The following is a 115343-nucleotide window of genomic DNA, read 5'->3' as shown; positions in this document are numbered from 1 at the left end:
TTATTATATTCTTTCTTATCATTATTTCCTCCAACGCAATTTTCAGCGCCACTTTAACGCTTAAAAACGGGAAAGTTCTCCAAGGAAAAGTGGTAAACCAAACGCGTACCGACGTGCAGATGGAGGTCGGGGGTAAAGTTCTCACCATTCCTAAAACGGAAATACAAGAGCTTCGTCTAAAAGACGAACCAAAGCAAGAACCCAAAAAGGTAGAAACGCCGAAAACCATAGAGCAGGCACAGGTAAAAGAAGAGCCCATTCAACCTGGAAAACAGAGATGGTGGCAAAAGCCTCGCTGGAATTATCCGTTAAGCTCCGCAGTACTTCCAGGATGGGGTTTATGGAAAGCGGATAAGAAATGGCAAGGAGTAGTTACATTTGCAGCAGTACTCGGTCTTGCCTATTATAGCACGAAAACAAATAGCGAGTTTCATTCCGCCAAAGCCGCCTATCAAAACAAAGTATATGAATATTTAGTCATTTCGCAAAATGATTCAAGCTTAAATCAACCTTCCGCAACGTTGGTCCGAGTTTTAGTTGGCTCGGCGTATTCAGGCGGAGCATTTAATCACTATCGAGATGCGAGCACGCATTCCAACGATGCCCTTATTGCATTCGGGGTCGCTTACGGATTGCAGATTCTGTATTCGTATTATTTAGGCGTTCAAAAGGAAAAGCTATTGGCTGGAGATCCGAACCCGGAAGGAATTCGCTTCAGTGTCAGCCCGACGTATCGTCCTTTCGCGTTAGGCGGAAATACATTGGGCTGGAATTCAGAACTGGCTTATGCGTGGAAATTCTAAATCGAAGATCAGAATTTTTACTGAAATAATTTTTCCTAAATTAAAAAGCATAGATCCGCTTAAATCACATTCTTTTCGAATTCACTTTCGAATTGATCCTGCCGTTTCTTAGAGAAGACTTCGGAAAATTATCTCGAAGCTTTTCTATCTCGCCGACTCTCTACACTCGGTTTTCCAAAGCATAATCCCCGATTGATCGGAAGTTTTTGCCGATCGACATTCTTCGAAAGAATTATAAGTTCCTAATGTTACGTACTCTCGAGAAGAATAAAGCCATAAAATCCAAAGAGTGGAAATTAAATAAAAAATCCTCATAAATAAAACCTTCTTTCGGATAGGGTCTGTAAAACGTACGAGTGCCCCAGCGATCGATTTTATAAAAAATCAGCATCCATTAATAGTTCGAAATATTTACCGTTTCAGGGATATCTCGTTTAGCGTAATTAGATTATTAAAATGATTTGCGCTTTTCGATTAATTTTTATCGATCATGATCTCCAAACGATCGACCATGTTTTCCGATTAAATAACTCTCATTTAGCCGCGAGTCAAAAAGGAAGCATTTTTTAGAAATTATAGATTCATAATTTTTATAATGCAATTAAAAAATAAAATCCGCTTGAGGAATAAAGTCCCGTAAATGAAAAACATATTCTAATTTACGAAAAATTTTATAGCAACCCGCATTCATTCTAAAATTTGCATTCGTCTTATTTAATATTCGTCCGGAAAAATATCATTCAACTCTCAATCTTTATTTTTACATTTTCGATACGAGGAATTTTTACACATTCTATCATCACCCAAGGGATAACAAGATCGAATACTCCGTTTGCAATCCAATTAAATTTCGTATGACGGAGTTCCAACCCGAGCGTCCGTAGAAAATTGGAACATATTTCGGATTCTAATTTTTGCTCGAGACTTTGGATCTACCTAGTTTATTACGTCGAATCACTTTATATGACGGCAGCCGATCTTTTACAAAGCGTCACTCCGATAACCTATGAAAGGGGTTCCTATATTTTCCGAGAAGGGGACTTTCCGGACGGAAACATGTATTTTCTTTTTCAGGGTCAATTGAGAGTTTCAAAACGTCGCGAACAAGATCAGGAGAGACCCATTAAGGATCTTTCTCCCGGTGAATTCTTCGGCGAAATCTCCCTGATCTCCGGGAAACGAAGAACTATGTCGGTCCGAGTGATTTCGCCGACTGCCAAAGTCGGAATCTTGAATAAGTCCGTCTTCAGTAAGCTGGAACAAACCAGTCCCCAGTTTCTCCTTTTGCTACTCAAGAATACGATTGAAAAATTAAACCGAGCCGAAGCAAAACTTGAATCGCTTTACTCCGAGATACACCGGAAAAATGAAGAAGAACCTACCGAGAAAACGGCCTCACCGACTCCTGAACTTCCTAAGGAAGAAACTCAATCCGAACTTTCCGAGAAAGAGAAAAAGGCAATTCCCAATATAAACCCCGCTGCCAATGCGATCAACATGAAACCCGAAAAGGAAACCGTCGCATGAGCATAAACGTATTAGAATTTATTAATAATATTTCCGTTAAAACTTATATAGCCGGAGAAAGCGTATTCGAAGAGAAGGATACGTCCACTGGGATGATGTATTTTCTACTTCACGGAGAAGTAGAAATCCTGAAGACGTACGACGGAGAAGTAAGGGTAATTCGCAAGCTTAGTTCCGGTTCCTTCTTCGGAGAAATGGCTTTGATAAGCAAGATTCCGAGAGCCGCCGGTGCAAGAGTCGCTTCGGATAAAGCGAAGATCGGAAGTCTAGATCAGGATATGTTTCATAAAATCGGACAGACAAATCCTAAATTTTTTTCAATCTTGCTAAGCACTATGATTGAAAGATTGGTTTCCGTCGAGGAAGAGATTGGTAAATTAAGTTCTCTTTCTTCGATTAACCTGGAAGAAATAAAACCGAGAGCGGACGTTTGATCCCTCTCGGGGACGAATTTCTAAGCACTTTTTTTGCCCGAAGCTGACGCGAGAGCTTTTGATACCGCTTTCCGCTTTAAGTGGATTTCCAGTAGATAACTAAATAAAAAGCATCTAGACACTCCATGCCATCGCGATAAATTTCCGAGTCTTGTCCAATCGTTTCCATCAGGTCGAAAATTGATTCGATTCCAACCCGATCCGGAGTCATAGCGTTTTCGTTGATAGAGAAGCATAAACGAGCCAGGATTCAACTTATCACCTTTTTCCAAACCGGTCCCATAAATCGTAAGTAGTTCGTTTAAGCAACGTGCGAGCGCTCGCTCTCCCTGCCACCTTTTCCGAAAACGATCGTATAGTTCTTCCGAAATAAGAAGAGTGCAGTTTGGGAGCTCCCCGCGAGAAGACTTTGCCCGAAGCGAAACGACTTTCGAAATCGCTTTTTTGTTTCCGACGATTAATTTCAATTTCATAATCATATACATGGATCGGAATTCTTTCGCCGATCGCATTTTTCATCTTATTGGCGCTGGCTTTTTCGAAAAACGGGGCAGAATTTAAACAAATTCAAAACCTTTTTTATTTTTCATAGATACCGTTAAATCTAATGTAAGTAAAGAATCCGGAGGAAGTAGGATGGCAGAGGAAAAAAAACTGGAATTCGCGACTGTAGGAGGAGGTTGCTTCTGGTGTGTGGAAGCAGTATTTCAACTAGTGGATGGAGTGGAATCGATCGTTTCCGGTTATGCGGGAGGTTCGGATCCCTCGCCAAATTACAAGTCCGTATGCTCCGGGCTTACTGGACACGCGGAAGTAATTCGTATCGGTTTCGATCCGACAAAAATTTCGTTTTCCGATATACTAAACGTTTTTTGGGAAGCCCATGATCCGACTACGAGAAACCGCCAAGGAAATGACGAAGGTACTCAATATAGAAGCATCATTCTCTTTGAAACTCCGGAGCAGAAAAAAATCGCCGAAGAATCGAGAGAAAAGGCTCAGTCGACTTTCGAAGTTCCGATAGTTACCGAAATCGTAGCAATGGAAAAGTTTTTTCCCGCAGAAAACTACCATCAAAACTATTTTCGCACGAATTCCGATCAACCTTACTGTCATTACGTAATTCGGCCAAAAATTGAAAAATTTCTAAAGAAGAAAAAGTAAGCCGGAGAAAAAAGTATCTGTTAAACGAAATGATAAATGAATGTTTATACGAATTCGTTGGACGGACTTATAGGTAAGCGAACAAAGAAAGTCGTTCCCTCCGAAGAGGATTCGAAGCGAATTGAGCCGTCATGATTCTCGATAATACGCCGAACGATATCCAATCCTAAACCGGACCCTTCACCCTGAGATTTCGTAGTAAAGAAAGGTTCAAAAATGCGATCCGCGATAGAATCCGCAATCCCGGGACCTGTATCGGAAATTCTTACTTCAGCTTCGTAGTCGCCAATCCTATGAATTTCAAGTTTTAAAACGCCTTTAAAGTTCATAGCCTGAGCCGCGTTATAAATTAAATTTGTCCAAACATGAAGTAGATCATCCGGATAAGCTTGGATAGGCGGGATACCACTATAATCTTTTTTGATTTCGACGCCTGTCTTAAGTTGGTTGTGATAAATCGTTAAAACCGTATCCAAACTCTCGTAAAGATGCACTGCCGTCTTAATTCCTCCCGATCGGAAATGCGAAAAATTTTTAAGCGCATATACGATCTTTGAGGTTCGATCGACCGACATTTCGATTAAGCGACAACTTCTAGCGGCTTGAATTTCGTCCAACGCGTACATCAACAATTCCCTGGAATGTTTTCCGGTAAACAAACGAGGAAAATCCGATAGCGCGTTTTCTAACCCGGCTTCCACCAATTCTTCGGCGAGAGACCTAGCTCCTTCTATCCCTAATTCCTTTAAATTGCTTTCTAAAACCTTCGTTCTTTCGCGAGCTTCCTTCGGAGATAATAATTCCTGATTATAATGACCTTTACGGAGAAGAGAATATAAATCATCTCTAGCCTTTTCCTGTAAGCCTTGCAAAATCACAAATGCTTCTTCCATACGCTGCATCGATCGAGAAAAGTGGCTTCTGATCGTTTCGTTAGAAGCGCTGATCACGCCGATCGGATTATTAATTTCATGCGCAATCCCGGCAACCAATTGGCCTAAGGCGGCCATTTTTTCGGATAAGACCAACTGATTTTGCGTTCTTTTTAAATTTTGCAGCGTTACTTCTAGTTCTCTTTTCTGCTCTTCTATGAGCTGATTTTGTTCCGAAATCTCTCGGTTTAAAACTCTAAGGTCTTCCGCTTCCTTCCTTTCCGACGTATCCTGAACGACGTTGATCATGCTTTGCTCTCCGTCAATGATCACTAATCTCGTTGAGAATACGGAATGTATGATTCGCCCGTCCTTAGCTCGAAACAACGTCTCCGCATTTAAAAGAATTCCATCCCTTTTTATCGTTTCCGCAAACCCGATCCTATCGTCAGGATTAACCCAGAGTCGAATATCGAAGGCCGTTTTTCCCAGCACTTCCTCTCTAGTAAAACCGAACAGACGAGTAAATCCTTCGTTAATGTCGAAATATCTCCCGTCGGCAAATCGAGAAATCGAAATTGCATACGGGCTTAATTGAAATATTTTCGCAAAAAGTTCCTGGCTCGTCCTTAACTTTTCTTGGGAAAGGTATTTCTCCGTAATGTCCTGCCCAGTACCGAAACCGACAATCGAATCCCTAAATTTTCCCCTTACCTGAATGAACCTTCGGCTACCGTCAAAGCGAATAGCTTGATAAACGAAATCAACGGAGAACGTCGGATCGTTCTTATTAGCTAAACTTTCCTTCAAGATGTCGCGTAGCTTATTATGGTCTTCTTCGGCGACGTGCGATTCCAAAAACGAATCGAAAGCTAACGTCTTCGCCTCGTTAGCGTCTTCCTTTCCAAGAAGAATTAAATACTCTTTAGTCAAAGTTAACTCTAACGTTTCGGTATTAAACGTCCAGCCGCCGACTTTAGCATAAAGCTGAACTTCCGACAGTTCCTCTCTCATCTTACGGAATCCGATAAGGGCAAATCGCATAAGCACGGCCACCATGAAAAAACCGATCGATACTCCGAGAAGTATCGCTGTATCGGAAGTAGCTCGAAAGACCGGATGTATGATATTGTATTGACCCAGATAGATGCTCAATGAGCCCGCTACAATAGACAATACCGTATATGTCATTGCGGCAATATTCCCAAGAACTAAAGCCGAGAAGACGATCAAGACCATGCAAAAAGAAAACGCTATCGATTGAACTCCACCTTCTCGAAGTATTATGAAAAACAAAAGTAACCAATGAAGACCGACCAAAAAATGGGCCGCCGCCTTTAGTTTTCCTTTTTTTGCCAAAATATGGCTTACCAAGACTGCCAAGGGAATTAAATATACGGAAAGATAGGTGGGCTTCGGTCTTTCGGATAATAAAGGATGAAAAATCCGAAAGACAACCATTACGCCCAAGCATACATACATTAAACCGTATAGAAGCCTAACGGATGACTCTTTCTGAGCGTCGGAAAAAACCGGTGGTCTTAAAAATTCAAGTATTCTTCGTTTCATAATCAAAACGGGTTATTGGGCATTCTATATACCCGCCGCATAAGGAGAAAGAAAAGCTTGATTTAGCGAAATAAAAAATTTTCTTCCCGTAATAGAATTTCTTCGATAGTTTTTATTACTTAATGGAAATTGATAAGGATAATCGTTACCTAAGCACCATTGAACGGTCAAAAAATCTTGAAATTTCCGTAGTAACGCCAAAGATAACTTCAGTAATTGAAGATGAGCCTATTCAAAACGATATTTCCTTCCCCCTTTCGAATTCACCGCTTATTAGAAATGTTAAGCGTAGTTACGTTCCTGTTTTTTGGAGCCGCTTCAATCTGGAAATTCTCTTCCTCGTCAATCGGAGAATTCCTAGAATCGTCTATTCAAACTTCGATTTTCTTTCTATTACTCCTTCTCTCATCCTACCTAACGGCGGATTTCATTTCAGGGTTTGTGCATTTTTTAGGAGACAGTTTCGGAAACGAACGAACCCCCTATATCGGACAGGCTTTCATTTTTCCGTTTCGGGATCACCATGTGGACCCAAAAGGAATTACTCGACATGATTTCGTCGAAACTAACGGAAATAACTGTCTAGTATCGCTCCCGATATTATTATACGACTATTATCTTCCTATGGATTTTGTGGGAGTTCCATGGGGACGTTTTTTCTGGCTCTTCGTTTTAATTGGAATTTTTTTCACGAATCAAATCCATAAATGGGCCCACCTGGATGAGCCGGGGCCGTTGATTTCCTACTTTCAAAGAAAAGGATGGATTCTTTCACCGGAACATCATCGTATACATCACGCTCTTCCGTACGATACGTATTTTTGCATTACTACCGGTTGGTGGAATCCCCTTCTCCATAAAATCGGATTCTATCGTAACGTAAAAAAATCGTTAGAATATTTGTTCTTAAAGCCGAAAGAATAAAGATCTTTGCCCGGGATAAATATTATAATTTTATAAAATTTTTCGCGATTATACAATTGACAGTCATATGAATCCTTCGCGGATCGTATGCTTTTTAAGCATGCAACTATATTTTAAAGTTCAATTCAGTTGGAGGTCCTACAGAAGAATTAAGGAAAATCGCTTGCAAAAGTCATTAAAATTTGCGATAGGGCAACTTCGCGAATCCACCGACCGGCCCCCGCCCAAGAAAGGGTGGGGTTCTAAATCACAAAATGTTCCCCTAACATCGTTTGGAACGGTCGGCCTGAGTAGAAGGATCGAATTCAAAAATTACGGAGATTCGAAATTATCGATTTTTCCTTGATTCTCTTCCCGGAAAAAAGAGTATCGATGGGTATGATTCGTAACGCACTCGTAAGCATCGTCTTCCTCTCGCTATTTGCGTCCTGTTCGGCAAATATCGCATTAAATGGGGAAATTTCTCATCCAAAAACCCCAGATAATTGGAATCTTTCAATCGAGCACTTTCCGCCGACAGCAGGAACGGCGCTTAAAAAATTCCCGGTCATTATTTGCCATGGCTTCATCGCAAATCGGAAGTATTTTAAGATTAACGAAAAATCCTCCTTAGTGGCAAGTCTGCAAAAGGAAGGTTATGACGTATGGTTGCTTGATTTACGAGGAAGACAAGATGCAGGATCTCCATCCCTATTCTTTGGGGAAAAAACGTTCGACTATTCGATCGACGATTATATCAAACAGGACGTTGATGCTGCGATTAGACATGTACTCGGTGCGACGGGTAAGGAAAAAATCAATTGGATCGGGCATAGTATGGGCGGTATGTTATTATACGCTCGCTTGGGCAGTTTGGGAGAAAACAGGGTCGCTAATCTAGTTACTATCGGTTCGCCCATAATCATGGATCCGCCTTCTAGAGCTTTGCAGCTATGGACCGATTTTACTTGGGGACTTTATCTATGGCCGGTGGTTCCGACGGAAACTTGGTCCGGAATTCGCGGGGGAACAGGCATCCCATTTTTACCCAAAAAGAATTTTGAAGAACTCTTCTGGCATGCGGATAATATAGATCCGAAGATTGTAAAAGGAGTAATGACGACGGCGATCGCTTCTGTCACCAAAAGAGAAGCGCGACAAATGGAAAAAGTCATAGAAACGGGTTCCTTTCGAGCCGAGGACGGAAAGCAAAATTACGCGGACGGCATTCCCAATATCAAAATTCCGACACTGATCATAGGTGGACGACGAGATAAACTAGGGTTTACATACTCTTTGCGCTACGTTTATGATAATATCGGCACGACAGATAAAACGCTATTCATCGCCTCCAAAGGCAAAGGCCATTCGGACGATTACGGGCATACGGATTTATTGATCGGCAAAAAAGCCGACGAAGAAGTGTTCCCTGTCCTATTGCGCTGGCTGAATAAAAGAAACTAAATCGGAATATATTATGAAAATAAAAAATATCTTTATCTCCATTCTACCTTTGGTCCTGTTCGGACTTCTCGTTTCGTGCACTCGATACGTTCGAATTACCGAAGAAAAATTCACGAGGCAGACGGCTAACATTGCTCCGAATGTCTATCTTACGACATTTTCACAAGTCGATTCCGAATATCCGCCTATCTTAATTTTAGATCCGATTTTAGTGAACAAGAAAGCGCTGTATATCGGAGATTATTCCGGGCTCATCGGAGTCTTAAATGGAAACGGCTTCTCGGTTTGGCTTTTACATTTCGACACGTACGCCGGAATCGATTTGAAAGAAATCGGAGAGAAAACTCTTCCTCAAGCTATATCACAAATTCAGAAAGTTACAAATCGAAAAGATTACATTCTGGGTGGAGTTTCTCTCGGCGGTCAAACGATCCTGCATTATCTTCACGGAAAAAAAGATCTCGATATCTATAAAAGCTTCTTTCTAGGAACCGGAATGGATTACAAATTCAATGACAGCTTCCTGGAGGATATGAAAAAGGAAAAACGATTCGGAACGGATTTGACGGATTCCTGCAAAAATAAGGACTCCTTCTGTTCTAGATTCATTTCATACGATGAAGACGACCCATCGACTCTTTTCATGTATGGAAATCTTTGGAATCACCTTCCTCCGTTAGAGGAAAATCCTAAGAACTGGTCGGAATTTGAATCGTTAGATTTTCCGACACTTTTTGTCGCAGGAAAGATCGATAGCGTCTCGCCCGCGGAGTCCATTCACCCGGTCTATCGGAGAAAAAAAGGATTCAGTCAGTTTTTCGAAATCGGTAGGGATAATCGCGGAAGTATCGATTACGATCATTTATCCCTATTTGCGCATGAGGATGCGCCCTCGGAAATATACCAACGGATTGCGGATTGGCTAAAGAAAAAGAAAGGAGAATGAAATCGGTTTAATTGCTACTTCTTCAATGCGGTCTCTCTTTGGCCGCATTGATTTCGAATTCTAGGCCACTTCGACCGAGATATACCGAGTTTTCCGTTCGAATAATCCCCCTCAGCAATCGTACGTTGAATCACATTAATTCGCTCGTCCGTTGGAGGATGAGAACTTAAAAAATCCGGAATATTTATCGTATTCTCTTCCTTTTCTTTCTTTGCAAGCGTAACTTTGAGTCTTTCGAACCAATGCTGCAATCCTTCCGCGGTAATATTCGATCTCTTAAGATTTTCGAGAGCTTCTCGATCCGCCTCCATCTCGAATTCTCGGGAAAATTTTTGACTGAATAAGGCCGCACTCGTTAGTTCATAGAACGTATCCATATTTTCGATGAACTCGACACCTTCGAAACCGGATCCGATCGTCAACGATAAAAATAAAAAATTACCCAGATAACGAATTTCATTTCTTGTCCCATGTCGTCTACGCACATGAGCCATTTCGTGAGCAATCACGCCCGCTAATTCCTCAGGGCTTTCCATCGTGGAAAGTAAAGCCGTAAAAATAATAATATTTCCGCCGGGCAGTGCAAACGCATTAGCGATATTGTCCTGAACGACGACAATATCATAGGTAAAAGGATCCGTCGGATCCTTTAATCTTTTTCCGATACTATCGACTACACGATTTATCTCCGGAGCGGAACAAACGTACAAAAATTCCCGAATTTTAGGCGATAACAAAGCCGATCGCGTCTTATCGTAACTCAACGGAACAAAATGATACAAGTAGGAAAGAGCTGAATTGTATCCGAATATAACGATAAAAGCTAAAATCGCAAGCACTCCGATTTTCTGCCATATCCCCGCACTCATCCATATTCCGGAAATAGCGCCGACCTTGCCTTGTTTGACAATCGCAATCAAGTTAGCGTAAGTATTTTCGGAATAAAAAACGATAATCACCGTAGAATTAGAAGAAGATAAATTTCCTATTTCTAATCTATATTCCGAAGAGAATTTTTCGACGCTGAGTATGTCTCGGATGGAAAATACGTATTCTTTCTGGTCGGCTGCAAAGCAAAGGCCATCCTTTTCAACTTTGAGAATTCCTTTTTCAGGAAGCGGCGTTTTTCCGTCGTAATATAGATCTTGCATCACCGATTCAATTCCTTACGTCGGCCTTAAATTTAGCGGACTAACATCTCTTATTATCCTAGAAAACCGGAAATAGAATCGGCCATACTAGCGATGCTTTCCATTCCGTCGGCAACGGGAGAGGCTCCCGAATCAAATTCAGGGCGAATAGCGCTTAAATCAGGTTCCACTTCCAATGAAATCGCTTCCATATAAAGCTTTATCCAGATTACAGATACCCAAGGAAAAGCTATTCCTAACGTTACGATTATTAGAAAATAGGATAGAATGATATAGATTAATATATCTTCTCCTTTCAGATTCGAGTCTACCTTAATGCCGTTAAATGTCGTATGATTCCAGTAATAATTCTGTACATTGGCCTTCAGCCAAGAATAATATAAACCAAAAGTAGGCAGGAACAGCAGAATTCCTTTAAAATAAATCCAAAATAATTCTGAACCTTTACCGTTAAACTTAAATCCGGCGCTTCCATAATATGAATTATCCGTATAAAAGGCCCGCAGTCTAATTAAAAACCAAGGAATATAAAACCCGAAACTTAATACGGAAAAAATCACGCCCGGAACGAATATCTTAACTAACTCGATCGGATGGCCGGAAAAATGGAATCGTATATTATTATAGGAGGTTCTACTTAAAAAGAATCGAAAGCTCCCGACTATCACGAACGGCAGAAGAATCAAAATCACTAAATAAATCGGTATGATAGAAAAGACAAATGCCCATTCGGCCGGAATAAAAAGCCCGAGTATCGTCTTCCAAGCGTAATAGACGACCGCCGCTATCGCAAATAATAATGCGGCTTTTAAGAACCCGATAAATTTCTCCTTACCTGTCGCATGAAAATCAAACCGTTGATCCATAAAAACGAGATGTCGGTTCAGGTATTTTCTAGCGCGAACCGTTGCCCAAAAATAATAAATACCTAATGTTGCAATCGTTGCGAGTGCGTTGAAAAGATAAATACCGAGAAGATCTCCTCCTTTACCGTCAAATTTGAGTTGAGTATTTCTTTCATTTTCCAATCGATCCCTCCTATCGTTTCCAACCTAATTTTTCCAAAACCGCCTTAATATCCTCCCAGACGTCTCGTTTTAAAGGACTATTTTCTCCGCCGTTTCTGATTACATAACTGGGGTGATACGTTGGCATCACAGGTATCCCATGAAAATCTCCCCATTTCCCTCTGAGTTTAGTAATTCCCTCTTGAGTTCTAAGAATGAATCGAGTGGAAGGATTTCCTAACGTAATGATTACTTTAGGCTGGATTATCATAATCTGCCGCAACAAGTATGGCGAACAAGCGATCGTTTCTTCTTCGTCCGGGGGGCGATCCTTTTCAAACCGTAAATCAACAGTGGGACGGCATTTGGTGATGTTGGCTATAAAAACGCTTTCTCTCGGAACCCCTATCCCTTTTTCGATGATTCTAGTTAATAGTTCTCCGGCCTTGCCCACAAATGGGCGGCCGGTCAAATCCTCCTGCTTACCCGGGCCTTCTCCGATAAACATGATTTCCGCTGCGGGGTTCCCTTCCCCGAATACGGTTTGGGTTCGAGTGCTATGCAATTTGCATTTCGTACATCTAGAAACTTCTTCGGCGATCAATTTAAGTTGTTCGGCTTTCTCTACTGTATTCATCGGACACTTAATCGATACGGAGTTCCCGTTATCCCGCAACTACTTTCTGAAAAAGAAGTTGGCGGAAAATAAACGTGCGCTCTATCATTGAAGTTATGCACGGCCATCATCAGCACGAAAACCACGAACATGATCATCACGATGGACATATCGGGCATTCTCATGGAGTCGTGCCGGACGGTTCCAAAGCTTTTTTTTACGCTTTCATCTTAAACTTCGGCTTTGCGATCATCGAATTAGTCGGAGGTTATGCGTCGAACAGCTTAGCGATTCTGTCCGACGCTTTGCATGACTTAGGAGACAGCGGTTTTTTGGCGCTAGCCTGGATCTTTCAAAAAATTGCGGCAAGGCCGAGAACTCAAACATTTACGTTCGGATATAAGCGGTTAGGTCTCTCTGCGGCCCTGGTAAACTCGATCGTGCTCTTAGGCGGATCCATCGCAATCTTAGCGTTCGCATTTTCCAGACTGCAAAATCCTACCAATCCTAACGGTTGGGGAATGCTAGGTCTGTCCTTCTTAGGAATCGCCGTTAATGGAGCCGCATTGCTGAAGATGAAAACAGTAGACGGAATAAACAGCAAGACGGTCGTCCTACATTTGCTCGAGGACGTTTTAGGCTGGATCGCCGTCTTGATAGGAAGCATTACACTTTTATTATTTGGATGGAGCTGGGTCGATCCTCTCCTATCTATCTTAATTTCGTTGTGGGTGGGAGTACAATCCTTCCGTAATTTAAGAAAGATTTTACTTTTGCATCTCCAGTCGACACCGGACGGCATCGATACTAAGGAACTAGAAAAACGTATTCTGAGTTTGAAAGGCGTTGAATCCGTTCATGATCTGCATCTTTGGTCTATGGACGGCGATTATCACGTGTTAACGCTGCACGTGGGAGTTACCGGGACCTCCATTTCGCACGCCCAAAAGCTGAAGGAGAAAATTCGAAAGATTACGAAAGAATTTCGAATTCCGCATGCAACCGTCGAAGTCGAGCCGGTTGGAACCGATTGTCCCTACGAAGAATGTTAATGCCGAAACGGGAATTTCCGAATCCCTTTTAATAAACGGACATAAGTTATAACTCATAAAGACCCCGATAACTCCAAATAAACCTTCCCACACTTCTTGACAGGCAGCCGGATCCCGAGATTTTGGTCTGGTATGAACCAAAAGACTGCAAAGCTCATCAAAAAATACGCCGAAGCCAAGGGTATTAACGAGAAGCAAATTAAACGCGAGTGGTTGGTATTAAACCAGCAACAGAAAGACGCAAAACGTCAGGAAATTCTAAAGGAATTGGTGAAATAAAGGAAAACTCTCTGTCCTTCCTTTTTTTCTCATCGACCTTCGGAGCTCCGAACTAATCGGGAATTTTCCATTTGTTCTTTCGCTCAAGACTCCTTCCTTATATAGCTTCGTAGGCCAAATTGATGGAAGAAATTGAATTAACTAAAGAATTTCGCTTTGATGCGGCACATTTTCTGCCGAACGTCCCGCAAGGTCATAAGTGTAGGAGAATGCACGGCCATAGCTTCCGCTTTAAACTGCATTTGAAAGGAACCATCGACCCTGTTACCGGATGGTTAATGGATTTCGCTGATATTAGCAAGTTTGTGAAACCTCTGTTGGACAATTATTTAGACCACTATTTATTGAATGAAATAGAAGGCTTACAAAATCCTACTAGCGAAAATATCTGCGTTTGGCTTTGGGATAAATTAAGGCCTCAGCTACCGTTACTGCGTAAAATTACCCTCCATGAAACGTGTACAAGCGCGTGCATCTATGAAGGACCAAGACAATTGTCGCCTAAATAAGGAATGGCCGGTAAAAAAGAATCAAACACCGTTCGGAGAAATTTTTCCTCCGAAAAGCCCAAAGCCGTCGTGCTGTTTTCAGGAGGATTAGATTCTACCACTTGCCTTTATCAAGCAATTGAAGATGGCTACGCGCCGATTGCCCTTTCTTTTGATTACGATCAACGCCATAAAGTGGAACTGAAATCCGCTAAAAAAATCGCGAATCGATTGGGAATCCCCCATTTAATCCAAAAGCTTCAACCGAAGTTTTTTTTAGGTTCATCTCTCACCGAAAAGAAAATAAAAGTCCCGAAGAATTCCTTGGGAAAATCGGGAATTCCAAATACGTATGTACCCGGTCGGAATATTCTTTTTTTATCCTTTGGAGTTTCCCTAGCGGAAGGAACTCATGCAGACCGACTTTACATCGGCGTCAACGCTCTCGACTATTCCGGCTATCCGGATTGTCGTCCCGAATTCTTAAAGGCCTATTCCGAAGCGATTCGGATCGGCACAAAGGCAGGTTCTGAAGGACATCCGCTGGAAATCTCCGCTCCCCTTCAATACTTGGGAAAAAAAGAAATCGTACTGTTGGGAGCCAAGCTAGGAGTTCCTTTTTCAATGACTCATTCTTGTTACGACCCTATCGACGGAAAGCCTTGCGGAAAGTGCGACTCCTGCTTGCTTCGAAAAAAGGGTTTTCAGGAAGCAGGCATCCCGGAAAAGTGAACGAACAGATTTTCCGGGCCCCGGTCTTTTTCTAATTTCCTGCCGGCAGCCCTACCCAAGGAAGCTAATATGGAACAATTCGTAGGCTACCTGACGATTTTCCTCCTCGCAGTGTTCGTAGGATTCGAAGTCATCACCCGTATTCCTCCCCTTTTGCACACTCCCTTAATGTCCGGTTCCAACGCGATTTCGGGAATCACGATTATTGGAGCGATTTTAACTCTTCACTCCGTTAATAGTCCTTTGGTTAAGATTCTCGGGTTTATTGCCATCGTCGGAGCTACCATCAACGTAGTCGGCGGTTTCGTCGTAACTCACCGAATGCTCGGAATGTTCAAGAAAAAGGACTAAGATTTAAAAAATGGAAAAATCGTTTATCAATCTTCTATACTTAATCTCAAGTATCCTATTTATTATCGGGTTGAAATATTTATCTCACCCGAAAACCGCCGTTCGCGGTAACTTTATCGGCGCAATCGGTATGTTCCTCGCGGTTGTCGGCGTATTTATCGAGTACGGAAAGATCGGACAGGAAGATATCATTTGGATCGCCTCCAGTATTCTTGTTGGAACCGTTATCGGGACCTATATCGCTCTTAAAGTAGAAATGACCGGAATGCCTCAACTCGTTGCATTACTGAACGGCTTCGGCGGTTTAGCTTCCTTCCTGGTCGGCGGAAATTCTCTCATGGAAATATTAGAGACCGGTAAAAACGTCGAGCTACTCGCAAATTACCAGTTCACTATTTCAACCGCTGCGACCGGAATCATCGGTGCGGTAACTTTCACCGGAAGCGTGGTCGCATTCGGGAAACTGCAAGGTTTAGTTTCCGAAAAATCGGTTCGGTATTTAGGCGATCAAATCGTAAAAATACTCTTCTTCGCAGGATCTTTGTATCTCGGTTACTTGAACGTTACCCAACCAAGAGCGATCGAATGGTATTGGTATGTGGTAATTGTAGGCTCCGTTCTTGGAGTGCTATTGGTAATGCCGATCGGCGGCGCCGATATGCCGGTCGTAATCGCATTACTTAATTCTTATTCGGGAATCGCGGCTTCCGCAACCGGATTCGTGTTGGGAAATAACGTATTGATTATCGCAGGATCTTTAGTTGGAGCCTCCGGAGTAATTCTGACTCAGATTATGTGTAAAGCGATGAACCGATCGCTTCCAAACGTTCTCTTCGGCGGGTTAGGCGGGGCAGTCACGACTACCGATACCGGCGATATCTATGCCGGAAAAACTAAAAGTACTTCCGCCGAAGAAGTCGCTATGCTTTTGGATATGGCACAGCGCGTTGTTATCGTTCCAGGCTACGGAATGGCAGTCGCACAAGCTCAGCATGCCGTTCGTGACCTTTACAATCAGCTTACGGACCGCGGAATCGAAGTTGAATTTGCAATCCATCCTGTTGCAGGAAGGATGCCTGGCCACATGAACGTCTTATTAGCCGAAGCGGATATTCCTTACGATAAGATGAAGGAGATGGACGAGATCAACCCGACCTTTGATACGGTCGATGTAGTGATTATCAACGGCGCCAACGACGTAGTAAATCCTTTGGCCAAAACCGATCCGAATTCTCCGATTGCGGGAATGCCGATTTTGGATGTTGAGAAGGCTAAAACGATTATCGTAATTAAACGTTCTTTAAGCCCCGGTTTTGCAGGCGTTCCAAACCCTTTGTTTATCAAAGAGAATTGCCTCATGTATTTCCAAGACGGCAAAAAAGCCACTCAGGAAATCGTAACGGCTCTTAAAGATACCTGATAATCCGATAGCAAGTTTTGTTCTTAGTTAAAATGGGAGGAGAAATCCTCCCATTTTTGTTTTAAGCTGAAATCGGGGTAAGCCGCAAAAAGGAAACTCAAGAAGATTTGTCGGGAAAGTTCTCTTGATCAATTCAAGGATACTTTTAAAAATTAATTCGAATCGATTTCCCAAAAAAGAAAGGAAGAAGGTCCAGTATGAAAAAGGAATACAAGGATTACAGCCACGAAGTACAACCTCATAAATCCAAATTGATTCGAATACTGTTAATCATACTTGGAACGGTATGTGTTGCATTAGGAATTACGGGCGTATTCGTGCCGGGACTTCCGACTACACCTTTTCTTCTAGCCGCAGCCGCTTGCTATGCGAAGGCTTCCGAAAGATTTTACAATTGGTTAATGAATAATAGATATTTCGGATCATTCATTAGAGATTGGAGAATTCATAAGGCGATTCCTTTACGGGCCAAAATAATAGCGGTTTCAACTATTATCCTGACTATGGGACTTAGCGCGATATTTCTTCCTGTACTCGCTGTTCGAATCGGAATGGCTGTGATCGGGTTGCTTGTTATCGCGTATCTCTTACGATTCCCAACAAAGAAAAAAGAAACGCTAAATTAATAAGGAGACCGGGAAGGTAACATATGATAAATTTTCGGATCATTATCCCGTAGCAATTCCGCAATATCCAACGCCTCTTGGATTTTCACTTTTTTGTCCGGTTCTTCCTGGACCCAAGAGGCGACAAACGTTTCAAGTCTCCGATAGTCTCTAATGAAAACAAGTGAGCGCAAATAATTCACTTTGTCTTCTTCGCTTAAAATTTTCGTTCCAAGAATCGTCGAATAAACGTTAGCGGAAGCCCGAAAATTATCCGTGTGAAAGTAGGCGTGAGCAAGAAATCGTTTTTCATTAAACGGTAACTCCGGGAATTGATTGTATAACTTAATCGCTTTACGGAAATTCTTATCGAGGTCCATAGTTAGCCTGGCGTAAATATAAGCGAATTCTTTCGTGAGAAAGCCTTCTTTTGCGAATTCTTTGCATAAAGTCAAAGCGTTCGCTTTATTCCCGAGCAGAAAATCGGATTTAAGTAAAATGAGTTTCGCATTTCGAAAATTCGGTTTCAATTCGACCGCCTTTTCCGATTCGGATTTTGCGCGAAGATATTGGCCCGTTTCAAAATATGCCATAGCCATATTCAATCGGTAGAAAGGATTGTAATTCGCTAACTCGACCGCTTTTTGAAAATATTGAACGGACGATTCCCATTTATTCCGACGTACAAAAATCATACCGAGCAGATAGTAAGACGGATCATGGCTCGGATTTATCTCAACCGCCTTTAATAGGGATTTCTTAGATTGAGGATAGCGACCAATCGCATATAAATATGCTCCATTTAAATAGTAATACTCCAAGCAATCTGGATCTAATTTCTTAATTCTTTCGATATTCGCCTGCGAACGAACTAAATTATTACTCCGAAGTAAATTGATAGTCTCCGTGTTAAGAGCAAGTATTTGATATTTACGCCGGGAGATTTCGGATTGGTCGGTAGGTGGCGGAGGAGGGGGTAATTCTCCTTCGGGAGAAGCAGGAATTACCGACGGAGGTTCTTCTCCGGTTACCTCCGCTTGAAGCGTAACTAATCCAAAAACGACTACGAGCAGAACCGTCTTCCCGAAAGAGAGAGGCATTCTTATTTTACACCTACCCTTTTATAGGTTTCCGTATTATTCTTTTCCGGATTGAAGAGTTCCATTTCGACGTCGCTGACCTTCGAAATTACGTAGCGAATTTCAAAACCTAAATCTAAGAATCGAAACGCTAACTCGGGGGCTTTAGATTTAGTTCCCGCTTCATGCAGCACATATTCGATATGAAATTCTTTTCCTTTTTCGGCTCCCTGCAATTCAGGATCTCCATAGAGTGCCAATCCGTTTCGCAAAATCGTAAGCTTCGCTCCAGGAGTGGTGACCGGGAATTTGCAGCTCCCTTCCGGCGTACAAGTCTTCGTATTTTCCCAAATTCCTAAAATTTGTTCGGGGAGCGCCTTATGACAATTCCACAAAATCGGAAGCGCCATAAGCAGGAGGATAAATTTTTTCATCGGGCCCAAGCTACTTGTACCGAATCCCTTGTCCAGGGAATTTCATCGTAACGACGACCGTCAGACCAGCAGTTCGCGAGTCAATCGAAATCCCGAATAGAAGACCGGAAATAAGTAACCTGCCGTGCGGAGGAAATGATCTTTCTGAACCGGCGGGAACTTATCCCGTAGAATTGAGATTTGGTTTTTTAAATTTGCTGAAAGTACTCGTCGATTTTCAAAACTTCGAACGTTCTCATCAGATCCGGGTGTATCTCTTGGATTTGGATCTCAATCCCGTCGGATTGGGCGTTTTTACAGAACCAAACTAGCGAACTAATCGAAATAGAATTCATCACGGGAATTTTTCCCAAATTTAACACGATCCGTTTTGGTTTTTTCGCTATCGCATCCATTAGCTGGTTTCGGAAGGCATAATAATCGTTAAAGAGAGCTGTTAGCTCCGGCTTGATCTCGATAACCTCGGAATTGTCGCCCATCTTTCATTATTTTCCTTTTTTTGCCATTTTTCCGCCGAAAATTTCCGCCAGATACTTTTTTTATCTTTTGGAAATTCCGAATTCAACCGAAATTTTAGTTGGGAAAGTACTATGTTTGAAAAAACACATTTCATGAAAACCCAGGACCTATTGGAAAGAGGGATGAACGCCGCCACCTTGAAGCGTAAAGTCATCTCTGATAATATTGCTAATGCGGATGTTCCGCATTTCAAGAGAAGCGAGGTGCTTTTCGAATCTATGATTAAGCGGGCGCTTGAATCGGAGAAAATCGAAGCTTCCAAGGCGATTCCTACGCGAATCGAAGACGAGCGGCATATTTCTTTTTTTACTCCGTTGGATTACCGCCAAGTACAGCCAAAGTCGAATATAGACTATCTAACAACGATGAGAGCTGACGGAAACAACGTCGATCCCGAAAAGGAAGTCGTCGACGCTTCCAATTCACAAATGCAATATATGCTGATGGCAGATCGCCTCAATGCAAACTACCGCGACTTAAAGAATGTCATGAGGCTTGCTTAATTCCCGTAGATGGGACATAGCTGAACAATAGGGAAAGGAAAATGGGACTGTTTACTTCGATTAACATTTCGGCGACCGGCCTTTCAGCCCAAAGATTACGCATGGACGTAATCGGAAACAATATCGCTAATGCCACTACGACTCGTAATACCAACGGCGATGGTCCGTTTCGAAGAGATAGAGTCATACTAACTCCGGTAAACTTACGGACCCGTTGGAAAAGTCCTGTCTATCCTTTCGGAATCGCTCCGGGAGAAGGGAAAGGAGTGAAAGTAATGAAAATCGAAAAGGACATGTCTCCTTTACGATTGGTTTATGACCCAACTCACCCGGATTCAATACAGATCGGTCCTAAAAAAGGATATGTAGAAATGCCGAACGTTAATATAGTAACGGAAATGACTGATATGATCTCGGCATCCCGGTCTTATGAAGCGAACGTTCAAATGATCACCGGCTCTAAAGCAATGTTTAATAAAGCTCTGGAAATCGGAAGGGCATAAAAGACCCGTGAAAGGAGAAAACCGTGCAAGTAGATTTTAATTCCAAGCTTTGGTACACGTACAATTCGGGTTATTCCGAATCTCGCTTTCCGCTTTCTCCAAAGGGAGATAAAGTCAACGTTAAAGCAGAAGACGAACGACATTATAAAGACGTTAAAGAATCGGTTTCTCCCGATTACGTAGCTGAAAGTTTTTCCGAAGCGATGAGAAATGCATTTAAGTCGGTTAACGATCTTCAAGTCGAAGCTGACGAACTTACCCAAAAGATGGTCTACGATCCAAACAGCGTAGACGCTCACGAAGTCATGATAGCATCCGAAAAAGCGAGAGTCTCCCTGACCTTTACTAAAACATTAGCCGACGGTGTAGTTCGAGCCTACCGAGATCTCACCTCGATGAGATAATTTTTTTCTTATATTCTCCGCTGGGAAGAAAATGATCGGGGCTATACCCACCCTTCCTGGGTGGGGGATGGCGGCGGTTTCACAGAGGAAATTTCTTAACACAAAGGGCGCGCATTGTCAAGAGCAATTGCAAAAAACAAATGTAGGAACTCCTACATTGAAATCCGTTCAAAAACGGCTTGCAAAGAACAAGAATCACTGATATTCGCGGAGCAAGCGGCCACGCGAGGTGCCGCCGATCCGGCCCCCGCCCAAAAAGGGCGGGGCTAAATTCCCGATCAAGGCTTGATCATTTTAATCAACTTCAAATCGGCTTTGTTAAAGACGGTGATCTGCGTCGCCCCGGCGCCTTCTTCCTTACCGGTTACATAAATTTTGTCACCGAAAAAAGTAACATTCGAATTCGGACTAATCTCTTCTTCGCTTCCAGCCAGTTTCTTTAGAGATTTATCGAATCGGGCCAAGAAATACTTTCCGTTTCGCTCTTCAAACGCGTATACTTCCTCGCCTTTCAGAATCATCGGCGAGCGCCAGAAAACCGAATCTTTAGACCAAATCGCCGGCTTAAGCGTATCTTGGTCGATAAGAATTAGCTTATGCTCCGCTGAGTGGTCCGACTCATACCCGACAACGAGCGCCTTCCCGTCAACAACTTCAAAAGTTCTGCCGCATATCTTATTGAATTCTCCCTTGGAAATCTCATCGTCGTTTGCCGGGTCCAAAACGTGCAGTTCATTACTGTAATGTCCATCAGAAAGATATTTAAGAGTTTTTAAGAATAGAATCTTGCCGCCGACGACATTCTTATCAAATTCTTCTTTTTTCTTTTGCTCTTCTTTGACAGTCTCTAATTCCTTCTTAGTGTCCTTCAGTTCTTTTTGAAGTTCTTCTTTACTCTTTTTCTCGTCCGGCTTTGCTTCGTCTTTTTTTGAATCGTTGGAAGCGACAGAAGAATCCTTTTTAGAATCGGATTTAGCCGAATCGCTGGAAGAGGATTTTGAATCCGATTTTCGCGTTTCTTCTTTTTTCGCGATTTCCTTTTCTTTCTCCTTTAACTGTTGTTCTTCCTTTTTGGCCTGCTGTTGTTGCTGCTGAACCTGCTTTTTTTCTTCCTGTTTCTGAACGATCTGCTTTTTATTCTTAACCGGATCCTTATTTAATTCTTGAAGTTCTTTCTCGACTTTTCTTTCTTTTTCGGCCGCTTGCTGCTGCTGCTTTTTATTCTCGTCTTTCTTTTCTTCTAACTTTCTTTTTTCTTCTTCGATCTTATTACGTTGAAGGTCGTCCATTTTCTTCTTGTCATCTTGCCCTTCCTTCTTCTTATTCAGATCCTTGTTTACTTCGGTTTCAAGTTCGTCCGTATGAACGTCTTTACCGTCTTCGGAAAGAATATTGCCGACTATCGGAATGACAATCTGAGTTTTATCCGGCCATTCACTATATCGTCTCGCGATACCTATTTTATCAGGAGTTAAATTCTTAACTACTTCCTCTCCATATTTACGTTTAACGTATGGAGTGCCTTTTCTGTGAATCGCATTGTAATAAAGAATATAAGTCGCAAGCGTTTCGGAGTTCTGCTCGGAATAACCGAAGTTCGCCTTAACGTAGCCCGTTAAAATTCGTTGAATGGAATTAATATGACCGAATTCGGTTTCCTTCCCGAGACTGATAATATCCGCGCCGAACTTTTTATCTTCGGGAAGAATGCGTATAGCACTCACCCCTTCTTCGCTGGCCTTGTTTGTCGCATCCTTCTTAAGCGATTCGGCAAGCGCTGCACCCATTTTAGCATTACTGCCTTTGGTATCCTCGTCAGCCTTAGCGGCCGAACGGTTTATGAAATTTACCCGTCCGGAAGAGCGGACCTCGGTTTCCCCTAATCGGGGACCGGACTGTGCATGAAGGGAAGTCGCAAAACTTCCGAGAACGATCGCGAGGACGGTCAGTCGAATCCGTGACATGATAGGAACTCCTTAGAACTGCAAATCTGCGGCTACGCATAAACTGCGTGAGGGCTATCCTACGACGCTTCGGATCGCCCTGCCAAGGATTTTTCCCGAATGCCGACTCACTTAATAGGAAGAAAGTTGCCCCTTCACGACCGAATTTTACCCTAGTCTCATGCGCGAATTTCGACGGAGAATTTATAATTTCTGTGCAGGTCCGGCCATGCTTCCCACTTCGGTAATGGAAAAAGCAGCCGGAGAGTTTTTGAATTTCAAGAATTCCGGAATGTCCATTATGGAGGTCAGCCATAGGGGAAAGCTATTCGATCAAGTATTGGACGAAGCGTTAGCTCTCCTACGCGAATTATTGTCCGTCCCCGACGAATTTGAAATCGCCTTCTTTTCCGGCGGAGCGACCCTTCATTTTTCGGCAATTCCTTTGAATCTATTGAAGGATGGAGAAAGCGCCGACTATTCCATCACCGGAATTTTTGCAAAAAAGGCGATGGAAGAAGCTCTGCGATTCAATCCCGTCAAAAAAATTTATGACGGTGATTCTCACCACTATACCGAAATTCCGGACCTAACTGATGAGAACGTAAGTAAGGAAGCCGCATACTTTTATATCACTTCCAATAATACTTTATTTGGCTCCCGTTATCCGACCATCCCCATGATCGCGAAGGCGCCCCTAGTCGCGGACATGACTTCCGAAATACTATCAAGAAAAATTGATATTCGAAAATTCGGCGTTATCTTTGCAGGCGCCCAGAAAAATATCGGTCCCGCAGGTTTAAGCGTGGTGATCATTCGAAAAGACTTAATCGGTCGGTCCAAAAGGACGATTCCGGTATTAATGGATTACGGCTTGACGGTAAAGAATAAGTCCATGTACAACACACCGCCGACGTATTCCATTTATATGGCCAAGCTGGTTTTCGAATGGTTGAAAGAGAAAGGAGGCTTGGAAGTCGTCGAAAAGGAAAACGAAGACAAAGCAAAACTCTTGTACGACTATCTGGATTCGACATCCTTATATTCCGTGCCGGTTAAAAAACCGTATCGATCTACGATGAATGTGGTATTCACCTTAAAAGATAAATCGTTAGAACCGAAATTTATAGAACAGGCCGACGATCGCGGATTACATGGGTTAGAAGGGCATCGCCTGGTAGGCGGAATGCGAGCTTCCATATACAATTCTATGCCTAAAGAAGGAATCCTGGCTTTGATCGAATTCATGAAAGAGTTCGAAGCTAACGCATAAGCCCATCATGTCAGTAAAGAAAGCGATTCGAGGAATCTTAGTTTCGGGAATATTATTACTGGCTTCGAATGTTCCGGATTCAGCGCCCCTTTATTTTCGGACTTCCACTCGGGCCGCATCTTGTTTTTCTCCGGGAGGCCCAACCAAGGAAATAAAAAATTTTTATACATCCAAACTCCCACCCGAAGAAAAGGCCATTTGGATCGAGCGCCTTTCTTCGCAGGAAGCGAAATCTCTTTGGCAAAGTCTGGATTGCGTTTATCAACTCAGGTTATCGAAGGAAGAGAAATCTCAGCTTTTAGAGGATCATCTGCGACACCAAGAAGCACGAGAACTTCTATTTTCTTACTATGAAAATCATCTTCTCTCCGAGGAAAGAACGCTTCGATTTTCCGCATTCGAAGAAAAATCGGTAAAGAATTTTCTTTCTGCGAAAAAGGAATTATTGAGCCGATTGTATGAAGCCGAAAAGGCCTCCCTTTCCGAAAAACCTCTTCCGGTTGAGACTTTCTCGAATTTATATTTGGCCTTACTTCTCCAACATTGGGAGTTCTTCCAGACAGCACCCGAATTTCTCAAGGAAGGTCTAAACGAGTGAAATCAGAAAATCGGACTTTATTCGGAATTTGCTTGAACCCTTAAAATCCCACAGTACGTTTACGTTAGGACATGAAAAAAATAGGCATTGCCTCCGATCACGGAGGTTTCGAGCTAAAAGAATACCTAAGACACGAATTAGGAAATTCTATAGAAATAATAGATTATGGAACTAACGACGAATCTTCCGTAGATTATCCGATCGTTATCGGTGAGGCTTGCAAAAAAGTCCTCTCTGGAGAAGTCGACGGCTTAATCGCCCTGTGCGGAACAGGTATCGGAGCCTCGATCGCTGCAAACAGATTTAAAGGAATTCGCGCCGCCCTTTGTCACGACGAATTTACAGCGGAAATGTCCCGCCGTCATAATAATGCAAATGTTTTGGTGCTTGGGGGCCGAGTTCTTGGGAAAGAATTAGCGATCCGAATCTGCCAAAAATGGCTCTCGACTACTTTTGAAGCCGGTCGTCACGAAAGACGCGTCGGTCAACTCGACTCGATTAGCTAGACATTTCTTCCGGAAGAGAGAGAGCCTGGATGCGAAAGATAACTGGATCATATAGTAAAATCTCTCTCTTAACGCTTTTATTTCTTATCGGATTTACTGTTCTTCAATCCGAGACCAATTCCTTTTCTTTAAGCTCTTTTACTTTGAGAGACTTGAGATTGCAAAAGTCGGAAAGCGGTAATAATTTTATAGAACTTTCTCCCAGAGACCGTAAACAAGGCGGTGAATTATTTTTTGATTTTGAGGAAGATGAGGCCTCTAATCTACAGGATAAAACCGGTGGATACCGAGTTCTTTCTTCATCCTATCTGGTTGATTCTGCGCAAGCTCATACCGGCAAACGTTCGGCACGTTTTGCGGGTAAAAGATCCGGAATAAAAATCTCCGGCAGAACGAAAGGAATCCTAACAAGCCCTGATCTCAAGGAAGAATATTATATTTCGTTGTTCCTGCTTCCGGGAACTTTGGATAAGGAAGCGGTTTTACTAAATAGGGGTCTATACACGCGAGGAAAAAAATTCGGCTGGGATCTGAAAATTAAGGATGAAATTCCTATTTTAGAACTTTCAAATTTTTTTCAAAAAGAAGATAAATCTTTTACTTCATTGAAGATCGTTGGTCGGCAAAGAATTTCCAGATCGAAGTGGAATCACCTTGTGATTCATTTTAAACCCGTTCAACGAGAAGTTATCTTTTATATCAATGGAAAAGAAACCGAACGAATGGGAGTTCCGCTCAAAGAATCCGTGACACGAATCGGGTTTCATCCGGAAGATACAACCCCGTTTGTTATCGGGGAAAATTTTTACGGTTGGTTGGACGATTTTCTCGTCGCGAAAGGGGCTCCGGATTTGGACGCTCTCTCTACGCCGTATGAAGGACAGACGTATGACAGTTCGGCCTTTACAGCCGAAACAAAATTCGGAACCGCAATATCTCCTATATACAAAACCCGTTACACGAATTCGACTCCCGAAACGCTAATCCTGAAAGCGAAAGTTCCTAAATCGTCTATTCTCGAATTATATTTTCGATCTTCTCCCCAATCCTTCGCGAGATCCGCCGAATCTCCTTCTTGGAAAGCGATCGATTTGCGTAAATTAGAAGAATATAAAGAAGATGATCTATCTAGAGAAGGCACGGAGGAAGAAGCTATTCCTCCCAGATTCGTTACCTATAGAATTCCTTTGGACAAAATCTGGAACGGAAAAGCCCCTTCCTTTAAATATTATCAGGCCAAGGCTAAATTTAAGGCGGATGCTGCCGGTAAAATAAGTCCGGAACTTGAAGGGATAACCTTCACTTATAAAGAAACATTGCCGCCGGTCAAACCAATGGGTTTAAAAGTCGCTTACTTCGACGATGATTATCCTGAAGCTGGCGGACCGAGAATCTGTTTGAGTTGGATTCCAAATCCCGAACGCGAAGTTCGCGGAAAGTCGGGCGGTTACGTTATTCATTACGGAGTCGGGCCGAATCGAATGGTCGGAATTATAAAAGGAACGCATAAAGATTTGGCTCAAGGGAAGATACCGGTGCTTTCTATCAAGGATCGCGAAAAACGACCTATGAGCGAATACTTGGACCCGATTGCTGGCGACGACTCATCGTGCCCCAAACGGACGGAAAACGGGAGTCAAAGACTTTGTCAATGTATAGACAACCGTCTTATCAGTCTTAATGCCGAGTCTCCCGAAGAAATCCAAGAGGAAACGAAGCAAACCCAAAAGTCTAAAAAGAAGAAGACTTCGCGTGATCCTTACGATAAGAAATTACTCTTTTTGCAAAAAGGGTTAACCTTTTATTTTAAAGTAGGCGCTTATAATTCCTTCTATGATCCCATCACGGGATACGATCAGGTAAGTCCGTTAAGCGACGCCGTCGAGGTCTATTTCCTGAGCGAGTAAGACTTTTATTAGATTCTGCTTTCTATACTTAGGATCGTTAGCTAACACTCCATTCAAATCTAACAGGGAAGCTACGGCGATATCGGTCCAATTCTTCCAATCCAGTTCTTTAGAAATAGATAATTTTAAAGCGAGCGAAATTTCTTCCTTTCTCAGAGGCAAAAGATCCGCAAAGAAGCTTTTAGATTGAGTCCAAAGTATTTCTTTCTTAACAGAATCCGATTCTCCTGCAAGAATTTCATCTAGAGCGGAGAGCGACAAATAGAATATTACGTTTTTCTTTGTAAGGGCTTCCAACGCGCCGCGGATCACTTTTTTAGAACTTTCAGAACCGAGAATAAGTTCATGAAAGGAATCGTGGCTAAGTAATAGTTTCAACTGATAGTTCCAGGATAGACGTTAGAAAGCTCTTTCAGCGCTTCCAATCTTTGGTAGGAATCCGAGCTGAATATTTCGTTACGAAAACAAGTTCTGAGCAGTTCGGAGGCGGACATGTCCCGCTTATCCGCTTCTTGCTTTAAAAGCTCGAACTCCTCATCTGTTAGGAGCATCTGAAATCTGCGTTCAATACGGGCCATTTACTCCTCTTCTTTCAATTCCTTTTCGTTTTTCAAGTAGGTTCCATAATAAATTTGCGAATCTTTTAGTTGTCCTAAGCTTTCGTAGATCGCTCCTATATTATAATTGGCCTGATTCAATCGAAAATCATATTTAAATGATTTCCTAAAAATTTGGATCGCCCGATCTTCCCTACCTGCATACCATTCGCTGAGCGCCCATAAGAAAAACCATTTGCCTAGATCGGGATCTCTCGGGGCAATTTTAGACAGGTGTCCTAAAGCCTCCTCAAAAATGGCAGCCGATCTCAAGTAATTATCTCTGATTTTCTTGATTTTTTCCATTCTTGAAAAAACATCTTCGTCGTGTTTGGGAAGTTCAAGATCGGATCTCCAAAATAAAGCCCTCGCTAGATACAATCTATACATCAGTTCCGCAGGATTCTTTCGAACGTATTCCTCCAGAAACGGCAAGCTTTGCGCTTCTTGGCCGTTCTGTTGTAGATTTAAAATTTTCTGCTTCGCAGCTTTATTCCATTCTCTTCGATTCTCTTCCTGGGCCGTCAAAAAGGAATACGTGAAAAGAAATAGTACGCTTATAATGAAGAACTTTCCGATCGAAAGATTCATTTGCGATTGCACCTTAAATGTAAGTATAAAGATTTTTACCGTTCTCCGGGTACGGCAAGTGAATGATTTCGAAAGGCTGATCGACCTTTTGTAGAATATCCTGCAGATCGTTATTCATGTTTTCTCTGGATAAAACGAATATCTCGCTCGCAGAAATTCCGAATGCATAGTCCTCCGCTCCTAACATAGGCTGGACCTCCTCGAGAATTCTCCTTCTCCAATCCTCGGTTACATCGTAATCTTGTTCGCCCTTTAATCGTATTTTAAATAAATTGCAACGACTTCTTTCACCGTGAGTTGCCCACCGTAAGAGTAAAAACTGAATTTGGACAAGATCCCGTTTGTCCTGTATAGCGTGCGACGCTTGTTCGATTTCAAGTTGAAGAAATGCATCCTCGACCGGATCTATGGATTTTTCCACAGAATCTCGAATTTGCTCGGTGAGATCCGCATTCGGTGGATCGGGGAACAATAAAAAGAACCTGAAATCCAAGCCGGATCTAAACAAGGGAAAGGAAATAATCCGAATTACGCCGTCTAAGTCCGCCGGATCAAATTTTTTAATGAAAAAATGATCGTTTCGTCTCTCTTCCGTTACATCGATAATGGATACTTCGTTGGTTTCCTGACCCAAAAATTGATCTCCATAAAGAAAGATCATATTTTGGCGAGTATACGGGTGCATTCCATACGTAACTGCCGGCTGATATGCTCCTCTCCTGCGATCATAAAAATGAATGCTAAACGACTTCACATGCAAAGATGAAAAAATCGTAAGATAGTACTTTAAAAGAGAAGACACGGAAGTATCCAAACCTTGATGAATCTCATCTAATACTTCAAGTATCTTGCGCTTTTCTCGAATAGGCTGTTGGTCCAGCCAAGTGCGGAATCGATCCGATAACGGCATTTCCTCGTTAGGATCGGTTTTACGGATTCCCCACCAAGCTCTTGCCCACAAGAAAAATCTAGATTTGTGCTGGGGAGCAATGCCTCTTGCAGCTTTTAGACCGACTTCCGCCAAACCGGTTACGCGCAAGGCCTTGGCTAAAAGACCCGTGTCTTTAGGCTTCTCTTCGATATCTACAGGCGCCGGAACTCCGGTCGATCTGACTTTATCGACCAATTTAGCTAGCTCGTCCGTAAAGATAGAATCGCGTTTTCTTTGAATCGATTCCGACAAATTCAAATCGGGCTCCGCAATCGTAACTGCGTCTCGAATCCCAACCGAGGAGCGCTCGTTTGTCGCAGAAACCGGTTTCGGATCCCGTAAAAACTTCGGAGTAAGAAAAGAATCTTCGGGAAGATCAAAGGGTAAAACATAGAAAGTTCCGCCGACGAGCGGTTTCGTTTCAAAAACGGGAGCGGCGGCTTGATTCGGCTCCGAAAGCTTTTTGGCCGCCTCGATTTTCTTCAAAGTTTCATCCTTGATTCTTTCGGCAAGGAGTTGGGTAAGCTGGGAAACATCGGCTCGTTTATGGGAGGATTTTATCGATCGTTTTCGTACGAATAAAATGGAAATATCCAGAAGAAATAATAACCCGAAGAAAAGCGGAAATAAAATAATAAATTCGGAATGTACTGCGGGAATAAGAAGAAAAAATCCTTGAATAAATCCCGATTTATCCTCGGGAAAATGAGCGTAGTAGGCTCTATATTCCCTATCTCCGATATCGATTGATTTATAATCGGAACCCTCTTCCTTTAAAGAATATAGAAGATCTTCGACAATTCTCCTTGGATCGGTTTTTTCGTTTTCGAAGACCCAATCCCGAAACGAACCTACTTTCAACTCGGGAACGAAATATTCTTTCTTACCGTCGAAATCGAAAAAAAACTTTTCTTTGTCTAATAAAGCCAATACTGCAATTTGTTTTTCGTATAAAGGAACAAAGAAAACAGGTTCGTTCCCCAACGGAAGCAACCGACTCGTATTTCCTTCCCAAGCTTGAACGAGTAATTGTTTTGAAATCTTCGAATCGAATTCCGGTGAAGAAACTGTCTTATCCGAAGCATCCCAAATAGCAAAACTTCTTACGGGAACGGGCGCACTTTTCGTATCGAGCAAACTGGGATCGGTAGAGCGAATTTGTTTTTCTAAATTAATTATGTTTTTATTAAAGAACGAAAATGCGGTTTCTAGCTTCGAGCGGTAAAATACACCGTCCGGAAAATAAGGTTCAAGCCAAAGTATCAAAAAAGAAAATAAAAATGCAAAGACAAGAAGGAAGCGTAATTTAGTTCCGATCATCGATTTCCATCCCGAACTTTAGAGAATAAGCCTAATAATTCCAACTTCAATTTCAACCAATCTTCCCGCTCGACGAATCTAGCTTCTGTCCTAATCGAATAGAATAAACTACTCGCTAATAAACCGCCGAACAAGACCAAAAAGGAAACGCCCAAAGCTGCCATCATCAATAACAATTCTCTAACTTGAGAATTTCTCGGAAAGCTGAGAAATAATTCCGTCGGTCCATCCACAATTTTTTCCCAAGTAGGCCGGTGGAAGAATTTCCTTTCTTTCGATGATTCGGATAATAGGGAGTACATTTCTAATCCGCCCTTTTTGGAATCGGATATGAATTTCGAACTCGGCCCGGTCGTCGGAAGCAACGGTGTATCCGGAGTTAAATTCGTCTCCAATACTTCCACCTCCTGACCTTTCCTTTGAAATACTATATATAAAAACCCTTGGTACGCTTCTCGCGGAAGATACGACTTGCGAATTCCAGCGGATGCAGCAATCACTCGATCGGCATCTTCTTTCGAAATTTGAAAGTAAAGCTTCCCTTCGGAATTTCTGTATAGTAGATCTCTCTGAGAATCTTCGGCCCAGTGTCCTGGTTCAATTTCCAATCCCCCTAAACGAAGATCGGGTTGAAATACTAGTTTCTCGGAATCGGAAGAATAAATGAGTCTATACGAACTTTCGTAGATTCTAACAAAGGTAAAATCTCCGGAAGAAAGCAGATCTTTTCCGAGTACTTTTGCCTGGCTTTCCAAGTTCGGATCATGGTATTTTCTGATTATATATTCGATTCTAAGACCCAAATCGTAATAAGTTTCGCCTTTGCGCGTTATTAGTTCTTTCGCAAATTTTCCTTTGCGAAAATGGGAAGATGGACTCAAGATCTGCACTGGAGCAAAGAAAACCGACTCTCTCCATGCCGACGGGAAAAAAGGGATGGAAAGAAGCAACGGGCATAGGAGGATCAGGGAAAGAATTCGGATCCGCCGACTACGAGAACGTGGGTTCACTTTTCTAGTATCGGCTGATTTACCCTTTCCAATCAGTCTAAATGTTAAGGATCTCCGCCTACCGAGCGGGTAAAAATAAGATGATTTTTTATGTATTTATTGATGGAATCGGCTTTGGCGAAAATGATCCTGAAAAAAACCCGTTTGCTCGATTCTCTACTGGAATATTTCTGCCGCTAGCCGGAAAGGAAATCCCTAAAGATTCTCCACCTCGTCTACACGACCTCGTTTATATTAAGACCGATGCGAGCATGGGTATCAAGGGATTACCCCAGAGCGCCACCGGTCAAACGTCTCTCTGGACGGGAATCAACGCATGTCAGGTTCTAAATCGACATATGAGCGGGTTTCCGACATTTACCTTAAAACGAATTATCGCAAAATATTCCATTGTTCGAGTATTGGAAGAACGAGGCTTTAAAGCCGATTTACTAAATTGTTATACGCCGGGTTTTTCGGATCACGTGAAAAAAAATCCGAGACAAGTCTCTGCATCCACATTGATTCAAATGGCCGGGAATAAGCCGCTGAAAGGAATGGAGGATCTTAGGGCCGGGAAAGGTCTTTATATGGATATTAGCAGGGAGTTCCTGCGAAAGTTCGGTCGAGATTATATCGAAAAGGGCGACCCTGTTTTGGAAAAGCAAGACCCTTACGAAACCGGGAAAGCGATTGTTCCGGCAGTAAAGGATTACACGCTTTGTATATACGAATATTTTTTGACCGATAAGGTTGGACATAAAATGAATTGGAGCGGGGCGGATCGTTGTATTGAAGATCTGGAAGGATTTTTACTCGGTGTAATCGAAGCAATGAACCCGGATGAAGATCAGCTAATCGTCACTTCGGATCACGGAAACTTAGAAGATTTAACCGTCGACGTGCATACCACAAACCTAGTTCCGACGATTCTTTTCGGTAAATATACCGAAAGAATGAAAGATAAGATTGAATCCCTGAAAGACATTCCTCATGCGATTTATGATTGCTTAGGATTCAAAATACAAATGTCGGAAGAAGAATTCATCCAAACTGCAAGTTAAATGCGAATCTAGTATTTCCAGTCGTCCGCGTCCGACGAACTATCTTTGGACGGTTTTGCTTTCGCCTTATCTCCGTCTTGATAATTCAGATTGTCTTCGATCTGATCCAACGATTCTTTTTTCCAAGCGGCAGCTTTACGACCAAGGGCGTTATCGTGGTTTCTATCGTTAGCTTCCTGGAAGGAAGATGCGGCCTTTTCGTAATTTCCACTTCTAAAATAAATGGTCCCTTTGCGAAAAAGAGCCGCTTGATCCATAGCGGAATCGGCATTTTCTAAAATCTTATTTAAATACTGTAGGGCCGAATCCGGTTTCCCGATCGAATCGTAGCTTTCTGCGATGAAATACCATGCTTGTTCTCTGGCTCTTTCGCTTACGCCGAGATCCAGCGCTTTCTTAAAGGACTCGATAGCCCCGTAATATTGCTTTCTAAAATATAACTGTCTGCCTTTCTCCAGAAGCCCAGAGCGAAATTCCGAATCCACCGAAATTTTATCTCGATCAAAATAGGCGTCCGCTTGCACGTAATCCTCGTACACGTCGTACGCGGACCAATCTTTACCCATTTTTCGTAATGATTTTCCCCATCGAACTCTCGCCTTTACGTTTTCAGGATCCTCTTGTAATGCCAAGACGTAGTTCTTTCGCGATTGGTCGTAATTCCCCTTCTTCATATAATAGTCTGCAATAGCCGACAATGCGTTTGAGCGAAGTTTATTATCATTCGAGGTTCTAAGTACCTCTTCCAAATGTCCTTTACCCTCTTCGTCTCGATTAAGCATTAACAGCAAATTACCCAGACCGTATGCGACCTTGGCGCGTTCTTCCCGAGAAAGTCCGTCCTTTTGATTCAATTCTCGGTAAATACCGAGAGCGAGCATCTTATCGTTACTCTTTTCAAGAGCCTTTCCAAGATCGTATTTGATCCGAAACGCAAGTTGTGGGGCAACTTCCTTAGCGGATAATTCCGAAAATATGTCCAAAGCTTTTTCGGCAGATTTGGGATTGGAATGCTTTAGGAATTCCTCTCCTTCTCGAATTTTTTCAAGGACTCCCCGATTGTTTCCCTCGTTATCCTGAATAACGGCGGTATAAATTCCGGTTAAAACACCTGCACAAATAAATAAAAAACCAGTTACTAGTATAATGGAACGGTTCAATGCCTTCCTCCGCTAATCTTAGCCAGACAATGTTTTGTCCAAAATTCGGTTCGATCCGGATTATATGATTTTACTTCTTTTTGCACGAAGTATCTTAGCGCTTTTCTATAATCCCCGTTTCGATAATAAGAAAGCCCCGTAAAGAATTTCGCCTTTCCTCTTACGTCTTGATTATCGGTTTGTTCAAACGGGGCGAGCTGGCGAATCGCCTCCGAATAGTCGTTTTTCCAATACGTAGATTTTAGAATTTTATTTAATTCTTCATCCGAAGCAACGATCTTATTTTCATCTTTCGAGATTGTGGGTTGGTTTTCTTTCGGAGATTCGTCCTGCACGGTATTCGAGTTAGCAGAACCCTCGATTGCAACGTAAGACTGATCTTGTGAAAGAGTAAAATCTTCCTTGTCGCCGCGCCTAACCGTAACTCCGAAGTAAATCGTACTCTTAGACGGCTTCATTCTAACCATCACATTCGTTTCAGGATGGTTCACCTCGCCTAACTTGCGAATATTGCCGCCTAAAAAGGTGGCAACTCCTCCGGAAAGCGGCTTAGTCCCTTGGTAAATGGAGTAAACGGTATTCTCGTCAGGATTTTCAGGAGCCTTCCAATCCAGACGAATTCCCACATCCACCGGCGTGGAGTTCAGGTCCTTTACGTGCATTTCCTCAAAGGAATATTCAGATTTGGTAATATTATCTTCGTTGGGCTGTTTTCGCTTATCTTGATCATAAACGTAAAATTGTCGGATGAAAGATTGATTTTGGATTAAAGGTATGACTTCCTTCAATCCTTGTTTAACGGTTACGCCGTAATAAATCGTCTGAGACTTGTTTAAGTCCTGATCCAGAAACGAGTTTTCGGGATGAGAAACTTCCGCAAGCTTTTCAGCCTTACGCATCAGGCTCAAACTGGAAAGCGGCTCCGCCGATCTATAGATGGAATAAATCGTTTCTCCCGCGACACCCAACCTATAGGGTTCCCAAGAAACACGAAGATACTTTCCTTCTCTTTTGACTGCGATGTCGGTCACTCTCGCATCATCGGAGAGTACCTTCTTTTTTTCATCTTCAGGATTGGAATTGGAAGTCGGCGGACTGGAAGATTGCTCGATGACTATCGGGATAGTAGTGAAATTTCGATTCGGTACTAGTTTTAAATCCTTCTTTCGAACATGGTGGGAAAGAACCACGGCGTAGTAGTACGTTCCAGGTCGAAGATTATAATCATATATTTGATTTACCCCGTTGGCAATCCCGCTCGGGAATTTTCCTAACGAGTCCGAGATATAGCATTTTTCCGGAGTATCGATGACACTTGGATTCCTTGCGATGATAATTTCTCCTGTTTCCCGAGGCGGTTCCCAAGTAATTCTAACGGACTTTCCATCCTTAAGGACTTCCACGTTAATCGATCCGGCCACCCCGAATAGCTCCGTATCGGCGCGTAACAGTTCCTGCTGTTGAGCGTCCGCTAGACCAGCAACCGCGAGCAGACAAAGAAAAAATAGAATCCGTACACGGGTCTTCATTTGGGAATAGGGTTCCGTATATACATATCGGAACTAAGAAACCGTTTTTTTACTTCGGTTTTTCATAGAATAGGAGGAAAATAAAAATAAAGGGATGTCTTTCGATTGTAAAGGGTATTTCCGTAAAAAAGGAACCGTTCCGCGATTCCGATTGACGGTAGCTCTCGATAATCAGACATAATACCGAATTTTAGAAACGATGAGCGACCTAGAATATTACTACGATTTAGATTATCAGAATTTCCTTCTTTCGAGCAAACGTAGGGACGTAACCCCGCCGGAAGTGGTTTTTAAGCATTTTCCGTTGAAAGACGTTATGAATTTGGTGGATTTCGGTATGGGGTTAGGTTTCTGGACCGAATACCTATTAAAAATGATCCACAAAGAAGGATGGATTTGGGGAGCAGAATGTAATCAGGACCTCTTAGATGAAGTTCTTCATTGGAAAAATCGTGAAGAAATCAATCGTCTTACTCCGTTTTATATGGAAAAAGCGGATCGTCCGCTTCTTCCGGAATGGATTCCCGTCCCGGAAGTAGTCTTTGCTTCCCTAGTTCTATCGACGTTCCCGGATCCAGGACAGGCTATGGACGGACTTATTCGATCGATGAGGAAAGGTGGAAAACTTATCGTTCTGGATTGGGTTAAAAATGAATTCGCGATCGGCCCGAAGATCAACGACAAGATTTCTTTGGATAAAATGAAATTTCTTGCCGAGCAGTATAAACTGGACGTGATAAAAAGCGTCCGAATCAGCGAGAACGTTTACGGGTTAGAAATACAGGCAGGATCCGATTTCGAGTACGGTTACTACGACTTGAAAGAGGAAGAAATGTATTCGGAAGAATTGATCCGATCCTAGAAAAAGAAAAATTAACCTACGGCCGCCAAAATTCGACCGGACACCTTTCCTTCCTTATCTGTGGTCGGTAAATATTCGCCGATCTCAACGGTTAGAAACTGTCCGGGACTTAAAGCCGGAAGGTCCTTAGACGGTAAAGTTACTTTCAAATAATTATCCGTAACAGCAACTCCGTCTTTTTCTAGAATCGCTTCTCTATGCCGACCCAATTGCGAAACCGCATAGGAAGAATGCAAATCTTGAGAAAGCGACATGAGTGAATGGACTCTTTCCTTCTTTCCTTCTTTGGTTACCGTTTCCGGATATTCTTCTGCGGTAGTATTTCGGCGGACGGAGAAAGGAAACGCGTGAATCTTAGCAAATTCCAAATCCTTAAGAACGTTCATCGAATCAAGAAAATCGGATTCCGTCTCGCCGGGAAATCCTACTATTACGTCGGTCCCCAAAAAAAGGTCGGGTATTTTAGATTTAACTAATTCGATTCGTTTCCGAAAGGTTTCAGGAGTGTAGCTCCGTCTCATTTTTTTCAGAATTTGTTTGCTTCCACTTTGTAAAGGAACGTGCAAAAAAGGACAAAATCTCGGATGACTTAACAATTCCGCTAACTCGATTCCGACATCCGGCGGCTCGATGGAAGATAAGCGAAGACGCGAATATTCCAATTTATTTAAAATCGATTCCAGTAGCTTCGGAAATGCCTTCCTTCCGTCCTGGTTCCTATACCACCCCAAATTAACTCCGGTAAGCATTATCTCGCCAACGCCGCTATCTTGCAAAAAAGAAACCTGATCAAGGATGTCTTTCCATTCACGACTGACGCCCTTTCCTCGCGCTTGGGGAATCTTACAATAAGAACAAGTCCTATCACACCCGTCCTGGATTTTTAAATAGGCCCTAGTATGGCCGTTCGGCAAAACGTCGGAATACGAAAATCGATCCGTTTGAACCGATTGGTTAGAAATAGTAGCTCCTTCTCTTTCCAATATCATTAAAGGAAGACGGGATTTATCCTCGTTGCCGACGACACCTGCAATCCCAGGAATAGCTTCGATCGATTGACGATCCGTTTGCGCATAGCAACCGGTGACCCAAACTTGGGCTCCGGGATATCGCTTTACTGCGTTTCGAATAATGTTTCGGTTCCTGGAATCCGCCTTGTTCGTGACGGTGCATGTATTTACTACTACCACGTCCGGAATTTCATCTTCGACGGCGGTTCTATACCCGTGACGACTTAAAGAGGAGAAGATGCCGTCCGATTCAAAAAAATTAAGTCTGCATCCTAACGTGTGAAAAAGGACTTTCTTTTCAGCCTTGTGAGAGGGCATTAATTCTCGCCTCGATTCTTTGTAGATTTCCCCGAAACTTTTCATCTTCCGGTTTTATCTTTAATGCCGCTTCGATTTGTTCTTTTGCACTCTTCAGTTGATCTAATGCTTTCTTCAAATTCCCGCGCTTTGCTTCCTGATTTCCGCCTTTTTCATACACCAAGGCTAGATTATTCAAGACATTAGGATTATTCGGAACAAGAGATTGCGCCCACTTCAAGCTGACCTCGGCCTTTTCCGCGCTTCCCAAATAATAGTAAACTTGAGCCTCTAAAACTAGAGGGTGGTAATCGTTCGGATCTTCCGATTTTAATTTTTCGATTACGTGCAAAGCTTCGCGAGCTTTTCCATTGTACAAAAGTGCAGTCGCAAAAAGTAATCTAACTTCCCGATTCTTAGGGTAGATCTCGTAAGATCTGGAGATAATTTCCAAAGCGTCATCGTTTCGACCGACTTGAAGAAGGTACCGAGCAAAATCGGCGCTGACCGCAGGGTCACCCGGTTTCAATTTTAACGCTTCGGACCAATGAGTTCCTGCGGATTTCATCCTGCCCGCTTTATAGTGGCAGAATGCGGCCAAATAATGCGTCTCGTAACTACGCTTTCCTTGCTCGTGCAGCGCTTTAATAATTTCGAGCGCCTTTTCCGAGTTTCCGCTTTGGAATTCGGCTAATGCTTTCGAATAATCCGCTTGTTCCTGCCCGAATATATCCCCGGCGAATACGATCGGCAGCATTGCCAATAAAAGGATGGTAATATTTTTTTTCGCAGCCATCTCTATCTCTCTTTCCAGCTCAATACGGAGAATCTCCTTAAGTGGGAACTCCCATGGACTTTGCATTCAGACAGTCTATCAGGGAATGAAAGGGTTCCACCGGGTCGATGAAGACAATAATGCTCGGATATCTCGTAGAGAGAAAATGTTCGATCTTTTCTTCGGAAATGATCGAAATTTCCCCCACTTCTAAAACCGGCAATCCGTCCGGATTCCGATAAACTTCATATTCCTCGTTATCGAGAAAGTCCGTAAGAAGTATATATCCGGATCCGTAATAGACCCCACCCTGAAAGTAGTATTTGTAAAGGACGCGTACCTCGGGAAGAAATAAATCTGGCTGAAAAACGCAGAGAGAAATTTTTTCAATTCCCGCGACAGTCCGTATCTTTCTAAGATGAAACCAAACTTTTCGAACGAGCAAGTAAGACAGTACGAAGATGACTGGGATCAGGTACGGCATAGGTTTCCCTCTGTCCTTATAGTCCTTTTCCCCGTCGGGAGCGGTTGCCCAAAGGGCAACCGTCAATTCACTCTCTAAACGAGAGCTGGTTCTTCCGATCTTTCGGGGTTATTAGGGGAATTATCCCCGCCCGAGCCTTGGTCCGCCGGTTTATAGTCGATCCAAGGTTCTTCGACAAAGTCCAACTTTCCTTCTTTGAACGAAACAGTGATCTTAGTAGGTTCTTTATATGAACCTTTGAGAGTTTGGACGGCCATATAATCCTCCAAATCTCGTTGGAACACTCTCCGCAATGGACGGGCTCCGAATTTTTCATCGTATCCGATATCCATAAAGTGGTCTTTCGCCTCTTGAGTAAGCTCGATTTTGATTTTCTTATCCAAGAGACGTTTGTTCGTATCTCCGGCCATGATATCCATGATCTTCATGAGATCCTCCTTCTTAAGAGGACGGAAATAAACGACTTCGTCTACCCGGTTCAGGAACTCGGGGTTAAAGTGCTTCTTAAGCTGTTCCCTAGCTTGATCGGATTTATATTTATCCTCTTCGCCGGAACGATCTTCAAACCCAAGACGAACGCTACTTGAAATTTCCTTAGCCCCGATATTCGAGGTCATGATGATAATCGTATCTCGGAAATTCACTTTGCGACCCTTGGTATCCGTTAAGTTTCCTTCCTCCATTACTTGAAGAAGAATATTAAAGATATCATGATGAGCTTTTTCTATCTCATCCAAAAGAATAATCGAATACGGTTTTTTACGTACGAATTCGGTCAACTGGCCCCCGTCATCGTAACCTACGTAACCTGGAGGAGCTCCGATCAAACGGCTGACCGCATGCGGTTCCATATACTCGGACATATCCACCCGAAGCATAGCGTCCTGATCTCCGAACAAAAAGTCCGCCAGAGCTTTTGCCAACTCGGTTTTTCCCACACCCGTCGGGCCTAGGAAAATGAAAGATCCGGTCGGTCGGCGCTCGGCTTTAAATCCCGTACGGGCTCTCCTGACGGCTTTTGCTATTTTTTCAATCGCATCGTCTTGGCCGACCACGCGAAGTTTCAGTTCGTCTTCCAGCCGCAGTAATCTTTCGGATTCGCTTTCTTCCATTCTTTGGAGAGGAATACCGGTCCACTGCGAAACTACGGAGAGAATATCATCTTCGTCGATGGAGACTGCAAAGTCGTCCATCTTCTCTTGCCATGCCCGGATTTTCTCTTCCAATAATTGTTTTTTGCGATTTACTTCATCGCGAACGCCGGCTGCTTTCTCGTATTCTTGGGCACGAACCAAATCTTCCTTCTTTTGAGAAAGAGATTTGATTTCTTCTTCCAAGTCTTTGATTGCTTGCGGTCTTGCGCAGTTCGCTAAGCGAGCTTTTGCACCGGCTTCATCGATGATATCGATCGCTTTATCAGGAAGATATCTGTCATTGATATACCGATGAGAAAGTTTAACGGATTGCTCTAATGCGCGATCCGAATATCTGACTTTATGGTGAGCTTCGTATGCTTTCTTCAATCCTGTCAGGATTAAAATGGCATCATCGACCGAAGGTTCGGCGACTTTTACCACTTGAAAGCGTCTTTCCAAAGCGGAGTCTCGCTCGATGTATTTTCTATATTCGGTACTTGTCGTGGCACCGATGCATTGCAATTCACCCCGAGCCAACGCCGGTTTCAGAATGTTCGCAGCATCAACCGCACCTTCAGCGGCTCCGGCGCCGATCAAAGTATGCAACTCATCGATAAAGATAATGATATTATTAGAGGAAGAGATCTCTTTCATGATCTTTTTCAATCTCTCTTCGAATTCACCACGATACTTGGTCCCTGCGATTAGACTAGCGAGATCCAACGAAAGAACTCTCTTATCGAAGAGTAGATCAGGAACGTTCTTCTCCACGATAGCAAGCGCTAGGCCCTCTACGATAGCGGTTTTTCCGACTCCGGATTCTCCCACTAATACCGGGTTGTTTTTAGTTTTCCTAGAGAGAATTTGAATCACTCGTTGAATTTCGTTTGCACGACCAACGACAGGATCCAATTTTTTATCCCTAGCGAGTTGCGTTAGGTCTCTTGCGAACTCATCCAGAATCGGAGTTTTGGTTTTTTCCGCCCGAGGCGTACCCGGTTGAGCGGAAGGTTGACTGGAGACGCCTACCGTACTCGTAGGAGGAGCTCCTAGTAATCGTAGAATTTCTCCCTTGATTACGTTATAGTTAACGCTGAAGGAATATAAAGCCCCGCCGGCAATATTATTATTATCACGCAACAAAGCTAAAAGAATATGCTCGGTCCCGACATAGTTATGTTTCAGACGTTTCGCTTCTTCTTTAGAAAGCTCTATGATTTTTTGGTATCGATCTTGACCTTGCGCCATATCCATGAGCAGAGTCGCAGAACTTTCTCGCGTGCGCCTCTCCACTTCCTTACGGAGCTCGTTCAGATTGATATTCAGGTTGTTTAGGATTTTGATCGCAACCGAATCCTCTTCCTTAAGCAATCCTAATAGAATATGCTCGGGGCCGATAAATTCGCTGCCGAGACGTTTAGCCTCGTCTTGAGCGATCTCGTTTATTACTCGTTTGGCTCTTTTTGTAAATTCTAACATAATTGCGGCCTTCCCCAGGGATTCTATAAATTAGACTGGTTTCGCATCAAATTTCCTACGGGAGTCTTTTTCCCTATAAGAAACATATCGGATTGGTCGTTTAAAAAGGATTACGGGGCAACGAAGCTTTTCCTGCTTCTTTTCCTAATATTACTAGTAAGGCTAAATATGAAACTAAATTGAAAAAGGAATTTTTTCGTTTCAACCCGAAATTTTTCCGGAAAATGATCAATCTATCCTGTAGGTCTTCCCGATAAAACCCCCAATCCGTCGGTAATCGGAAACCCTCCAATGCTCCCGTTTGCGTAAACAAATCGGGCAAGGCGATGGAAAGTTTGTCCCCCTCTCCGGCATTTGTGGGGCAAGAAGTTAGAAATCCTATTCCATCCTTATAGTCGAACCGTTCCGAATCCCAAAATGCTTTTAAAAAAGGCGAGTCGAGAACCGATGCTAGATCGTAAAGAGAATCGGTTACGTATTCCCAGCGAAGGTGATCCTCGTCTCCCATGAGTAAAGTCCCGCCATTCCAGGAAATTCTCACACATTTTGTATTGTCAGACCTATTTTTTACGGCCTGTGTTTCAGAAAAAAAATCGAGATTCGCTGGGTTTTGAATATTTTGGGAAGAAAACCATTCCTTTAAAAATACGACAGGGAGAATTTTAGATCGAAAGGGGTATATGGACCGCTTTGGATTTCTCGCAACACGAAACCGATAAGAAAACGGAAGAGAATAAGCGTCTATTTTTTTCATCTTCTCCGGAAAAGGGGAAGCATTGAATTGAAACCACTCTTCGCGTAGCGGGAATCCTACCGGAGGTTCCCAGTCGGACGCGCTTTGGCGAGGAATGAAAGTCGAATATTCGTCACCAATAACGGAAATGCAATTCGAGCAACCGATTCTACCGCGATCTTTCCAATCCGAATAGGATATACCGCAATAGATACAATCTTTCATAAAACGCCGTTTTAGACCGTCTGAGGAATATGAGCCGGGTGCAGCTTTCCTTGATAAATTTGATTTCGTTTATGCGCGAGTGCCGCGAGTTCCATATCGTGCGTGACTAAAATCAATCCGAATCTTAAATCCTTCTGTAGTTCCTGAATCAGACCCATTAAATTTCGTGAGTTTTCCCTATCTAGATTTCCGGTAGGTTCGTCCGCTAGAATCAATCTTTTTCCCGCAACGAGAGCCCTTGCAACCCCTACACGAGCGCTTTCTCCGCCGGAAAGTTGGGAAGGAAAACTCTCATATCTTTCTTTCAATCCGACCTTATCTAACATTGCCATAGCATCTTCCTGCGCCTTAGTCGGGGATACTCCGCGAATTAACAGAGGAATCGCAACGTTTTCCAACGCGGAAAAATCGGGCAAAAGAAGATGATGCTGAAAAATAAACGCGATCTTCTCCGCTCGAAACGCTTCCTTCCCTTTTTCATCCAGGTTACCGAGAGAAGTTCCGCAAACCTCGACTTCGCCGGAATCGAATCCATCCATTGCTCCGAGAATATTCAGTAAAGTCGATTTACCGATTCCTGACTTCCCTTCGATGGAAAAAATCTGACCTTCTTCCACATCCATGTCCAGCCGATCCAAAATGGTGAATTCCTTTTCCAACACATGGTATGTTTTGACTAGATTTCTGATTTTAATAAGACTCAAGTTAGTCGTTCCTTATCGTGTCCACTGGATTCAAACTAGCGGCCCACCGAGCCGGGAAGTATCCTGCAATTCCGGATAAAATCGTAGCGGCAGTCGTAACCATAAAAATGAAAGCAATGTCGATATCGACTGGTATTTTGTCGAAATAATAGATTCGTTTCGGCACTAACTCCACGGGACTCCACTCGGCTCCGAATAAAACCGATATATCGGGCCCTAGCATATTCATGATTTCCTCGATTCCATTAATAATGTTTTCCAAAGAATTTGCCAGAAAGATACCGGTTACTCCGCCGATCAAGGATGCCAAAATACCGACCAGCATTGCGTTCAAGGTAAAAATCAATAGTATATCCGAAGAAGGCAGTCCTAACGCCTTTAAAACGCCTATTGATTTTCGTTTAGCACGGACTAAGGAATAGACGGACGCGACCATTCCCAACGCCGCAAGGATGATAAATAAGAAAACGATAATCGAGATAATCGTTTTTTCCAATTTGAGAGCGGCAAGAAAGTTCTCCTGCTCCTCCGCGATTGTCCTTACCGATAATGACGAGGAAACCTCCACTTCTCTTTCAAAGTCAGGTTCCGAAAACAAGCGTAAAAGCTTACGCTTGCAATAACTTAAGTCGTCGAGCGACTTTACTTTTAACGTTATTTGGTTAACCGAATTGCGTAATTTAAAAAACTTTTGGGCGATCGGCAGCGCCATATAGACATATCGGGAATCGAATTGATAATTACCTGTTTTAAAAAAACCTGAAACGCGAAAGTTTTCGACGCTGACTTCCACGCCTTTCCCCAGAGAAAACCTGCCTCCGGGGACTGCGAGAGTCAGTTGTCTTCCTAAGGAAAAATTGTACAGGCCTTCCATTTCCTTTCCGATGACGATGTAATTTTCCTTATTCATTTGAGCCAATTCATCCCGATTGTAATGAACCACTCTCGGAAAATTAGGTAGTCTGGTCAAAAGCAGGTCGTCAACGTTCGATACCGGAACCGCTCGGATAATGACCGGATAAAAAGTGTTATAGTTCTGAATCAATCCGTGACTTTGAATTCCACCTTCTACGGAAACGATTCTTTGTTTCAATTCGGGAGTCTTTTCTATCCAGGAAATAATTTTTTCGTAGTCGGTAATTTCACCCGCTCCGGAATTACTCTCGATCGTAATGTGCGACCCGCCTTGCCATAAAGATTCTTTTACTTGTCTCTGGAATCCGTTGAAGATGGAAAGAACGACTATTAAAAGTGAAACCCCCACTGCCATTACCACGAAAGAAACTCTGGATTTTAAGGACAATAAACCGGCGGCACGAGAACCTCGAATGTATCGAGAAGTAAGTAAAAGGACCAGTGGAGTTCGAGAAAAGAGGAAGTTCATGATTAAAGCAGGCAAAATTCCCTATAATGGCGAAATTGCTTAGTTTGACAATTCTACGATTCCGAAGCAGGATGTCAAAATAAAGTCGACTCCGTCTTGGTAATCGGAGACAGTTCGATTTCATTCGAAAGATATATGGCCTCCAACCAAGTTTACTCCTTCTTTTTTCAATCTCGGGATACTTCATCTTCTTTGTACGTATTATTCGGCGGTATTGTCGACCCAGTAAGCAGCCATATCGATCGACTTGACGTAGTGGCTGTCGGAAACAGCGAACTGATTAATGTTCCACTTTCGGGAGCAACTTTCAAAGATATTTCTAATATCTGTCAAAAGATAAAATACGAAGGAAAACAACTTAAAAATCTAACGAATAAGCTCGGTGAACTCTTTCAATCTTCCGGTAGATCGGACGATTTTATGGAGCAATTACTCCATTATATGAACAAAAGGGAAGATGAGAAAATCAGATACCTGATTAATCAGGTCGCGAATCAGGCAATCGGTAATTCAAAACCCGATATTACTCTTTGGTATTCACTCATCGACCGGGACAAAATCGACGATACAAGTATGAATCGTCAGTCTATGGAGAATTTAGATTCGACTGATGAGGAGGGACCTCCTTCTTTAGACGAATCTACCGCACCGGGACCGGGTACTGTGGTTGCAACCGGAATCGACGCGTCCATTCCGCAGAATGCAACAAGGATTCAGTTCAAATTCATTCTTTCTCCTGTTTCCGGAATTCCGGTAAATCAATTAAAACCGGGAGATCAAATTATAGTTCAATTAAACCCGGGTGACCCGACTACTTTAGGCGTAATCGATACCATGAAATTAAAAATGGAAGACGGATCGATTCGCCCTGTGCCGGCCACGATCGTTGCGACTGAAAATAAGGGAACCGAAAGCGAAACCGTAATCAGAATCGGAGTCGATGTTTTCGGGAAAATTTACGAAGAAGAAAATAGTATAAAAGTAAGACCGTACACAGGCGAAAAGGCGCCGGCAAAAAAAGGCGCCGCTTCTCACGATACTTCTTCCAGCATCGAAGCCGGAGAATCAAGTCTACTATTAACGGTGCTAATCGCTTTAGGCGTTGTCGGAATCGGAATGGTTGCCGTTTTTGTATTTTTATTCTGAGCTACCTTTTTAAAAAAGAATAATCTGATGAAAAAATTTTCCCGTCTCCATCTTGCCTATATAATTCCCTTCATCCTGCTATTTGTCTGCCTTTTTCAGCTTTTCCTACAACCGACATTTCTTGATGCGAACGATACGACGACGATGGAAGCTATGTTAGACGGGACAGGTAGAGAACCAATGTCAGGTTTCTATTTTCAAGGCGGCGCAATTTCCCAAATGCTTTTAACTCAAAAGATTTTGGCGGAATTAGGTGATAGCGGAATTCCGACCGATTCTCAACCTGAAGATACGATAGATAGAATGGGAAGGATCTTATTAGGTCAAAGGATTCAGATCTTCTTTTATTGTTTTTTAGGATTGTTATCCATTTCCTCGTTCGTTTCCCTTCGATACAAAACCTTTTTCTATACGTTCATGAATCGAATACTATATGTGTTCGGCATTATTTATGCGTTTTCAATTCTGCCGACATTGATCGGAGCAGCGGTAAGAACTGCGGGAACGAATTTTTGGGGCGTCCCGGCTATTCTATTAACGCTAGGATGGATCGTATTCCTGATCTATATGACTCTGACGGTAGACCAAGTATTCTCGAATGCCGAGGCCGACCGTTTTTCTTCTCTAAGAAATTTGAAAGAAGACGAGGCCGAGTTCCGAACCGGCAGTAAAGCGGAAAGCGAAACATTCGTAAATTCGATCCTTCATTTTTTAGGAATTATCGTTTTGGGAACAATTGTAGGAAATCTTGTTTATATTCCTCTGTTCCTTTTACAACGAAACTATGCGAGTCAATTCGGAGTCCTTCTCCTAATCGCGCTTTTGGTACTTTCAGGATTTTATATCCGAAATTACCTCCGGCTCGGTAAGAGCGGGGATTTGGGTAAATTTCAAAACCTCGCCATCGGAATTAGTTATCTGCAACTACGTTTTGTGCGTAATATTCTCTTCGGAACTTTCGGTCTTATTTTAGTCGTGCTCTTTATCGTGTTTATCTTTTCGCTTTTGATTATGAATATCGGAATTTTAGAAAATTTGTTTCCAGCCATCGATGGCGGACAAAATCTCTAATGTATACCTCCCGAAAAAGTATACAGTAAAAAGATGAAACGAACATAAAACGAGAAATGTCTTTTTGTTCAAACCTTTACGAAACGAAAAATAAATTCCGAAATGAGTGATGATCAGACTGATCAGCAGAGCTTCGCTTCCGCGATGCGTAATTGTCAGATAAAAACTTAGGTAGACTGTCAGGATAAAGAAAGACCAACCTGCTATTTTCTCCCAGTGGAAAGATTGTCTAAGCATTTCAGAATTTCCGAATTAATTAAGCGAAATGCAGACGATACGATTTAACCGCAGGATGCGCCTTTAGAATCGACTTCACAGATCTTTTTCCCTTGAGGAGAATAGAGGGACCGGGAAAGAAAATTTCCATCATTATCGAAAACTTCCACAGCTTCTTTCGTTCGATTCGGAAAGTAATAGAACCAAGTTCTAACTTTTTTTCCTTTCGCATAATAACCGGAATATTCCAGTTCTCCGTCTTTAAAAAACTTCTGCCAAAGCTCGGATTTTTGGCCTTCTTTATAAAATCCCTGCAGTTCCAAAGTGCCATCCGAGTAATATCTAAGATACGGACCGTCCTCGTTTCCTTCTTCTCCCAACCATATAGAATCGGAACGACGGGGAAGAGTTCCGAATTTCTGTTTTACGTAAATCTTACCGTCGGGAAAATACCAGACCCAATCCCCGACTTTCGCCCCGTGTACATACCGCCCTTCCGAAGCAGTTCGGTCCTCCGATCTTGCGTAAGTTCTGCAAAAACCGTGAAACTGCTTAGCTTCGTCGATCGAACAATCGGAATATAATTTTCCATTTTCATAATATAATCTTTGCCGAGTCGGCTCATCCAGATAATAGACGTTTCGAGCCTTATCATATTTTGCCCCGATAGGAATTCCTTCCGGCCGAGTAGATTCGCTGCAGGAAACCGTAATGAGGATTAGGATTGCTATCGAGTAGATGCGATTCATTCAGTCGATTGTGAATTTTTTTGTAACAAGAATCTCTTCGTCTTCGTCTTTCACTTCGACTTCATAGGAACCTTCGTCGTCGAAGAAAGAATCGTCGTAATAGGTTTGGAATTTCTCGATTCTTTTCTTGAATTCCTTTTCCTGAACGCTTATCTCGGCGCGGTTGTCATCCAATTTGTAAATCGTTAGCTTTACTTTCTTCGGGGAAAACCATCCTCCGCGTTTATAATAGATAAAGAAATCTTGTCCGTGGGCAAAATGGTATTCCTTCTCGGAACTCCTTCCGGCAACCTTGTCCGGAGTCATTTTATCGACATCCATATAGATCTCGTGCTTTGCGGGCCAAAGCCACCAAACCAGAAGAACGACAAAGACGATCCCTAAAATCCGAAGCCATTTTTTATTCCCGTTTGATTCCAAAGACGGGGCCTGCGTGTATTCGTCGATCCTCATACCGTTGTTTATCCTGAAGCGGGTGTCCTTTTTGGGCAATTGTTTTTCCCGTCTATCTCCCTGGTCCGATTCAGGGACGGGATCGGTTTTCTCGTTTAATTCTCCCGAATCCCGATGCTCTTGGTCAGGAGCGGCTCGTTTGATCGGAGCAGTTTCTCCGCCTAAAGTTTTTCTAACTGCGTCTCCTGCCGCTTTTCGCAATAGATCTTTCTTCGAATCGGACTTTTTAGCCAAGAGCATATACCTCGTCCGTAAATCGGACATATTCTTTTGCGGCCTTATTTTTAGATTGATACTCGTAAAGTGTCCGATTTAGAAGATGCGCTTCTTCTACAGCAACGGACGGTGGAATCTTTGCTTCGAATAAACGAAGATGTTCTTCGATCATCGGAACTACAGTCTGAGACATCGTAGTTCTAGACTGGTACAGAGTTAAAAGAGCGCCCAAAATTTGGAGAGAAGGATTGTATCTTTTTACCGTTGCGGATTTGGCTTCGAGAATCGCTTCGATTCCATCCAACGAAAATTTCGATACTTGGAGCGGGACGATTAATCCGGTTGCGGCAACAAATGCGTTCATCGTGATTAATGATAAACTAGGAGGGCAATCGATGACTACGCGATCGAAATCGTTTCGAGCCGTTTCCAATCCTTCTTTTAAAGCAAAGAATCCGTCGAGCTTACCGGCAAGTAAAACGTCTACTTGCGACAATTTTGCCGACGCAGATAAAAGACTGAGTCCAGGAATCCGAGTGGGCAGATATAATTCCTTTACTGGAGCAGAATCGCTGAAGATCAAGAATGCGTCCTTGCCCGATTCCGGTTGAACTTCCGGAAAAACGGAGGTCGCATTGTTTTGAGCGTCTAAGTCCAACAGTAGGACTTTTTCACCTTTTAAAGCGAGGCCGGCGGCCAGATGGACTGCCGTAGTGGTTTTACCGACGCCGCCTTTTTGGTTAGCTATACAAAGGACCTGCTTCACTTAAAAAATCCGTTGCCTGCTCGCATCCTATTCACAGAATAACTCCATACGCCCTCAATAGACTCGGGACAAGGAAAAAACCCGGACAAGCTGAGTGCGGTGAAAAAAAGGAGAACCTACGTGCAATACGAAGTAGTGATCGGTCTAGAAGTCCACGCACAACTCAATACGGAATCCAAAGTTTTCTCCACTAGCCCTACAAAATTCGGTGCCCCACCTAATTCGCAAGTCTCGGCCGTTTGCCTCGGTTTACCGGGATCGCTTCCCGTGCTAAACGAAGAAGCTTTAAATAAAGCGATCATGGCCGGCTTAGCCTTCGGTTCGGACATTACTCTCCATACTAAATTTGATCGAAAGAATTATTTTTATCCGGATTTGCCGAAAGGATACCAAATATCTCAATTTGACCGGCCCATTTGTCAAGGCGGGGGAGTTTCCTTTACTGTCAAAGGCGAAGAAAAACCTAAATATATTCATCTCACTCGAATCCATATAGAAGAAGACGCGGGGAAACTGATTCATTCTGCAGATCAAAATGTTCATCAATCTTACGTCGATTTGAACCGCGCCGGAACGCCTTTGATAGAAATAGTTTCCGAGCCGGAGCTCCGTTCTTCGGATGAAGCATATTATTACCTTCTTTCTCTTAAATCCATTCTTAGATATATTCGAGTTTCGGACTGTAATATGGAAGAAGGGTCCCTCCGGTGTGACGCTAACGTCTCTGTTCGCCCGATAGGTTCGGATAAATTCGGAACGCGGGTGGAAATCAAGAATCTAAACTCGTTTAAAGCAGTCAAGGCGGCGATCGACTATGAAGTCGAATGGCAGACCGAAATGCTCTCCCAGGGAAAAACATTTCAACAACAAACCAAACTTTGGGATTCTGCGGCCAATGTCACCGTTACGATGAGAACGAAAGAAATGAGCCACGATTATAGATACTTTCCCGATCCCGATCTTCCTTCCGTAATACTGACCAAGGAAACCGTGGAAAATATCCGCAAGACATTACCTGAATTGCCGGACGCAAGAAGAAGTCGATTTATCGAAAAGCTCGGACTCCCTAAATATGACGCCGAAGTGCTTACCGCGGAAAGAGAAATCGCGGATTATTATGAAGAAGCTTTGCAAGTTTCCGGCGATCCAAAGCGCACCTCTAATTGGGTAAAAGACGAAGTTCTTGGAATCGTGAATAAGGAAAGCATTACAATTTCCGAATTTAACGTCGGACCGAAGCGGATCGGGCAATTGGTTAAATTAATCGCTGACGGTAAGATTTCCGGGAAAATCGGAAAAACAGTCTTTGAGGAAATGCTTTCGAGCGAGAAGGATCCGGAAATAATCGTCACCGAAAAGAATCTTATCGTAGTACGCGACGATAAGGAGATAGAGAAAATCGTGGACGAAGCGATTGCCGCTAATGAGGATGCAGTGCAGAAATATAAATCCGGCAAGGATAGAGCTCTAGGAGCGATCGTTGGTTATATAATGAAAGTTTCCAAAGGGAAAGCGGATCCGAATCTAGTGAATCAAATGCTTTTAGAAAAGTTAGGGCCGCTTCCTCCCAAAGGCTGAATATTAAGATTCGTTTAATCGTGGAGAAGATTTAAAACCGCCTCGCGGATCTCTTCGGTCTTATAAGGTTTGGCTACAAATTTATCAATCCCGAGAGCAAGACATTTTTCCCGCTCACCACTAACGGTTCCCGCGGACACCGCAATCAAAGGTATTCTAGAACGATCAGGGCTTTCGCTTTCCCAAGTTCGAATTCGAGTCGCCAATTCAAATCCATCCATCACAGGCATTTGAATATCTAAAAGAATCAAATCGATTCTTTCTTTAAAAAAGAAATCGAGCGCTATTTTCCCGTTCTCTGCCGAAATCACTTCGGCTCCTAGTTTCCGCAAATTACGCTCCAAGACTAGGCGATTTACCTCGTTATCTTCTACGATCAGTATCCGCGAATTTTTCCTTAATACCAACTGATCTTTCTTATCGGGAATAGCTTTGCGTTCAGAAAGAAAACCCAATACGACGTTTTCTTTCTTTAAAAGAAATGCACGTATTTCCGATGGAACGACCGGTTTCACTAAATATCCGGCTATTTCTAAATCCCTTCTTGCTTCTCCGATCAAACCCAGCTCGGAAGAAAATGTAAGTAAATACACGGGTAAATGGGAATATTCGGATCGATTACGGATATCTTTAGCGAGGCTAATTCCTTTTAAGAACGGAAGATGGTTTTCCAATATGATCAAGTCGACAGGAACGCTCGTTGTTCTCAAAAAATCGAAGAAGTCGGATTCGCTGGTCATTATAAATGCTTCCGCCCCGTTGAGTTTGAATAACTCCCCCAGAATTTCCAAAGACTCTAAATCCTCTCCAAAAATAAGAATTCGCGTTCCTGAAGAGGCTTTGAGGGAATCACTTTCATCTTTTCCTACCGCTCTCACGGGAATACGGAGTTGAAAAGAGCTTCCTTTTCCCTCCTTACTCTCGACGTGAATTTCTCCCTCCAAAAGTAAAGCTAGACTTTTACATATGCTCAACCCTAAACCCGTTCCTCCGTATTTGCGAGAGGTCGAGCCGTCGGCTTGCGTAAAGCTCTCGAAAATTTTATCCAATTTTTCCGGTGAAATTCCGATTCCGGAATCGGACACCGTTAATTTCAAGATAGAAGAGTCATCCGGAGAAAGCTCCATCTCTAAGCAGACTTCAATCTTTCCGCTATGAGTAAACTTGGCCGCGTTCGAGAGTAGATTGATTAAGATTTGTCTCAATTTGACCGGATCGCTTTCGACTCGCGAGGGCATATTTTTTTCGGAGTAGATTAATTTAACTTTTTTTTCGGTTAACTTATCCGCAAATATTCTTAATGAAGGACCGAACAATTCTCCGGGAGAAAATTCGGAATGGTCAACGGACAATTTTCCGGACTCGATTTTAGAAAAATCCAATATGTCGTTCAAAACGTCCAAAAGAGAATTGGCGGAATAACGCAACGTTTCCAAATAGTGTCGATTCACTCCGCTCGGATCATTCGAGAGTAGCAAGTCGGTCAGACCGAGAATTCCATTCATCGGAGTCCTGATTTCATGACTCATATTCGCCAAGAAATCACTTTTAGCTCTTAAGGCAGATTCCGCAGCTTCCTTGGCGCTTTCTAATTCCTTTCTAGCGATTACTTTATCAGTAACATCCTGCAACGATCCGTTTAGACCGATAACCTCACTTTGTTCCGAATCCCAAATCGGAGACCCGACGCCTCGAACCCACTTAACCGTTCCGGAAGAAGTTTTTATCTGCAATTCCAAATCGAAGCTTTTACCTTCCCTAATTTCTTCGAAAGCGGAAATTATCCTAGTCCTATCTTCTTTTACGTAAAGATCGATGACTTGGATTAAATTAGGATCCGTGTCTTTATCAATTTCTAATATAATATATATTTCTTTCGTCCAGGATCTTTTCTGAGTTTTGAAGTTGTAATTCCAACCTCCGATTTTTCCGAGACTTTGCGTTCTCGCTAAAAATAATTCGCTTTTTCTGAGTTCTTCTTCCGCTTCTTTTTGTTCGGTTATATTTCTGATCATAAAGATCGCCGTTTCCGAATCGTAAGGAAATATTCTAGCCTCGAAGAACTTCTGGCCTTCCGGAAAACCGAGAGAATATTTTAGGGATTCGCCCGAACCGAAAGTCAAAACCCGATCGAGTTTTAGATTAATATTTTGCGCCAATTCACGAGGAAGAAGTTCCGACATTTTTTTACCAAGAAATTCATTCGGCGGTACGTAAAGGTCCTCCTTTTTAGGGGCATGATAACTTATGATTCTGGATTCTTTATCCATAATGAAAAATAAATCCGGAAGCGCGTTGACTAACTTTTGGCTCCGTTCCTCGCTTCTTTTAAGCGCCTGTTCCGTTTCCCGTCTCCTTTCTTCATTACGGATCGCTTCAATGATATGAGCGATGGTTTTTAGAAGCGGCTGAAGATCTTCACAGAGTCTTTCATCATAGCCGCTTTTACGATTAGCGATTACGAGAACGCCGATCATTCTACCTTTAATCTCGAATGGAACTCCTAAGAAAGTTCGTAATTTCGGATGTCCCTCGGGGACGGCTTCCGCTTTCTTCGAGTCGTTAATGATAATCGGATTTTGAGAAAGAGCGACCGAACCGAATATGCTGTTTAACTTTCTAAATTCCAGTCCTTTACCCGAATTCGCCTTAACGAATTTTTGTATCTCTTCTTCCGAGGAAATTTGGGCAATTGCTCTCGTTTTAATATATGAAGATCCTTCCGAATCCAAAATCACTTCAGCAATAAAACCGTATTCACTTTTCGTGATATCCAAAATCGCGTGAAGCAGCTTCGAGAAAGTCGAATCTGAGTCGAATTCTAAAATATATTCGGATAACGACCGGGCTATTATTTCACCTAAACGTTTTTGAAAAAGGAGCTGTTCTTCCTGTTTCTTTTGATCGCTGACATCTCGAGCGATTCCCGTAAACCCGATTAATTCGCCGTTAGACTCCCGCATGGGAGTAACGATGAGACGAACGGCAAGACGGGATCCATCTTTGCGAACGTAAATCCAATCCTTCGCCTCGAAATTTCCATTTCGAGCGTCATCTACTAAGATTTCAAAACCGGAAAGTTTCCGATTATATTTTTTATCTAGTTCTCGACCCCTTTCTTCCACTTCCTCTTCATCGTGAAAAACTTCAGTGGTTAGCTTCCCGACGACTTCGTCGGCGGAATAACCAAGCATCAGCTCGGAGCCAGGGTTAAAGGAAAGAATTACGCCGTTTAGATCCGTTGAAATCACAGACACCTGGGTAGCGGCTATTAATACGCGCTGACTTATGTCTGAGATGTCGCTCGAAGCGGAAGAGAAGGGAATGTCCATACTGCCATCTGATCGGAAAAACAAAGCTGTTAGGAAAATTCCTTCGGTCCGATGATTCGAACTTAGCCGTGAACTCCGAACCGGCTAAATATAAAGACGGGTTAAAAGGATGAAACCGATTTTTATTTTATCAACGATTTTGATCGCCGATAGCGAGTTTTGACAATCTTTCTCAACATTCTCGCAGGAGAATTGCTGAAATTTTGACTATTTTTCAACCGGCACCGACCAGTAATAATGCAGATATTCTTCGCTTAAACGAAATCCGAAACTTTCATATAATTTTCTGGCCGCCCTATTATCCGGCGAGGTTTCCAAACTCATTCCTTTTCCACCCAATTTACGGATCGTAGCAGCAGCCTCTTCCAGGAGTTTTTTTGCGATTCCATTTCTTCGAACGGATTCGCGTACGTATAAATCGTTTAGAATAAAATCTTTCTTCATTAATAACGAAGAAAAAGTCGGATAAATCTGAGCAAACCCTTTTAGTTCGTTAGAATCTTCCGCAACGAGCAATATGGAATCTTTATGCAAAAGGCGATCCTCCAAAAATCGTTTCGTATTCGTAGAATCGGATTTCAATCCGTAGAATGACCGATATAATTCGAATAATTCCGTAAGTTCTTCCAAGTCGGAGCGACTTGCCGTGCGAAGAGTAATTTCTATTTTGGACATTGACACCTTTATTATATTTTTATTTTAAATAAATAATTACTATAGAAACAAAGAATAATGCCTTCATCCTTATAGAGAAACTATCCATCGTTTCTCTGCGCGGGAAAGATTCCGAAGAACGTATCGAGGCGATCCGACAAAAACAACGAAGATTCGCATTTTATTTGAATGAAGCCGGAACGGCAACGCTTTATCCGGCGATTTCGGAAGAATCTTGCATTCTTAAACTTGCTCCCGGCTGTGAAGCGTTGTCCTGACCTTATACAGGACAGAAAAACGATTTCAATGATAGAATGATTCTCCGAGCATCTGTCACCGAAAGTTCTCGTAATTAATTGAGAGAGGCATGATAGCGGGCGCCTCTATACAAAAACATCGGTTTTCTGGCCGTAAGACGAACGGAAAAGCCAAGAAAAGAAGAGGACAAAACAAGGAAGAAAAGCGAAAAATTCTCTTCAATTTGGTATGATTTTACGGAAAAGCCTTTTTTCAAAAAAGTTGAAGATTTAAAATCGAATAGCTTTTGCAATAGAATGAAAGGTCGGAATTCACTCCGCTTGACGAATCCCGGTCCAAATTTCTATTATGTCCCTTGGAATGGAAGATTTCGCCCACCTTCATCTTCACACTACTTACTCCATGCTCGACGGCGCAATCCGCATCAAGGAATTGATGAAGCATGTTAAAGAGCTAGGCATGAGTTCCGTAGCAATGACTGATCATGGAAACATGTTCGGAGCGATTGAGTTTTATAACGAGGCAGTCAAAAACGGCGTAAAACCCATCATAGGTTGCGAATTCTACGTTTCTCCGAATCGAAAAGCCGAAGTGGAGGAGATGAGAATTGCCGATGGAAATGCATATCATTTAATACTTCTTGCTAAGGACGAAATAGGTTATAAAAATCTAATAAAGTTAGCTAGTAAATCTTATACGGAAGGTTTTTATAAAAAGGCCCGTATCGATTACGATCTTTTGGATAAATATAGCGAGGGATTAGTGTGTCTTACTGCCTGCTTGGCAGGCGAAGTAAACCGTAAGATACTGGAAGGCAAAATTCCCGAGTCTTTTCAGCTTGCAGGCAAGCTGAACGAAATTTTCCGAAAAGAGGATTTTTACTTAGAAATTCAAAATCATGGAATTCCGGAACAGGAGGTTGCGGCAAAAGGCGTCTATGACTTCTCGCAAAGAACCGGTATTAAGCTGGTTGTTACCAACGATTCCCACTTCCTTCGCAAAGACGATAAGGAAGCGCAGGATATTCTTTTAAGAATCGGAATGCGCAAAACAATAGAAGACGAAATGGAATTCGGTTTTAACCAGCACTTCTACGTAAAAAGCCCCGCGGAGATGAAACTTCTCTTCCCGGAACTCCCGCAAGCATACTATTCCACACTTGAAATAAGAGATAAGATAAATCTTCAATTAAAGTTCGGGAACTATCTTCTTCCTGAATTTTCCGTTCCCGACGGTTACGACGAATACGGCTTTATGGAAAAGCTTGTTTGGGACGGGATTCGTCATAGATATTCGACCATTACTCCGGAAATTAAAGAAAGAACCGAATTCGAACTTGGAACGATTAAGAATATGCGCTTTGCCGGATACTTTTTGATCGTTCAAGATTATATCAATTACGCAAAGAAGAGCGGAATTCCGGTAGGTCCCGGACGCGGATCCGCTGCAGGTTCCATCGTCGCTTATGCGCTAGGAATTACGAATGTGGAACCTCTTCGCTTTAATCTTCTTTTCGAGCGTTTTCTCAACCCTGATCGAAAGGATATGCCCGATATCGATACCGATTTCTGTGTCGAAAGGCGAGAAGAAGTAATCAATTATATCCGGCATAAATACGGAGAAGATCGAGTAGGCCAGATTATTACTTTCGGGTCTCTAGCGGCTAAGGCGGCCTTGAAAGATGTGGGTCGAGTCATGAATCTACCCTACGACGAAGCGAATAAGCTCACTAGCTATTGCCCGAATAAGCCTGGAATCACCTTGGATGAGGCGATTGAAATTTCTTCGGATCTAAAACAAGCCAGTGAAAAAGACGAGCTTCACAAAAAGATCTTCTCGATTGCCAAACGGCTAGAGGGAAACTATAGGCAACCGGGACGTCACGCTGCGGGTGTGGTCATTTCTCCATATCCGTTAGACGAAGTGGTCCCGCTCTCTACGGTCGCGGAGAAAGAACGTCCTGGAGTTCGCTCCATAGTTACCCAATACGAAAAGAATAATTTAGAAGCCGTAGGCCTTATCAAGATGGATATCCTCGGCCTCAAAAACCTCACAACCTTAAGCTATGCGGTTAAGCTGGTAAGAGAAAGAAGGGGCGTAGAGCTAGATTTAGATAAAATTCCATTAGATGATTCTAATACATACGCTCTTCTTCGCAAAGCCAATACGTTAGGAATATTCCAATTAGAATCCAGTGGAATCACCGATTTGGTCGCAAGAAGCCAAGTTTCCAGTTTCGAGGAAATCGTAGCTCTTATCGCATTATATCGTCCGGGGCCGATGGAATCCGGAATGTTGGAAGAATACTTGGAGCGTAAAAGCGGAAGAAAGCCCGTTTCTTACCCGCATGAATCCTGCGAAGCGATTTTGAAAGAAACCTTCGGATTAACCGTTTATCAGGAACAGGTGATGAGTATCTCTCGTTTGGTCGGCGGCTATACGATGGGTGAATCCGATATGCTACGCAAGGCCATGGCAAAAAAGAAGAAAGAGCTCATGGATCCTCTTCGTATCAAATTCATAGAGGGCGCTCAGGCAAAGGGACACGCTAAAAAGTTTTCCGAAGAACTGTTCGATCAGCTGGAAAAATTCGGAGGCTACGGCTTTAACAAATCGCATTCCGTAGCATATGCTCTCGTAACGTATCAAACCGCGTATATGAAAGCAAACTATCCGACCGAATACATGGCTGCGTTACTTGCCGGAGATCATTCTAAAACAACCGATATCGTTAAATATATCAATAATGCCCGCGAAATGGGCATACATGTTCTCACACCGGATCTAAACGAATCCGACGTTTCTTTTTCCGTTATAGATGAAGAGACGATTCGTTTCGGAATTTCGGCCATGAAAGGAGTGGGAGAAGGAGCCGCCGAAAATATCATCAAAGCCCGGAAAAAAACGGGAGGCTTTAAAGATATTAAAGACTTCATACTCGAAGTCGACACTCGAATCTTAAATAAGAAGATTATGGAAGCGTTAGTTCAAGGCGGAGCGATGGATTCGTTCGGCTATACTCGAAAATGTCTCTTTGAGTCGCTGGATAGTCTTGTATCTTACGCGCAAAAGGAACAGGAAAGATCCGCTCAAGGACAATTCTCCCTTTTCGGGGAGTCTACACTCTCTTATGAGCTCAAGCTTCCGAAAGACGCGGATGAATGGGAATCGGAAGAGCGATTACGAAGAGAAAAATCGGTAACGGGTTTATTTCTTTCCGGCCACCCGTTGGATAAATACGAAGCTCATTTGCGCAGCCTACACAGCATCCCGATAGAAAAGCTGGATGATATTAAAGCCGGCACTAAAGTTGAAATCGCAGGTATCGTGACTTCGCTTAAAGTCAAATTCACTAAGAAAAAGGAAGAATTCGTAAATTTCAAATTGGAAGATCGAACCGGAGAAATCGAGTGCGTTGCTTTTCCGAAAGTATACCAAAGATTTAAGGAATTGATCAAGGAAGACGAAGCGGTTTTTATCAAAGGGGATTTGGACAGGATCGAAGCGGGAGAGTCGGAACTGCGCGGTCAAATCAAGGTGAACAACTTCGAGATATTGAATCAAACCACCATCGAAGATAAGATGGAAAAAGCGTTACACATAAGACTTGAGGATCGCCATCGCAAAATGCCCGATATCATAGGCAAATTGCATACTCTTCTCGCGGCGTACCAGGGAAATTCACACGTTTATTTCCATTTAATCTCGGGAGCGGAAGAAAAAAAAGTCATTCGCGCTCATAATCATTATTCGGTGCAACCCAATGAGGAATTAATGAGTCGCCTTGTCGGGCTTCTAGGTAAAGAAACGGTTTATTACAGCTTCGGCGAAAATATTAAGGCATATAGCCCAAAAGAAACCGCCGGAGTCAAGCGCTGATTCGGCCTACGAACCGATTCGCTATAAAGCCTAGGTCAATAAGCTTCCTTTGAGGTGTATCTATTATGCCCTTTCCAACGTTTATTCGGACCGAACGTCTTTTGCTCCGAACTTGGAACGATGGCGACAGAGATTCTTTATTTAAATTAAATTCGAATCCCAGGGTTATGGAATTTTTTCCAACACTCTTATCTGCAAAAGAGAGCAACGAACTATTCGACAGAATTCAAAAGCATTGGAATAGATATAACTTCGGTTTATTCGCAGTCGAAGATTTGGATGAAAATTCGTTTATCGGTTTTGTAGGAATAGTTCACGTCGACTTTGATTGTTTCTTCGCACCCAACCTGGAAATCGGCTGGCGAATCCTCCCGGATTTTTGGGGAAAAGGATATGCAAGCGAAGCCGCAATCTCAACAATTCGATATGCATTTCAAGAATTGAACGCGACTGAAATCGTTTCATTTACTAGCGTTCTCAATGAACGCTCAAGATCCGTTATGAGGAAAATAGGGATGGAATTCATAACCGAATTTCATCACCCGAATCTTCCAATGGATGACCGACTCAGTAAACACGCGTTATATAAAATAATAAAATGATTTTCTAATTGAAAATCCCGATTCGTTTACTTTTCGATGATCTTCTTTAGCCCCAAGATGGTTTCGATTGGCGCGTCCGACGAAGACCAATTCGATATATATGCAGGAACATCTCCGCCTGGATCGGTCTGGTTGATATAAGTTACCAAAGTAGAAGAGGGAGAAATCTCTTCGAGAATCCATTGAATTCTCGAATTCACGATTCGAAACGCGTTTTTTTTAGCAGGAATCGTTAAATCATTTAGAGCTTTCGTAAAGATATGGAACCTTTTATTCTTTGGATCAAAATGCGATTCGGTTTCCAAAACCATCTCCCGATCCTTAACGGGCCAAGGGGCAGCGATCAAATAGTAATGCCTAAATTTTTCCGGTACTTTGCCGCCTAATACTTTGGATTCTTTGCAATTTGCAATCCAGTCTATATGTCCCGGAATATTTAAGAAGATGTTTCTTACTTCGAATAAGGGTCTCGAAATTAAAGTACTCACTTTGAAAGCATCAAAAGACGTTTCCATCGTTTTTTTGTAAATCTTGACGCTCTGTTCTTCCTTTACGTAGACCCAATCCTCGGCAAAAATACTCGAACCCGAAAGAATGGAAAAAACAAGAAGGATGCGGTAAATCTGTCGCATGGGAATATCTCTTTAAGTCTATTAAGAGAAAAATAATTCAGTACATTCGTAAAAAGAAAACGTTTATTTTAGTTTTTATAATGTTAGGAGGAAAACTTCGAAACTTTATCGAATTCGCGTCACATAGAAAGTGAAGATTTTTTCACTTAGATTTCCTCGAAAATCCCATGCAAGAATTTTGATCGCATTCTCACCGTTTCTAAAATCCAAATTTCCAAGATAATATTGATCCCTATAATACAATTCGGAAAACCGAAATCCTTCCGGGTTTTTCCATTCTCCATGATCATAAGTTAGAGAGGAAAAGCCGGCCTTCTTAAGCGGTTCGCCGTTTAAAAATGCTTGAATCTGCGAAATTCCCCTTCGCTGGCCCTGTTTCTTCCCGGCGTCCGAAACTCCGACAGTAACCGGAAACGAATGAGAGATATTAATATTTTCTCCATCGTTTATTTGCGTATATTTGTCCCCGACATGCACCGATAAATTTCCGATCTGAGGGGCAGTTCCGTCTTCGATCGGAGGAAGGAACTTCATCGGGTCCAAAATCGTTTTCCCGAAATCCTGAATAACGACGAAATGCAGGTGGGCGCCGCTAGAATGCCCCGTATTTCCGGTTGTTCCGATTTTTTCGCCTCTAGCGATTAGGCGGTCTTGTAAAAATCCGGTCAACCGACTGTCTTTCAAGTGATAATAGGATGTATAAACGCCGTTTCCGTGGTCCAACCAAACCGAATTTCCAGTTCCGAATTCCTCACCGTAAGGGTCATCCTCGCCAAACCGTGAATAGAGGATTTTTCCTTCTCCCATAGCCAAGACCGACTCTCCGTTGGAGGAAATATCCATACCATTATGGAAATGATCCCCTCTGGATTCTCCAAAAATGGAACTGACCTTATTTTCAATTCCTTCCGTTTTCACGGGGAGGAGAAAATTTATTACTTTATCGTTTTCCGCAAAGGTGCTTAGATGGAACGCGGCCAAGATTAGGCCTAGGATTGGGAAAAGTCTCATTTCCGGGTCGGCCCCCTGGTGCAAGGTTATATTAAGAATGAATTTGTCAAAGGATAAAACCCTGGACCTCGTTACCCGTTGCGGCGAGGGCGATGAAGAAGCATTAAAATTGTTTTTTGAGGCATATTCAGAAGACATTTATAACTTCCCGATGAAGATTTTTCATTTAAGCGAAGATGATGCGGGAGATTTTTTCCTCTATGCATTTGAACGTTTAAAGACCGGAGCTAGATTCTCCAGCTTTAAGGGTAAATCTAGTTTTCGCACCTGGTTCTATTCCGTTCTCCGAAATATGCTCATAGATTGGCAGCGCACAAAGCGCGAGCTGAAAATGACCAATTTAGGGAAAATCAATAAGGAAGGAAAAGAATATGCAACGATCGAAGACGAGCCAGATTTAAGACCCGACCTTCTCGAAGAAGCACAGGAAATTACCAGGCTTTTCCATCAAGTCTTGGGGGAAATCGGAACCGAGAAACGCGTAATTTTCAAACTCTCTTATATTTATTATCTGAACTTAGATGAGGAAGAAATTAAATTCCTAGTTTCTAAAACGAAACTTTCCGTAGAAGACTTAAAGAAAAAAATTATGTCGTTACGGACTGACTTATCCAATCGGGAAGAGGAAAATATCAGGATGGAGGACAAAATCACCTCGTTATATTTAAACATCCTGGAACTGAAAGAAAAACAGAATGTGACAGTAAAAAAAGCCCCGATACTTCCGCAGGAAATCGATAAAACTTCTCAAGCATTGAAAAAGAAATACGAACAACGTAAGAAACTCTTAGAAAAACGGAAAAAAGGTCATTTTTTGGCGCGAACCCCTTATAGGGAAGTGGCCGACCTTTTAGGCATAACTGAGGGGAATGTGAGTGTCACTTTGCTACGTCTGATCGAAAAAATACAAAAAAAACTCAAATTTTCGGAATTGTCCGAGTAAAACGAATCGTCTTAAACCTTATTGGAGCGTCACACGCAAATGGAATCCAAACGCGAACCAGGCTCGGAATCGGAACTTAACCAATCTCTCTTTGATGGAAAAGAGGATGTACTTTCAGGAATCGATAAAAACCCCGAACTTCAAAATGAACTCATTCGGATGGAGGAATCTCTTCAAGCAGGCTTAAAAGCCGCCGAAGAATCCTATTTCGAATCGGCTGCCCGCAGTCACGCCTACACAGCTTTCCAGGAAGATTTAGATGTAAGCAAAGCAGAATTGACTGAAGGTTGGCAAATAAAAGCTTTTCCTGAATATTTAAAACGCTACGTCGAGATGGAGTTATCCCGTAAGGAACAAAGTCGCGAATCGATCGTAGTAAAACTTGGAAAATCGGGTGCTCAGCTCTTTGATAGCTTAATTCAAACTCTACAAATCAATACGAGGGTAGATTATGCTCCTGCAATGCGTTCCGCAGCCGCCAAAACACCGGCCGCTTCGGAATTTATAGTATTCGAAGAGAAAGTTGAAGACGATTGCAAGTTCACTTATCAGGTCGTTCAAGAAACGGAAGAAACTGCTTATCTTAGCGTCAAAATCGACTGCCCTCGGCCCGAAGATTTTCAAAGAGTGAATCTTTCTAAGGATGGAAGGTTTATACTTTCCAACCAATTCAATTCGGATGGAATTACGAATTTCGCCGGATTGAGAGAAGGAAAGTACACAGTTGAATTCCAGGGAAAAGACTTGTCGAAATCGATAGATCTCTTTATTCTTTTAGATTAAAGAGACCTATTTCATAAAATTCCCCTTTCGAGCTTATGTCTCGCCGGGGGAATGATAACAAGCCGGTCCTAACCTAAACCAATGCTCAATCTAATCATAGACAGAGTCGGCGCAGTTAACGTTTTTAATATACTAGACAATTCCGGAAGCGGATCGGAATCCCATTTACAATCGACTATGGATGAGGATTTAATCCTCGAATACATTAAAGAAATTGAAAACTTAGTCCGAGTTTCGGTTGCTATCCACCAGAAATCCTCAAGACACCCTACTCTCGAAACGGATATTCTCCATGAATTAAAAATCCTGGGGGAAACGTTCTACGACCAATTTTTTCCGGCGCCTATCCAGGAAAAACTGCGCTTAACGACCGAAAAATACCTGCACTTTAATATAGATCCTAAATTGGGAGTGATCCCATGGGAACTCCTACACGATGGAACCTGTTTCCTTTCCGATAAATTTTTCATCGGGAAGACAGTACGCGGAGAAGCGCATAGCGGAGCTTTTAAGGAAAAGGAAAAACTCCGAATGCTTATCATAGCCGACCCGACCGAAGATTTAGAATGGGCCCAAAAAGAAGGCGAACAGTTATTTCGAGTACTGAGCGAGAAAGTTCCGTCTTCTCGATTGGAGATAGAATTCATAGGCGGACGTCAAGTGACCAAGCTTAAACTTCTCTCTTTAATTAAAGGTAAGAATATCATTCATTATTCCGGTCATTTATTCTTCTCGGACGATCCTTTGGAAAACGGATGGCTTATTTCGGAAGGAAAGATTCTGAAAGCGCGAGAGATCAAAAATTCAGGTTTCAATACCGACATGGTATTTTCGAATTCCTGCCAATCCAATAAAAGTACTACTAGAAATCTGAACTCCGATTTAATGAATAATTTTGCAGGTTCGTTTTTGATGTCGGGAATCAAAAGCTTCATAGGAACCAATTGGGAAATAGCGGATAACCAAAACACGATCGATTTTACGATTCAATTCTATTCAAATTTATTCGCGGATAAAAGCGTCGGAGAGTCTCTCTATTTAGCAAAAGAACAAGCACGTCGGAATTACGATTCAAGCGATCTAACTTGGACTAATTACAGTCTGCACGGACAGCCGAATATACGGGTAACATCGGATCCGACAAAAGGGCGGACGGCACATAAGATCGTAAATCCGTCCCTGATCTATAAATTTTATCCGACTCCGATCGCCTCTACGTATTATACGTTTACGGAGAGACAAAAGGCGGAGTCTCTTTCTTCCTACGAACTAATGGAGAACCTAATCGTCGCTTTCGAAGAATTCAGTAAGGTGATGGGAGGAATTCTATTCAGTGACCACCAAAACCACGCGTTAGGTAAATTCATCCCAAACAATCCCGACGATGCGTACAGTATCGAAAGATGGTGGGACTTGATGTTCCAGTGCTTGCACGATTTTAGAAAGTTGGAAATCACTCCTGTCGTAACGGATCTGGCCGAGATACTCTTTGCAAACAGAGATACCATACAGAAAATGATTCATTGGATCGACCTATATTCTAAAGGACAGATTCAACCCGAATCTGCCGACGGTTATCTGATAACGTTCCAGTATTACTTTGAGAATCTACTTACGGAATTGGAAGAGCTGGAACGAGTCAGTATTTTTTTAGTTTCAACGAACTCGAACAATCACCTCTTTTTTCGAGGCTTAAAACCTGAATCTTCCTTAGTCGCGGCGCCGATGATCAAGCAAGACTTTGTCGGCGAGCAGATCGAAAAATATAGAGGGAGAGTCATAGTCTTTCACGAAGAGCGTCTTCAGATTTTTCCATTAGCCTGCAATATTATCGAAAACCCTGAGACGAAAGCTTTAGAATTAGCTTTCCCGGGATTTCTCCCCTCCTCTCACGGAAACCTACCTCACGGCGGCATCTAATACGTGGGCTTATGCCAACCGGATCAGAACGTCCCTTTTTCTTGCGGAGCTTGCTGCGGTCTCTTTAACTTACAAATTTCTCCGGATAAACTTAGAACCATATTAGAGGATCGAACCAGCGAGTTCCGGCGGATGGTGGATTTTACGCGACCGTATACGATGGCTGAATTTCGTAAACAGAGAGAAGCTAAAGAAAAAGATCTCGAAAGAAAAGATCCGCTTACGTACAACTGCCCCTTCCTCGGAAAACTTACCGGACCTTTACCTTCGAACAGCGAAGAAGAAAGCACTAAGGTACATTCTAGAATCGGTTGTATGATTCATCCGATTTATACTGGCGATCCCAAAAGCCAGAACTATTCGTTTTATGGATCTTCCATTTGTCAGACTTATGATTGTAGAAATAAGGAGAGAAGCCGATCGCAGGATTGGGAAAAGATTTTCGCCGATCTTTCTGACGACTCATTTTCCTATTCTTCCCTTGCTTCGGATTATAGAACCATTGATTTGATAGAAGGCTATCTGCGGGAAGAAGGCTTTTCCGAAACCGATTGGTTTACCGGGGAAAGAGACCGGATTATCGGCTTCCTAAAGCAAAAATTCGAAAATGAGATTTCTCTTTGGAACACATCATTTGAACTCGAAATGGAAAGTCCTCCGCCGATTTCTTATAAGGAAAGACTCGCAAACTGGCTGGGAATTTCAACCAGCCATTTGCTGTTTTCACCGGGATCCATTTCCGACGAATAAAAACAAAGTTCCCTTCTCACTCGATGTTCTATCCCGATCTTTTATGTTGCGAGAGAAGGTGAATATTAATCACGATTGACCGGCGGTCCCGTTCGATCCTTTTTTGCTGACCGTTTTCTTAACTTCTTCGACTTTCGTATTAACTTGGCCGGCAAGTCCTTCAACGGAACGTAACGCATCTTCGATATACTTGCGAAGATTCACGGCAACTTCTCCTTGGTCCTGCGCGCCTTTAGTAGAAAGCTCTTTAAATTCCTTCTCCACTTTAAGAAGGATACTGTCTGCTTGTTCACGCAGCGTTTTCGCCGCTCCTATGGCAAAATTAAGAGCTTCTTTTATTTCCTTTTCCATTGCTACATTCCTTTACAATTCAGACTCTATGATTTCACGTTTTCTTTTTTCATCACCCGTTTTCGCGAGTATGCAATACCATAGAATTCCGTAGTAAAATTATTATGCACCGCACAATCCCTTGTCAAGCGGGTTTCAATTTAGCATAACATCCGGGTAAAAAAAAGAGCGGAGAATATCTCCGCTCTTTTTCCTTGAAATCATTTTTCCGTTAAGAAAGTTTCGGACCGAATGCAGTGAAATCGTAATCCTTGGATCCTTCTACGTATTTTTTGAAGTTCTCGATGAACATACCGGCTAACTTTTTAGAAGTTTCATCGTACGCCGATTTATCCGCCCAAGCCTCGCGAGGATCTAGAATGGAGCTATCCACTCCCTCGACAGTTTTAGGATATTCAACTTGGAAAATCGGGTGCTTTACAAACTGAGCCTTGTCGATGTTTCCATTCATAATCTCGTCGATAATCTTACGAGTTGAAGGCAGGTTCATCCTTTTACCCACTCCGTAAGGTCCGCCGACTAATCCCGTATTCATAAGATACGCGCGAACTTTATGTTTACGCATTTTTTCACCCAATAGTTTCGCATAAACTGTCGGATGCAAAGTCATGAACGCCGCGCCGAAGCAAGCGGAGAAAGTCGCAGTAGGCTCCTTAATTCCGCGCTCGGTTCCGGCAACCTTAGCGGTATATCCGGAAAGGAAATGATACATCGCCTGTTCGATTGAGAGTTTTGATACGGGAGGCAATACCCCGAACGCGTCATACGTAAGGAAAATAATCACTTTCGGATGATCGCCTTTAGACGGGACCTGAATGTTTTTGATGTGGTAAATCGGATAAGAAACACGGGTGTTTTCGGTTTTTGCAGCGGAGGTGTAGTCTACCACTTTCGTCTTCTCATCGTAGACCACGTTTTCCAAAAGTGCATCGCGTCGGATCGCTTCGTAAATTTCCGGTTCCGTTTTAGGATCCAGATTAATCACTTTTGCGTAACAGCCGCCTTCGATATTAAAGATTCCGTTATCATCCCAACCATGTTCGTCGTCACCGATCAGTTTACGATGAGGATCGGTTGATAAAGTCGTTTTCCCGGTTCCGGAAAGTCCGAAGAACAAAGCGGTATCTCCGTCTTTGTTTCCGATATTCGCGGAACAATGCATAGAAAGGATTCCCTGGAGAGGTAACTTATAATTCATTACCGAGAAAATCCCTTTCTTCATCTCTCCGCCGTATTCAGTTCCACCGATGATGCAGATTTTTTTACCTAGGTGGAAAATTACGAATACATCGGAGTTGAGTCCATGCTCTTTGTATTTTTCGTTTTTAACGCCGCAAGCATTGATAATGGTGAATTCAGGAAGTAGGTTGGCTAATTCTTCCTTAGTAGGACGCAGGAACATATTAGTACAAAAGTGATGTTGCCAAGCCTTCTCGGAAACAACACGAAGGCCCATGCGAGTTTCCGGATTGGCGCCTGCATATCCGTCGAATACATAGAGTTTTTTACCCTTCAGGTAATTAATACATTTTGCATGTAATTCTTCGAAAATCTGGTCTGAGACTTTAAAATTGATGTGGGACCACCAAATGTTTCCGTTAGAAGAAGGTTCATCCACAAAATACTTATCTTTGGGAGAACGTCCGGTAAATATTCCGGTATCTACCATCATAGTACCGTTGGAAGAAATGACTGTTTCGCCGTTATTCTTTTCGTGTTCGAATATTTCGTCGTAGGAAAGGTTATGGAAGACTTCGGAGGGCTCGAGACCGAGCTCCTTCAGTCCCTTCACTTGCGTCTGGGCCTGCATCTGGTGCTCCTTGCTGTTCTATTTCAAATATTTTCGGGTTCGAGATAGCGTCAATTCGGAACCTGAACCAATTTCTTTCAAGATTCAGGTAAATCCGTTATTCTGTCTCATTTGGAGAGGACCCTAGAACGAGTCCTCTCCTGATAAGCTTATTGCTGTTGTTGCTGATCCTGGAAATCTTTGCGATTTCCGTAATCATCCCCGCGGTCCGGATTCCGGTTGCGATTACGGTCTTGGTAATCTCTCCGATTATTTCTATCTTCGTTTCCACCGCGCTCGGAACGGTCGGGGCGATTACCTCGCTCCTCACCTTTCTCTTGCTGTCCGCGCTCTTGACGCTCTCCGCCTCGGTCGAAATTTCGATCGCCACCGCCGCGATTGCGATTGTCACGATCACCGCGTTCGCCTTTCTCGTGGCCGCCACCGTTGGAATTCGCTTTTGTGAAGATCATCTTACCCGCTGCGGTTTGGATAATGGAGGTTACGGTAACTTTTACTTCCTTACCGACGAGATGGCCTCCGTTCTCGATGACGACCATCGTGCCGTCTTCGAGATAACCGATACCTTGGTTTTCGTCTTTGCCTTCTTTAATGACTTGGATTCCAAGTTCTTCTCCCGGCAAAACGACCGGCTTCAGGGCGTTAGCAAGAGTGTTTAAATTTAACACCTTTACTCCCTGGAGTTCGGCGACTTTATTCAGATTGAAATCATTCGTTACGATCTTACCGCCGGTATCACGAGCCAATTTAATCAACTTAGCGTCGACTTCTCTCGTGTCAGAATAATCTTTATACGTGATTTTAACTTCGATGGATCCCTTTCGTTGAAGCTTATTCAACATTTCAAGGCCGCGCCTTCCGCGCGCTCTCTTGATTGGATCTGAAGAATCACTGATTAATTGAATTTCCCGAAGAACGAAGTTCGGAAGTATCAATGGACCATCGATAAAATGCGTATCGGCGATATCTAAGATACGTCCGTCGATAACGACAGAAGTATCCAGGATTTTATCGCGGACTTCGTCCTTGTTAATGACAGCGACTCCGAACGGATCCAATCCTTGGTGTCCGCCGGCGCCTCCCCCTCCGAAAATGGAAAGTCCCGGTTCTCTAGCAAATGCCTTACCGACTCTAGCGCCAAAGAGACCCAAAATCAAATACAATGCGAGGTTTAATTCTTCAAATCGGATGATGGTTCCTAGAAACCACGCGACAACGAATCCTAATAATACTCCTACCCCAACGCAGAAAATAACATCCGCACGAAATTTAGGAAATAGTTTTGCTTCTCCAAATAATAGTACAAGAGAAACCACGAGGACCAGTCCGGAAAGAGAACCAGCGAGAACCCAATCTTGGGTTTGCTTCTGCGTTACAAAAAACGACAGAGAGGAAAGGAGGATAGCCGTAAGGCCTTTGTATAGGTAACCCATAACTCAAATCCTTCAAATATAGACTCGAGTTTTAGTCGGAATTATTCTTCGTCGACGACTACTGCTACTTTGTCACCGACAGCGAAAGAGCTGGCCAACACATCAGAGACAAGGTTCCCCGCTTCTTCTTGAGAAACTCCCTTGCTTAAGGCAACTTCCATTTTCACGAGATTGTATGCGCTCTCGTAGAGCTTCCGCTCCATAATAGATAGTTCCTTACCGTTTGCTCTGCGAAATAGATTTCTGCAGACATCCGCTACTTCGAAAATCGAACCGGATTTAATTTTATTCAGGTTATTTTGGTACCTGATCTTCCAATCCTCTTCCGTATCGACTTCATCTTTCTTGAGTAAATTGATGACTTTCTTGATATCCTTTTTGTCGATGATCGGTCGAATTCCGACCTGTTTCGCTTTATCGACAGGGATCATCACTTTCATCTTGCTACCCTGGATTTCCATGACGTAGCATTCTTTTTTCTTACCCAGGATAACTTTTTTAGCGATTTCGGTGATTTCACCAACACCGTGGATCGGATAAACGACGTAGTCGCCTACGCCATGCTCGTAGCCAGATTGTTTCTTTTTGCTAGCCAATTAGGTATTAAGACTTCCGTTAAAACTCTGCTCAAAAATATAGCAAATTTTTGGCAGAAGTCAAGGAAAAAAAGGGTTTTGTTAAATTACCTGTAATTTAACCGATTTTCTTTATATTCCCGAGTATTATCGCTTTGTTTTATGGATCTGGGAGCCGTGAAAAATCGGATCATTGAGCGGTCGAATGGAATCTAAAGCTTGAGTCGCTTCCGCCTTTCCGTAAAAATAACCGATGAAAAGTTCCCCTTGCCCGGAACGAAAAATTCGACCCTGAAATTCGGGCTTGGCTCTCAATAATTTTTTTCCAACTTCCATCGCTTCTAAAGAATCACTGGTCGGAATGGAAATAAAATAATTCTCGCGATCGGATCGCGCAGGAAATTTCAGACCGTTACTTCCGGAAGAAGGCTTTTCTTCGGTCCGCTCCGAAACTTTGTTTTCCTGCTTTTGAACCGAATCAGATTTTGATTCTGGTTGGTCGGAATTCTCACGTTGCTCGATCGTTTCCGGCGGATTTTTGCGCGAAAGCTTACCGGTATTATAAAAAGATTGAGCTTCATTCTGTGCGAAAGCCTGCTCTTTTTGATCCAGACGCAAGCCGACTACAACACCTGCCGTAAAGAGAGAAATTGCTCCGATTAAAACTAAAAAAAGCGAACGGGAACTCGGAAATGAACGGATAGGCGAGGTCGAGCCCCTAATATGCTGTATGGTTTGGACGGTCGGTTGGGAATCAAGGGGTCGATTAGCGGCCCCTCCTCTAATTCCGGTTTGTTTCAGTCTGCGCGAATAATCGATATTTTGCATGATTCAATCCGACATGAGACCTAACTCAGAGTGGCAGATCTCTTACTATATAATATCGGCCATCGGCCCAATTTTGGGCGCGGAAAAATACAATTAGGAGTGAAATGAAAATAAAAAGGCCGGTAAAAAGACCGGCCTTTCCGAAACTAGTTTGGAGAAATTCCTATCCGACTAAATAAAGAAGTGGGAAGAGATATATCCAAATCAAGTCGACTACGTGCCAGAAGAGACCTACGCCTTCCACCGGAGTATAGTATTCAGGACCGACTTTATTTCTAACTACCTTCATCAATACCCAGAAAATTAAGAAAGCCCCTGCGAGAACGTGCAACCCGTGAATTCCGGTCATCACAAAGTAAAATCCAAAAAATAAAGGCCAGTTTTTGGTATCATTCAATAGACGCAGATGCTTATATTCTTCTTCGTCCATGTGAAGTTTGTGCTCGCGCTCTTCCGCCGAAACTTCGCCAGCTTCTTTGACCAAGGCCGCCACTTTTGTGGTAGTTCTCGCTTCGTCGGTATAAGCATACTTACCGGGAACCGTTCCGACATGGAATTTATGGGTGTATTCAAAGTATTTTACGACCATGAATATTGCGGCGCAGAGGATCGTAACTGTGAGAGCAATGATCGCTTTATTTTTCATTCCTCGCTGCACATAGTTGATTCCCAAAGCCATCGTAAAGGAACTAAATAAAAGAACTACAGTGTTCACAGCCCCCATCGATACGGAGAGTTGCTTACTACCTGCATGGAAAATCTGAGGATATAGCGAATGGTAAATCGCATATCCAACAAAAAGGCCACCGAACATAAGAATTTCGGTAACTAGAAAAAGCCAAATCCCTTGCTTGGAGGATTGGTATTGGTGTTCCGCGCTATCAAAATGGTGAGCGTGGTGAAAACCCGCGTGATTAGCGGTACTCATAGGGTCCTCCTGAAACTACTGGGGTCTTATCAAAGTTTTCGTGTGGTGGCGGAGAAGGAATCGTCCATTCGAGAGTCTTTCCACCCCAAGGATCGTTGCCTGCTTCTTTGCCAGCGATTAATCCGTGAATGACTGCAATAAGTCCGACGATGAATCCGGTTCCGATTAGCCAGGATCCGAACGTAGACATTTGGTTCAATTCCGTAAACGTGGGAAGATAATCGTAGTATCTACGAGGCATTCCCATCGCTCCTAAAATGAACTGCGGATAGAAGGTAACATTGAATCCGGAAAAAATAAATACCCAGGAGATTCTTCCAAGAAGATCGCTGGTCATCTTTCCCGTAACTTTCGGGAACCAATAAATCAACGCTCCCATCAATGCCATTAAGGTTCCACCAACCATCACATAATGGAAGTGAGCGACCACGAAGTATGTATCGTGGAAGTGTATGTCCATCCCGGTTGAAGCAAGATAAACTCCCGTCAAACCGCCAATGGTGAAAAGGAACATGAAGCCGAGAGCAAATAGCATCGGTGCGTCCAATCTAACGCTTCCCTTGTACATCGTGGAAATCCAGTTGAACAATTTGATCGCCGTCGGAACTCCCACGAGCATCGTGATTACCGAAAATAGCAATCCGGCAAATTCCGATTGTCCGGAAACGAACATATGGTGTCCCCAAACCAAGAAGGAAACTCCTGCAATCGCCAAAGAGGAGTAAGCGATCGCCGTGTATCCGAAGATAACTTTACGAGAGAATGTCGCTACTAATTCGGAAATAACACCCATCGCCGGTAAAATCATGATGTAAACGGCCGGGTGAGAATAGAACCAGAAGAAGTGTTGGAACAACACCGGATCACCGCCTAATTGCGGATCAAAGATTCCGACGCCTAATGCCTTTTCTGCTATTAACAGAAGTAAGGTAATTGCCAAAACCGGAGTCGCTAAAACTTGCAAAATAGCGGTTGAATAAAGCGCCCATACCATCAAAGGAATTCGGTTCATCGTCATCCCAGGAGCTCGAAGCTTGTGCGTCGTTACGATGAAATTCAATCCGGTTAGAATCGAGGAGAACCCGATGATAAAGACTCCGAGAACCAAGGGAATCACACCCATTCCTGTTTTGATAGAGGAATACGGAGTGTAAAAGGTCCAACCAGTATCGACTCGATCCATAAACAGTGTGGAACTGGTGATTGCCGCTCCAATCATGAGCATATACCAGCTCATTAAATTCAAGCGCGGAAAGGCAACGTCTTTAGCTCCGATCATGATTGGAAGAACTAAGTTTCCGAAAATTGCCGGAATCCCGGGAACGATCACCATGAATACCATGATGGCACCGTGGTAAGTCATCATACGGTTGTAAATATCCGCTTCAAATAACGTTTTTCCCGGAGTAAAAAGCTCTGCACGAACTAAGAGTGCAAAGATTCCACCTAAAAGGAAAAAACTCATGATCGCGAGGAAATACATGATCCCGATCCGCTTGTGATCCAAAGTGGTGAGCCAGGACCAGATCCCTTTTTGGTGATTCAGGAAGTTATGTTTACTGTGTGCGCTAGTGGCGGCCTGTGACATTGTCCGTGCTCCTATTTAAGCGTCTTAATAAATTCGGTGATATCACGAATCTGCTCGTCGTTTACCCGTCCTTGAAAGGAAGGCATTGCAGGCGGATAACCTGCGACTATTTTAGCAGTCGGAACTAAGATGGATTGCTTAATATAATCGTCATTACCGGTAGTAGAGGAACCGTCAGCAAAATCCCTTTTATTCCCATATAGTCCCTTGAATGTAGGACCTACGATTCGAGAGCCGTCGAGAGAGTGACAGCTATTGCAACCTAACTCGGTATATAACGACTTACCCTTATCGGCAGGATTCGCATTCCCAGCGTTCGCTGCAGCGGCTTTTTGTTGATCAATCCAAGCAGTATATTGCTCGGAATCTACGACACGAATTAAGGCCATCATGTTGGAATGGGCTGTTCCGCAGTATTCAGTACAGAAAACCGTAAAATCTCCCTTCTCGATCGGAGTGAATGTAAATGTAGTTCTACGACCGGGAACCGCATCGATCTTATTCCGGAAAGCAGGAACATAGAAACTATGAAGTACGTCATCGGAAGTAATAATGAATCGGATTATCTTTCCGACCGGAACCACAACGACGCCCGGTTTGAAAAGTGTTGAACTCGCAATTTCCGGATTTAGCTTATCGGAAGTCGGGCTATTGATTTTAAATCCATCCTTGTATTGGAAGGACCAGGCCCACTGGCGAGCGGTAACGTGAACTTCCACGTCGCCTTTCACTCCGATTTTGCGCAAATCGTCAAAAACCACCCAGCCCCAGCCAAAGATTACCATCATGATCACGAACGGAATGAAGGACCAAAGAAACTCTGCTAAAGTGTTATGAGTGATATAAGCACTTTTTTGAGTGTCTGAAAGTCTTCTATACCGAATGATAAAGATTGTCATTCCTCCAATGAGGATGACGAAGGAAATCAAGCCGGAAATGAGTAGAAACGCATAGAGATAATCCACACCTGCTGCTTCGGCAGAGGCCGGAACCGGCATAAAGCTCGTGGCCGTAATAAAATGGTACCAGTTCATCGGATCGAAATCACTCCTTCCTTATGTGTTGATAGTCGAGTTTTGTTTCTTCCAAAATAGGAATAAGAACGCTGCGAGGACGATCATAGTTATGAAAGCGCCGATTCGCATGATATTGTAAGCGTATAATGTATACCTATTTTTGGATGGATCAAATTGGAAGCAAAAAAGGGCAATCCGGTCGCTCAAATCGCCGATTTTACCGTTGCTTGCTTCTACGAGAGATAAACGAAGAGTTCTCTCATCGAAAGAAATTCCTTTTAAATACCGAGAAATCTTTCCGTCGGGAGTAATGATGTAAGCAACGGATTCATGCACCCATTGCTCGGTTTCCGGATTCCATTTATAGGAAAAGCCTAAGCTAGAAGCGAGAGCCTTGATTTCCGGATCTTTTCCGGTTAAAAAACTCCAACCGTTCCCGTCGCCCCGGCCATAATCTTTTATGTAAGCTGCTTTTTTCGGTTTTGCTATTTCCGGCTTTTCTTTCGGGTCGAAACTCACAGCTACATATTTGAATTCCTTTCCGACTTGCCAATTTAGCTGCTTTAGAACGTCTGAAATTCCGTTTAAATGAAAATTACAGAGTGTCGGGCAACGATAGTAAATAAGAGTTAAAAGAAGAGGTTTTCCATCTTCCAGATAACTTCCTATCTTAACTTCTTTTCCGTCTTCGTTAACAAAAACAAGATTCTTATCAATCGAATCCCCGAGTTTCTCCACAACCCCCACCCCCTGCAGTTCAGGCGGGACTACATGAGGGGCAATTTGTTTTTCCGTATCAAAGGAAAGGATTGAGAAAAACGGGACAGCTATAGCTAAGATCGCTGTTAAACGAAATAAATATTTCGGAACAAATCGGGGATTCAAGTGGGAAAGCCCGCGAAAGCCTTTTCCTTCCTTACTTCGCTTGAGTTGCAGCCGAAGACGGTGCGACATGATTGTAATCTTTCACGCCGTGATGCATGAACGAAAGATAAACGAAGTATAGAACATTTGCGGCTAACACCACAATAAAAGTCCAAAATCCAGCTTTGTTGTAATGGTCGTTCTGGCTCATTGAGGAACAACTCCTAGTTGGTAAGAGGAAAAACGACTCACGCCTCTTAGGAAGCGGAATCACCAACCAATGTCAAAGGGTGCGGTTTTTTTTGGAAGCGTTTTTGCTCCGGAGAAATATCTTCATAGTTTCCTGACATAAGTTTAGGAATAAAATCGCCGCACAGAAATGGCGGAGGCGCACTTTGAGCAAAATAAGAAGTTTTAAAATTTTCTTTCCCAAAATGCGGAATCAGTTTTGTCTCGTTTATCGAAAGAACTCGTCGTTCTTCCCGAAAATCGTCCGGAAACTTTCTCTAAATTCTGCATGAGATTCATTCTCAGAGAAGAATCAGAAAGCAAATCCCAAATATCTTGCCCCCATATGAGCCGCACTGACTATGGTAATCGAAGGCGACCGCACCCGGGAAATTCCTAAATGGCAAATTCGAGCTCTTCTCAAATTCGCAAATTCACCCTCTATTTAATCATCTATTCGGCGTTGATTTTTCTGAATTTACTATATGGTCCGCTGGTGAGGGCTACGGATTCCGGTTTGGCTTGTCCGGACTGGCCACTTTGCTTTGGCAAAGTGTTCCCCGATTTTGATTTCGGGATTTTTATGGAAGTAGGGCATCGCTATTATTCCATGATATTAGGTTTCATACTAATCGGCGGGACTGTTTGGACCGCGACTTCCCGGGAACTGAGACGGCCGTTTTTGAAATTTTTCATTATCGGACTCCTCTTAATCGCGTCCCAAGCAAACTTAGGCAGATTAACGGTTACCTTATTACTGGATCCGACTTCGGTTAATCTGCATTTATTGAACGCCATTTTATTTTTACTCTGCATCGTTACCGCGAATTTGAAAGCATCGGAAATCGAAAAGGACGGGGACTCCGGTGAATTTATTTCCTTCGGAAGTTTATTCAAAAAAGAACAGATCGTAATTTTTATAGGCGTCTTACTCGTATTATTTCAAATTATTTTAGGCGGGAGAGTAAGCTCTCATTATGCAGGTTTAGCTTGCCCGGAATTCCCTACTTGTAACGGAGAATGGATCCCTACCGTGTACGAAGAAAAAACAGCCATCCAAGTCCAGCATCGCTTCGGAGCCTATTTGGTTCTACTCTTCGTGCTTATAGTCAATCTTTACGGATCATTGAAGGACTTTTCACCAAAGGTGAAGAATTACATTAGAATCTCCGTTGCTCTCGTTCTATTTCAGTTCTTATTAGGCATCCTAAATGTGTTGTATAAACTTCCCAAATTAGTCACTGCTGCTCATACCGGCGTTGCCGTACTGTTACTTTCTGCGCTCTATACTGTGTGGATCCTTCGGGCCAGAGAATTGACAAAGGAACAGGTTTCCTAACGCTATGAATAATTTTTTTACCGACTGGAACCTGATGATTAAACCAAGAGTATCGTCGTTAGTTCTAGCCACCGCCGTCCCCGGTTTATATTTAGGCGCCCCGACATCGCCGACCGCACTGTTGGTTTTTGCGACATTATTCGGAACTTTTTTGATGTCTTCAGCCTCTTTCATCTTCAATCAAGTCATTGAAAAAGATCGTGACTCGAAAATGAAACGAACTGCGAATCGACCGATCCCCACGGGAAGAATCAGCTCCTTAAAGGCGTCAACGGTAGGATTCATAATGATGGCGCTTTCGTTTGCCATCCTGTACTACTTTGCAAATTTATTAACCGCTCTTTGTGCATTTTCCGCACTAATCGCTTACGTCTTTTTGTACACGATACTTTTGAAACCGAGAACACATCAAAATATTGTAATAGGCGGCGTTGCAGGTTGCGTCGGCCCGTTAATCGGATATGCGGCCGTCAGCAATTCATTGCCATTACCTTCCTGGATTCTTTTTTTAATGATCTTTCTTTGGACGCCGGTGCATTTTTGGGCCTTGGCTATTTTTCTAAAAGAAGATTACAGTGATGCAAATTTTCCCATGCTTCCGGTCGTAAAGGGAGTCAAGGAGACAGTAAGGTCGATCCTATTTTATACTGTCCTGTATATCGGCTCGGTCATCGCGTTCTACTGGGCGGAACCAAGCATGGGCGTTCTATATATGGCCTCTTCAATTTTTCTTAGCGCGGCAATACTTTATCTTTCCGTTAAGCTTTTTCTCAATCCGGAGCCGAAATTCGCCAGGGGATTTTTCTTTTTCAGCATCGTACACCTTTTCTTAGTCAATATCATAATTTTAGTGGACCACGCAATTACCTGATTGCGAATTCTCCGCCGGCATTTCCTCAAAATGTCCGCCGAGTCCACTAACCTATTTTCTTGATGCATTCGGGAATAATTTATTGAACTAGTTCTAAATGACCTCTGATTATTTAGTTTCCGGTTGACATTCGAATTTTTGACTGGTATGTTTCCCAGCCGGAGCTACCGCTATGCGCCCTTCAAACAAAGAAAAGTCTTTCCTAAAATCATCTAAATTTTTGCTCTTTGCACTATTCTATTTTAGCGCCACATTTTCGACAACGGCGCAAGAAAAGGAAATTTCATTCGACTCGGAACTTTATGCTCAGCTAGTCAGACAGAGTAACGTTCAGTTTGCGAATCTAATCAAAACTAAGACGGTTTTACCCGATTACAAAGACTGGAAAAAATCCATCGATAATGCGTTCGCAAGATTATCTCAGAACTCGGGAAATCCTCCATTCCCTATAGTTTATAAAATCGTTAAAGATCCCTCTTTCAACGCCTTCGCTATGGCCGGCGGCCAATTTTGCATTCATTCCGGCGCTCTGGATTCTCTGGATCAAATCATCTCCCAACGGGAAGCAAATGCCGCAAGCAACCTCGACTTCCATCGAGAACGATACATCGCAGGCGTGCTTTCGCATGAATTATCTCACTTTTATAATAAACATGTTTTAAACAGCGTAAAAAAATTCTATGCTTTGAAAAACGAGGAAGCCGGGAAGGCCTTTCTCGAGAACACTAAATTCTCTCAGGAGCAAGAACTTGACGCGGACCAAACGGGCTTATTTTTATTGGATAGAGCCGGTTACGGCGGAGAGTATATGTTGGTTACTCTCCAAGCCTTAAATGAAGTCGAGCAATCGTATAAAGATTCATTAGCGGCTTCTAAAGCGGATAAAACGAGAACCGAATTAGTCGGATCGTCTTATTTTTCCAGTCATCCCTCTCCGAACGAACGCCTATCCCGTTTAAATACGGATAAGAAAGATTTATATTCCTTTTTGGCGACTATGGAGAGAACCTTCGACGACATCCAGTTAGGCAAAAATCTAGACCAATCGAGAACAAATTTAGAAGATGCAATTAAGCGCTACCCGGAGAATATTTATTTAAGTAAGGCGTTAGCGATCTGCCTGCACAAAATTTGGATGGCTACCGTTTCAAGCGAAGAACTCAAAGTCAAGCCCGTGATTGATATGCCTTCCTTTCGAGACAGCATGATTTTTCCCCAAGAAAAGAAGCAACGAGCGGTTTTCAGAACGGTTCCGGGCAATGAAGCCGCTTATAACAAAGCTTTAGAATATTATAGAACGATAATTCTCAAAATAGACGACCCTTATTTCTTATCCAATTACGCGGTTCTACTTTCTTATTCCGCCGACGATAAGGATTTGGATGTAGCGGTAAGTATCGCGACGAAGGCATTCCAGGCCGAGGGAACCGTTCCGTTAGCCAATAATCTTGGAGTAGTATTATATTGGACAAATCGTAAAGAGGAAGCGCGGGAACTTTTTAATCGACTGGCAATTTCGATAGATCAGAAGGTTAATAATCTCTTAGCTCAAAGTTCCAAGAACCCCCAAGTTGCGGATTATCTAAAGACTATAGTCAACTCGACGGCTCAGAAACAGCGGATCGATCCCGACTATATTTATGAGAATTTCACCCCTCTTCTAAATATCGCGCTACTGGAATCGTATAATAGTCTTGATGCTAAGTCCAAAAATTTGGCAAATTATTATCTGAATAATTACGATTCAACTTCCGGTTGGGCAAAGGTATTGGCGAAAATTCAGAATATTGAATTACCTCCGCCTCCCGCGAAAGATTCCAAACTAACTTTGAAAGTAGGCGGGGTCGGGCCTGGCGATAAATTGGAAGACCTTTTAAAAAATTGGGGAAAACCGAAACGGATCCAGACAGACAAATCAAGCGGGTTGGAATACTTTATCTACGATAATAAAGACACTGCGTTCGTCCTGGACATGGGACAAGTTGTACAGATAAAAGTTCTCGGCGAGTCAAGCCCCGGTTTAGGCAACGGAGTTACCGTAGGTGCGACAAGACCGACTACTGAAAAATTCTTGGGATCTAAGTACAAAAAGCAGGGGGAATTTCACGATTACTACGAAAAAGGGGATACGTTCGTGAAATATAATAAAAAAGGAAAAATAGAAATGTTAATTATTCAGTAATGTCTTTATGCATTATAAAAGATTTATGAATAAACTGATTCCGATTGTGTTTGCCGGAGTATTCGGCGCTTTTCCGATATTTTCCGGAGAAATTTATTTAACGGACCGCCATCTACAATCTCCCGATTTAAGGATATATTTTACCAAATCCAAATCGGATGCGGATATTGTCGTTTATGTAACCAAATACAGATACGATGCAAAAGGTAAGGATGAGATCTGGTACTATACGAATTATTCATCGGATGCAAATGCAAAAGTTTCCGTTACTTCGAGCAAATCGAGCGCCGATTTGATCGTCTATATCACCGATCATAAGACCGATGCCGGATGGAAAAAATCCAGTTCCTATCGAGGAAGATTACATTAGAATTTCTCCTAATGACTGAAATCTTATAAGCCGAAAACCTGGCACGACGGTTTTTCTAGCTTCTGCACCGAACCAAACTTCCGTCCTTTCTAAAAAACACATACAAATCCATTCCTTTCTCGGGAGCATTGGCATGGTAATCGGAATCACATTCTCCTGCCTTGGGCGAAAATGGGTCCTTTGGAAGCTTATCTTCCGAGCACCATTCCCGTTCCTTCTCCGAAGTGTAAAATCTCCAATCCCAAGGAACCAAAGGCTGAATTCCGGCATCTAAAAATACGTTTCGGGAAAGTTCCTTCGGTTGATACGGACTTCCACCACCATGAGTTCCTACGAAAATATCCACTCGATCTCCGCGAATGTACATAGGAGAGCCCGTATCATTAATACAAAAGAAGCCATCGTGAAATTTTCCGTCAGGCATGCGAATTCGTTTCTCGCGGATTTTCGGAATCAAGGCAAGACTTCCGATCACTTTGGATTTATTGCAATTCGGGATTCGATTTCCCATTTTTGCGCATAGGTCCCTAAAGCTCACCGCCAAGGTCCTGTAAGGAAATACTTGGAAACCGTATCCTGCACCCCAACCCCACTCTAAATCGTACGTTTCAAATCTTCCATCGCCGGCAAAATGATATTTGGTCCCGTCCTTCGCGACACCGCTTCCTTCCCAGCGGACTTGTTCCAAAAAGGAGGCGGATGCCTTCCCGATTTCCTTTCCTGACGGAGAAAGGACCGAAACAATCGTCCCGGGGTATGCTTCTTCTAACGCTAGATGATAATATGTGGGATAATAACGTCCTAAGTTCGCCGACGACAAATTCTTGAGCTCTTTTTCATCGGCGCTATACAGTAGAAATTCCAACGGCTTCGGAGAATGATCCTTTTTGGTTTCCATGGGTTGAAAGCCGGACTTGTACGTCAGAAATTTGAGATTATTTTTAGGAAAGAGGCACCGTTTGGCTTCATTTCGGATGGAAACGTATTCATCTCTTGCATACGGTAAATCAACGATAACCGCTTCTCCATGAAAAAAACGAGTTAGAGATTGTGTAATCGGGTTTCGGCATTCACAGCCGGAGCTAGCGCGCAAACAGAGAACTTTTGCGTACTGAGGTGAAACCGGTTGGGTAAATAGAGATGAAGTTGAGATGAGGAAGAAACTTAGGAAGAGCGTCGTCAGAATCCCGTCCCTACGAGCCGTAGGGAACGGGATTAGGGTTTTGCTTGAGGAAGGCAACTTATGGGTTGCCTTCTCCTTCCCCTGAATTGCCTGAATTTCCCCAAGGAAAAAGAGAACCTTGGTTCGGCGCCGGAGTAGTTTCCGGTGCTGGTGCAGGAGAAGCAGGGCGGGAGGTCGCCGGCTTCTTAGCTGCGACTTTCTTCTTTGCCACCTTCTTGACTGCTTTCTTTACGACCTTCTTTTTCGGGGCCTTAACTAGCTTTTTCTTTGCTACTTTCTTTTTAGCCGCTTTCTTCTTTGGGGCGGCCTTTTTCTTTGCTTTCTTCTTAGCTACCATGGGAGATACTCCTTGTATCGCGGGAAATCCTTCCGTAATTCCACTAACAAATTTCCACTCCTATGACCTCGACCAAAAAGAGTAAAACCTTTTTTGCTTTTCAATTGTTAAAGCATGCTAAACGGTTCGCAAATCTTTAATACAACCTCTAGTTAGAGCCTAGGGAAAAGTTTAAATGACTAAGACTTTGCTCCGGAGTACGAATTCGGCGACTCACTATAAAGGCTTTCACGAACCCTTTTCCTTTAACCTCTATATTTCCTCGCTCAGTTAACTCGAAATCGGACTGAATCGCTTCCGCAGTCGATTCCGTAACCTGAATTTCACCGGCAATACCATGCGATTCCATGCGACTGGCCACATTTACCGCATCACCCCAGATATCATAAATAAACTTTTTTGTTCCTATAACGCCTGCGACAACCGGTCCGGTATTGATCCCGATCCTCATGCTTAACCCGGTACCGAGTTTCTTTAACTTAAATCGAGATAAAATCTCTTTCATATCCCAGGCCATATGGGCTACAAGTAGAGGATGATCCTTATCCGGGATCGGTAGGCCTCCTACAGCCATATATGCGTCGCCGATCGTCTTAATTTTCTCCAATCGGTACTTCTCTGCAAGGATATCGAAGTGGGAAAAAATTTGATTTAGCAGTTTAACGACGGATTCCGGCTTCATACTCGAAGAAAGCTGAGTAAATCCGACGATATCCGCGAATAAGATCGAAACATTCGGATAACTGTCCGCAATTAAGCCCACGTTTTGCTTCAACTCCGCTGCAATCGAAGGAGGAAGTACGTTTAATAACAACTTCTCGGCTCGATCCTGCTCAAAGCTCACTCTCTCATAGGCCTCTAAAATTTCTTGCCGAGCCTTTTCATTTTCCGCCAAGGTATTTCGCACTTTACCCAAGACGAGATTGTATCTCTCCGCAATTTGTCCTACCTCCGTAAACGGTTCTACCGGAACGTCTTTTGCCAAATCTCCGGTTTTTCTCTGGTAATCCATCGCCAAAAAGAGGTCGATGAGCTCCGTGGTAGCCTTATGTTCGGAGATGTTCAACCCCATGCGCTCTTCATCACCGTCCACTCGAAGTGTATAAAACCGATTCAAGAGCCAGAAAGCCAAGTATGCGACTCCAAACGAGAAAGCGCCCACTAAAAGGATGCCCGAGGACTGGATTAATAGTAGGGAAAGACGTCCCGTTTCGTGTTGCATGATGGAAAGATTTCCAAAAATTCCGGTTGCTAAAGTCCCCCAAATACCTCCGATCAAATGTACGGGAACCGCTCCGACGGCATCGTCGATCTTCAATTTTTCTAAGAGAAATTCGGAAGGGGATATTAGAAGACCGGCGATCGTTCCGATAACTGCCGATTGAAAGGGAGTAACACAGTCCGCTCCAGCCGTAATTGCAACCAACCCGATCAAAGACCCGTTCAGAGGTGCAGTAGCTTCGGGAAAACCTTTGAGAAGCCAGGCGGCTAGCATGGCAATCATCATGGAAAAGCCGGAAGCCACGACTGTGTTTAAAATAATTCCCGGTACATTCTCATTAAACGAAAGAGTGCTCCCTCCGTTGAATCCCATCCATCCGAACCAAAGAAGAATTCCTCCAAGCATTGCCATCGGTAAATTACTTCCCGTAACTTGCTGAGGGCTGCCGTCCTTTGGAAATCGTCCGATCCTCGGACCGACAACTAATAGTAAAGCAAGCGAAACCCATCCTCCGACGCTATGTACCAACGTTGATCCCGCAAAATCATGAAACCCGAGAATGGAAAGCCAGCCGTTTTTTTCTTCTAATGATCCCCCGCCCCAGCACCAATGATTTACGATCGGATAGATGATTCCTGAAATGAGAGCTGTTGCCAGCATGTAAGAACTGAATTTTAATCGTTCGGCAACGGCGCCGGAAACAATGGTAGCGGCCGTCCCGCAAAATACTAGTTGGAAGATGAAAAATGTGGGCCCCCAAGCCTTTCCTTCCGGAAATTCGGGAAAAAATTGGGACGTGCCAAAAAAGCCGTACCAAGACGTCCCGAACATCAGGCCAAAACCGAAGGAATAAAAAAGAAGAGTCGCTACTCCAAAATCGGCAACATTTTTTATCGCGACATTGATCGAGTTTTTAGCCCTGGTTAAGCCGGATTCGAGAACTAAAAAACCGCCTTGCATGATCAGGACAAGTCCGGAGCAGACCAAAATCCATAAAATATCCAGCAAACTTTTATTGATCGGCATGGCGGGTTCCTCTTCTCACTCACGATTCTTTTTTCGAATTCACATAATATCTAGATTATCGGAATACCGTGGAATTGCGTAGCCGTGCAAGCTCGAAAGGGAGGTCTTGTTTTTTTCGAAGCAGGAGAGGATCGTTTTCAATACTTAGGCGATAGAAAAAACGAACCTACAAACGGACTGCATCCGCATTTTCAATTGGAACGAGAAAAACCAACTTACATACTGAGCATATTTTTTTTTCGAACGTAACGTCCGTTCTACAAACTCTGCCTCTCTGTGCCTAAAGCAGCCATTTATTAGATGAAAAAAGCCTTTCCCTCCCGAAAGCATGTTTTAAACAGGGATTATATTTAAAATAACCTAGACGTTGGTATAATTTCATGAGGGAAATCAAAACCGTAACCGTCCTCGGCGCAAATGGAACTATGGGCGCCGGATCCGCCGCGATCGTGGCCGCCTTTGGAAAGGCCAAGGTCCATATGTTGGCTCGGGACGTTAACAAAGCTAAAGAAGGAATCGAGAAAGCAGTAGCTTCGGTCAAAACAGATACAATTCGTCCACGCTTAATTCCCGGTTCTTACGACCAAGATTTAGAAAAAGCCGTAGCTGAATCGGACTGGGTATTCGAATTAGTCGCAGAAAGCTACGAAGTAAAAGAACCGATCAATAAGAGAATAGCAAAAGCTCGCAGACCCGGAACGATAGTCTCCACAGTCTCTTCCGGACTTTCGATCGCTCGTTTAGCGGACGCTTTTGACGAAGACGGAAAGAAACATTATTACGGAACCCACTTCTTCAACCCACCTTACAAAATGATTCTTTGCGAGCTTGTTACTCACAAGGGAAACGATAAGAAAGTCACCAAAAAATTGGGAGAGTATCTTGAGAAGGTTTTGGGGCGCGCCGTCGTTTATACGAACGATACGCCTGCATTTGCCGGAAACAGGATCGGGTTTCAATTAATTAATGAAGTCGCACAGAAGGCGGAAGAATATTCCGACAAAGGCGGTATCGCACTTTTAGATGCGATCATGAGCGGTTACACCGGTCGCGCAATGGCTCCTTTGGATACTGCGGATTTCGTAGGCTTAGACGTTCATAAGGCAATCGTAGATAACTTATACGAAATGACAAAGGACGCCGCTCACTCTACGTTTAAACTTCCAGGTTATTTCCAAAAGCTTATCGATCGCGGAGATCTCGGGCGTAAATCCGGCCAAGGTCTTTTTAAGATGACCAAGACTCCTGACGGAAAAAAGGAAAAACTTTATTACGATATTAAGGGTGATCTTTACATACCGGTCCCTAAGTTCGATATCCCTTTCATTAAGGAAGCAAATCGTAGAATCGGGGAAGCCGATTATATCGGCGCTATGAATGTCGTGAAAGAAGCAAAAGGCTTGGAAGCGGACTTAGCTCGCTATTTCATTGCACGCTATATTAGCTATTCCCTCTCCATCGTAGGCGAGGTCGTAGATTCTAAAGAAATGGCGGATCTGGCAATGGGCACCGGATTCAACTGGGCTCCAGCCTCGGCTTTTGTCGATTTCTTGGGCGGACCAAAAGAAGCCATTAGTCTAATTACCAAGGCAAAACTTCCGGTTCCGGATGTTTTGGCAAAAGCAAAGGCCGGGAAACCCTTCTACGAATTGAAGGATATCCTAGATGCTCGTTCTCTTTTTAAAGGATAATCGGGGAGGAAAGATTTTATGAAGGATACCGTTTACGTACTCGGTGGGGAACAGACAGACTTTCAACGCAACTGGACGAAAGAAGGAAAGACCTTTATGTCTATGTTTCGGGAAGCTGTCCAAGACGGACTTGAAAAAGTCGGCCTAACCCCGGAAGAAATCAAAAAACTCAACAAGCAAAACCGGATCGGCGTTTTTGTCGGAAACTTCGATGCGGAACAATATGCTACGCAAGGCCATATGGGCGCATTCTTGACCGAAGTAGATCCCTGTTTCTACGGAGTTCCTAGCGCGCGCTATGAAGCGGCCTGCGCCTCAGGTTCCGTCGCTCTCGATGCGGCACAAACGAAACTTCGTTCCAAAGACTATGACGTAGCAATCGTTGTAGGCTTAGAAATTATGAAGACCGTATCTTCTTCGGTCGGCGGAGATTTTCTAGGAACCGCGGCTTATTATGAAAAAGAAGCTCAAGGGGTTCAGTTTCCTTTCCCGAAACTTTTCGGAAAATTAGCCGATGTGATTCTAGAGCGTTACAAACTGGAAGAAAAACGTTTCATGGGAGCGCTTGCGGAAATTTCCAAGATTAACTATGCAAATGCAAAAAGAAATCCTAAGGCGCAGACGCGTTCTTGGTTCATGAACCGTGAACATGCCGACGCAAGAGGCGGCGCGTTCAATATGGCGGTAGGCGGGCGCCTATGTATCACCGATTGTTCGCAAGTGACCGACGGAGCCGCGTTAGTCGTTCTTGCAAACAAAAACTACGCGGAAGAATTCGCGAAGAAGAAAGGTAAAAAACTTTCAGCTTATCCGAAAATCAAAGGATGGGGACACAGAGTCGCACCGATTACCTTTGAAGCAAAAGTCGCCGAATCGAAAGGTGAAAAATGGATTTTGCCTTGGACACGCCAAACAGTAAAAGATGCTTACGATCGCGCAGATTTAAACACTAAGGACATCGACGTATTCGAAACTCACGACTGTTTTACTTCTTCCGAGTATGCGGCAATTTCCGCTTTCGGAATTACTCAGCCGGGTAAAGAGCACGAAGCTATCGAAGACGGTGTAATTGCGTTCGACGGTAAAAAACCGATCAATACGTCCGGCGGATTGATCGGGGCGGGACATCCTGTCGGCGCTTCCGGCGTTCGAATGATGCTCGATCTTTACAAGCAAGTTACCGACACTGCTGGTGATTACCAAATCGGCGGTGCGAAGAACGGTCTGATGTTGAACATCGGCGGGTCGGCAACCACCAACTACGTGTTCATCCTCGGAAAATAATAAATTCCGATAAAAAAGGATGGAAAAGCCCGGGTGTCCCGGGCTTTTTTATTTCAAACGAAGGGGTTGATTGAATGGGTCTACGTAATTCTAAAGATTGGAATCGTTTTCTGCTGAGGTTCTTCGTTGCTTTCGGATTCTGGGAAGTGATATCCGTTCCGTTGCGAACTTTGTTATTTTCCGTATTTTATTATGACCCCTTATTTCGCTCCTTCTTCGTTCCGATTACGGAGATATTCTGGATAGGACCAATTGCAGCCGATCTTATTCAAGTATTCTTTGTCGGTCTATTGATTACTTTTGCAAGAGCCGCCCTCCCGATCGGAATCCTTGGAGGAATTTTAGCCGGATTCGTATTTTCCGTCGCTGCGTTTGTGGCTCCGATACTTTCCATTTTGCATCTCACGAGAGCCGTTCCCACTCAAATCGCCTGGCTTTGGGTTTTTTATCAATCCGTCCTAATTTTAATAGCTAGCTTGATTTATTCGTATTCTTCCGAGGAAGAAGAAACGTATTAAACCGACTAATCCGTAGGAAAACGAAGATTCTTGCGGAGGAAATACGTCGAAAGCCGGGTCATATTTTTTTATCCGGTATGAGCCAGAAAATAAAGGTTCTTCTCAGCTTTGTTCCGTTTCTCCTATTTGTTGCGACGGAAAGAGTAATCTCGGAAGAGATTTCCAATATTCCTTTATACACTGTCGCTCAAGAGCGCAAAACACTTTATAATGAACTTACGATCTTAAATCCGAGAGAATTACTGATTGTAAATTTCACTAGCTCAACCTGCCTCCCTTGCAAAGAAGAAGTACCCAGACTCGTATCCTTTGTGGAGAACTGGAATTCCTCGAATAAGCGAGGGATAAGGCTAGTGTTGTGGATCGTTTTTTTGGAAGATACTCTAGATAGTGCAGTCGAAACGGCGGCTAAGTTAAAAGTAGGCAACCGAGCCGAAATACTCTACGATACTTTAAACACAAGTATGAAACATCTTAGATTTCAAGGAACTCCCACTAGCTATGTCATAGATAAAAACAGAAAGATCCTTTTTAAAGGGTCCGGTTATACGGAAGAAAATTGGCAACGCATGATTTTAGCGATCGAACAAAACGGAAAATAACAGTGAAAGCGAATCTCTCTTTGTTCATCTTCCTGTCTATCCTATCGCACCTCAATTTCGGATGCATTTATCATCAGACGAAAGAAATTCCGAACGAGTTAGGCTATGCCGAAGTCGAGGTTCAAGGAGCAAATAAGGATGAAGCCGAACGAAATGCGAAAATTGAAATGATCGGTTTGATCCTTGGAGAACTCGTGCAATCTCAATCGATCATCGTAGATTCGAATTCGAAAGATTATTTCATAGAATCTTCTCGAGAAGGATTAATTCGAAATTTTAAAATTCTATCCGATACGCGACTAAGAGACGGTATCAAACTCAGAGCTTCCGGTTACGTCAGCAAAAAATTGATCGGTAATGCCTTGGATGAACAATATAAATTTATAGGGAAACCGCGTATTTTAGTTCTTATTTCAGAGAAGATAGGGAATAAAACGATCGAAGCAGGAAATACCGGATCCGAAGCCCGATTTATTTCCTTTTTTCCAGGATTCGAATTTTTGAATAAAGATAAGGTTTTAGAAATTTCCTCTAAAATCAAAAACTATTCCCAATCGATTGAATCGGAAATTTTCCGAAATAAAGTGGTCGAATCCGCCGTAAACGAAAATTGCGAATTAGTTCTATTAGGTTCCTATGAAGTCCGGCAGGGAGGAACGATAGTAGAAGGTTCAGACATGCGGAGTACATTTGCCGGCTTTAGCTATAAATTAATCGAAACCCGTTCGCAGAGAATTCTGGCTGCGGATACGATTAAAGGCGGTCATCCGGCTATCGATCTAAATATAGGGTCGGACAAAGCCATCGAGCAAATATTAAACGTTCTGGTTCCTTCTTTAAAACAACAGCTCGCTAGTAAATGGCAGCGAGGATATACTATCAATCTTGCAATAGAAGGGATGAATTACGATTCGTTTGTCGATATGGATATTTCTAAAACGATTCGTTCCATCCGAGGAATTAATTCGGTAACGGAAAGAGGACAAGATTCCAAAGGTAGAATACTTTTAGACATCGAAGCTCTTTTCAATGCAGGACGACTTTATTCTTCTCTGCGCGACTATAAAGATCGGTTAGGGTTTTCGTTTCACAGTAAACAAATAGAGGGAAATTCCATCGTTATCGAGGCGGAGAAGGCATTAAGTCCTCAAAGATCGGAATAAGATTTGCTCGGTATGTTTACTAATTCCTTGCATTTAACAATTTACAAGTTTCATTTATATCGAAGGGTTAAACGTCGTTTCATGAGATTATTCCATAGAAATTTGAATGCGATTCCTGCTCTACTATTCTTATCCTATATCTTTTCTTCTTTATTTTTTGCGATCGCCGCCAGCGAGAATCCTTTACCGAAAATATATATTCATAAATTCAAACTCGAGCGTAATATTCCTTCAGCTCTGGAAAATCGCCTTAGGAACGGAGTCATAAATTCCATCCTACGTAACTACGAAGGAAAGTATAATATTGCGGACGACGATTCGATCGCGACTCTGCTTAGACAAGCCGAACTGAAGCAAAAACAAAATTGCAGTGACGAAATCTGTATGACGCAAATTGCCGATGCAATCGATGCCGACATACTTGTATCCGGAGAAATATCCGGTTCCCCTCGCGGCTTTAAGGTTTATTTACGAAGCCAAACGCGCGATCCAAAATTATTAACTTATACGATTAAAACGAATTTCGATTTTGAATTTCAAGAATTTCAAATAGATTATTATGCGGCGGAAGCCGGCCGAAAATTAATCGATCCTAAATATTCCATGAATATTGCAGGGATCTCGCTCACGAATCCGAGCAATATAGATTTCCCGTCGCTAAAAATAGATCCCGCTCAGGGTACTGAAATAAATGTCCTCGATTTCAAGACTTCCGATACCGGGGCGCAAGGATTTATCGAAGCCGCGACAGGGGCATTAGAGGCAGCCGACCTTGCTGCAAAAAATAAACAATATGATAAATCCATTTCAATATACGAAACAGTCCTTTTAACGATCGAAGATCGTCTATCTGAGAAGTCTAAAAACGAAATAAAAGGTTACTTAAAAGGTGTTCGCTCTCGTATCACTAATTCATATATATCTATCTATAAAGGCAAATTGGACGTTATCGACACCCAATTCAAGTCGGCAAATAACATTCCTGGATCTAGTCTAAAAACTTTCTTAGACAAATATAGGGAAATTCTCGGCGATTATCATTCCAAGGTTAAGGAGATTTACCGAACAAAAGATTTAGAAAAAGCTATTGAAGAGAGAGTGGAAAAATTGGACGTCGCAGTCTTAAGCAATATCGAAAAAGAAGGGGACGCCCAGTATTCCAATTTTGACTTTACTAGCGCGACTCTTTCCTACCGTTTTGTCCGCGCGGAACTCTCTTCCAAACGACCCGATACGCAACCGTACAAAACTCTAAAAACAAGGATCGAAAAGAAAATCAGCACTTCGGAAGCGACCGGAAGATCCTATTTACAAAGCAAGTTAGGAGGAATTTTTCAAACTTTAGAAAAGGATTATATTTCCGAAGGTTTGGAGACGGATGATAAAGGGAAAGGGCAATATATCGAGAGAATCAAAGAAGGATTGAGATTAGGATTAGAAACATTGGCACGATCCGAATTCGCGACCGACGAACTAATCAGGAATTATAACACGTTACGAAACAAAGCTTACCTCTACGCCGGAAAAGTTATCTTCGACCAAGGGAGAGCGAACGAGCTACTTCATGAAGGAATAGAGAAGAAGTTTCAAAAGCAAATCGATACATGCATCAAAATCGGGGCAGACCCTAATTCTAGACAAAACGGATCAGCTAGCACCGCAATCGAAAAGTTAATTGAGAATAAGCAGATTTTAATCAGCCCCGACGCTGTCAGAATCGCAAGAAATCAAATTCCACCTAATTCTAATGCCGAATCCGACCTGTTTAACGCGGTCTTTCAGAGAAAGCCGGATGATATTATTAGGACGGTCTTAAAAGGCGCGGATCCGAACGCTAAGGATTTTTTAGACAATACTCCTCTTCATAAAGCGACAGGCTATGGTTATCCGGATATTTCCGCATTACTCCTCATGCTCGGGGCCGAGGTAAATTCAAAGAATAGCGATGGAGAAACCCCTCTGCACCGTGCGGTGGGGCAAGGTTCCATCGAAGTCTCCAAGCTTTTGCTTAGCGTAGGCTCGGACGTAAATGCGATTAAGAACGACGGAGAGACCCCATTATATCGCGCGGTAAGCGCACCGAAAATGGCTAAGCTACTGCTGGAAACGGGAGCCGATGTAAATCTAAAGAATTACGACGGATGGACCCCGTTGCACAAAGTTGCTGAAAGCGGAAGCGGAGAAGTAGCCAAGCTGCTTCTGCAAGCAGGGGCAAACGTCAACGCTAAAGATAACATCGGATGGACTCCCTTGGATTGGGCTGTCCAAAAGAATAGATTCGAAAATCCGAATATTGTGAAAATTTTGCGATCCGCCGGCGGTCAATGTCTGGTAAATTGCGTGGAATAAATGATCACTGTGAGAAAAAGAAATGTATCGAATTTGTAAATTTGAAAGTGCAGGCTTGGAAAATTGGGGATTAGTCCAAGACGATTCGGTAATTCCGATCCGAGGAAATCATATAACGGATTTTATCGACTCTAACTGGAAAGTCTCCGTATCGGCCGACACGAAAATACCTCTCCAAAATATCCGGTTACTCTCGCCTTTCACTCCACCGTGTAACGTGATTTGCCAAGGAAAGAATTATATCGAACATATTAAAGAAACCGGAATGAGTCCCGACGATAAAGATTATAACCTTTTCTTTATGAAGGCAAATTCCTCCTTAAGCCCCGCAGTCGGAAAGGTTGTCAGACCGAAGCATGTGCAATTATTGGATTACGAAGTTGAAATGGCTCTAATTATCCGAAAACCGATCTTGAACTCGATTACAGTGACGGAAGGGAATCTGCATGAGTATGTAGCCGGAATTACGTTAGCGAACGATATATCGGCACGAGACATTCAAATACCGCAGGGGCAATGGTTTAAAGGTAAAAGTTATAGAACATTCTGCCCGGTCGGACCTTACGTAGTTCTTCTAGATCGCGAAGATTTTAAACAAGTACCTAATCTTCGAATTACCTTAAAAGTTAACGGAGAAATCAGACAGGACTCTTATATACGAAATATGATCTTTTCACCCGCAGAAACTTTAACCGAGCTATCAGGAATTATGAATCTTTATCCCGGCGACTTAGTTCTTACCGGAACTCCATCAGGCGTCGCGCTGAAGGCTCCAGGCGGGTTAGTCAAAAGAATCGCTTCGCTTCTTCTTTCAGAAAAGAAGATGATGAAAATTTTCGTACAAAAACAACTAGAAATTAACCGCTATTTAAAAGACGAAGATCAAATCGAAGCTACGTTAAGAACGGAAGCAGGAACTATCGATACAGGCGTAATAAAATTGAAAGTGACAGCAAGTTAGCCGTTCGATTATTCGATTCGAAAATTTTAAAGTGCTAGGAAGTTGTCAGATTCCTGAGAAATTCTTCCTGCTCTATCGATTCTATTGCTCTTTCCGATCTAACCTCTCGTACAGTTCGAATAGCCTCATCGACCGTATAGCCCGAGCATAAAATTAAATACGCGGCTACAATGGTTCCGGAACGCCCCAATCCGCCAACACAATGAATAAGAACGTTCTTTCCTGAAAGCAAATCTTTATCGATCTTTTCCAGCAGTTCGTTTAGCGATTTTCTATCAGGGATACGCTGATCTAAAATCGGGAAGAAAATCGGATCCAATCCCTCAGTTTTATATACCTCTTTTATTTCAATTACACCGTATTCTGAATATTCGTTCTCAGTCAGAAGAGAGATTACTCGATTTACACCCTCTTCTTTTAACGTTTTAATATCTTGCGGCAGATCCCTATTTCTATCTTTTCTTCCGGGAAGCAAGGTCAATCCAATTACGCCGCTTCTATTCTTTATGCTGATTTTATCAATTCTAAGTCGCTTTGATAATCGGATAGCATCGAGAACTTTTGCGGCACAAATACCGCTCGCATACAAAGCCCATTTTTTTTGCGCAATCGAGGATTCTTCAAAGGAAAGAGTATGAACTGCATAAGGAAAGAGTATGAACTGCATATCGAAGAAGAGCGACATGAAGTTGATACGGATCGCGATCCAATCGAATTAGTTTCGGGTAAAATGAACGAAGTTTACAAGCGGTTCGAAATGCCCGTCGAATTTTCGGATTTTTGAATCGGTTTTCGTCTTCAAAGGAAATCGGAATTCCCAGGTCGGCCTGCGATAAAAGTAAATCAGTGAGGGAAAAAGCCTCTTCTAAATCGCTTTCATCTATTTTAGTAAAAATGTAGAGCAAATCGTTTTCAAGCTTAATTAAATCCTTAAGTACGTGACCTCGATGCGTATGAAAGAAATCGATCAACCAAACATTACGCTGCGCGTCGATTATTATATTCCTTCCATTTAAATCGCCGTGAACGTAAGAAAGATATCTCGGCGAAGAACCGTATTCTTTCAAAGTAGGTAGATCTTTCTCATAAAAATTGCAGATATTATATGCCTTTCTTTTTCCCGGAAGTTCTATTTCATTTCCTTCCACAGTCGTATTCAATAATCCTTCCACACGGCGTCTGACTCCAGCCGAATATCTATTTTGAAAATCATAATACTTTAATAAATCTAATGTTTCCGGTTCTGCTGCATCGTAAAGCCGACCCAATTGCTTTTCAAAAATGGTTTCTAAGATCGGGAAAATTTCGATTTCGTCTATCGTTTTCTCGTATAAATCTTGAAATACGGTAGTCGTTCCCTCCAGCATAGCCGCATAACGATATTTGATTCCACCGCGCTCTCCGATCTCGGCAAAGTCAACTATGCGAGGCGCGTTATTTCCGAGAACTTCTTCTATCCTCTCGAAGGATGTTCGTTCTTTAGCGATCGGATCCCTTTCTCCGATTTTGATCACCGTAGGAACTTGCGCATGACCGAGACTATCGATACTTTTAGCCCGTAGAACCACATTTCCGGAAAATCCTCCATCCAGACAATGAAAGGAGACGGAACGACAATCTCTAAAAAGGTAAAAAAGAATTTTTCGATCCTCTTCCTTTATTTCAAATGCGTCGTCAAAATTGAAAACAACCGATTCTTCTCTTATGGAAGTCCGATGCGTTACGGCAGGTACTGAGCCGGTCAAAAATTCGGAAAATGTTCCTAAGGAAGGAAAAACTTCGACGCCCAATAAATTCCGCAATTGATCAATGGCTACGAAATGCATATGCCTTGAGGAACTTGCCGTCAACGCGCTGCATAGACCGATACGGAATTTAGAATATCTAGTTCTAAGTTCGTACGCCAAGTACGTGATCTTAGCCTCCGTCCATACTCCAATCAGTCCGACATTGATTTTTTCGTGTTCGTAAGGTTTTAATATATTTTCTAAATCCGTATGATAAAAGTCGTTTAACCCTGAAGCGTTAACTATCTTTGCATCTCTATCAGTAAGAGAAGGTAGATTCTGAAAAACGAAATCCGCTCCGTGGGTATTCTTCAGGCAATGATTTCCGAATTGAGAAAGATGTTCTTTCTGTTCCGAATCTTCAGGATCATGCCAATCTCGAATATGAATAATGGAAAGTCTGTCTTCCGGCTCTCGATAAGCCCAATCCATAAAGGAAAGCACGGGACCTTCTTGCGGATTTTCACCCAGGATTCTCAAGGCCTCCCCATATCCTACATGCAATAAATTTGGAAGCGGATCATACTTTTGAATCGGTTCGACAAAATCATTCTGGAGGCATTGTGTTATTAAAATCCCTCTTTGCATTTATTTCACTTCCATAATTAATTCAGTTACTTTTTCCGCAATGCGGATCTTTGCGGTCGCTCCCGAATTGAATTCCAGAAAATCCGATTCCATTCCATCGGAAAAAATGGTACCGTTTTCAGGCATATGACTTTCTAAAATAATATCTTGGCCTTGCTGAATGATTCCGGCCACAAGATCTGCCCCGCTCCATTTGCTGCGAAACGGCTCTCGAACCATAAACATTAACTTTCTTTCTTGCCAAGGAATTCGCTCCGGAACTTTCACTTTTTTATTACCCGCGAATGCGGAAATACCGGAAGCCATATTAAAAAGGGAGCTCATCCAGCCCGTGCTTCCGGCCGGAGTTGAGACGATAATTCCGCTCGAAATTTGCCGCTCCGATTTATTTTTATACTGTAGCGTATAACGGGCGCTAGTATGCGACTTTGCGCCTATAAACAAATCGTTAAACGCATATAGTTTTTGTCCGTCCGTGAGCCTGGCCTCGGCCATGGAAATTTTCTGAGTCGCGATCTTCCGGGTGAAAACCGATTTCATCACTTCCGGCGCCTGATTGGGTAGAAAAGGCAAGAGGATACCGTCGAAACGATCCGGATCAGGGTTAAAGGCAAGTATCGGCTGGCCGTTTAAGTATTTAGCAGTATTAACGACCAATCCATCCTGTCCAAGCGTGACGACTAAATCGCCGGCTCCGAACAAATAGTTAGGAAGAAACGATCGATCAAGAATATGAAATTTAATTCCCGGCTCAATACTTCGGACAACTAAATCTCTGGCAAAATGATAATTATCGTCTTCGAGCTCGTAATCCGAAAAAGATTGTCCTCGTTTCGTTACGTAAAAGCTAGCTTGCGCTTTTGTATTAAAACGCTTTATACTCTCTTCCAGACGGGTCTGGCGTGTAATGATCACGACCCGATCAAAGGACAAATTTATTTTCCTCTTTCCTTATTAATCAAAAGAGACATTAGCTCGGGAGATAAGTTCAGATTCCCAATTTTTTCGGCGTTCTTTGCCAAATCTCGAATCGCGCTGGAAATAATTTTGGAAGAATCCATATTACCGGAAACTAATACTTCCAAAAGCTCAGGCGATAACTCTTTCAAGGCTGACAATTCTTCCTTGGTAGCTTGTCCTCTAGCTTTGGAGAACTCGATCAAGTTCTTGGCCTGAAATTCGACGAGATTCTTCTTATTCTTTTCTTGTTCGATTTGAGACGCTAGCTTTTGGCTTTCAATTTCGGATTTCTTTTTCTCGACTGCTTGCAACGCATCCATCTTGGCTTCTTCTACAAGTTTTTGCTTTTCTTGTACCGCGATCTCGGCATTCATTTGAGTTTCCCGAATCGTTCGATTCTTTTCTTCCACGGCGATTTGAGTCTGGAGTTCGTTCTCCTTAATTTTGCGTTCTTGCTCTACGGCAAAATTACGCCTTTGATAAACCGCATCATCCGCGTTCTTTAAAAGATTCTCGCGACTAGCAGCTTCCAATGCTCTAGCTATTTCCGGAGTAGGACTTATTTTTAAAATTGCAAAATCAAGAACTTCAATTCCTAACTCCTTAAGGGCGGGATTCTGGCGAAGTCTTTGTAAAACCGGTTCAGCTAAGCTGCTTGCCGCCGCCAGAGCGTCTGTCAGATTTAAGGAACGGAATTTTTCCCGAATAGCGACTTGAATCAAGTTGGTCATACGAAGATCCAACTTTTCATTACCGTCTCCTAGATATTTTCCCTTAACGTCCACCGTAAAGTCAAGAAGGGAGGCAAGCCTCTGAGGATCCAAAACTCGATACGTGACTTGCCCTTGAATGTCTAATTCTTGAAAGTCAAGAGTGTTTTCTTTGAAAATAAATAGAGCATCTCTCGTATCGGCAGGAACGATCACCAGAGTAGAGGAAGGCGCATAATAGAAAAAATTCAAACCGGCTCCTTGTTTTCGTATTTTACCCGAACGAAAAAGTAAAACGTAATCGATTGGCCGTGTTTTTATAAAGCGGATGCCGAACATAATGCCTCGCAAGAAATTTCCAGAAGTTTTCGGAGATACGATTATTCCCGGTCATCCTCAAAAAAGGGAAGGATTTTTTGTCTTGCCATTCCTAGTTTTCTTTATATAACTCTCGGGTCGTGGCCATCCCTAAAAAACGTTCGTACACCTTTATGTTTACGGCCTTAGAAACGCATAGACCCCGTTCATACCAAAATGGTATAATCGACGTGATTGAATTTCTGCTCTCTAAGATTAGAAAGGTCCTGGATATCAACGAGGAAGAGGCACTCTTCGCACTTAGGGACATAGATGATGGAGCACAGATTCTATCGCTTCGTTACTGGATATTCCTAACAGCTTCGTCCGGAATTGCAACTCTTGGAGTGATGCTAACCAGTCCTGCAATTCTAATCGGAGGAATGATGCTTTCCCCGATTCTACGACCTGTTACAGGTATTTCAGCCGGCTTTGCAATCGGAGATGTTTATCTTAGTATTAAGTCCATTCTAAATTTAATAATCGGTTGCCTATTAACTATTGTTACTGCGGCTCTATTGAGTTGGATTTCTTCGGTTAATGAAATTAACCCGGAATTATTGAGTAGAATCAGCCCTAATATCTCCTATTTTCTAATTTGTATTTTTTGCGGTTTGTTAAGTTTCATCGCTTCGATTCGAACCGCCAAAGACAACTACAAGGTAGGAGTAGGAACGATCTTAGGCGTTATATTGCTTACGCCGCTCTGTATGCTCGGTTTCGGACTAGGCGTGGGAATACGCTCCTATATTCTGCAAGGCGCCTTACTCACATTTTTGACAAACATTTCGGTAATCGTCGTTTCAGGAGCGATCTGTTTCTATGCCGTTTTTAAAAAATGCAATATTCCGAATGTCATTCATCTTCTTTCCTCGCGACGAAGTAAAGACGAACGCCTTTATCAGTTCCTTTCTTCTTTTAAATTATGGCAAAGATTAGAATCGCAGTTTTCTTTCGAAAATCGGGTCGTTTTTCCAAGTTTGCTTATTTTAATTTTTTCTTATCCGATATTCAGCTCCATTTTTCTACTCAAACAAAAAGCGGAAGTTCGTAATTTTCTGGAAAGTAAACTTGCTCCTCTCGGGGATCTAAGTTTCGTTCGGGGAACCGAAACTCTGATATTCACGCGGTCAGACGTATCCGGAACGTTAGTCTTTTATTCTCGAAAACCGCCAATCGGATTAACAAAATCTTTAAACGAAGAATTAACCGTCAACTTTCCCGATGTTCGTTTCGGGATTAATCTTGTAAGAGTTCAACGAGAGAGCGATGCTCTTCAAACTCGATTATCCGATCTGATGGAAAACAAATTCCCCCTTCACTCTCAACAGGAAAATAATACCAAAGATATTCAAAACCTAGTAAACACCGCGAGAGAAATCGTTTCTAAGCGTTTCCCCGAAGAGGCAGGCTATCCTGTAGATATCGATCTACAGATTCGGTCCGAGGGCATTCAATCGATCGTTATCGAATATGTTGGACAGAAATTATCTCCCGAAACGGAAAAAATACTCGCGTCTTCTCTTACAAAAGAATTTGATCCGATTGTCGGAAATTTAGATAAGGTCGGTCTTCGAAGGGTCGGCGGAATCAGAGGTTCGATCGGCTGCGGAAGTTCTTCAGTATCGAAAGGCGAAATTCGTCGCGAATTCGTTTCGCTGCTGGAAAAAATTTCCGCTCATCCGACTTTGGGAATCGAGGTATATTTCGGAAATCCTACCGATGGAGCTCCATCGGAGGACGATCCAAAAAATTGGGAGACTTGGATAAAGCCCTGGGAGCAATCCAAAGTAAGCTTATCCGCCTACGATTCGGAGAATTGCAAGTTTAAATGGCAGTACAAGCCGCTCTAAGTAAACTGATTCGGTAAGAAATAAGATTCGGCCTTAAGGACCAACCCCGAAGCGGAACAGCTCAAGATCTTCATTTAATATTCTACGAATCCAATCGGGAATAGGTATGGAACTCTTAGTGCGATGGTCGTACGATACTTGTATTGTCTTCGCTTTAGCAAAATGAACATTCGTATCATGCTCGCGAACAATAGACGTAAATTCCCAGGATTTATTTCCTATTTTTGAGACGCAGGTAACGACCTCGATTTTGTGCTGCAGCTCAACGGGTTTGAGCAAGTCGATTTCTATCCGCGCCAGCAAAAACGGGACATCGTAAATATCTTTGACGGCGAATTTTCTTTGGCAATAATCCACTCGCCCGATTTCAAGATAAGAAACATATCTCGAATTGTTTACATGTGCAAAGGGATCCAAATCATTCCAACGGGTCTGAATCGGAGTAACAAACACGAAATGCTCCTTAAAATTGCTTCAAGAAGCGGAGATTGCCGGAATGCAGATAGCGGATATCATGTATTCCGTATTTCATCATCACAAGCCGATCCAGGCCGAGTCCAAACGCAAAGCCGGTCCATTCTTCCGGGTTTAGGCCGTTCAATTTAAAAACGTTAGGATGAACGAGACCGCATGGCATAAGCTCTAACCAACCTGAATGCTTGCAAACCGAACAGCCGACGCCGCCGCAAACCTGACAGTTGATATCCAATTCGAAAGCCGGCTCTACAAACGGGAAAAATCCCGGACGAAGACGCGTTTTTACGTCCCTCTCGAAGATTCTTGATAGAAGAACGTCCATCGTATAAATCATATTTCCGGCAGAGATATCTTTTCCGACGACCATTCCCTCTATTTGATAAAAACAAGTTTCGTGCGAAGCATCGACCTCTTCGTATCTGAAAACCCGACCCGGCGCTATGATCCGAAACGGGGGTTTCAATTTTCTTAATGCACGAACCTGAATGGGGGAAGTATGAGTTCTAAGTAAATTGCCGTCATCCAGATAGAACGTATCCTGCATATCTCTCGCCGGATGATCTTCCGTAAAATTGAGCGCGCTGAAATTATTAAAATCGGTTTCGACCTCGGGACCGTCCCAAATTTCAAATCCCATCGAAGTAAAAATATCCTCCACTTCGTATTGGATATGCGAGATGGGATGCAATGTTCCCGACTCGGAGGAATCGACGGGACGAAGAACATCAAACCATTCTTTCGAGGCCAATTCGTTGAAAGTTTTTGATTTTAAATTCTCGCGGGTCTGAACGACGAACTCTTCCAATTTCCGAGAAAGATCATTTGCTTTTCCACCGATCGTTTTTTTTTCTTCGATAGAAAGTGAGGCGAGATTCTTTAGAACTGAAGTAAGCTTACCCTTCTTACCTAAATATTCGTTTTTATTCCTATCCAACTCCGCTTCGTCAACGGAGGATGAAATGAGGCCGGTAGCCTCCGAATAAATCTTGTCCAATTCTTCCGATAAATTCATTTTCTTGATCCCGCAATTTCCTTAAGTAAAGGATAAATTCCGCCAAAAGCCCCGTTGGACATAGCTAAGATCAGAATTTTCTCCCCTTCGAATTGGGGAAGGATTTTCCTTAATTTCAGAATCAAGTCTTTAGGATCCTTACAATAGAAGGGTAAAGTTCCCGAGTGCTTCGGAAGCTTTAAAATCAGTTTTTTTACATCCAGTCGATTTTCCTTTGAAACCTTTTTAAAATTAAAGATTTCCGTAATAAATGATACGGTGGAGCCGTTAAATGCAAAGGAATACTCCTTTTGAAACACGTTTCTATGCGAAGTCGCACTTCTAGGTTCAAAAAGACTAATGATCTTATGATCGGGAAAAACTTTTCTGACCGATTTAATCGTCTCTTGCACGGCTACCGGATGATGAGCAAAATCTTCGATCACTATCGTTTTGGCTGACTCGAATAGGATCTCTTGACGTCGTTTAACACCCGGAAATTTTTCCAGTGCATCCAGCAAGACCGGTCTTGGCTCCGATTTACCTTCTTTTTTTAGGATTTCTTCGCAAACCCGAAGCGCTACTTCGGCGTTTCTATAATTATGATCCCCGAAAAAACGAGGACGAAGAACGCGATGACCGGAAACTAAATTTCCCTTCCTCCACGATAGAACGGAATCCTTTCTATTATACTCGAACGATTCCGAACGTAAAAACTTAGACGCATCCCTACATAGTTTTTTTAAATTAGCGGCGCCGGCCCAATAGTAAACCTTTCCCTTACCTGGAACCAACCGTAATAGGCGGGCAAACATAGTTTCGATTTCTCCGATATCCTTAAAAATATCTGCATGATCAAAATCTAATGCATTTAATACCGCATACGTCGGTCGATAATGCAGAAACTTGGAAGCTTTATCGAAGAAAGCAGTATCGTATTCGTCTCCTTCGATTACAAAGTATTCGCCGTTTCCATTCTCAAATCCCGGAAAACCGTCCTGACGAATTCCACCCACAAAGAGACCGGGATTCAATCCGGCTTCCTTCAGCAAATAATGTATCAAAAACGTAGTGGTGGTCTTACCGTGAGTCCCTGCTACAACTACTACCTTCTTCGCCGCTAAAATATAGCGTTCCAAAGCCGAAGACATGGATGCATATTCCATGCCTCCGTTTAAAACTTCCTCTACTTCCGGATTTCCGCGAGAGATCGCATTACCGATTACGACTAGATCTTTTCCTTTGAGACGGGCCGGATCGAATCCCTCTGCATAGGGAATTCCCCATTCCTTCAGCTTGTCGGACATAGGCGGATATACGCCCGAATCCGAACCGGAAACTTCATGGCCTAAACTCCGAAGCATCGAAGCTAGATTCCCCATGGCAATGCCGCCGATTCCGATTAGATGAATCTTCAATTTAAGAGCGTCCTAAAGATATTATATACGATCGTAAATACCAGAGCAAGGCTAAGCAAATAAGCCGCGGATGTTAACGAGAAAATCAAGAACTCTTTGGCTTCGCAACCGCTGACTCTCCTCATTCCAACAAAACAAAGATAATAGGAAAATAAGAATGCGATGCCTATAAACAACGCATGAAAAGGCGAAGGCAGAATCCAAAAAATCGAAGAAGCGGAAAATGGAAGAAATGCGATCGTTAAAACGTCGGCCGGGGGAAAACCTTCCCCTTTCGTTCGATCTATCTTTTGGTAAAATACCCGAAGAACATCCAGCTGAAACACGACGAATAATATAATTGGATAAGCGACAATCGAAGCGATTATGCCGGAAAAGACCGTAGTACTTACTTCTTCGGCAAAAATCCATTCAAACGCGATGCGAATTATGTTGCCGGAAAATTTCGCGATAGGCCCTAAGATCCAAAGGGCATAATGCAATCGAAACAATTCCTTTCGACCTAAAAGCGGCTCTCTAAGATATAGATCGAACGCTTCCTCAGGCGACCGAAATAACCTTTCTAACAACGAAAGTTTTGCCTTATCGACTTCGGATACCGATTCTATTTGCGATATTGGAATCATTTCTTCTTAGGAGACTGAGGTGAAATTCTTGGTACAGCCAGCTCTACCAAGCCCGCACTCTCTTTGATTTTACGAAAGGATTCCTCTGTCACGTAAAAAGGGGGTTCCTTAAAGATTCCGTTCCAAATTCTGATCGTAGGAATATATTTCTTGTCTCCAATTTCCGTAGGTTTATGAAAACGAAATGTAATTTCATCTCCGTCGGTTAACAAAATTTTCATTGTAGCCAAAGAAAATTGAGACTCCGAACCTTCCGGAGCCAATAGATTTCCGACTTTGAAGCCGGCTCCTTTTTCCTGATCCGGGTACAACTCTACTTTTAGATTAATCGTCGCTCGGTATAAATCTTCACCTACTTTCGGGTCCAATAATATGATTTTTCCCGAAATCCGGCGCCAATAGTTCCGTTTCGCTCCGTTTTCTTGATAGGGGTGATTATCAATACGGATCGGCTTTCCGCCTTCTTCCAAATAATAAATTTCCTTCACCGACTCCTTTCCGGGAAAAACAAGTTGCCTTTGGCGAAAATCGTCCGGACCTTTTTGGAATCGATCGAAAATATACGAGTAAGCCGAAAGTAAAGCTCGTGGCGTTCCTTCCTCTAACACGATACGAGTAGAACCGTTCGAATGTTTTTTACCGAAACGGAGAGTCTTGGTTCGATTTCCCGAATATAAAATTAACCGAGGAGCTCCTTCACCCAAATCCAACGAAGAAGATATCGAAGCTCCTTCTGCAAGAGATTCGGAATCTTTCACCTTAAGTTGCCCTAGATCCCGAAACGTATTTTCAGCGTTATACCCGCCTTCGTACTCGATCTTCGTTCCGGTTTCTTCATCCATAGATGAAACTAGAAAGAATTGGCCCCCTTTTTTGACGCCTTCCTTCAAAAAGATAGAGAACGGGCTTTTATAAAAATTTTCCCCCGTTTCATCGATCCATTCCTTGCTTGGGGGAACGTACTCCAATTTATCAAGCGGTAATTTCCAATAGGTGATTTCGGTTAGATCTTCTTTTCGATCTTCCAACAAAAGGAATACGATAAATAGAAGAGCGACCAAACCGAAAAGAAGGTAGAGTTTAGTTCTCATCCTTCCTCCCGATTTTTCTTCTTCGAATCACATAAATCGAACCCAATCCTGCAATTAACCCGGGAAAGACGAACATACCTAAGATCCAAACCGCCCGCTTTTGCCCGTCGGTAAGTGAAACAGTTTGGATCTCTTCTTTCTTAGGAGCGATAGCAGGTAGACTTAAATTCTGATACATCCAGGTAGTCGAGGAACTAGCGAGTTCATAGTTGGCCGCAAAAGGAAGATATTGATCCGTTAACCAAGAAGTTCCGGAATAAATAACGATTCTTCCTTGTTCTTTAGCGGCGGAATCATTCGGAACGGAAGGAATCGCAGGAGCGCCGGGAATTACATCCGCCGGAGAAGTTTCGGTTTTCCGGATTGTTTGCAGAACGAGCCCAACGGGAAGATTCTTTTTTTCTTCGCCCGGATCTTGTTTGCCATTTTGATTCGGGTCGAGGTATGCGTCTCCGCCGCTTTCCAAAAGAATAAAGGAATCGAATTGCTTCTTATTTCCTTGAATCTCCTTAGCTTCGAAGTAGCCGGAATACGGAAATACTATGCCCAGTTCTTTCTTGGAAAGAGATTCTTCGATCGGATGTTTGCGAAAGGATTTAGTTACGATAACTCCCGGTTGGGATGGAACCTGAGAAAAACCGGTTTTGACAAAACTATAGCCGGCTTCCGATAAGAGCCAATCGAAAGTTTCTCCTCCTTTCGGTTCGATCGTAATCAGAACTTTACCGTTTCGCTTCAAAACGTAATCTAAGATTGCGATTCTTGCCTCCGGGCCGAACGGTACGGTCGGGCCCGTAATTACTAAAAGATCCGCATTGTCCGGAACCTTCGGAGGCCAACCATCCTTAAATCCCAATCCAAAAACCTTGAAATTCAAAAACGCTAAGCCTGCACTGAGGCGATTTAATCTTTCATTCGGTAAATTTTGAAATATCTGAGAATATCGCTCGCCGTTAGATTCAGTAAAGTAGATCTTTCGTTCGCCCGTTGTCACGTTAACGACCGCCTGAACGAGCTTTCTTTCAAAATCTTCCAGGTCGGACTTATCCTTTACGCTAATTCGCTGTTCAGGAAATTTTTCAACACCGGTCGCGCCTTTTTTCTTAAAGCGCACAAGCACGGTTCCGTTCGAAACCTGACCGAACTCCGCTAGCTCGTCCAATTCCACATCCGCGTTAATGAACTTTACTTTAAAAGCGGGATGAATCGACGTAAGCTGACCTAACAAGATTTCGAGATCGGGACGAATTCTCCGTAAAGCAAGCGAATTTGACTTATCCGAACTCGGCGAGTTTTCCAAAGGCCTTGGATAAAAGGCGATAACATCGAGTTCACCTTCCGGAAGCTGTTTCAGAAGTTTTTTTGCTTCCAAGGAAAAAGAGAACTGTCCTTGCGAACTTAAATCGAAATTATGATTTCTGATGCTGGAAACGTAATTCGCCAAGATGATAATCAAGAGCAAAATGCCCGTACCTAAAAGGAAATCGCGAATCAAGCCTTGCTTGGACGACTTTAAACTGGACTGAGCGCCCAGTGATTCCCTTTCCCATTCCCTTAATAAGCCTAGAAAAAAACTTCCGAGAACGAAAAGAACCAAAAGCACTAATAGGAATTCCCTGACAGAAGAGATCCAGACGGGAGCGGCGCCTCCTTTCTGGAGAGCAAAGTCTTCCAAATAAGATCGTAAGAAATAAATTCCTAGTGCGCCGATGCCCAATCCGGAAGAAACCAGCTGATTCGTATCCTTTTCATCTTTCTTCGGAATTAAAAAAGAAACACTTCCTGCCGCGATGAATAGTGCGAGGACTCCTAAGGAAAAACCCAATTTGGAACCGAGTGAAATCAAGCTGTCATAAATCGGGAAGAAAAGAAGCAGGCCTAGGATGGATCCCCAGGAAAGAATTCGGCGAAGTAATTCGTTCTTCATCCTCTCCACCTCCTAGATTCGAGAACCTTGACGGTTAAATATAAAAAGAATATCGTTCCGCTCAAAAAGAAAACGATGCTATTCAAAGGAAGTACTCCTTTCGAAAATCCGATAAAATGGGAGAAAATGTGCAAATGAAATAAAACTTTCCTCGTAACCGCATCAAAGAGATACGAGAAAAATCCGATTACCCAAAGCGTTAGTAGAATCATAATGGAAATCAGCATCGATATCATCTGATTCTTTCCTAAACTTGAACCGAATAAGCCCACTGCAAACGTAAACAACCCGAGCAAAAAAACTCCGATAGTTCCGGATACAACGATATACAAAGGAGCTTTCCAAAAGAAATATAAGAATAAAGGAAAGAGTCCGTCCACCAAAACCGAAACGATCAAACAAACGAAGGCGCCGAATAAAAACTTTCCGACTACGATTTCTAAGTCCGTTACGGGGGCTGTAAAGAGTAACTCTAGAGTTCCTCGATTTCTTTCTTCCGTAATCGATCCCATGGAAACGATCAGCATTGCGATTAAGATCGTGCTCATAAAGGAAATGAACGTTACGACCGTCGTCTCCGCGTAATTCGTCCCCGAATTAAAATTAAGTATTAGGACAAAAAGGGAATTTAGGAACGCCGTACCACCCAACACTAAAGGAGCAAGGTAGGTTCCGAAGAACACCCTCACTTCCTTCCAAAAAATCCATTTTATATTACGAAACATCAATATTGTCCCTTAAACTTTGTTCATAAAGATTTGTTCCAGGGTCACGTCCTGCTTACGTATATATTCAGGCAGGATTCCCGACGAATTAATTCCGAGATAAAGTTCTTCTTTGAACTTTCTTTCCGATCCGGTATTTACTAGAAAAGTAATCCCTTGCTGCTCCTCTCCGACAAAACGGATCGTAGCTCCGACCTTATTCGAAATCCCGGTTAGATACGCTTCGATTTCCGCTTTAGGCTTGCCTGAAAGTGTTACTTCCAAACCGGATAGATTTTCCATTTCTTTTTCCAACTCCGATCGATCGCATTGATATACGATTCTTCCATTATGGAGAAATAGGAACCGATTACACGTTTTATAAACTTCGGGAAGAATATGACTCGAAAGCAAAATCGTGTGTTTTTCCTGCAAGCTTTGAATCAAGCTTCGGATTTCGACGATTTGTTTCGGATCCAGACCGGAGATCGGTTCATCCATGATGATGACTTCGGGATTTCCCAAGATGGCCTGCGCAATGCCGACGCGTTTTTTAAATCCGAGTGAAAGAGTTTCGATCACTTTATCTTTTACATTGGAAAGGTCGGTTAACGAACAGACTCTTTCGAGCTCGGATTGAATGTTCTCTTCATCGATTTGTTTGATGCGTGAAACAAAGACAAGGTATTCCGATACCGTCAGTTCGGGATAGAGGGGAGGAGTTTCAGGAAGATAACCGATTTTTCTCTTCACCTGAAGAGGGTGTTCAAAGGTATTCAAACCGTCTAGCTCGCAGATTCCATCGGTTGCGATTAGGTATCCCGTTAAAATTCGAATGGTCGTAGTTTTTCCGGCTCCGTTCAAGCCGAGAAGGCCGACGATCTCGCCCTCTTTCAGCTCAAAGTTCAACCGGTCAATGGCCAGTTTCTTTCCGTAGAATTTGGAAAGGTTCCTTACTTTTATCATACTGCTTTCTTTTCCGGAAATACCGGAGATTGGAGAAATTTCTTTATAGAAGGGTTTGGAGAAGAATACCTCACACCGAGGAATGGGGGTCAATCATTTTCCGGCATAATAGGCTATTATGAATTAATGCCAAGTCGATATGAAATTGCAATCAAGAGGACTGGAACGATCGTTCTCCTTAAACATTCCCATCGATTTAAAACAAGAGGAAAAAAGAATTGCGAAACCCAGGCTTGGAAGGAAAGCATCCTTTAACGACTACAGTATAAGGCATTCCATGGCAATAGCAAACTTCCTAAACGAAGCCAAAGCACAAGGCAACCGACTATTCCTTCAATTCGGAGGACAAGGATCTCCTTGGTTAAAAGAACTCTCGAAGCTCTATGAATCGGACCCGTCCCTAAAGGAATTCTTCGATAACGCCTTTAAATGTCTTGCGGAAGAACTTCCCCATCTCGATAAAAAATACATTCCTCAAGGCTATGACTTCGAATCCTGGCTAAAGAATCCGGAATCGGCTCCTGACGAAAGTTACCTTTGCAGCGCCACCGTCTCCATCGTCGGAATCTTCCTTACCCAAGTCGGAAATTACGTCTCCTTGACTCATAAAGGATTTCCAACATCCGAATTGATATCGAATGCAATCGGTTCGACAGGGCATAGCCAAGGCGTCATCCCGGCGGTATTGATTGCGCTCGGCAAAGAAGGTTCTGAGTTTTACAAAGAATTTTCAAAATTTCTGAAGTTCGTTCTGTATCTTGGATACCGTGCCCAAGAGCAATACGGCATATTCAGCCCGACGGAAGATTTGCTAAAAGGCAATGAAGAGATCGGTGATAAGCAACCGTCTCCGATGGTTGCTGTAATCGGATATTCCCCGACCGAACTGGATGAGAGAGTAAAAACGATCAACTCCGAGTTAGGACTCTCCGGATTGAAAGCGCTTTACGTTTCTCTTTACAACACTCCCGATTCGAACATCATTTCGGGGGATCCGGATAAGCTTCTTTTATTCCGCAAAAAATATAAGGCCGAGATGGACGAAAGAAAAGTTAAATTCGTATATCTCAGAACGACTGCTCCTTTTCATTGCCCGCTAATGGAAAGCACCGAAAATTCCGTTCCGAAGGACATGGAAAGAATCGGTTTCGCTTATAAAGGATCCGATTTGAAAATTCCGGTCTTCTCGATTTTCGACGGACGAAATTTTCAGAACGAGTCGGACGTCGCACTTCCTTTGTTCAGAGAAGTTCTGATTAAAGCTCTACATTGGAATAAAGCGATGTCGACTTTCGCAAAGACTCCTAAATTAGTGGGAATAGATTTCGGACCTAGCGTAGTTTCTCAGAAATTAACCCAGGCTAATTTGGAATCTTCCGAAAACAAAATTTACAGCGCCTCTAGTCCGAAAGACATTAAGGTCCTTTTGGCTTAAACCAAGCCCGTCGCGATAATTCCGCGACGATAAGGTTACGAACCTGAGGCTCTTCCGGGTTAGTTTTCCAAGATTTGTGAGAACCGCTGCGAGGCGGTTCTCCTTTCTCTTTCCTGATAATATCCGCAGAAAATTACTATTCCAAGTTCTAGCTCCATATAGAGAGGAGGGGCTTCCGCGCTTAGGGAGATCGGCATACCAAGCCGGACTCCATTGCGAATTGAAACTTTGGATTCAGGTCAAAGATCCTACAGCAAAATCCGTCGAGGCTCAGAATCAGTATATTTCCCCTAAGCAAAAATCGATCTTACGAGAGATCGCAAATCGATTTTACCCCGAGGCAATTCACGCCAGATACAACGATCGTACAACTAGAGCGATGTTGGCCAAAAACGAAGCCGTTCGCGGGGCCGCATTTCAAACCGACTTTTTCGATTTTCGAGCCGACTTTCTTCTCCCGAGGCCGAACGGTTGGGAGATCGTCGTGGTTAAGGCTTCCTCCTCGATGAAGAAGTCTTACTCGCAAGAATTATCTTTTTTAAGAATGGTCATGGAGGAAGCAGGCTTTCCCGTCGTTCAAACTACATTATTATTTTTGAATTCTAAGTATTTATATCAAGGCGGAGATGTCGATCCGAACGCTCTCTTTATCCGCAAGGATGTTAGTAAGGAATCGCTGGCTTCCCTTCCAAATACTAGGGAGCGCGCTTTTAGAATGCTGGAAGTCCTAGAAGAGATTTCTCTTCCATCGAGGGCAAATGTGAAATCCTGCGAGCATCCTCGAAGCTGTCATTATCCGGACAATTGTCTATCCGATTCCCGTCCAGGAGATTTATTCTCGTTAAGAGAAGGAAAAGAGGAAACCCTTCGTTTGTGGGAAGCAGGAATTCGAAATCTTTCTGAAATCACCGACTACGATGAATTTACCGCCAGACAAAAAATCCAAATTAATGCCGTAAAAAACGGAACAGAATATCTTAATAAGGAGAATCTTCTCCGATTTATGGATAAGCTACGATTTCCGCTGTATTTCTTGGATTTCGAAACTATTAACCCGCCTGTACCGATTTATCATAAATCAAATCCCTTTCAACATATCCCGTTCCTATTTTCTCTTCATGTGCTTCGCGGTAATTTAAGGGAAGAACCCGAGGAATTTTCGTACATCGACGATAATATTACCGATCCGAGATTGGGTATTTTGCAGTGCCTCTCAGAAAGGATCAGCGCCGGAGGTACGATCTTAGCGTTCAACGATACGTTCGAAAAACGTTGTCTGAAAGAGTCGGTACATGTTTTTCCTGAATTCCGAAACTGGTTTGAATCCATTGAATCGGACTTTCTGGACTTAGCCCTTCCATTCTGGGATTTTGATTATTATCATCCGGACCAGGACGGCACGACTTCTCTCAAATCCGTTCTTCCGGTTTTAACCGGAGAGAATTATAAAAATTTGACCATTAACGCCGGTTACTTAGCGAATTCGGAATTCTTACGCATTAAAACGGAAACGGTAAGCGAAGAGGAGAGAAAAAGGGTGCAATCGGATCTGAAGAAATATTGTCGTATGGACACCTATGCGCTTGTGCTCATACTTCGAAAGCTTTCCGAAAAGTTGAATTGGGTTCCAAAACTCTAATTTTGGGTCGAATATAAAGCAATATTAGGATTATCCCTTTAAGCGCCTTTCGGCTCATTTCCTCCGGCGTGAGATTCATTAATTACGATCCCAAATAGTAAGTCAAAGTGTTCCTATCCGGCTAAAATCTGACTTGTCGGATGGGCTCGACCGAATTCCCTATCCTTAGAATGGCGGCTCAAAAGAATATTAAAAAGATCGTACTCGCATACTCGGGTGGATTGGACACTTCCGTTATCTTGACCTGGTTAAAAGAAAGCTATGGCTGTGAAGTCGTAGCCTTTACCGCCGACGTAGGCCAGAAAGAAGAACTGACCGGTTTGGAAGAGAAAGGAATTAAGACCGGGGCGTCGAAAGTATATATTGAAGATCTTCGCTTAGAGTTCGCTCGGGATTTCATTTTTCCGGCAATCCAGGGGAACGCGATTTACGAAATGCGTTACTTGTTAGGTACATCCTTAGCGCGTCCGCTTATTGCGAAAGCGATGGCCGAAGTCGGCAAAAAAGAAGGAGCGGACGCCTTCGCACACGGAGCAACGGGAAAAGGAAACGACCAAGTAAGGTTCGAATTAGCGTTTAAATCTCTGGCTCCGGAAAAGGAAATCATAGCGCCCTGGAGAACCTGGAGTTTCGGAGGAAGAGCCGATCTTATCGAATATGCAAAATCGAAAGGGATTCCGGTGCCGGTGACCGCATCAAAACCCTACTCAATGGATCGTAACCTTATGCATATTTCTTACGAGGGCGGAATCTTAGAAGATCCATATAAAGAACCGAACGAAGATATGTTTTTGCTTACTGTATCGCCGGAGAAAGCTCCTGATTCCCCTGAATACGTGGAATTGGATTTTCAAGAAGGAAACTGCGTCGCGGTAAACGGCAAAAAAATGAATCCGTTGGAAGTGATGGAACTCCTTAATACTCTTGGAGGGAAGCACGGGATTGGCCGCGTCGATATCGTGGAAAACAGACTGGTAGGAATTAAATCTAGAGGAGTTTACGAGACTCCCGGAGGAACGATCTTATTTCATGCACATAGAGACCTCGAATCCATCACGATCGATCGAGATACGCAGCATCATAAAGATAAACTTTCCATCGAATTGGCGGAACTCATATATAACGGGCATTGGTTCTCGTCTCGGATGGCCGCCGTTCGAGCCTTCATTTCCGAGACACAAAGATTTGTCACCGGAACGGTAAAACTAAAACTTTATAAAGGAAACGCGACGGTTGTAGGGAGAAAATCCCAAATCTCATTGTACAATCCTGAAATGGCGACCTTTGAAAAAGAGGAACTCTATAACCAAAAAGACGCCGAAGGATTCATAAATTTGTACGGACTTCCCGCTAAAGAAGCCGCGAGATTAAGAAAAAAATGACAAGAATCGCGATATACCCCGGCTCTTTCGACCCGCTGACAAACGGTCACGTAGATATCCTCCAGAGATCCATGGGTCTCTTCGATAAAGTCATCATCGGGGTTGCCGTAAACTCGAGTAAAAGTTTTCTTTTTTCGATCGAAGAACGATTGGGCTTTATTCAGCAAGTTACGGAAGGCTGGTCCAATTTGGAGATCGATACCTTCGAGGGATTGACCGTCGATTATTGCAGGAAGCGGGGCGCAAAGAGCATTATCAGGGGCCTACGAGCAGTCACCGATTTCGATTACGAATATGCAATTTCTCTCATGAACAAGAAGCTGGCGCCGGAAATCGAAACGATTTTTCTAATGTCTTCCAACGAGTATTCTTTCGTATCTTCGACGATCGTTAAGGAAGTAGCAAGACACGGTCGCGATGTATCCGCCCAAGTACCGGATATCGTAAGCAAAGCATTACTTAAAAAACTATCGAAATAAGGAAAACCAATGGCTAGAACGTTTATTATGATTAAACCCGACGGCGTAAAAAATAAGCACGTCGGAGACATCCTTCAGCGGATCGAAAAGGAAGGATTTAAAATTCTCGGTCTGAAATACCTCAAACTTTCTCTGGAAGACGCTAAGCAATTTTATAAAGTTCACTCCGCTCGACCTTTCTACAATGATCTATGCAGTTATATGTCTTCCGGGCCGATTGTTGCGGCCGCTCTGGAAAGAGAAAACGCGGTCCAACATTGGAGAGATGTTATCGGAGCGACCGATCCTAAGGAAGCTGCCCCCGGAACGATACGCGCATTATTTGCGGAAAGTAAAGAAGCGAATGCGGTGCATGGTTCAGACTCCGATGATAATGCGGCGTTGGAAATCAGCTTTTTCTTCAAAGGTAACGAATTATTCTAATTCCTTTTGTTTTCGATTAGAATTAGCATCTATAAATCGAACCATAAATCTAGAACCCGATGTTATCGAAAGAATACATCGGGTTCTTCTTTTAACAGACAATAGACGGAAACCCCGTTGGCGCCGTTAAAGCCCGACGAAGATATCGGGAATTTTTCTAGTAAGAATTACAAAAAATCCTTGTACTTTCTAGAAATATATTTCCTTATTTTTTCAAGGTAGGCGAAATCTTTTCCCCGTTTCGACCGAAGCTAATAATATGAACGCTACAACCAAGGAACAGATCCTAAAGCATAGTCGTATAATAGAAAAATATCGGATCAACGATCCGTTATCGACCGGTGCACCGGATTGGATGGACGATGTTTTAGAAGTGATTTACTCCCAGGAAGAATTTGCCGGCGATCGACCGGATATCGACTTAGATAGCGAATAACCGTTCTTTTTCAATCCTTAACAAATTGAAACATTCCTAAGATGCCCGAATTCGGCCATTTACTGTCGATTTTTTTCTAATTTTATTAATAGCTTCATTTTTGAAATTCAACGCCGGGCTTTTAAGCTTATACGGTTTATTTTTAAGAATAAAATCCTTGGTGATTTAATATGCAGATGGTTCTCTTGATTCATCGTTGCTGCGAATCGATCGGAGAAGATCTATGAATGATATTACGGGAAAACGAATCACCTTGCGAACTGCACAAGCGGAAGGGTTCGTCTTTTGTAAGCCGGAGACTGTCGTCCGAATCCAACAAAATAATCTTCCAAAAGGCGATCTTTTCGGAGTCGCAAAAGCCGCCGCACTATTAGCCTCCAAAAAAACGTCGGAACTCATTCCTCATTGCCACCCGGTTCCGATAGATTTCTTTTCCGTAGAATTCGAAGTTCTTCAAGAAAAGAATGCGATTCGAATTCTAACATCCGCAAAATCGATCGGAAAAACCGGAATCGAGATGGAAGCTTTGACCGGGGTTTCGATCGCCGCTCTCGTAATTTATGATCTTCTTAAACCGATAGATAAGGAATTGGAAATCTCGGCCATTCGTCTTTTAGAAAAGAAAGGAGGTAAGAGCGATTCCCATATCGCTAAATTTGCCGCCGGTTCAAGGGCGGCGATCCTGATATGTTCCGATTCCACATTCGAGGGGAAGAGAGAGGACGGTTCAGGTTCCGCAATCGAAGAATTGTTAAGAGAACAAGGCGTAGAGATTGTGGAGCGAAAAATCGTTCCGGACGAACCCGAGGAAATTCGAAAAATGGTTCTAAGTTGGGCCGATAAAAAAATAGATTTAGTCGTAACCTCCGGCGGAACCGGCCTCGGACCTCGAGACAATACTACGGATACGATCAAAAGTATTCTAGAACAAGAAATTCCGGGGATTGCGGAAACCATGAGAGCCTTCGGTCAAGATCGAACTCCGTTTGCAATGCTATCCCGCTCTTTGGCCGGCAGAATCGGAAAAACATTGATTATCTGCGTACCAGGAAGTACGAATGGATCGAAGGAAAGTTTACAGGCAATTCTTCCGGCAATATTCCATGCAAAAAAAATGATGCGGGGAGAAGGACATTGATCTCGGTAGAGGAAGCGATTTCCCAAATCTTAAATCAGGCGGAATCTGCCTCCTTCGTCACAGTTCCCCTAAAAAGCGCGATCGGTCGAGTGCTTGCTCAATCAGTAGCTGCAGATCGAGATTATCCTCCGTTCAATAGGGCTACGATGGACGGTTTTGCCGTTCGTGATGAAGGTTTTTCGACGGAGCGCGTCTACAAATATAAACGGGAAGTTTCGGCCGGCATGTCGATCGATCTATCTCCCGAAGAAGAGGCCGTCAGAATCATGACCGGCGCTCCCGTTCCCGACGGATTGAACGTAGTCATAAAAGTGGAAGATAGTAGGGAACAAGACGCGATCGGCGAAGTTCGATTCGAGACAAAGTCCATAAAGAAATACTTAAATATCGCGTTACAAGGAGAGGATCTTAAAAAAGGAGATGTCGTATTTTCGGGCGGAGAAACGCTTTCGGCGGCGGCGATTTCTTTGTTGGCCTCTCTCGGAAAACGGACCATTAAAGTTTCCGAAACCCCAAAAGTTAGCATCGTTTCGACCGGGAACGAAGTCGTATCGATGGAGCAGGATCCTTTGCCCTGGCAAATTCGGGACTCCAATTCCTATTCGTTACTTTCCTTTTTATCGAAGTTCGGAATCGAACCCGAATTCGTTGCTTTAGTGCCCGATGACGAATCTAAAATACGCGAAGCTCTCGCAAAAGGATTGGAATCGGATATTCTTTTGTTATCGGGAGGCGTATCGATGGGAAACCTTGATTTGATTCCTCCCGTTCTCAAAAGTTTAACGGTAGAGCAGTTATTTCATAAAGTTTTGATAAAACCCGGGAAACCGATTTGGTTCGGAAAGAGAAATAAAACGGCTGTCTTTGGATTGCCCGGAAACCCGTTCAGCGTCCAGGTATGCGCTCGTATTTTCGTAGAACCTTATATTCGAAAATTTCTAGGTATGAATTCCGAACAATTCTTACGACTTCCGTTTCTAGGATCTAGAAAAAAGAAAAACCAGCTCTCCGAATACTTCCCTGCGGTCCTGGAAACGAGCGAGAGAACGGGTGTATCGCCCAAACTATTTAACGGCAGCGGAGATATTCGGGCGGGATTATTTTCCGACGGAATTGCTTTACATCCATCAAATCGAGAATCGCTTGAAGTCGGTGATTTCGTCGAATTTCGGTTCTGGTAACAAATTTACGACAAGCGCTTTGCATCCGTAAATTACCCCCGAGGAAGGAGATCCAAGTAAGAAAGTCGTCGACCTATCTTTTTAGATCGCCGTCGACTTTCCCTTTACCAGATCAATCCTTAATCGGTTCCCATTCCATAACTAAAATAGAAAATACTTCCCGTCTGCGTCGAATCAATCGATAGCAATCCGGATTGACCAACCTTTACGTTCTATTCAAATGAGCGTATAGCCGGGAGGGCTAGCATGACCGCTAAAAAAAGAATTGCCGTAGCGAAAGGAGACGGAATCGGACCGGAGATAATGGATGCGACTCTTCGGATTTTGGAAGCAGCCGGAGCGAAGATCGAACCGGTTTTTATAGAAATCGGCGAGCAAGTCTATAAGAAGGGACATAGCGCCGGAATAGAACCTTCCGCCTGGGACATACTCCGTGAAACGAAAGTTTTTTTAAAAGCCCCGATTACGACTCCACAAGGCGGAGGTTATAAAAGTTTAAATGTCACCGTCCGTACTACTCTCGGTCTTTTTGCAAACGTTCGCCCTTGCATTTCTTTGTATCCGTACGTGGATACTAAACATCCTCAACTCGACGTAGTGATCGTTCGAGAAAATGAAGAGGATCTTTATACCGGAATCGAACATAAACAAACCACTGACACAGTACAATGTCTTAAATTGATATCGCGTCCAGGATCGGAAAAAATCATCCGTTATGCGTTCGAATATGCGAAGGCCTACGGAAGAAAAAAAGTCACTGCAATGGTAAAAGACAA

The 115343-nt window shown here is 43.0% G+C and carries 109 protein-coding genes (2 of these 109 running past the window's edge); 54 read left to right on the top strand and 55 right to left on the bottom strand.

Going from position 1 to position 115343, the window contains the following annotated elements; all coding sequences use genetic code 11:
- The 3 genes from LEP1GSC058_RS15355 to LEP1GSC058_RS15345 form a co-directional block, all read left to right on the top strand.
- Nucleotides 1-803: the 3' portion of an LA_0442/LA_0875 N-terminal domain-containing protein gene (locus LEP1GSC058_RS15355; RefSeq protein ID WP_016549461.1), read on the top strand. It extends 67 nt beyond the left edge of the window; only the last 803 of its 870 coding nucleotides appear in the window; the start codon falls outside the window, past its left edge; its stop codon occupies nt 801-803.
- Nucleotides 804-1766: 963 nt separating this feature from the next.
- The gene (locus LEP1GSC058_RS15350) at nt 1767-2330 is read left to right on the top strand and encodes a Crp/Fnr family transcriptional regulator (protein WP_016549665.1); all 564 of its coding nucleotides are present in this window, start codon (nt 1767-1769) and stop codon (nt 2328-2330) included.
- Entirely contained in the window at nt 2327-2764 is a 438-nt protein-coding gene (locus tag LEP1GSC058_RS15345) for a Crp/Fnr family transcriptional regulator (RefSeq protein WP_016550425.1), read from the top strand. The genes LEP1GSC058_RS15350 and LEP1GSC058_RS15345 overlap by 4 nt, the downstream gene beginning before the upstream one ends.
- A 20-nt stretch (nt 2765-2784) precedes the next feature.
- Here the strand turns inward: LEP1GSC058_RS15345 and LEP1GSC058_RS15340 are convergent, their stop codons facing one another.
- On the bottom strand, nt 2785-3237 hold the full coding sequence (locus LEP1GSC058_RS15340; protein WP_039948698.1) for a DUF1564 family protein: 453 nt from the start codon (nt 3235-3237) through the stop codon (nt 2785-2787).
- Between the two features lie 163 nt (nt 3238-3400).
- On the opposite strand from LEP1GSC058_RS15340, the gene msrA reads away from it, so the two are divergent.
- Entirely contained in the window at nt 3401-3928 is a 528-nt protein-coding gene (msrA, locus tag LEP1GSC058_RS15335; RefSeq protein ID WP_016550389.1) for a peptide-methionine (S)-S-oxide reductase MsrA, read from the top strand.
- Between the two features lie 44 nt (nt 3929-3972).
- Here msrA and LEP1GSC058_RS15330 read toward each other — a convergent pair whose 3' ends face one another.
- On the bottom strand, nt 3973-6369 hold the full coding sequence (locus LEP1GSC058_RS15330; protein WP_016550671.1) for a sensor histidine kinase: 2397 nt from the start codon (nt 6367-6369) through the stop codon (nt 3973-3975).
- A gap of 222 nt (nt 6370-6591) precedes the next feature.
- On the opposite strand from LEP1GSC058_RS15330, the gene LEP1GSC058_RS15325 reads away from it, so the two are divergent.
- The 3 genes from LEP1GSC058_RS15325 to LEP1GSC058_RS15310 all read left to right on the top strand — a co-directional run bounded on the left by LEP1GSC058_RS15325 (nt 6592) and on the right by LEP1GSC058_RS15310 (nt 9682).
- Entirely contained in the window at nt 6592-7293 is a 702-nt protein-coding gene (locus tag LEP1GSC058_RS15325; RefSeq protein ID WP_016549999.1) for a fatty acid desaturase CarF family protein, read from the top strand.
- A 372-nt stretch (nt 7294-7665) separates the two neighbouring features.
- Entirely contained in the window at nt 7666-8736 is a 1071-nt protein-coding gene (locus tag LEP1GSC058_RS15315; protein ID WP_016549434.1) for an alpha/beta hydrolase, read from the top strand.
- A gap of 13 nt (nt 8737-8749) precedes the next feature.
- On the top strand, nt 8750-9682 hold the full coding sequence (locus LEP1GSC058_RS15310; RefSeq protein ID WP_016550171.1) for an alpha/beta fold hydrolase: 933 nt from the start codon (nt 8750-8752) through the stop codon (nt 9680-9682).
- Nucleotides 9683-9696: 14 nt separating this feature from the next.
- Here the strand turns inward: LEP1GSC058_RS15310 and LEP1GSC058_RS15305 are convergent, their stop codons facing one another.
- From LEP1GSC058_RS15305 to LEP1GSC058_RS15295, 3 genes are read right to left on the bottom strand one after another with little or no spacing between them, the layout of a single operon-like run.
- Nucleotides 9697-10833 carry a M48 family metallopeptidase gene (locus LEP1GSC058_RS15305; protein WP_016550974.1) on the bottom strand — a complete coding sequence of 379 codons (1137 nt, stop codon included), beginning with the start codon at nt 10831-10833 and terminating at the stop codon, nt 9697-9699.
- Nucleotides 10834-10886: 53 nt separating this feature from the next.
- Nucleotides 10887-11861 carry a YjgN family protein gene (locus tag LEP1GSC058_RS15300; RefSeq protein WP_016549925.1) on the bottom strand — a complete coding sequence of 325 codons (975 nt, stop codon included), beginning with the start codon at nt 11859-11861 and terminating at the stop codon, nt 10887-10889.
- Nucleotides 11862-11871: 10 nt separating this feature from the next.
- Nucleotides 11872-12477 (bottom strand): uracil-DNA glycosylase, encoded by a 606-nt coding sequence (locus LEP1GSC058_RS15295; protein ID WP_039948439.1) that lies wholly within the window; start codon nt 12475-12477, stop codon nt 11872-11874.
- A 95-nt stretch (nt 12478-12572) separates the two neighbouring features.
- Between LEP1GSC058_RS15295 and LEP1GSC058_RS15290 the strand changes: the two genes are divergently transcribed.
- From LEP1GSC058_RS15290 to LEP1GSC058_RS15265, 7 genes are all read left to right on the top strand, one after another.
- On the top strand, nt 12573-13508 hold the full coding sequence (locus LEP1GSC058_RS15290; RefSeq protein WP_039948438.1) for a cation diffusion facilitator family transporter: 936 nt from the start codon (nt 12573-12575) through the stop codon (nt 13506-13508).
- A 132-nt stretch (nt 13509-13640) separates the two neighbouring features.
- Nucleotides 13641-13787, top strand: coding sequence for a hypothetical protein (locus LEP1GSC058_RS20365; RefSeq protein ID WP_016550165.1), 147 nt, complete (start codon nt 13641-13643; stop codon nt 13785-13787).
- A 122-nt stretch (nt 13788-13909) separates the two neighbouring features.
- Nucleotides 13910-14296 carry a 6-carboxytetrahydropterin synthase QueD gene (queD, locus tag LEP1GSC058_RS15285; protein ID WP_039948436.1) on the top strand — a complete coding sequence of 129 codons (387 nt, stop codon included), beginning with the start codon at nt 13910-13912 and terminating at the stop codon, nt 14294-14296.
- A gap of 3 nt (nt 14297-14299) precedes the next feature.
- A complete protein-coding gene (gene queC, locus LEP1GSC058_RS15280) occupies nt 14300-15007 on the top strand; it encodes a 7-cyano-7-deazaguanine synthase QueC (protein WP_016550204.1) in 708 nt (235 codons plus the stop codon).
- A gap of 69 nt (nt 15008-15076) precedes the next feature.
- The gene (locus LEP1GSC058_RS15275; RefSeq protein WP_010417145.1) at nt 15077-15358 is read left to right on the top strand and encodes an NAD(P) transhydrogenase subunit alpha; all 282 of its coding nucleotides are present in this window, start codon (nt 15077-15079) and stop codon (nt 15356-15358) included.
- A 10-nt stretch (nt 15359-15368) separates the two neighbouring features.
- Nucleotides 15369-16778: an NAD(P)(+) transhydrogenase (Re/Si-specific) subunit beta gene (locus LEP1GSC058_RS15270; protein ID WP_016550085.1), complete on the top strand. Its 1410-nt coding sequence runs from the start codon at nt 15369-15371 to the stop codon at nt 16776-16778.
- A gap of 197 nt (nt 16779-16975) precedes the next feature.
- A complete protein-coding gene (locus tag LEP1GSC058_RS15265; protein WP_016550802.1) occupies nt 16976-17404 on the top strand; it encodes a YbaN family protein in 429 nt (142 codons plus the stop codon).
- On the opposite strand, the gene LEP1GSC058_RS15260 is transcribed toward LEP1GSC058_RS15265, so the two are convergent.
- From LEP1GSC058_RS15260 to LEP1GSC058_RS15250, 3 genes are all read right to left on the bottom strand, one after another.
- Complete coding sequence (locus LEP1GSC058_RS15260) at nt 17401-18483, bottom strand: tetratricopeptide repeat protein (RefSeq protein WP_016550460.1); 1083 nt, start codon at nt 18481-18483, stop codon at nt 17401-17403. The genes LEP1GSC058_RS15265 and LEP1GSC058_RS15260 overlap by 4 nt on opposite strands.
- Before the next feature lie 2 nt (nt 18484-18485).
- Nucleotides 18486-18896: an LIC10301 family lipoprotein gene (locus tag LEP1GSC058_RS15255; protein ID WP_039948433.1), complete on the bottom strand. Its 411-nt coding sequence runs from the start codon at nt 18894-18896 to the stop codon at nt 18486-18488.
- Nucleotides 18897-19084: 188 nt separating this feature from the next.
- Nucleotides 19085-19375 carry an STAS domain-containing protein gene (locus tag LEP1GSC058_RS15250; RefSeq protein ID WP_016550829.1) on the bottom strand — a complete coding sequence of 97 codons (291 nt, stop codon included), beginning with the start codon at nt 19373-19375 and terminating at the stop codon, nt 19085-19087.
- Between the two features lie 111 nt (nt 19376-19486).
- Here LEP1GSC058_RS15250 and flgB point away from each other — a divergent pair, with 111 nt between their 5' ends.
- The 3 genes from flgB to fliE are packed head-to-tail and all read left to right on the top strand — an operon-like array spanning nt 19487 to nt 20825.
- On the top strand, nt 19487-19918 hold the full coding sequence (gene flgB, locus LEP1GSC058_RS15245; protein ID WP_016550362.1) for a flagellar basal body rod protein FlgB: 432 nt from the start codon (nt 19487-19489) through the stop codon (nt 19916-19918).
- A gap of 41 nt (nt 19919-19959) precedes the next feature.
- Entirely contained in the window at nt 19960-20421 is a 462-nt protein-coding gene (gene flgC, locus LEP1GSC058_RS15240; protein ID WP_039948432.1) for a flagellar basal body rod protein FlgC, read from the top strand.
- Between the two features lie 23 nt (nt 20422-20444).
- Nucleotides 20445-20825, top strand: coding sequence for a flagellar hook-basal body complex protein FliE (gene fliE, locus LEP1GSC058_RS15235; protein WP_010417131.1), 381 nt, complete (start codon nt 20445-20447; stop codon nt 20823-20825).
- 278 nt (nt 20826-21103) lie between these two features.
- Here fliE and LEP1GSC058_RS15230 read toward each other — a convergent pair whose 3' ends face one another.
- Nucleotides 21104-22789 (bottom strand): P83/100 family protein, encoded by a 1686-nt coding sequence (locus tag LEP1GSC058_RS15230; protein WP_016549795.1) that lies wholly within the window; start codon nt 22787-22789, stop codon nt 21104-21106.
- 160 nt (nt 22790-22949) lie between these two features.
- Here LEP1GSC058_RS15230 and serC point away from each other — a divergent pair, with 160 nt between their 5' ends.
- From serC to LEP1GSC058_RS15210, 4 genes are all read left to right on the top strand, one after another.
- Nucleotides 22950-24041: a 3-phosphoserine/phosphohydroxythreonine transaminase gene (gene serC, locus LEP1GSC058_RS15225; protein ID WP_016550449.1), complete on the top strand. Its 1092-nt coding sequence runs from the start codon at nt 22950-22952 to the stop codon at nt 24039-24041.
- Nucleotides 24042-24048: 7 nt separating this feature from the next.
- Nucleotides 24049-24639 (top strand): hypothetical protein, encoded by a 591-nt coding sequence (locus LEP1GSC058_RS15220; RefSeq protein ID WP_016549491.1) that lies wholly within the window; start codon nt 24049-24051, stop codon nt 24637-24639.
- Nucleotides 24640-24710: 71 nt separating this feature from the next.
- Nucleotides 24711-25145, top strand: a complete 435-nt coding sequence (gene rpiB, locus LEP1GSC058_RS15215; RefSeq protein ID WP_016549392.1) for a ribose 5-phosphate isomerase B — start codon at nt 24711-24713, stop codon at nt 25143-25145.
- A gap of 29 nt (nt 25146-25174) precedes the next feature.
- Nucleotides 25175-27052, top strand: a complete 1878-nt coding sequence (locus LEP1GSC058_RS15210) for a hypothetical protein (RefSeq protein WP_016549616.1) — start codon at nt 25175-25177, stop codon at nt 27050-27052.
- Here the strand turns inward: LEP1GSC058_RS15210 and LEP1GSC058_RS15205 are convergent.
- From LEP1GSC058_RS15205 to LEP1GSC058_RS15185, 5 genes are read right to left on the bottom strand one after another with little or no spacing between them, the layout of a single operon-like run.
- Nucleotides 27014-27430 carry a hypothetical protein gene (locus LEP1GSC058_RS15205; protein WP_016550327.1) on the bottom strand — a complete coding sequence of 139 codons (417 nt, stop codon included), beginning with the start codon at nt 27428-27430 and terminating at the stop codon, nt 27014-27016. The genes LEP1GSC058_RS15210 and LEP1GSC058_RS15205 overlap by 39 nt on opposite strands.
- A complete protein-coding gene (locus LEP1GSC058_RS15200) occupies nt 27427-27630 on the bottom strand; it encodes a hypothetical protein (protein WP_039948431.1) in 204 nt (67 codons plus the stop codon). Before LEP1GSC058_RS15200 ends, LEP1GSC058_RS15205 begins: the two co-directional genes overlap by 4 nt.
- The gene (locus LEP1GSC058_RS15195) at nt 27631-28239 is read right to left on the bottom strand and encodes a tetratricopeptide repeat protein (RefSeq protein ID WP_016549716.1); all 609 of its coding nucleotides are present in this window, start codon (nt 28237-28239) and stop codon (nt 27631-27633) included. It abuts the gene before it with no gap.
- A gap of 13 nt (nt 28240-28252) precedes the next feature.
- Nucleotides 28253-30490, bottom strand: a complete 2238-nt coding sequence (locus LEP1GSC058_RS15190; RefSeq protein WP_016550159.1) for a hypothetical protein — start codon at nt 30488-30490, stop codon at nt 28253-28255.
- On the bottom strand, nt 30487-31380 hold the full coding sequence (locus LEP1GSC058_RS15185) for a hypothetical protein (RefSeq protein ID WP_016550170.1): 894 nt from the start codon (nt 31378-31380) through the stop codon (nt 30487-30489). The genes LEP1GSC058_RS15190 and LEP1GSC058_RS15185 overlap by 4 nt, the downstream gene beginning before the upstream one ends.
- Here LEP1GSC058_RS15185 and LEP1GSC058_RS20540 point away from each other — a divergent pair.
- Nucleotides 31362-31508: a hypothetical protein gene (locus tag LEP1GSC058_RS20540; RefSeq protein ID WP_232224738.1), complete on the top strand. Its 147-nt coding sequence runs from the start codon at nt 31362-31364 to the stop codon at nt 31506-31508. The genes LEP1GSC058_RS15185 and LEP1GSC058_RS20540 overlap by 19 nt on opposite strands.
- 72 nt (nt 31509-31580) lie before the next feature.
- Nucleotides 31581-32543, top strand: a complete 963-nt coding sequence (locus tag LEP1GSC058_RS15180) for an alkaline phosphatase family protein (protein ID WP_039948428.1) — start codon at nt 31581-31583, stop codon at nt 32541-32543.
- Nucleotides 32544-32551: 8 nt separating this feature from the next.
- Here LEP1GSC058_RS15180 and LEP1GSC058_RS15175 read toward each other — a convergent pair whose 3' ends face one another.
- Nucleotides 32552-33703, bottom strand: a complete 1152-nt coding sequence (locus LEP1GSC058_RS15175; protein WP_016549763.1) for a tetratricopeptide repeat protein — start codon at nt 33701-33703, stop codon at nt 32552-32554.
- Nucleotides 33700-35232, bottom strand: a complete 1533-nt coding sequence (locus LEP1GSC058_RS15170) for a tetratricopeptide repeat protein (RefSeq protein WP_016549618.1) — start codon at nt 35230-35232, stop codon at nt 33700-33702. Before LEP1GSC058_RS15170 ends, LEP1GSC058_RS15175 begins: the two co-directional genes overlap by 4 nt.
- A gap of 199 nt (nt 35233-35431) precedes the next feature.
- Here LEP1GSC058_RS15170 and LEP1GSC058_RS15165 point away from each other — a divergent pair, with 199 nt between their 5' ends.
- Nucleotides 35432-36094 carry a class I SAM-dependent methyltransferase gene (locus LEP1GSC058_RS15165; protein ID WP_016550946.1) on the top strand — a complete coding sequence of 221 codons (663 nt, stop codon included), beginning with the start codon at nt 35432-35434 and terminating at the stop codon, nt 36092-36094.
- A gap of 11 nt (nt 36095-36105) precedes the next feature.
- Here the strand turns inward: LEP1GSC058_RS15165 and mtaB are convergent, their stop codons facing one another.
- From mtaB to LEP1GSC058_RS15130, 7 genes are all read right to left on the bottom strand, one after another.
- Entirely contained in the window at nt 36106-37422 is a 1317-nt protein-coding gene (gene mtaB / locus LEP1GSC058_RS15160) for a tRNA (N(6)-L-threonylcarbamoyladenosine(37)-C(2))-methylthiotransferase MtaB (RefSeq protein ID WP_016550156.1), read from the bottom strand.
- A complete protein-coding gene (locus tag LEP1GSC058_RS15155) occupies nt 37403-38197 on the bottom strand; it encodes a tetratricopeptide repeat protein (RefSeq protein WP_016549976.1) in 795 nt (264 codons plus the stop codon). Before LEP1GSC058_RS15155 ends, mtaB begins: the two co-directional genes overlap by 20 nt.
- A gap of 37 nt (nt 38198-38234) precedes the next feature.
- Nucleotides 38235-38660: a hypothetical protein gene (locus tag LEP1GSC058_RS15150; RefSeq protein ID WP_039948694.1), complete on the bottom strand. Its 426-nt coding sequence runs from the start codon at nt 38658-38660 to the stop codon at nt 38235-38237.
- 74 nt (nt 38661-38734) lie between these two features.
- Nucleotides 38735-41275 (bottom strand): ATP-dependent Clp protease ATP-binding subunit, encoded by a 2541-nt coding sequence (locus tag LEP1GSC058_RS15145; protein WP_016550397.1) that lies wholly within the window; start codon nt 41273-41275, stop codon nt 38735-38737.
- Nucleotides 41276-41375: 100 nt separating this feature from the next.
- Nucleotides 41376-42233 carry a hypothetical protein gene (locus LEP1GSC058_RS15140; protein ID WP_016549438.1) on the bottom strand — a complete coding sequence of 286 codons (858 nt, stop codon included), beginning with the start codon at nt 42231-42233 and terminating at the stop codon, nt 41376-41378.
- A gap of 11 nt (nt 42234-42244) precedes the next feature.
- Nucleotides 42245-42937 (bottom strand): ABC transporter ATP-binding protein, encoded by a 693-nt coding sequence (locus LEP1GSC058_RS15135; protein WP_016549812.1) that lies wholly within the window; start codon nt 42935-42937, stop codon nt 42245-42247.
- Nucleotide 42938: 1 nt separating this feature from the next.
- The gene (locus tag LEP1GSC058_RS15130; RefSeq protein WP_016549741.1) at nt 42939-44321 is read right to left on the bottom strand and encodes an ABC transporter permease; all 1383 of its coding nucleotides are present in this window, start codon (nt 44319-44321) and stop codon (nt 42939-42941) included.
- 135 nt (nt 44322-44456) lie between these two features.
- On the opposite strand from LEP1GSC058_RS15130, the gene LEP1GSC058_RS15125 reads away from it, so the two are divergent.
- Together LEP1GSC058_RS15125 and LEP1GSC058_RS15120 are read left to right on the top strand one after the other, a co-directional pair.
- Nucleotides 44457-45467, top strand: a complete 1011-nt coding sequence (locus LEP1GSC058_RS15125; RefSeq protein WP_039948691.1) for a hypothetical protein — start codon at nt 44457-44459, stop codon at nt 45465-45467.
- A 27-nt stretch (nt 45468-45494) separates the two neighbouring features.
- The gene (locus tag LEP1GSC058_RS15120) at nt 45495-46538 is read left to right on the top strand and encodes an LIC_10230 family protein (protein ID WP_016551030.1); all 1044 of its coding nucleotides are present in this window, start codon (nt 45495-45497) and stop codon (nt 46536-46538) included.
- Between the two features lie 281 nt (nt 46539-46819).
- Here the strand turns inward: LEP1GSC058_RS15120 and LEP1GSC058_RS15110 are convergent, their stop codons facing one another.
- From LEP1GSC058_RS15110 to LEP1GSC058_RS15100, 3 genes are read right to left on the bottom strand one after another with little or no spacing between them, the layout of a single operon-like run.
- Nucleotides 46820-47503: a toxin-antitoxin system YwqK family antitoxin gene (locus LEP1GSC058_RS15110; protein ID WP_016549354.1), complete on the bottom strand. Its 684-nt coding sequence runs from the start codon at nt 47501-47503 to the stop codon at nt 46820-46822.
- Nucleotides 47504-48196 carry a hypothetical protein gene (locus LEP1GSC058_RS15105; RefSeq protein WP_016549523.1) on the bottom strand — a complete coding sequence of 231 codons (693 nt, stop codon included), beginning with the start codon at nt 48194-48196 and terminating at the stop codon, nt 47504-47506.
- A complete protein-coding gene (locus tag LEP1GSC058_RS15100) occupies nt 48183-48938 on the bottom strand; it encodes a ParA family protein (RefSeq protein WP_016550255.1) in 756 nt (251 codons plus the stop codon). The genes LEP1GSC058_RS15105 and LEP1GSC058_RS15100 overlap by 14 nt, the downstream gene beginning before the upstream one ends.
- Nucleotides 48939-49058: 120 nt before the next feature.
- On the opposite strand from LEP1GSC058_RS15100, the gene gatB reads away from it, so the two are divergent.
- Nucleotides 49059-50516 (top strand): Asp-tRNA(Asn)/Glu-tRNA(Gln) amidotransferase subunit GatB, encoded by a 1458-nt coding sequence (gene gatB, locus LEP1GSC058_RS15095; RefSeq protein ID WP_016550640.1) that lies wholly within the window; start codon nt 49059-49061, stop codon nt 50514-50516.
- Nucleotides 50517-50530: 14 nt separating this feature from the next.
- On the opposite strand, the gene LEP1GSC058_RS15090 is transcribed toward gatB, so the two are convergent.
- Both LEP1GSC058_RS15090 and LEP1GSC058_RS15085 read right to left on the bottom strand, forming a co-directional pair.
- A complete protein-coding gene (locus LEP1GSC058_RS15090) occupies nt 50531-53848 on the bottom strand; it encodes a response regulator (protein ID WP_232224710.1) in 3318 nt (1105 codons plus the stop codon).
- 207 nt (nt 53849-54055) lie between these two features.
- Complete coding sequence (locus LEP1GSC058_RS15085) at nt 54056-54523, bottom strand: GNAT family N-acetyltransferase (protein WP_016550913.1); 468 nt, start codon at nt 54521-54523, stop codon at nt 54056-54058.
- 597 nt (nt 54524-55120) lie between these two features.
- Here LEP1GSC058_RS15085 and dnaE point away from each other — a divergent pair.
- Nucleotides 55121-58639 (top strand): DNA polymerase III subunit alpha, encoded by a 3519-nt coding sequence (gene dnaE / locus LEP1GSC058_RS15075; RefSeq protein ID WP_198014409.1) that lies wholly within the window; start codon nt 55121-55123, stop codon nt 58637-58639.
- A 65-nt stretch (nt 58640-58704) separates the two neighbouring features.
- Nucleotides 58705-59241: a GNAT family N-acetyltransferase gene (locus LEP1GSC058_RS15070; RefSeq protein WP_016549407.1), complete on the top strand. Its 537-nt coding sequence runs from the start codon at nt 58705-58707 to the stop codon at nt 59239-59241.
- 26 nt (nt 59242-59267) lie between these two features.
- Here LEP1GSC058_RS15070 and LEP1GSC058_RS15065 read toward each other — a convergent pair whose 3' ends face one another.
- Nucleotides 59268-59873, bottom strand: coding sequence for an START domain-containing protein (locus LEP1GSC058_RS15065; protein WP_016549904.1), 606 nt, complete (start codon nt 59871-59873; stop codon nt 59268-59270).
- A gap of 105 nt (nt 59874-59978) precedes the next feature.
- The gene (locus LEP1GSC058_RS15060) at nt 59979-60884 is read right to left on the bottom strand and encodes a M23 family metallopeptidase (RefSeq protein ID WP_039948426.1); all 906 of its coding nucleotides are present in this window, start codon (nt 60882-60884) and stop codon (nt 59979-59981) included.
- 37 nt (nt 60885-60921) lie between these two features.
- Between LEP1GSC058_RS15060 and LEP1GSC058_RS15055 the strand changes: the two genes are divergently transcribed.
- The 4 genes from LEP1GSC058_RS15055 to LEP1GSC058_RS15040 all read left to right on the top strand — a co-directional run bounded on the left by LEP1GSC058_RS15055 (nt 60922) and on the right by LEP1GSC058_RS15040 (nt 65280).
- A complete protein-coding gene (locus LEP1GSC058_RS15055; protein WP_016549436.1) occupies nt 60922-61827 on the top strand; it encodes an RNA polymerase sigma factor in 906 nt (301 codons plus the stop codon).
- Nucleotides 61828-61866: 39 nt separating this feature from the next.
- On the top strand, nt 61867-62610 hold the full coding sequence (locus LEP1GSC058_RS15050) for a hypothetical protein (RefSeq protein WP_016550857.1): 744 nt from the start codon (nt 61867-61869) through the stop codon (nt 62608-62610).
- An 81-nt stretch (nt 62611-62691) separates the two neighbouring features.
- On the top strand, nt 62692-64530 hold the full coding sequence (locus LEP1GSC058_RS15045) for a CHAT domain-containing protein (RefSeq protein ID WP_016549746.1): 1839 nt from the start codon (nt 62692-62694) through the stop codon (nt 64528-64530).
- A gap of 3 nt (nt 64531-64533) precedes the next feature.
- Entirely contained in the window at nt 64534-65280 is a 747-nt protein-coding gene (locus tag LEP1GSC058_RS15040; RefSeq protein ID WP_016550949.1) for a hypothetical protein, read from the top strand.
- A gap of 69 nt (nt 65281-65349) precedes the next feature.
- Here LEP1GSC058_RS15040 and LEP1GSC058_RS15035 read toward each other — a convergent pair whose 3' ends face one another.
- The 10 genes from LEP1GSC058_RS15035 to LEP1GSC058_RS20360 form a co-directional block, all read right to left on the bottom strand.
- Nucleotides 65350-65631, bottom strand: coding sequence for a phasin-related domain-containing protein (locus LEP1GSC058_RS15035; protein ID WP_010571695.1), 282 nt, complete (start codon nt 65629-65631; stop codon nt 65350-65352).
- Between the two features lie 211 nt (nt 65632-65842).
- Nucleotides 65843-67441 carry a phosphoenolpyruvate carboxykinase (ATP) gene (gene pckA / locus LEP1GSC058_RS15030; protein ID WP_016550818.1) on the bottom strand — a complete coding sequence of 533 codons (1599 nt, stop codon included), beginning with the start codon at nt 67439-67441 and terminating at the stop codon, nt 65843-65845.
- A gap of 149 nt (nt 67442-67590) precedes the next feature.
- Nucleotides 67591-68874 carry a PIN/TRAM domain-containing protein gene (locus LEP1GSC058_RS15025; protein ID WP_016550268.1) on the bottom strand — a complete coding sequence of 428 codons (1284 nt, stop codon included), beginning with the start codon at nt 68872-68874 and terminating at the stop codon, nt 67591-67593.
- 41 nt (nt 68875-68915) lie between these two features.
- Nucleotides 68916-69470, bottom strand: coding sequence for a CarD family transcriptional regulator (locus tag LEP1GSC058_RS15020; protein ID WP_010417048.1), 555 nt, complete (start codon nt 69468-69470; stop codon nt 68916-68918).
- A gap of 126 nt (nt 69471-69596) precedes the next feature.
- Nucleotides 69597-70277, bottom strand: a complete 681-nt coding sequence (locus LEP1GSC058_RS15015; RefSeq protein WP_016550909.1) for a hypothetical protein — start codon at nt 70275-70277, stop codon at nt 69597-69599.
- A 163-nt stretch (nt 70278-70440) separates the two neighbouring features.
- Entirely contained in the window at nt 70441-71205 is a 765-nt protein-coding gene (locus LEP1GSC058_RS15010) for a cytochrome c oxidase subunit 3 family protein (protein ID WP_016549909.1), read from the bottom strand.
- Complete coding sequence (gene ctaD / locus LEP1GSC058_RS15005; protein WP_039948425.1) at nt 71192-72793, bottom strand: cytochrome c oxidase subunit I; 1602 nt, start codon at nt 72791-72793, stop codon at nt 71192-71194. Before ctaD ends, LEP1GSC058_RS15010 begins: the two co-directional genes overlap by 14 nt.
- Before the next feature lie 11 nt (nt 72794-72804).
- Nucleotides 72805-73827, bottom strand: coding sequence for a cytochrome c oxidase subunit II (coxB, locus tag LEP1GSC058_RS15000; RefSeq protein WP_156860692.1), 1023 nt, complete (start codon nt 73825-73827; stop codon nt 72805-72807).
- 21 nt (nt 73828-73848) lie between these two features.
- Entirely contained in the window at nt 73849-74649 is an 801-nt protein-coding gene (locus tag LEP1GSC058_RS14995) for an SCO family protein (RefSeq protein ID WP_039948690.1), read from the bottom strand.
- A gap of 76 nt (nt 74650-74725) precedes the next feature.
- On the bottom strand, nt 74726-74884 hold the full coding sequence (locus LEP1GSC058_RS20360; protein ID WP_016549533.1) for a hypothetical protein: 159 nt from the start codon (nt 74882-74884) through the stop codon (nt 74726-74728).
- Between the two features lie 417 nt (nt 74885-75301).
- Here LEP1GSC058_RS20360 and LEP1GSC058_RS14990 point away from each other — a divergent pair, with 417 nt between their 5' ends.
- The 4 genes from LEP1GSC058_RS14990 (at nt 75302) to LEP1GSC058_RS14975 (ending at nt 79663) form a co-directional block, all read left to right on the top strand.
- The gene (locus tag LEP1GSC058_RS14990) at nt 75302-76240 is read left to right on the top strand and encodes a COX15/CtaA family protein (RefSeq protein ID WP_016550696.1); all 939 of its coding nucleotides are present in this window, start codon (nt 75302-75304) and stop codon (nt 76238-76240) included.
- A 4-nt stretch (nt 76241-76244) separates the two neighbouring features.
- Nucleotides 76245-77111, top strand: coding sequence for a heme o synthase (gene cyoE, locus LEP1GSC058_RS14985; RefSeq protein ID WP_016549940.1), 867 nt, complete (start codon nt 76245-76247; stop codon nt 77109-77111).
- Nucleotides 77112-77283: 172 nt separating this feature from the next.
- Nucleotides 77284-79293, top strand: a complete 2010-nt coding sequence (locus tag LEP1GSC058_RS14980; protein ID WP_016550526.1) for a M48 family metallopeptidase — start codon at nt 77284-77286, stop codon at nt 79291-79293.
- A 25-nt stretch (nt 79294-79318) separates the two neighbouring features.
- A complete protein-coding gene (locus LEP1GSC058_RS14975; RefSeq protein WP_232224709.1) occupies nt 79319-79663 on the top strand; it encodes a DUF6150 family protein in 345 nt (114 codons plus the stop codon).
- A 55-nt stretch (nt 79664-79718) separates the two neighbouring features.
- Here LEP1GSC058_RS14975 and LEP1GSC058_RS14970 read toward each other — a convergent pair whose 3' ends face one another.
- From LEP1GSC058_RS14970 to amt, 3 genes are all read right to left on the bottom strand, one after another.
- Entirely contained in the window at nt 79719-80561 is an 843-nt protein-coding gene (locus LEP1GSC058_RS14970; RefSeq protein WP_232224708.1) for an RlpA-like double-psi beta-barrel domain-containing protein, read from the bottom strand.
- A 343-nt stretch (nt 80562-80904) separates the two neighbouring features.
- Entirely contained in the window at nt 80905-81183 is a 279-nt protein-coding gene (locus LEP1GSC058_RS20190; protein ID WP_039948424.1) for a hypothetical protein, read from the bottom strand.
- A 148-nt stretch (nt 81184-81331) separates the two neighbouring features.
- Nucleotides 81332-83431, bottom strand: coding sequence for an ammonium transporter (gene amt / locus LEP1GSC058_RS14960; protein WP_016549466.1), 2100 nt, complete (start codon nt 83429-83431; stop codon nt 81332-81334).
- 380 nt (nt 83432-83811) lie between these two features.
- Here amt and LEP1GSC058_RS14955 point away from each other — a divergent pair, with 380 nt between their 5' ends.
- The 7 genes from LEP1GSC058_RS14955 (at nt 83812) to LEP1GSC058_RS14925 (ending at nt 91999) form a co-directional block, all read left to right on the top strand.
- Entirely contained in the window at nt 83812-85122 is a 1311-nt protein-coding gene (locus tag LEP1GSC058_RS14955) for a 3-hydroxyacyl-CoA dehydrogenase family protein (RefSeq protein WP_016549637.1), read from the top strand.
- Between the two features lie 18 nt (nt 85123-85140).
- A complete protein-coding gene (locus LEP1GSC058_RS14950) occupies nt 85141-86406 on the top strand; it encodes an acetyl-CoA acetyltransferase (RefSeq protein ID WP_016550468.1) in 1266 nt (421 codons plus the stop codon).
- 74 nt (nt 86407-86480) lie between these two features.
- The gene (locus tag LEP1GSC058_RS14945) at nt 86481-86924 is read left to right on the top strand and encodes a hypothetical protein (protein WP_016550780.1); all 444 of its coding nucleotides are present in this window, start codon (nt 86481-86483) and stop codon (nt 86922-86924) included.
- Nucleotides 86925-87001: 77 nt separating this feature from the next.
- Entirely contained in the window at nt 87002-87526 is a 525-nt protein-coding gene (locus LEP1GSC058_RS14940) for a TlpA family protein disulfide reductase (protein WP_016550100.1), read from the top strand.
- A gap of 2 nt (nt 87527-87528) precedes the next feature.
- Entirely contained in the window at nt 87529-88689 is a 1161-nt protein-coding gene (locus LEP1GSC058_RS14935; protein WP_016550905.1) for a hypothetical protein, read from the top strand.
- A gap of 81 nt (nt 88690-88770) precedes the next feature.
- Nucleotides 88771-91038 (top strand): ankyrin repeat domain-containing protein, encoded by a 2268-nt coding sequence (locus LEP1GSC058_RS14930; protein ID WP_016549988.1) that lies wholly within the window; start codon nt 88771-88773, stop codon nt 91036-91038.
- Nucleotides 91039-91060: 22 nt separating this feature from the next.
- Nucleotides 91061-91999 carry a fumarylacetoacetate hydrolase family protein gene (locus tag LEP1GSC058_RS14925; RefSeq protein WP_016549977.1) on the top strand — a complete coding sequence of 313 codons (939 nt, stop codon included), beginning with the start codon at nt 91061-91063 and terminating at the stop codon, nt 91997-91999.
- Between the two features lie 34 nt (nt 92000-92033).
- Here LEP1GSC058_RS14925 and LEP1GSC058_RS20535 read toward each other — a convergent pair whose 3' ends face one another.
- The 4 genes from LEP1GSC058_RS20535 to LEP1GSC058_RS14905 are packed head-to-tail and all read right to left on the bottom strand — an operon-like array spanning nt 92034 to nt 96383.
- Nucleotides 92034-92684, bottom strand: a complete 651-nt coding sequence (locus tag LEP1GSC058_RS20535; protein ID WP_232224707.1) for a phosphatase domain-containing protein — start codon at nt 92682-92684, stop codon at nt 92034-92036.
- Nucleotides 92620-94374, bottom strand: coding sequence for an isochorismatase family protein (locus LEP1GSC058_RS20055; RefSeq protein WP_016550174.1), 1755 nt, complete (start codon nt 94372-94374; stop codon nt 92620-92622). The genes LEP1GSC058_RS20535 and LEP1GSC058_RS20055 overlap by 65 nt, the downstream gene beginning before the upstream one ends.
- Nucleotides 94375-95307: a diacylglycerol kinase catalytic domain-containing protein gene (locus tag LEP1GSC058_RS14910; protein ID WP_016549642.1), complete on the bottom strand. Its 933-nt coding sequence runs from the start codon at nt 95305-95307 to the stop codon at nt 94375-94377.
- 2 nt (nt 95308-95309) lie between these two features.
- Nucleotides 95310-96383, bottom strand: coding sequence for an SPFH domain-containing protein (locus tag LEP1GSC058_RS14905; protein ID WP_039948423.1), 1074 nt, complete (start codon nt 96381-96383; stop codon nt 95310-95312).
- Nucleotides 96384-96592: 209 nt separating this feature from the next.
- Here LEP1GSC058_RS14905 and LEP1GSC058_RS14900 point away from each other — a divergent pair, with 209 nt between their 5' ends.
- On the top strand, nt 96593-98254 hold the full coding sequence (locus tag LEP1GSC058_RS14900) for a DUF389 domain-containing protein (RefSeq protein WP_016551024.1): 1662 nt from the start codon (nt 96593-96595) through the stop codon (nt 98252-98254).
- Between the two features lie 33 nt (nt 98255-98287).
- Here the strand turns inward: LEP1GSC058_RS14900 and LEP1GSC058_RS14895 are convergent, their stop codons facing one another.
- From LEP1GSC058_RS14895 to LEP1GSC058_RS14860, 8 genes are read right to left on the bottom strand one after another with little or no spacing between them, the layout of a single operon-like run.
- A complete protein-coding gene (locus tag LEP1GSC058_RS14895) occupies nt 98288-98707 on the bottom strand; it encodes an acyl-CoA thioesterase (RefSeq protein ID WP_016550009.1) in 420 nt (139 codons plus the stop codon).
- A gap of 10 nt (nt 98708-98717) precedes the next feature.
- Nucleotides 98718-99743 carry a phenylalanine--tRNA ligase subunit alpha gene (gene pheS, locus LEP1GSC058_RS14890; protein ID WP_016549441.1) on the bottom strand — a complete coding sequence of 342 codons (1026 nt, stop codon included), beginning with the start codon at nt 99741-99743 and terminating at the stop codon, nt 98718-98720.
- Nucleotides 99740-101140, bottom strand: a complete 1401-nt coding sequence (locus tag LEP1GSC058_RS14885) for a UDP-N-acetylmuramate--L-alanine ligase (RefSeq protein ID WP_016550183.1) — start codon at nt 101138-101140, stop codon at nt 99740-99742. Before LEP1GSC058_RS14885 ends, pheS begins: the two co-directional genes overlap by 4 nt.
- Nucleotides 101137-101766 carry a hypothetical protein gene (locus LEP1GSC058_RS14880; protein ID WP_016549454.1) on the bottom strand — a complete coding sequence of 210 codons (630 nt, stop codon included), beginning with the start codon at nt 101764-101766 and terminating at the stop codon, nt 101137-101139. Before LEP1GSC058_RS14880 ends, LEP1GSC058_RS14885 begins: the two co-directional genes overlap by 4 nt.
- On the bottom strand, nt 101763-102857 hold the full coding sequence (locus LEP1GSC058_RS14875) for a hypothetical protein (protein WP_016550554.1): 1095 nt from the start codon (nt 102855-102857) through the stop codon (nt 101763-101765). The genes LEP1GSC058_RS14880 and LEP1GSC058_RS14875 overlap by 4 nt, the downstream gene beginning before the upstream one ends.
- Nucleotides 102847-104784, bottom strand: a complete 1938-nt coding sequence (locus tag LEP1GSC058_RS14870; protein WP_016549431.1) for a motility-associated ABC transporter substrate-binding family protein — start codon at nt 104782-104784, stop codon at nt 102847-102849. Before LEP1GSC058_RS14870 ends, LEP1GSC058_RS14875 begins: the two co-directional genes overlap by 11 nt.
- On the bottom strand, nt 104781-105509 hold the full coding sequence (locus LEP1GSC058_RS14865; RefSeq protein ID WP_016550187.1) for an ABC transporter permease: 729 nt from the start codon (nt 105507-105509) through the stop codon (nt 104781-104783). Before LEP1GSC058_RS14865 ends, LEP1GSC058_RS14870 begins: the two co-directional genes overlap by 4 nt.
- 12 nt (nt 105510-105521) lie before the next feature.
- The gene (locus LEP1GSC058_RS14860; RefSeq protein WP_039948683.1) at nt 105522-106454 is read right to left on the bottom strand and encodes an ABC transporter ATP-binding protein; all 933 of its coding nucleotides are present in this window, start codon (nt 106452-106454) and stop codon (nt 105522-105524) included.
- Between the two features lie 277 nt (nt 106455-106731).
- Between LEP1GSC058_RS14860 and LEP1GSC058_RS14855 the strand changes: the two genes are divergently transcribed.
- The 9 genes from LEP1GSC058_RS14855 to LEP1GSC058_RS14820 form a co-directional block, all read left to right on the top strand.
- On the top strand, nt 106732-107889 hold the full coding sequence (locus LEP1GSC058_RS14855) for an ACP S-malonyltransferase (RefSeq protein ID WP_039948682.1): 1158 nt from the start codon (nt 106732-106734) through the stop codon (nt 107887-107889).
- 76 nt (nt 107890-107965) lie between these two features.
- Nucleotides 107966-109528 carry a DUF2779 domain-containing protein gene (locus LEP1GSC058_RS14850; RefSeq protein ID WP_084680413.1) on the top strand — a complete coding sequence of 521 codons (1563 nt, stop codon included), beginning with the start codon at nt 107966-107968 and terminating at the stop codon, nt 109526-109528.
- Nucleotides 109529-109698: 170 nt separating this feature from the next.
- Nucleotides 109699-110910 carry an argininosuccinate synthase gene (locus tag LEP1GSC058_RS14845; RefSeq protein WP_016549573.1) on the top strand — a complete coding sequence of 404 codons (1212 nt, stop codon included), beginning with the start codon at nt 109699-109701 and terminating at the stop codon, nt 110908-110910.
- Nucleotides 110907-111389, top strand: coding sequence for a pantetheine-phosphate adenylyltransferase (gene coaD / locus LEP1GSC058_RS14840; RefSeq protein ID WP_016550524.1), 483 nt, complete (start codon nt 110907-110909; stop codon nt 111387-111389). The genes LEP1GSC058_RS14845 and coaD overlap by 4 nt, the downstream gene beginning before the upstream one ends.
- A 9-nt stretch (nt 111390-111398) precedes the next feature.
- Nucleotides 111399-111812 (top strand): nucleoside-diphosphate kinase, encoded by a 414-nt coding sequence (locus LEP1GSC058_RS14835; RefSeq protein WP_016549594.1) that lies wholly within the window; start codon nt 111399-111401, stop codon nt 111810-111812.
- 259 nt (nt 111813-112071) lie between these two features.
- Nucleotides 112072-112248, top strand: a complete 177-nt coding sequence (locus tag LEP1GSC058_RS20355) for a hypothetical protein (RefSeq protein ID WP_016549926.1) — start codon at nt 112072-112074, stop codon at nt 112246-112248.
- Nucleotides 112249-112471: 223 nt separating this feature from the next.
- A complete protein-coding gene (moaCB, locus tag LEP1GSC058_RS14830; protein WP_016550461.1) occupies nt 112472-113386 on the top strand; it encodes a bifunctional molybdenum cofactor biosynthesis protein MoaC/MoaB in 915 nt (304 codons plus the stop codon).
- Nucleotides 113383-114567, top strand: coding sequence for a molybdopterin molybdotransferase MoeA (locus LEP1GSC058_RS14825; RefSeq protein ID WP_016550000.1), 1185 nt, complete (start codon nt 113383-113385; stop codon nt 114565-114567). The genes moaCB and LEP1GSC058_RS14825 overlap by 4 nt, the downstream gene beginning before the upstream one ends.
- A 246-nt stretch (nt 114568-114813) precedes the next feature.
- Nucleotides 114814-115343, top strand: partial view of an NADP-dependent isocitrate dehydrogenase gene (locus LEP1GSC058_RS14820; RefSeq protein ID WP_016550998.1) — the 5' portion only. It continues 937 nt past the right edge of the window; the window shows 530 of its 1467 coding nt (coding positions 1-530); its start codon is at nt 114814-114816; its stop codon lies beyond the right edge, outside the window.

Origin of the sequence: Leptospira fainei serovar Hurstbridge str. BUT 6, assembly GCF_000306235.2 — a bacterium.
Taxonomy (GTDB): domain Bacteria; phylum Spirochaetota; class Leptospiria; order Leptospirales; family Leptospiraceae; genus Leptospira_B; species Leptospira_B fainei.
The sequence above is the reverse complement of the archived record's forward strand: the minus strand, read 5'-3'. Positions and strand labels throughout refer to the sequence as shown.

Bases quoted from the DNA above. Each gene is read 5' to 3' on its own strand.
- LEP1GSC058_RS15350 (WP_016549665.1), top strand. From the start codon at position 1,767: ATGACGGCAGCCGATCTTTTACAAAGCGTCACTCCGATAACCTATGAA.
- LEP1GSC058_RS15345 (WP_016550425.1), top strand. From the start codon at position 2,327: ATGAGCATAAACGTATTAGAATTTATTAATAATATTTCCGTTAAAACT.
- LEP1GSC058_RS15340 (WP_039948698.1), bottom strand. From the start codon at position 3,237: ATGAAATTGAAATTAATCGTCGGAAACAAAAAAGCGATTTCGAAAGTC.
- msrA (WP_016550389.1), top strand. From the start codon at position 3,401: ATGGCAGAGGAAAAAAAACTGGAATTCGCGACTGTAGGAGGAGGTTGC.
- LEP1GSC058_RS15330 (WP_016550671.1), bottom strand. From the start codon at position 6,369: ATGAAACGAAGAATACTTGAATTTTTAAGACCACCGGTTTTTTCCGAC.
- LEP1GSC058_RS15325 (WP_016549999.1), top strand. From the start codon at position 6,592: ATGAGCCTATTCAAAACGATATTTCCTTCCCCCTTTCGAATTCACCGC.
- LEP1GSC058_RS15315 (WP_016549434.1), top strand. From the start codon at position 7,666: ATGGGTATGATTCGTAACGCACTCGTAAGCATCGTCTTCCTCTCGCTA.
- LEP1GSC058_RS15310 (WP_016550171.1), top strand. From the start codon at position 8,750: ATGAAAATAAAAAATATCTTTATCTCCATTCTACCTTTGGTCCTGTTC.
- LEP1GSC058_RS15305 (WP_016550974.1), bottom strand. From the start codon at position 10,833: ATGCAAGATCTATATTACGACGGAAAAACGCCGCTTCCTGAAAAAGGA.
- LEP1GSC058_RS15295 (WP_039948439.1), bottom strand. From the start codon at position 12,477: ATGAATACAGTAGAGAAAGCCGAACAACTTAAATTGATCGCCGAAGAA.
- LEP1GSC058_RS15290 (WP_039948438.1), top strand. From the start codon at position 12,573: ATGCACGGCCATCATCAGCACGAAAACCACGAACATGATCATCACGAT.
- LEP1GSC058_RS20365 (WP_016550165.1), top strand. From the start codon at position 13,641: ATGAACCAAAAGACTGCAAAGCTCATCAAAAAATACGCCGAAGCCAAG.
- queD (WP_039948436.1), top strand. From the start codon at position 13,910: ATGGAAGAAATTGAATTAACTAAAGAATTTCGCTTTGATGCGGCACAT.
- queC (WP_016550204.1), top strand. From the start codon at position 14,300: ATGGCCGGTAAAAAAGAATCAAACACCGTTCGGAGAAATTTTTCCTCC.
- LEP1GSC058_RS15275 (WP_010417145.1), top strand. From the start codon at position 15,077: ATGGAACAATTCGTAGGCTACCTGACGATTTTCCTCCTCGCAGTGTTC.
- LEP1GSC058_RS15270 (WP_016550085.1), top strand. From the start codon at position 15,369: ATGGAAAAATCGTTTATCAATCTTCTATACTTAATCTCAAGTATCCTA.
- LEP1GSC058_RS15265 (WP_016550802.1), top strand. From the start codon at position 16,976: ATGAAAAAGGAATACAAGGATTACAGCCACGAAGTACAACCTCATAAA.
- LEP1GSC058_RS15260 (WP_016550460.1), bottom strand. From the start codon at position 18,483: ATGCCTCTCTCTTTCGGGAAGACGGTTCTGCTCGTAGTCGTTTTTGGA.
- LEP1GSC058_RS15255 (WP_039948433.1), bottom strand. From the start codon at position 18,896: ATGAAAAAATTTATCCTCCTGCTTATGGCGCTTCCGATTTTGTGGAAT.
- LEP1GSC058_RS15250 (WP_016550829.1), bottom strand. From the start codon at position 19,375: ATGGGCGACAATTCCGAGGTTATCGAGATCAAGCCGGAGCTAACAGCT.
- flgB (WP_016550362.1), top strand. From the start codon at position 19,487: ATGTTTGAAAAAACACATTTCATGAAAACCCAGGACCTATTGGAAAGA.
- flgC (WP_039948432.1), top strand. From the start codon at position 19,960: ATGGGACTGTTTACTTCGATTAACATTTCGGCGACCGGCCTTTCAGCC.
- LEP1GSC058_RS15230 (WP_016549795.1), bottom strand. From the start codon at position 22,789: ATGTCACGGATTCGACTGACCGTCCTCGCGATCGTTCTCGGAAGTTTT.
- serC (WP_016550449.1), top strand. From the start codon at position 22,950: ATGCGCGAATTTCGACGGAGAATTTATAATTTCTGTGCAGGTCCGGCC.
- LEP1GSC058_RS15220 (WP_016549491.1), top strand. From the start codon at position 24,049: ATGTCAGTAAAGAAAGCGATTCGAGGAATCTTAGTTTCGGGAATATTA.
- rpiB (WP_016549392.1), top strand. From the start codon at position 24,711: ATGAAAAAAATAGGCATTGCCTCCGATCACGGAGGTTTCGAGCTAAAA.
- LEP1GSC058_RS15210 (WP_016549616.1), top strand. From the start codon at position 25,175: ATGCGAAAGATAACTGGATCATATAGTAAAATCTCTCTCTTAACGCTT.
- LEP1GSC058_RS15200 (WP_039948431.1), bottom strand. From the start codon at position 27,630: ATGGCCCGTATTGAACGCAGATTTCAGATGCTCCTAACAGATGAGGAG.
- LEP1GSC058_RS15195 (WP_016549716.1), bottom strand. From the start codon at position 28,239: ATGAATCTTTCGATCGGAAAGTTCTTCATTATAAGCGTACTATTTCTT.
- LEP1GSC058_RS15190 (WP_016550159.1), bottom strand. From the start codon at position 30,490: ATGATCGGAACTAAATTACGCTTCCTTCTTGTCTTTGCATTTTTATTT.
- LEP1GSC058_RS20540 (WP_232224738.1), top strand. From the start codon at position 31,362: ATGGACTCAAGATCTGCACTGGAGCAAAGAAAACCGACTCTCTCCATG.
- LEP1GSC058_RS15180 (WP_039948428.1), top strand. From the start codon at position 31,581: ATGATTTTTTATGTATTTATTGATGGAATCGGCTTTGGCGAAAATGAT.
- LEP1GSC058_RS15170 (WP_016549618.1), bottom strand. From the start codon at position 35,232: ATGAAGACCCGTGTACGGATTCTATTTTTTCTTTGTCTGCTCGCGGTT.
- LEP1GSC058_RS15165 (WP_016550946.1), top strand. From the start codon at position 35,432: ATGAGCGACCTAGAATATTACTACGATTTAGATTATCAGAATTTCCTT.
- mtaB (WP_016550156.1), bottom strand. From the start codon at position 37,422: ATGCCCTCTCACAAGGCTGAAAAGAAAGTCCTTTTTCACACGTTAGGA.
- LEP1GSC058_RS15155 (WP_016549976.1), bottom strand. From the start codon at position 38,197: ATGGCTGCGAAAAAAAATATTACCATCCTTTTATTGGCAATGCTGCCG.
- LEP1GSC058_RS15150 (WP_039948694.1), bottom strand. From the start codon at position 38,660: ATGCCGTACCTGATCCCAGTCATCTTCGTACTGTCTTACTTGCTCGTT.
- LEP1GSC058_RS15145 (WP_016550397.1), bottom strand. From the start codon at position 41,275: ATGTTAGAATTTACAAAAAGAGCCAAACGAGTAATAAACGAGATCGCT.
- LEP1GSC058_RS15140 (WP_016549438.1), bottom strand. From the start codon at position 42,233: ATGAAAGATTGTATCTATTGCGGTATATCCTATTCGGATTGGAAAGAT.
- LEP1GSC058_RS15130 (WP_016549741.1), bottom strand. From the start codon at position 44,321: ATGAACTTCCTCTTTTCTCGAACTCCACTGGTCCTTTTACTTACTTCT.
- LEP1GSC058_RS15125 (WP_039948691.1), top strand. From the start codon at position 44,457: ATGGCCTCCAACCAAGTTTACTCCTTCTTTTTTCAATCTCGGGATACT.
- LEP1GSC058_RS15120 (WP_016551030.1), top strand. From the start codon at position 45,495: ATGAAAAAATTTTCCCGTCTCCATCTTGCCTATATAATTCCCTTCATC.
- LEP1GSC058_RS15110 (WP_016549354.1), bottom strand. From the start codon at position 47,503: ATGAATCGCATCTACTCGATAGCAATCCTAATCCTCATTACGGTTTCC.
- LEP1GSC058_RS15105 (WP_016549523.1), bottom strand. From the start codon at position 48,196: ATGCTCTTGGCTAAAAAGTCCGATTCGAAGAAAGATCTATTGCGAAAA.
- LEP1GSC058_RS15090 (WP_232224710.1), bottom strand. From the start codon at position 53,848: ATGGACATTCCCTTCTCTTCCGCTTCGAGCGACATCTCAGACATAAGT.
- LEP1GSC058_RS15085 (WP_016550913.1), bottom strand. From the start codon at position 54,523: ATGTCCAAAATAGAAATTACTCTTCGCACGGCAAGTCGCTCCGACTTG.
- dnaE (WP_198014409.1), top strand. From the start codon at position 55,121: ATGGAAGATTTCGCCCACCTTCATCTTCACACTACTTACTCCATGCTC.
- LEP1GSC058_RS15070 (WP_016549407.1), top strand. From the start codon at position 58,705: ATGCCCTTTCCAACGTTTATTCGGACCGAACGTCTTTTGCTCCGAACT.
- LEP1GSC058_RS15065 (WP_016549904.1), bottom strand. From the start codon at position 59,873: ATGCGACAGATTTACCGCATCCTTCTTGTTTTTTCCATTCTTTCGGGT.
- LEP1GSC058_RS15060 (WP_039948426.1), bottom strand. From the start codon at position 60,884: ATGAGACTTTTCCCAATCCTAGGCCTAATCTTGGCCGCGTTCCATCTA.
- LEP1GSC058_RS15055 (WP_016549436.1), top strand. From the start codon at position 60,922: ATGAATTTGTCAAAGGATAAAACCCTGGACCTCGTTACCCGTTGCGGC.
- LEP1GSC058_RS15050 (WP_016550857.1), top strand. From the start codon at position 61,867: ATGGAATCCAAACGCGAACCAGGCTCGGAATCGGAACTTAACCAATCT.
- LEP1GSC058_RS15045 (WP_016549746.1), top strand. From the start codon at position 62,692: ATGCTCAATCTAATCATAGACAGAGTCGGCGCAGTTAACGTTTTTAAT.
- LEP1GSC058_RS15035 (WP_010571695.1), bottom strand. From the start codon at position 65,631: ATGGAAAAGGAAATAAAAGAAGCTCTTAATTTTGCCATAGGAGCGGCG.
- pckA (WP_016550818.1), bottom strand. From the start codon at position 67,441: ATGCAGGCCCAGACGCAAGTGAAGGGACTGAAGGAGCTCGGTCTCGAG.
- LEP1GSC058_RS15025 (WP_016550268.1), bottom strand. From the start codon at position 68,874: ATGGGTTACCTATACAAAGGCCTTACGGCTATCCTCCTTTCCTCTCTG.
- LEP1GSC058_RS15015 (WP_016550909.1), bottom strand. From the start codon at position 70,277: ATGCAAAATATCGATTATTCGCGCAGACTGAAACAAACCGGAATTAGA.
- LEP1GSC058_RS15010 (WP_016549909.1), bottom strand. From the start codon at position 71,205: ATGAGTACCGCTAATCACGCGGGTTTTCACCACGCTCACCATTTTGAT.
- ctaD (WP_039948425.1), bottom strand. From the start codon at position 72,793: ATGTCACAGGCCGCCACTAGCGCACACAGTAAACATAACTTCCTGAAT.
- coxB (WP_156860692.1), bottom strand. From the start codon at position 73,827: ATGAACTGGTACCATTTTATTACGGCCACGAGCTTTATGCCGGTTCCG.
- LEP1GSC058_RS20360 (WP_016549533.1), bottom strand. From the start codon at position 74,884: ATGAGCCAGAACGACCATTACAACAAAGCTGGATTTTGGACTTTTATT.
- LEP1GSC058_RS14990 (WP_016550696.1), top strand. From the start codon at position 75,302: ATGGCAAATTCGAGCTCTTCTCAAATTCGCAAATTCACCCTCTATTTA.
- cyoE (WP_016549940.1), top strand. From the start codon at position 76,245: ATGAATAATTTTTTTACCGACTGGAACCTGATGATTAAACCAAGAGTA.
- LEP1GSC058_RS14980 (WP_016550526.1), top strand. From the start codon at position 77,284: ATGCGCCCTTCAAACAAAGAAAAGTCTTTCCTAAAATCATCTAAATTT.
- LEP1GSC058_RS14975 (WP_232224709.1), top strand. From the start codon at position 79,319: ATGAATAAACTGATTCCGATTGTGTTTGCCGGAGTATTCGGCGCTTTT.
- LEP1GSC058_RS14970 (WP_232224708.1), bottom strand. From the start codon at position 80,561: ATGGAAACCAAAAAGGATCATTCTCCGAAGCCGTTGGAATTTCTACTG.
- LEP1GSC058_RS20190 (WP_039948424.1), bottom strand. From the start codon at position 81,183: ATGGTAGCTAAGAAGAAAGCAAAGAAAAAGGCCGCCCCAAAGAAGAAA.
- amt (WP_016549466.1), bottom strand. From the start codon at position 83,431: ATGCCGATCAATAAAAGTTTGCTGGATATTTTATGGATTTTGGTCTGC.
- LEP1GSC058_RS14955 (WP_016549637.1), top strand. From the start codon at position 83,812: ATGAGGGAAATCAAAACCGTAACCGTCCTCGGCGCAAATGGAACTATG.
- LEP1GSC058_RS14950 (WP_016550468.1), top strand. From the start codon at position 85,141: ATGAAGGATACCGTTTACGTACTCGGTGGGGAACAGACAGACTTTCAA.
- LEP1GSC058_RS14945 (WP_016550780.1), top strand. From the start codon at position 86,481: ATGGGTCTACGTAATTCTAAAGATTGGAATCGTTTTCTGCTGAGGTTC.
- LEP1GSC058_RS14940 (WP_016550100.1), top strand. From the start codon at position 87,002: ATGAGCCAGAAAATAAAGGTTCTTCTCAGCTTTGTTCCGTTTCTCCTA.
- LEP1GSC058_RS14930 (WP_016549988.1), top strand. From the start codon at position 88,771: ATGAGATTATTCCATAGAAATTTGAATGCGATTCCTGCTCTACTATTC.
- LEP1GSC058_RS14925 (WP_016549977.1), top strand. From the start codon at position 91,061: ATGTATCGAATTTGTAAATTTGAAAGTGCAGGCTTGGAAAATTGGGGA.
- LEP1GSC058_RS20535 (WP_232224707.1), bottom strand. From the start codon at position 92,684: ATGTCGCTCTTCTTCGATATGCAGTTCATACTCTTTCCTTATGCAGTT.
- LEP1GSC058_RS20055 (WP_016550174.1), bottom strand. From the start codon at position 94,374: ATGCAAAGAGGGATTTTAATAACACAATGCCTCCAGAATGATTTTGTC.
- LEP1GSC058_RS14905 (WP_039948423.1), bottom strand. From the start codon at position 96,383: ATGTTCGGCATCCGCTTTATAAAAACACGGCCAATCGATTACGTTTTA.
- pheS (WP_016549441.1), bottom strand. From the start codon at position 99,743: ATGAATTTATCGGAAGAATTGGACAAGATTTATTCGGAGGCTACCGGC.
- LEP1GSC058_RS14880 (WP_016549454.1), bottom strand. From the start codon at position 101,766: ATGATTCCAATATCGCAAATAGAATCGGTATCCGAAGTCGATAAGGCA.
- LEP1GSC058_RS14875 (WP_016550554.1), bottom strand. From the start codon at position 102,857: ATGAGAACTAAACTCTACCTTCTTTTCGGTTTGGTCGCTCTTCTATTT.
- LEP1GSC058_RS14870 (WP_016549431.1), bottom strand. From the start codon at position 104,784: ATGAAGAACGAATTACTTCGCCGAATTCTTTCCTGGGGATCCATCCTA.
- LEP1GSC058_RS14865 (WP_016550187.1), bottom strand. From the start codon at position 105,509: ATGTTTCGTAATATAAAATGGATTTTTTGGAAGGAAGTGAGGGTGTTC.
- LEP1GSC058_RS14860 (WP_039948683.1), bottom strand. From the start codon at position 106,454: ATGATAAAAGTAAGGAACCTTTCCAAATTCTACGGAAAGAAACTGGCC.
- LEP1GSC058_RS14855 (WP_039948682.1), top strand. From the start codon at position 106,732: ATGGCAATAGCAAACTTCCTAAACGAAGCCAAAGCACAAGGCAACCGA.
- LEP1GSC058_RS14845 (WP_016549573.1), top strand. From the start codon at position 109,699: ATGGCGGCTCAAAAGAATATTAAAAAGATCGTACTCGCATACTCGGGT.
- coaD (WP_016550524.1), top strand. From the start codon at position 110,907: ATGACAAGAATCGCGATATACCCCGGCTCTTTCGACCCGCTGACAAAC.
- LEP1GSC058_RS14835 (WP_016549594.1), top strand. From the start codon at position 111,399: ATGGCTAGAACGTTTATTATGATTAAACCCGACGGCGTAAAAAATAAG.
- LEP1GSC058_RS20355 (WP_016549926.1), top strand. From the start codon at position 112,072: ATGAACGCTACAACCAAGGAACAGATCCTAAAGCATAGTCGTATAATA.
- moaCB (WP_016550461.1), top strand. From the start codon at position 112,472: ATGAATGATATTACGGGAAAACGAATCACCTTGCGAACTGCACAAGCG.